General features: G+C 37.4%; 108 protein-coding genes and 2 pseudogenes (2 of these 110 running past the window's edge). 42 read left to right on the forward strand and 68 right to left on the reverse strand.

The annotated features are described in order from the left end of the window. On the forward strand, positions 1-591 hold the 3' portion of the coding sequence (locus F968_RS09380) for a DMT family transporter (protein WP_004792502.1). 327 nt of this gene lie to the left of the window's left edge; the window shows 591 of its 918 coding nt (coding positions 328-918); its start codon lies beyond the left edge, outside the window; it ends in the stop codon at positions 589-591. 31 nt (positions 592-622) lie between these two features. Here F968_RS09380 and F968_RS09385 read toward each other — a convergent pair whose 3' ends face one another. The 4 genes from F968_RS09385 to F968_RS09400 form a co-directional block, all read right to left on the reverse strand. After that, positions 623-1,627: a homoserine dehydrogenase gene (locus tag F968_RS09385; RefSeq protein ID WP_004792503.1), complete on the reverse strand. Its 1,005-nt coding sequence runs from the start codon at positions 1,625-1,627 to the stop codon at positions 623-625. A gap of 109 nt (positions 1,628-1,736) precedes the next feature. After that, on the reverse strand, positions 1,737-2,528 hold the full coding sequence (locus tag F968_RS09390; protein WP_004792504.1) for a sulfite exporter TauE/SafE family protein: 792 nt from the start codon (positions 2,526-2,528) through the stop codon (positions 1,737-1,739). A 239-nt stretch (positions 2,529-2,767) separates the two neighbouring features. Beyond that, on the reverse strand, positions 2,768-4,423 hold the full coding sequence (locus F968_RS09395; RefSeq protein ID WP_004792506.1) for a bifunctional protein tyrosine phosphatase family protein/NAD(P)/FAD-dependent oxidoreductase: 1,656 nt from the start codon (positions 4,421-4,423) through the stop codon (positions 2,768-2,770). Positions 4,424-4,435: 12 nt separating this feature from the next. Beyond that, positions 4,436-5,131 carry an MBL fold metallo-hydrolase gene (locus F968_RS09400; RefSeq protein WP_004792507.1) on the reverse strand — a complete coding sequence of 232 codons (696 nt, stop codon included), beginning with the start codon at positions 5,129-5,131 and terminating at the stop codon, positions 4,436-4,438. 191 nt (positions 5,132-5,322) lie between these two features. Here F968_RS09400 and F968_RS09405 point away from each other — a divergent pair, with 191 nt between their 5' ends. Beyond that, positions 5,323-6,591, forward strand: a complete 1,269-nt coding sequence (locus tag F968_RS09405; RefSeq protein WP_004792508.1) for a sigma-54 interaction domain-containing protein — start codon at positions 5,323-5,325, stop codon at positions 6,589-6,591. Between the two features lie 69 nt (positions 6,592-6,660). After that, the gene (locus F968_RS09410) at positions 6,661-7,572 is read left to right on the forward strand and encodes a bestrophin family protein (RefSeq protein WP_004792511.1); all 912 of its coding nucleotides are present in this window, start codon (positions 6,661-6,663) and stop codon (positions 7,570-7,572) included. 47 nt (positions 7,573-7,619) lie between these two features. On the opposite strand, the gene F968_RS09415 is transcribed toward F968_RS09410, so the two are convergent. Genes F968_RS09415 through F968_RS09440 form a run of 6 tightly spaced genes read right to left on the reverse strand, consistent with a single transcriptional unit; the run spans position 7,620 to position 14,469 of the window. Continuing rightward, a complete protein-coding gene (locus tag F968_RS09415) occupies positions 7,620-8,678 on the reverse strand; it encodes a 2,3-butanediol dehydrogenase (protein ID WP_004792513.1) in 1,059 nt (352 codons plus the stop codon). A gap of 29 nt (positions 8,679-8,707) precedes the next feature. After that, positions 8,708-9,493 (reverse strand): acetoin reductase, encoded by a 786-nt coding sequence (locus tag F968_RS09420; RefSeq protein ID WP_004792515.1) that lies wholly within the window; start codon positions 9,491-9,493, stop codon positions 8,708-8,710. Between the two features lie 26 nt (positions 9,494-9,519). Next, a complete protein-coding gene (gene lpdA, locus F968_RS09425; RefSeq protein ID WP_004792516.1) occupies positions 9,520-10,923 on the reverse strand; it encodes a dihydrolipoyl dehydrogenase in 1,404 nt (467 codons plus the stop codon). A gap of 10 nt (positions 10,924-10,933) precedes the next feature. Further along, positions 10,934-12,472 (reverse strand): 2-oxo acid dehydrogenase subunit E2, encoded by a 1,539-nt coding sequence (locus tag F968_RS09430; protein WP_004792518.1) that lies wholly within the window; start codon positions 12,470-12,472, stop codon positions 10,934-10,936. A 1-nt stretch (position 12,473) separates the two neighbouring features. Then, positions 12,474-13,493 carry an alpha-ketoacid dehydrogenase subunit beta gene (locus F968_RS09435; RefSeq protein ID WP_004792520.1) on the reverse strand — a complete coding sequence of 340 codons (1,020 nt, stop codon included), beginning with the start codon at positions 13,491-13,493 and terminating at the stop codon, positions 12,474-12,476. A 13-nt stretch (positions 13,494-13,506) separates the two neighbouring features. Further along, positions 13,507-14,469 carry a thiamine pyrophosphate-dependent dehydrogenase E1 component subunit alpha gene (locus F968_RS09440; protein ID WP_004792523.1) on the reverse strand — a complete coding sequence of 321 codons (963 nt, stop codon included), beginning with the start codon at positions 14,467-14,469 and terminating at the stop codon, positions 13,507-13,509. Between the two features lie 362 nt (positions 14,470-14,831). Between F968_RS09440 and lipA the strand changes: the two genes are divergently transcribed. Together lipA and F968_RS09450 are read left to right on the forward strand one after the other, a co-directional pair. Then, positions 14,832-15,818 carry a lipoyl synthase gene (lipA, locus tag F968_RS09445; RefSeq protein ID WP_004792525.1) on the forward strand — a complete coding sequence of 329 codons (987 nt, stop codon included), beginning with the start codon at positions 14,832-14,834 and terminating at the stop codon, positions 15,816-15,818. 156 nt (positions 15,819-15,974) lie between these two features. After that, positions 15,975-17,114: a hypothetical protein gene (locus tag F968_RS09450; protein ID WP_004792527.1), complete on the forward strand. Its 1,140-nt coding sequence runs from the start codon at positions 15,975-15,977 to the stop codon at positions 17,112-17,114. Positions 17,115-17,164: 50 nt separating this feature from the next. Here the strand turns inward: F968_RS09450 and F968_RS09455 are convergent, their stop codons facing one another. After that, positions 17,165-17,917 carry an iron-containing redox enzyme family protein gene (locus tag F968_RS09455; RefSeq protein ID WP_004792529.1) on the reverse strand — a complete coding sequence of 251 codons (753 nt, stop codon included), beginning with the start codon at positions 17,915-17,917 and terminating at the stop codon, positions 17,165-17,167. 320 nt (positions 17,918-18,237) lie between these two features. Between F968_RS09455 and F968_RS09460 the strand changes: the two genes are divergently transcribed. Then, positions 18,238-19,467 (forward strand): GGDEF domain-containing protein, encoded by a 1,230-nt coding sequence (locus F968_RS09460; RefSeq protein WP_004792531.1) that lies wholly within the window; start codon positions 18,238-18,240, stop codon positions 19,465-19,467. Positions 19,468-19,706: 239 nt separating this feature from the next. Here F968_RS09460 and F968_RS09465 read toward each other — a convergent pair whose 3' ends face one another. The 8 genes from F968_RS09465 to F968_RS09500 form a co-directional block, all read right to left on the reverse strand. Beyond that, on the reverse strand, positions 19,707-20,432 hold the full coding sequence (locus tag F968_RS09465) for a hypothetical protein (protein WP_004792533.1): 726 nt from the start codon (positions 20,430-20,432) through the stop codon (positions 19,707-19,709). A gap of 332 nt (positions 20,433-20,764) precedes the next feature. Next, positions 20,765-21,856, reverse strand: coding sequence for a chorismate synthase (aroC, locus tag F968_RS09470; protein WP_004792535.1), 1,092 nt, complete (start codon positions 21,854-21,856; stop codon positions 20,765-20,767). A 12-nt stretch (positions 21,857-21,868) separates the two neighbouring features. Beyond that, positions 21,869-22,873: a 50S ribosomal protein L3 N(5)-glutamine methyltransferase gene (gene prmB, locus F968_RS09475; protein WP_004792537.1), complete on the reverse strand. Its 1,005-nt coding sequence runs from the start codon at positions 22,871-22,873 to the stop codon at positions 21,869-21,871. A 237-nt stretch (positions 22,874-23,110) separates the two neighbouring features. Continuing rightward, positions 23,111-24,316 carry a tryptophan synthase subunit beta gene (gene trpB / locus F968_RS09480; RefSeq protein ID WP_004792538.1) on the reverse strand — a complete coding sequence of 402 codons (1,206 nt, stop codon included), beginning with the start codon at positions 24,314-24,316 and terminating at the stop codon, positions 23,111-23,113. Positions 24,317-24,353: 37 nt separating this feature from the next. After that, on the reverse strand, positions 24,354-25,541 hold the full coding sequence (locus F968_RS09485; protein WP_004792541.1) for a vWA domain-containing protein: 1,188 nt from the start codon (positions 25,539-25,541) through the stop codon (positions 24,354-24,356). A 15-nt stretch (positions 25,542-25,556) separates the two neighbouring features. Beyond that, complete coding sequence (locus tag F968_RS09490; protein WP_004792543.1) at positions 25,557-26,408, reverse strand: AAA family ATPase; 852 nt, start codon at positions 26,406-26,408, stop codon at positions 25,557-25,559. A 29-nt stretch (positions 26,409-26,437) separates the two neighbouring features. Beyond that, positions 26,438-26,824 carry a hypothetical protein gene (locus F968_RS09495; protein WP_013198006.1) on the reverse strand — a complete coding sequence of 129 codons (387 nt, stop codon included), beginning with the start codon at positions 26,822-26,824 and terminating at the stop codon, positions 26,438-26,440. Continuing rightward, entirely contained in the window at positions 26,817-27,122 is a 306-nt protein-coding gene (locus F968_RS09500; RefSeq protein ID WP_004792546.1) for a YcgL domain-containing protein, read from the reverse strand. Before F968_RS09500 ends, F968_RS09495 begins: the two co-directional genes overlap by 8 nt. A 470-nt stretch (positions 27,123-27,592) precedes the next feature. On the opposite strand from F968_RS09500, the gene F968_RS09505 reads away from it, so the two are divergent. Then, positions 27,593-27,757 carry a hypothetical protein gene (locus F968_RS09505; protein ID WP_002113596.1) on the forward strand — a complete coding sequence of 55 codons (165 nt, stop codon included), beginning with the start codon at positions 27,593-27,595 and terminating at the stop codon, positions 27,755-27,757. A 68-nt stretch (positions 27,758-27,825) separates the two neighbouring features. Here F968_RS09505 and F968_RS19745 read toward each other — a convergent pair whose 3' ends face one another. The 3 genes from F968_RS19745 to F968_RS09515 all read right to left on the reverse strand — a co-directional run bounded on the left by F968_RS19745 (position 27,826) and on the right by F968_RS09515 (position 29,556). Next, positions 27,826-28,146 carry a hypothetical protein gene (locus F968_RS19745; protein WP_228128920.1) on the reverse strand — a complete coding sequence of 107 codons (321 nt, stop codon included), beginning with the start codon at positions 28,144-28,146 and terminating at the stop codon, positions 27,826-27,828. 194 nt (positions 28,147-28,340) lie between these two features. Further along, a complete protein-coding gene (locus F968_RS09510) occupies positions 28,341-28,607 on the reverse strand; it encodes a hypothetical protein (protein ID WP_004792549.1) in 267 nt (88 codons plus the stop codon). Between the two features lie 97 nt (positions 28,608-28,704). Next, positions 28,705-29,556 (reverse strand): LysR family transcriptional regulator, encoded by an 852-nt coding sequence (locus F968_RS09515; RefSeq protein ID WP_004792551.1) that lies wholly within the window; start codon positions 29,554-29,556, stop codon positions 28,705-28,707. Positions 29,557-29,673: 117 nt separating this feature from the next. On the opposite strand from F968_RS09515, the gene F968_RS09520 reads away from it, so the two are divergent. Then, positions 29,674-30,357 (forward strand): FMN-dependent NADH-azoreductase, encoded by a 684-nt coding sequence (locus F968_RS09520; RefSeq protein WP_081399516.1) that lies wholly within the window; start codon positions 29,674-29,676, stop codon positions 30,355-30,357. Between the two features lie 454 nt (positions 30,358-30,811). On the opposite strand, the gene F968_RS09525 is transcribed toward F968_RS09520, so the two are convergent. The 5 genes from F968_RS09525 to F968_RS09545 form a co-directional block, all read right to left on the reverse strand. After that, complete coding sequence (locus F968_RS09525; protein ID WP_004792555.1) at positions 30,812-31,936, reverse strand: ribonuclease D; 1,125 nt, start codon at positions 31,934-31,936, stop codon at positions 30,812-30,814. Positions 31,937-32,261: 325 nt separating this feature from the next. Next, positions 32,262-32,858 carry a recombination mediator RecR gene (gene recR, locus F968_RS09530; protein WP_004792557.1) on the reverse strand — a complete coding sequence of 199 codons (597 nt, stop codon included), beginning with the start codon at positions 32,856-32,858 and terminating at the stop codon, positions 32,262-32,264. 9 nt (positions 32,859-32,867) lie between these two features. After that, positions 32,868-33,197, reverse strand: coding sequence for a YbaB/EbfC family nucleoid-associated protein (locus F968_RS09535; protein ID WP_004792558.1), 330 nt, complete (start codon positions 33,195-33,197; stop codon positions 32,868-32,870). 281 nt (positions 33,198-33,478) lie between these two features. Beyond that, complete coding sequence (locus tag F968_RS09540; protein WP_004792560.1) at positions 33,479-33,712, reverse strand: hypothetical protein; 234 nt, start codon at positions 33,710-33,712, stop codon at positions 33,479-33,481. A 194-nt stretch (positions 33,713-33,906) separates the two neighbouring features. Further along, positions 33,907-35,094, reverse strand: coding sequence for an O-succinylhomoserine sulfhydrylase (locus tag F968_RS09545; RefSeq protein WP_004792562.1), 1,188 nt, complete (start codon positions 35,092-35,094; stop codon positions 33,907-33,909). A gap of 135 nt (positions 35,095-35,229) precedes the next feature. Between F968_RS09545 and F968_RS09550 the strand changes: the two genes are divergently transcribed. Together F968_RS09550 and F968_RS09555 are read left to right on the forward strand one after the other, a co-directional pair. Next, complete coding sequence (locus tag F968_RS09550; protein ID WP_004792564.1) at positions 35,230-36,315, forward strand: alpha/beta fold hydrolase; 1,086 nt, start codon at positions 35,230-35,232, stop codon at positions 36,313-36,315. 10 nt (positions 36,316-36,325) lie between these two features. After that, positions 36,326-37,198 carry an NAD(P)-dependent oxidoreductase gene (locus F968_RS09555; protein ID WP_004792566.1) on the forward strand — a complete coding sequence of 291 codons (873 nt, stop codon included), beginning with the start codon at positions 36,326-36,328 and terminating at the stop codon, positions 37,196-37,198. Between the two features lie 154 nt (positions 37,199-37,352). Here the strand turns inward: F968_RS09555 and F968_RS09560 are convergent, their stop codons facing one another. Next, entirely contained in the window at positions 37,353-37,817 is a 465-nt protein-coding gene (locus F968_RS09560) for a hypothetical protein (RefSeq protein WP_004792568.1), read from the reverse strand. A gap of 863 nt (positions 37,818-38,680) precedes the next feature. Here F968_RS09560 and F968_RS09565 point away from each other — a divergent pair. From F968_RS09565 to F968_RS09575, 3 genes are all read left to right on the forward strand, one after another. Further along, positions 38,681-38,950 (forward strand): YARHG domain-containing protein, encoded by a 270-nt coding sequence (locus tag F968_RS09565; RefSeq protein ID WP_004792570.1) that lies wholly within the window; start codon positions 38,681-38,683, stop codon positions 38,948-38,950. Between the two features lie 17 nt (positions 38,951-38,967). Further along, positions 38,968-39,381 (forward strand): HIT family protein, encoded by a 414-nt coding sequence (locus tag F968_RS09570; protein WP_004792572.1) that lies wholly within the window; start codon positions 38,968-38,970, stop codon positions 39,379-39,381. Between the two features lie 255 nt (positions 39,382-39,636). Then, positions 39,637-40,743, forward strand: coding sequence for a porin (locus F968_RS09575; RefSeq protein ID WP_004792573.1), 1,107 nt, complete (start codon positions 39,637-39,639; stop codon positions 40,741-40,743). A gap of 110 nt (positions 40,744-40,853) precedes the next feature. On the opposite strand, the gene F968_RS09580 is transcribed toward F968_RS09575, so the two are convergent. Both F968_RS09580 and F968_RS09585 read right to left on the reverse strand, forming a co-directional pair. Continuing rightward, positions 40,854-41,447 (reverse strand): YidB family protein, encoded by a 594-nt coding sequence (locus tag F968_RS09580; RefSeq protein ID WP_004792575.1) that lies wholly within the window; start codon positions 41,445-41,447, stop codon positions 40,854-40,856. Between the two features lie 99 nt (positions 41,448-41,546). Further along, complete coding sequence (locus F968_RS09585) at positions 41,547-42,008, reverse strand: DUF6231 family protein (protein WP_004792577.1); 462 nt, start codon at positions 42,006-42,008, stop codon at positions 41,547-41,549. 39 nt (positions 42,009-42,047) lie between these two features. Between F968_RS09585 and F968_RS09590 the strand changes: the two genes are divergently transcribed. Next, entirely contained in the window at positions 42,048-42,917 is an 870-nt protein-coding gene (locus tag F968_RS09590; RefSeq protein ID WP_004792580.1) for a DUF2797 domain-containing protein, read from the forward strand. A gap of 44 nt (positions 42,918-42,961) precedes the next feature. On the opposite strand, the gene F968_RS09595 is transcribed toward F968_RS09590, so the two are convergent. The 4 genes from F968_RS09595 to F968_RS09610 are packed head-to-tail and all read right to left on the reverse strand — an operon-like array spanning position 42,962 to position 47,995. Further along, a complete protein-coding gene (locus tag F968_RS09595; RefSeq protein WP_004792583.1) occupies positions 42,962-44,080 on the reverse strand; it encodes an ABC transporter permease in 1,119 nt (372 codons plus the stop codon). A 4-nt stretch (positions 44,081-44,084) separates the two neighbouring features. After that, positions 44,085-45,209, reverse strand: a complete 1,125-nt coding sequence (locus tag F968_RS09600; protein ID WP_004792585.1) for an ABC transporter permease — start codon at positions 45,207-45,209, stop codon at positions 44,085-44,087. Between the two features lie 10 nt (positions 45,210-45,219). Then, entirely contained in the window at positions 45,220-46,983 is a 1,764-nt protein-coding gene (locus F968_RS09605; RefSeq protein WP_004792586.1) for an ATP-binding cassette domain-containing protein, read from the reverse strand. Next, positions 46,976-47,995 carry an HlyD family secretion protein gene (locus tag F968_RS09610; protein ID WP_004792589.1) on the reverse strand — a complete coding sequence of 340 codons (1,020 nt, stop codon included), beginning with the start codon at positions 47,993-47,995 and terminating at the stop codon, positions 46,976-46,978. The genes F968_RS09605 and F968_RS09610 overlap by 8 nt, the downstream gene beginning before the upstream one ends. 118 nt (positions 47,996-48,113) lie before the next feature. Between F968_RS09610 and F968_RS09615 the strand changes: the two genes are divergently transcribed. Beyond that, entirely contained in the window at positions 48,114-48,761 is a 648-nt protein-coding gene (locus F968_RS09615) for an error-prone polymerase regulator EppR (RefSeq protein ID WP_004792591.1), read from the forward strand. Here F968_RS09615 and lpxB read toward each other — a convergent pair. Beyond that, on the reverse strand, positions 48,758-49,933 hold the full coding sequence (gene lpxB / locus F968_RS09620; protein WP_004792593.1) for a lipid-A-disaccharide synthase: 1,176 nt from the start codon (positions 49,931-49,933) through the stop codon (positions 48,758-48,760). The genes F968_RS09615 and lpxB overlap by 4 nt on opposite strands. A gap of 220 nt (positions 49,934-50,153) precedes the next feature. On the opposite strand from lpxB, the gene F968_RS09625 reads away from it, so the two are divergent. The 4 genes from F968_RS09625 (at position 50,154) to F968_RS09640 (ending at position 54,446) form a co-directional block, all read left to right on the forward strand. After that, positions 50,154-52,253 (forward strand): TonB-dependent siderophore receptor, encoded by a 2,100-nt coding sequence (locus tag F968_RS09625; protein WP_004792595.1) that lies wholly within the window; start codon positions 50,154-50,156, stop codon positions 52,251-52,253. A gap of 66 nt (positions 52,254-52,319) precedes the next feature. Beyond that, complete coding sequence (locus tag F968_RS09630; protein ID WP_004792597.1) at positions 52,320-52,619, forward strand: hypothetical protein; 300 nt, start codon at positions 52,320-52,322, stop codon at positions 52,617-52,619. After that, on the forward strand, positions 52,612-54,168 hold the full coding sequence (locus F968_RS09635; protein ID WP_004792599.1) for a PepSY-associated TM helix domain-containing protein: 1,557 nt from the start codon (positions 52,612-52,614) through the stop codon (positions 54,166-54,168). The genes F968_RS09630 and F968_RS09635 overlap by 8 nt, the downstream gene beginning before the upstream one ends. Then, complete coding sequence (locus tag F968_RS09640) at positions 54,165-54,446, forward strand: hypothetical protein (RefSeq protein WP_004792601.1); 282 nt, start codon at positions 54,165-54,167, stop codon at positions 54,444-54,446. Before F968_RS09635 ends, F968_RS09640 begins: the two co-directional genes overlap by 4 nt. On the opposite strand, the pseudogene F968_RS19750 reads toward F968_RS09640, so the two are convergent. After that, positions 54,421-54,536: pseudogene (locus tag F968_RS19750) on the reverse strand (hypothetical protein). The gene F968_RS09640 and the pseudogene F968_RS19750 sit on opposite strands and share 26 nt — an antisense overlap. Positions 54,537-54,597: 61 nt before the next feature. On the opposite strand from F968_RS19750, the gene F968_RS09645 reads away from it, so the two are divergent. Both F968_RS09645 and F968_RS09650 read left to right on the forward strand, forming a co-directional pair. Beyond that, positions 54,598-55,485, forward strand: a complete 888-nt coding sequence (locus F968_RS09645) for a sulfite exporter TauE/SafE family protein (protein ID WP_004792603.1) — start codon at positions 54,598-54,600, stop codon at positions 55,483-55,485. 96 nt (positions 55,486-55,581) lie between these two features. Then, positions 55,582-56,691, forward strand: a complete 1,110-nt coding sequence (locus tag F968_RS09650; protein WP_004792605.1) for a 3-deoxy-7-phosphoheptulonate synthase — start codon at positions 55,582-55,584, stop codon at positions 56,689-56,691. 73 nt (positions 56,692-56,764) lie between these two features. Here F968_RS09650 and F968_RS09655 read toward each other — a convergent pair whose 3' ends face one another. From F968_RS09655 to ybaK, 8 genes are all read right to left on the reverse strand, one after another. Continuing rightward, positions 56,765-57,508, reverse strand: coding sequence for an adenosylcobinamide-GDP ribazoletransferase (locus F968_RS09655; protein WP_004792607.1), 744 nt, complete (start codon positions 57,506-57,508; stop codon positions 56,765-56,767). A gap of 106 nt (positions 57,509-57,614) precedes the next feature. Further along, on the reverse strand, positions 57,615-59,183 hold the full coding sequence (locus tag F968_RS09660; RefSeq protein WP_004792609.1) for a histidine-type phosphatase: 1,569 nt from the start codon (positions 59,181-59,183) through the stop codon (positions 57,615-57,617). A gap of 124 nt (positions 59,184-59,307) precedes the next feature. Continuing rightward, entirely contained in the window at positions 59,308-59,907 is a 600-nt protein-coding gene (locus F968_RS09665; RefSeq protein WP_004792611.1) for a histidine phosphatase family protein, read from the reverse strand. After that, positions 59,900-60,955, reverse strand: a complete 1,056-nt coding sequence (cobT, locus tag F968_RS09670) for a nicotinate-nucleotide--dimethylbenzimidazole phosphoribosyltransferase (RefSeq protein WP_004792612.1) — start codon at positions 60,953-60,955, stop codon at positions 59,900-59,902. Before cobT ends, F968_RS09665 begins: the two co-directional genes overlap by 8 nt. A gap of 1 nt (position 60,956) precedes the next feature. Next, on the reverse strand, positions 60,957-61,475 hold the full coding sequence (gene cobU / locus F968_RS09675; RefSeq protein ID WP_004792614.1) for a bifunctional adenosylcobinamide kinase/adenosylcobinamide-phosphate guanylyltransferase: 519 nt from the start codon (positions 61,473-61,475) through the stop codon (positions 60,957-60,959). Then, on the reverse strand, positions 61,463-62,089 hold the full coding sequence (locus F968_RS09680; RefSeq protein WP_004792616.1) for a 2'-5' RNA ligase family protein: 627 nt from the start codon (positions 62,087-62,089) through the stop codon (positions 61,463-61,465). The genes cobU and F968_RS09680 overlap by 13 nt, the downstream gene beginning before the upstream one ends. Before the next feature lie 105 nt (positions 62,090-62,194). Beyond that, a complete protein-coding gene (gene mtlD / locus F968_RS09685) occupies positions 62,195-64,342 on the reverse strand; it encodes a bifunctional mannitol-1-phosphate dehydrogenase/phosphatase (RefSeq protein ID WP_004792618.1) in 2,148 nt (715 codons plus the stop codon). Positions 64,343-64,983: 641 nt separating this feature from the next. Next, positions 64,984-65,451 (reverse strand): Cys-tRNA(Pro) deacylase, encoded by a 468-nt coding sequence (gene ybaK / locus F968_RS09690; protein ID WP_004792620.1) that lies wholly within the window; start codon positions 65,449-65,451, stop codon positions 64,984-64,986. 190 nt (positions 65,452-65,641) lie between these two features. Here ybaK and F968_RS09695 point away from each other — a divergent pair, with 190 nt between their 5' ends. The 4 genes from F968_RS09695 (at position 65,642) to F968_RS09710 (ending at position 70,293) form a co-directional block, all read left to right on the forward strand. Next, positions 65,642-65,944, forward strand: a complete 303-nt coding sequence (locus F968_RS09695) for a hypothetical protein (RefSeq protein WP_004792622.1) — start codon at positions 65,642-65,644, stop codon at positions 65,942-65,944. 233 nt (positions 65,945-66,177) lie between these two features. Further along, positions 66,178-67,551 carry an ABC1 kinase family protein gene (locus tag F968_RS09700; protein ID WP_004792624.1) on the forward strand — a complete coding sequence of 458 codons (1,374 nt, stop codon included), beginning with the start codon at positions 66,178-66,180 and terminating at the stop codon, positions 67,549-67,551. 229 nt (positions 67,552-67,780) lie between these two features. After that, positions 67,781-69,064 carry an acyl-CoA dehydrogenase family protein gene (locus tag F968_RS09705; RefSeq protein ID WP_171065167.1) on the forward strand — a complete coding sequence of 428 codons (1,284 nt, stop codon included), beginning with the start codon at positions 67,781-67,783 and terminating at the stop codon, positions 69,062-69,064. Positions 69,065-69,087: 23 nt separating this feature from the next. Next, positions 69,088-70,293, forward strand: coding sequence for an acyl-CoA dehydrogenase family protein (locus tag F968_RS09710; RefSeq protein WP_004792627.1), 1,206 nt, complete (start codon positions 69,088-69,090; stop codon positions 70,291-70,293). 108 nt (positions 70,294-70,401) lie between these two features. On the opposite strand, the gene F968_RS09715 is transcribed toward F968_RS09710, so the two are convergent. Continuing rightward, entirely contained in the window at positions 70,402-71,625 is a 1,224-nt protein-coding gene (locus F968_RS09715) for an alkane 1-monooxygenase (protein ID WP_004792629.1), read from the reverse strand. A gap of 189 nt (positions 71,626-71,814) precedes the next feature. On the opposite strand from F968_RS09715, the gene F968_RS09720 reads away from it, so the two are divergent. After that, a complete protein-coding gene (locus F968_RS09720) occupies positions 71,815-72,759 on the forward strand; it encodes an AraC family transcriptional regulator (protein ID WP_416202045.1) in 945 nt (314 codons plus the stop codon). Positions 72,760-72,807: 48 nt separating this feature from the next. Here the strand turns inward: F968_RS09720 and F968_RS09725 are convergent, their stop codons facing one another. The 3 genes from F968_RS09725 to F968_RS09735 all read right to left on the reverse strand — a co-directional run bounded on the left by F968_RS09725 (position 72,808) and on the right by F968_RS09735 (position 75,701). Next, a complete protein-coding gene (locus F968_RS09725; RefSeq protein ID WP_004792633.1) occupies positions 72,808-74,673 on the reverse strand; it encodes a SurA N-terminal domain-containing protein in 1,866 nt (621 codons plus the stop codon). A gap of 131 nt (positions 74,674-74,804) precedes the next feature. Then, the gene (locus F968_RS09730; RefSeq protein WP_001043034.1) at positions 74,805-75,077 is read right to left on the reverse strand and encodes an HU family DNA-binding protein; all 273 of its coding nucleotides are present in this window, start codon (positions 75,075-75,077) and stop codon (positions 74,805-74,807) included. A 168-nt stretch (positions 75,078-75,245) separates the two neighbouring features. After that, entirely contained in the window at positions 75,246-75,701 is a 456-nt protein-coding gene (locus F968_RS09735) for a phasin family protein (protein ID WP_004792635.1), read from the reverse strand. Between the two features lie 208 nt (positions 75,702-75,909). On the opposite strand from F968_RS09735, the gene F968_RS09740 reads away from it, so the two are divergent. The 8 genes from F968_RS09740 (at position 75,910) to fdx (ending at position 82,020) form a co-directional block, all read left to right on the forward strand. Next, a complete protein-coding gene (locus F968_RS09740; protein WP_004792637.1) occupies positions 75,910-76,557 on the forward strand; it encodes a hypothetical protein in 648 nt (215 codons plus the stop codon). Positions 76,558-76,666: 109 nt separating this feature from the next. Continuing rightward, positions 76,667-77,140 (forward strand): Rrf2 family transcriptional regulator, encoded by a 474-nt coding sequence (locus F968_RS09745; RefSeq protein WP_004792640.1) that lies wholly within the window; start codon positions 76,667-76,669, stop codon positions 77,138-77,140. Between the two features lies 1 nt (position 77,141). Next, complete coding sequence (locus F968_RS09750) at positions 77,142-78,359, forward strand: IscS subfamily cysteine desulfurase (protein ID WP_004792644.1); 1,218 nt, start codon at positions 77,142-77,144, stop codon at positions 78,357-78,359. Positions 78,360-78,426: 67 nt separating this feature from the next. Further along, the gene (iscU, locus tag F968_RS09755) at positions 78,427-78,813 is read left to right on the forward strand and encodes a Fe-S cluster assembly scaffold IscU (RefSeq protein WP_004792646.1); all 387 of its coding nucleotides are present in this window, start codon (positions 78,427-78,429) and stop codon (positions 78,811-78,813) included. A 30-nt stretch (positions 78,814-78,843) separates the two neighbouring features. Next, positions 78,844-79,164 carry an iron-sulfur cluster assembly protein IscA gene (gene iscA, locus F968_RS09760; RefSeq protein WP_004792648.1) on the forward strand — a complete coding sequence of 107 codons (321 nt, stop codon included), beginning with the start codon at positions 78,844-78,846 and terminating at the stop codon, positions 79,162-79,164. 83 nt (positions 79,165-79,247) lie between these two features. Further along, positions 79,248-79,766, forward strand: coding sequence for a Fe-S protein assembly co-chaperone HscB (gene hscB / locus F968_RS09765; RefSeq protein WP_004792649.1), 519 nt, complete (start codon positions 79,248-79,250; stop codon positions 79,764-79,766). A 38-nt stretch (positions 79,767-79,804) separates the two neighbouring features. Continuing rightward, a complete protein-coding gene (gene hscA, locus F968_RS09770) occupies positions 79,805-81,664 on the forward strand; it encodes a Fe-S protein assembly chaperone HscA (protein WP_004792651.1) in 1,860 nt (619 codons plus the stop codon). Between the two features lie 17 nt (positions 81,665-81,681). Continuing rightward, positions 81,682-82,020, forward strand: a complete 339-nt coding sequence (gene fdx, locus F968_RS09775) for an ISC system 2Fe-2S type ferredoxin (RefSeq protein WP_004792653.1) — start codon at positions 81,682-81,684, stop codon at positions 82,018-82,020. Positions 82,021-82,073: 53 nt separating this feature from the next. Here fdx and F968_RS09780 read toward each other — a convergent pair whose 3' ends face one another. The 8 genes from F968_RS09780 to F968_RS09815 form a co-directional block, all read right to left on the reverse strand. After that, positions 82,074-83,540, reverse strand: coding sequence for an adenylate/guanylate cyclase domain-containing protein (locus tag F968_RS09780; RefSeq protein WP_004792655.1), 1,467 nt, complete (start codon positions 83,538-83,540; stop codon positions 82,074-82,076). A gap of 56 nt (positions 83,541-83,596) precedes the next feature. Further along, positions 83,597-84,031 carry an HIT domain-containing protein gene (locus F968_RS09785; protein WP_004792657.1) on the reverse strand — a complete coding sequence of 145 codons (435 nt, stop codon included), beginning with the start codon at positions 84,029-84,031 and terminating at the stop codon, positions 83,597-83,599. Positions 84,032-84,232: 201 nt separating this feature from the next. Beyond that, positions 84,233-87,694 carry a transcription-repair coupling factor gene (gene mfd / locus F968_RS09790; protein ID WP_004792659.1) on the reverse strand — a complete coding sequence of 1,154 codons (3,462 nt, stop codon included), beginning with the start codon at positions 87,692-87,694 and terminating at the stop codon, positions 84,233-84,235. A gap of 134 nt (positions 87,695-87,828) precedes the next feature. Beyond that, on the reverse strand, positions 87,829-88,185 hold the full coding sequence (locus F968_RS09795; RefSeq protein WP_004792661.1) for a hypothetical protein: 357 nt from the start codon (positions 88,183-88,185) through the stop codon (positions 87,829-87,831). A gap of 82 nt (positions 88,186-88,267) precedes the next feature. After that, positions 88,268-89,200 carry a Dyp-type peroxidase gene (locus F968_RS09800; protein ID WP_081399647.1) on the reverse strand — a complete coding sequence of 311 codons (933 nt, stop codon included), beginning with the start codon at positions 89,198-89,200 and terminating at the stop codon, positions 88,268-88,270. Positions 89,201-89,342: 142 nt separating this feature from the next. Continuing rightward, positions 89,343-90,125: a glutathione S-transferase N-terminal domain-containing protein gene (locus F968_RS09805; RefSeq protein WP_081399519.1), complete on the reverse strand. Its 783-nt coding sequence runs from the start codon at positions 90,123-90,125 to the stop codon at positions 89,343-89,345. A 21-nt stretch (positions 90,126-90,146) separates the two neighbouring features. Beyond that, positions 90,147-90,653, reverse strand: a complete 507-nt coding sequence (rraA, locus tag F968_RS09810) for a ribonuclease E activity regulator RraA (protein ID WP_004792666.1) — start codon at positions 90,651-90,653, stop codon at positions 90,147-90,149. A 12-nt stretch (positions 90,654-90,665) separates the two neighbouring features. Then, complete coding sequence (locus tag F968_RS09815) at positions 90,666-91,331, reverse strand: NAD(P)H-binding protein (protein ID WP_004792668.1); 666 nt, start codon at positions 91,329-91,331, stop codon at positions 90,666-90,668. Positions 91,332-91,543: 212 nt separating this feature from the next. On the opposite strand from F968_RS09815, the gene rpsT reads away from it, so the two are divergent. Then, the gene (rpsT, locus tag F968_RS09820; RefSeq protein WP_004792670.1) at positions 91,544-91,810 is read left to right on the forward strand and encodes a 30S ribosomal protein S20; all 267 of its coding nucleotides are present in this window, start codon (positions 91,544-91,546) and stop codon (positions 91,808-91,810) included. A gap of 57 nt (positions 91,811-91,867) precedes the next feature. Here the strand turns inward: rpsT and F968_RS09825 are convergent, their stop codons facing one another. Beyond that, positions 91,868-92,602, reverse strand: coding sequence for a histidine phosphatase family protein (locus tag F968_RS09825; protein WP_004792672.1), 735 nt, complete (start codon positions 92,600-92,602; stop codon positions 91,868-91,870). 57 nt (positions 92,603-92,659) lie between these two features. After that, positions 92,660-93,517 (reverse strand): 3'(2'),5'-bisphosphate nucleotidase CysQ family protein, encoded by an 858-nt coding sequence (locus F968_RS09830; RefSeq protein WP_004792675.1) that lies wholly within the window; start codon positions 93,515-93,517, stop codon positions 92,660-92,662. Positions 93,518-93,813: 296 nt separating this feature from the next. On the opposite strand from F968_RS09830, the gene F968_RS09835 reads away from it, so the two are divergent. Beyond that, the gene (locus tag F968_RS09835; protein WP_004792677.1) at positions 93,814-94,182 is read left to right on the forward strand and encodes a hypothetical protein; all 369 of its coding nucleotides are present in this window, start codon (positions 93,814-93,816) and stop codon (positions 94,180-94,182) included. Between the two features lie 58 nt (positions 94,183-94,240). Here F968_RS09835 and F968_RS09840 read toward each other — a convergent pair whose 3' ends face one another. From F968_RS09840 to F968_RS09870, 7 genes are all read right to left on the reverse strand, one after another. Further along, complete coding sequence (locus F968_RS09840; RefSeq protein ID WP_034596614.1) at positions 94,241-94,900, reverse strand: SOS response-associated peptidase family protein; 660 nt, start codon at positions 94,898-94,900, stop codon at positions 94,241-94,243. A 107-nt stretch (positions 94,901-95,007) separates the two neighbouring features. Beyond that, positions 95,008-96,741 (reverse strand): ABC transporter ATP-binding protein, encoded by a 1,734-nt coding sequence (locus tag F968_RS09845; protein ID WP_004792681.1) that lies wholly within the window; start codon positions 96,739-96,741, stop codon positions 95,008-95,010. A 12-nt stretch (positions 96,742-96,753) separates the two neighbouring features. Continuing rightward, positions 96,754-97,896 carry an ABC transporter permease gene (locus tag F968_RS09850; RefSeq protein WP_004792682.1) on the reverse strand — a complete coding sequence of 381 codons (1,143 nt, stop codon included), beginning with the start codon at positions 97,894-97,896 and terminating at the stop codon, positions 96,754-96,756. Positions 97,897-97,903: 7 nt separating this feature from the next. Beyond that, positions 97,904-98,842 carry an ABC transporter permease gene (locus F968_RS09855; RefSeq protein ID WP_004792684.1) on the reverse strand — a complete coding sequence of 313 codons (939 nt, stop codon included), beginning with the start codon at positions 98,840-98,842 and terminating at the stop codon, positions 97,904-97,906. 12 nt (positions 98,843-98,854) lie between these two features. After that, positions 98,855-100,888, reverse strand: coding sequence for a M3 family metallopeptidase (locus tag F968_RS09860; RefSeq protein ID WP_081399520.1), 2,034 nt, complete (start codon positions 100,886-100,888; stop codon positions 98,855-98,857). Further along, the gene (locus F968_RS09865) at positions 100,889-102,709 is read right to left on the reverse strand and encodes an ABC transporter substrate-binding protein (RefSeq protein ID WP_004792687.1); all 1,821 of its coding nucleotides are present in this window, start codon (positions 102,707-102,709) and stop codon (positions 100,889-100,891) included. Positions 102,710-102,727: 18 nt separating this feature from the next. Next, positions 102,728-104,518 carry an ABC transporter substrate-binding protein gene (locus tag F968_RS09870; RefSeq protein ID WP_081399521.1) on the reverse strand — a complete coding sequence of 597 codons (1,791 nt, stop codon included), beginning with the start codon at positions 104,516-104,518 and terminating at the stop codon, positions 102,728-102,730. A gap of 160 nt (positions 104,519-104,678) precedes the next feature. Here F968_RS09870 and F968_RS20635 point away from each other — a divergent pair. The 6 genes and pseudogenes from F968_RS20635 to F968_RS09895 all read left to right on the forward strand — a co-directional run. Beyond that, positions 104,679-104,747: pseudogene (locus tag F968_RS20635) on the forward strand (hypothetical protein); the annotation flags it as partial. A gap of 548 nt (positions 104,748-105,295) precedes the next feature. After that, positions 105,296-107,989 (forward strand): TonB-dependent receptor, encoded by a 2,694-nt coding sequence (locus tag F968_RS09875; RefSeq protein ID WP_004792691.1) that lies wholly within the window; start codon positions 105,296-105,298, stop codon positions 107,987-107,989. A 107-nt stretch (positions 107,990-108,096) separates the two neighbouring features. Further along, complete coding sequence (locus tag F968_RS09880; RefSeq protein WP_004792694.1) at positions 108,097-108,810, forward strand: energy transducer TonB; 714 nt, start codon at positions 108,097-108,099, stop codon at positions 108,808-108,810. Between the two features lie 41 nt (positions 108,811-108,851). Next, positions 108,852-109,733, forward strand: coding sequence for a MotA/TolQ/ExbB proton channel family protein (locus tag F968_RS09885; RefSeq protein WP_004792695.1), 882 nt, complete (start codon positions 108,852-108,854; stop codon positions 109,731-109,733). A gap of 15 nt (positions 109,734-109,748) precedes the next feature. Further along, positions 109,749-110,171, forward strand: a complete 423-nt coding sequence (locus F968_RS09890) for an ExbD/TolR family protein (protein WP_004792697.1) — start codon at positions 109,749-109,751, stop codon at positions 110,169-110,171. Positions 110,172-110,190: 19 nt separating this feature from the next. Further along, positions 110,191-110,604 (forward strand): ExbD/TolR family protein, encoded by a 414-nt coding sequence (locus F968_RS09895; protein ID WP_004792699.1) that lies wholly within the window; start codon positions 110,191-110,193, stop codon positions 110,602-110,604. A gap of 70 nt (positions 110,605-110,674) precedes the next feature. Here the strand turns inward: F968_RS09895 and F968_RS09900 are convergent, their stop codons facing one another. The 3 genes from F968_RS09900 to F968_RS09910 form a co-directional block, all read right to left on the reverse strand. After that, on the reverse strand, positions 110,675-112,840 hold the full coding sequence (locus tag F968_RS09900) for a malate synthase G (protein WP_004792701.1): 2,166 nt from the start codon (positions 112,838-112,840) through the stop codon (positions 110,675-110,677). A gap of 366 nt (positions 112,841-113,206) precedes the next feature. Beyond that, positions 113,207-114,349 carry a cell division protein ZapE gene (zapE, locus tag F968_RS09905; protein ID WP_004792704.1) on the reverse strand — a complete coding sequence of 381 codons (1,143 nt, stop codon included), beginning with the start codon at positions 114,347-114,349 and terminating at the stop codon, positions 113,207-113,209. A 77-nt stretch (positions 114,350-114,426) separates the two neighbouring features. Then, a protein-coding gene (locus F968_RS09910; protein ID WP_013198070.1) for an AraC family transcriptional regulator crosses the window boundary here: on the reverse strand, positions 114,427-115,343 show its 3' portion. 106 nt of this gene lie beyond the right edge of the window; 917 of the gene's 1,023 nt are visible here — the last part of the coding sequence; its start codon lies off the right edge, out of view; it ends in the stop codon at positions 114,427-114,429.

Raw genomic sequence — 115,343 nt, forward strand, 5'->3', positions numbered from 1 at the left:
TTTTTTAAGCAAAAACCTTCACCAAATTTTGCTCCAGCTGCACTTTTAGGCCTAGGTGGTATTGTTTTACTCTTTTGGCATGATCTCATAAATAGCCAATTTAATGCACAGTTATTAATGGGTATTGGATTATGTGCAATAGGCACTTACGGTTTTTCTTTAGGGAATATGATCAGTGTTAGACATCAAAAACGTGGTCTAAATATCTTTTCAACAAACTGTTATGCCATGACTTATGGGTCGTTAGTAATGTTAAGTTTAGCTTTATTTACTGGCCAAGATTTAATGCCGCCGATGAATTTTCCATTTTTAAGTTCGGTACTTTACTTAGCTGTATTTGGTACGGTTATTGGGTTTTCTGCTTATTTTTCTTTGGTTGGGCGAATTGGTGCAGCCAAAGCAGCCTATAGCACATTACTTTTCCCTTTAGTGGCTCTAACTGTTTCTACCTTCTTTGAAGGATATCAGTGGACCTTAAATGCTGTAATTGGAATTTTATTAATCTTACTTGGCAACTACCTAATGTTTAGTAAGTTTGAAATTGGAAAAAAGTTATTTAATAGTCAAAAAAATTGTGAGAAGCAGGCATAAAAGCCTGCTTTTTTATAAATCATAATTAATTTTAGCAGCTCATTTTTAGCATCAACTCGAAATCTTTTAAAGCCGCGGCTGCTGTAGCTAAGGGCGCAGATGCTCCTCCACTTACAACAAGCTCACCCATTTCTTGAGTTAACACTCGAATGCATTTATTAGAACCTTGCAGATGAGCAAAAGGATGATGTGTTGGAACTAGCCTTAACTCAACACCTGTTTGAACTTGCTGATTTTTATTATGAATAAAACCCACCAAACGAGGAATTAGATTTTCTTTTTTCCAATCACGAATATGATCGGCAGTCACATGACTGATTCCTTGTCTTGGAATATCTTGAATTTTTACATCAGCTCCCAAAACAGTATTTGCCAATATCGTAATTTTGGCAGCAGTATCCCATCCATCTACATCGAAAGAACTGTCAGGTTCCGCAATACCTTTTGCTTGAGCTTTTCCAAGAGATTCAGCAAATGCGCATTCATGTTGCAACATATCATTTAAAATAAAATTTGTGGTTCCGGTAAAGACACCTTCTATTTCTAAAATTTGACAGCCAGCCAAGTTATATTCAAACAAATCAACAGTCGGTAAAGCAGCAGCCGTCGCTCCACTAAAAAATAATTTTTTATTGTGCTGATGTGCCAAGTTAATTAATTTTTTACCATTTACGACTAGAGCACCTTTAGATACTGCAATCGCATTCATGTTATGTGTTAAAGCATAGTTTAAATAAGATAGGCCTTTTCCACCGGTAACATAATCACTTGGGCCAGTCTCAATAATGACATCGGCTTGAACCTGTTCTAAAAACTGCTGTTCAGTTAAGTCTACTTGGTATTTTGACTTATCTAGCCACTCAGCAGCGTGTAAACCCTCTTGATCAATTAAACCTGAAGATGAGTTACAGACACCCACTAAACGGACATCAATTTGATATTTTTGTTGATAGTATGCCGATCGATTTAAAAGAAGCTCTGCAATTTGTTGCCCAATCCGTCCAAAACCACAAATTGCCACGTTAACTCGCTTCATTTCGCTTTCTCAAAAATTTAAATGGTTTAAATCAATTTTCCCAAGATAATTTTAACATCTCATCTTTAGAAAATTGCTAACTATAGAGATAGTTAAAATACTATATTACTTAGATACTTGTTAGATTAACTATCTTAATGACCATATAAATTGCGACAGCAAAAACCATTAAAGCAAAGACTTTTTGCACAATTGCAGACGGAATAAAACGAATAGCTCGGCGTCCTAACAACATACCGAATGCACATGCAAGTGCGAACGCACTAGTAATACCTACTGGATAATGAAAACCCTCTGCAATATGCATCACAATGCTTATCCCACTAATGAGAAAAATAATCATAAGTGAGGTTGCAACAATGCTATGCATATCCAAATTTGTGACTTTTCTAAGCGCTGGCACAATTACAAAGCCGCCACCAACACCTAGCATACCAGTTAAAAGCCCCGCGATAATTCCAATGCTGGCAAGAACGCTTCCCGTTTTTAAATTCCAGATAAAGCGTCCTGTACTTGGGTTGACCTGACACGGCGGGTTGTGGAAATCCGAAACTCGGTTACTGATGAGTCGATAGCCCACTGTAAACATGACCAAGCTAAACATTAACATGAGCCAGACAGGTGAAATCGCATTGGCTATTAAAATTCCAATATGTGCCATTGGGGCACCAATAAGGGCAATCCAGATCGCAGCACGATAACGAACTATCTTTTTAAATAAGCCTTCAATAGTTCCAATGAGTGTAGAGAGTGCGACAGCGAGCAAACCAATAGGCGCTGCTTGAGCCACTGTCCAGCCTTGACTGGTCATAAGTGCGGGTACGGCAAGAATACCGCCACCCGCCCCAGTTAGACCAAGTAAAAAGCCAATCACGATGCCTTCAACGACAAGTAGTAACATATCAAAAGCCTAAAGTTGCATATATTTCATTTGCTGTGAACTGCCATTTGATGAGTGAGCAAATTCTCATCTTCTTGCGAAGCTTCAACCGCTTCTCAGGACAAAGCGTTGCTTTGTTTTATTCTCTTAACTCGAACGTAGTTCTCGTCTTGCGCTCGGGTAAAGATTGTTAATCTTTACTTATCCTCTTCCGCTCAAGCACAGCTTTCGCCTTGCGCTCGGACAAAGCGTTGCTTTGTTTACCCTCGCTCAGGTTTGACCATCCATTCACGGCCTTTGAGCATGCCTTGCCAGTAAATCGGCGGCAAAATCTGTTCTTTAAGCAACCAAGCTAAACGAGATGGTTTTTGCCCATCAATCACCCATTTTGGAAAACTTGGAAGAAGCTTACCGCCGTAACCAAACTCAGCTAGAACGATTTTTCCACGCTCTACTGTAAGTGGGCATGAGCCATAGCCGTTGTATTCACAGAAGTTCTGCTCGCCTTTGAGCTGCGCTATCACATTCACAGCGACGATTGGAGCTTGTGCGCGAGCAGCAGCAGCCGTTTTGGCATTAGGCGCATTCATTACATCACCTAAAGCGAAAATATTGGCATGCTGTGTGTGTTGTAAGGTTTGAGGATTCACACTCACCCAGCCTGCTTCATCAGTGAGTGTACTAGCGCGAATAAAGTCTGGTGCCTGTTGCGGTGGAACAACATGCAACATATCAAAATCAGTTTCGACCAATGCTGCATTTTCATCGTTCACTACCTTAAACCATGCTTTTTTTGCAGGTCCATCTACTTTGACAAGTTGATGGTTAAAGTGCAGTTCAGAGCCATATTTTTCGACATATTGCATTAGTGCAGGTACATATTCCTTCACACCAAATAAAACACCGCCGGTGTTATAAAAATGGATAGAGATATCTTTGAGTTTGCCTTGCTTTAACCAATAGTCGGCTGAAAGGTACATCGCTTTTTGAGGAGCACCGGCACATTTAATCGGCATAGGCGGTTGGGTAAAAATTGCCTTACTACCGTTTAGCTGTTGCACAAGTTCCCATGTATACGGTGCTAAATCATAACGATAGTTAGACGTCACCCCATTTTTACCTAAGGTTTCGACTAAACCTTCGATGCCATGCCAGTTGAGTTTTAAACCAGGACACACGACCAATGCTTTATATTGAATCGGTTGGCATCCTTCCAAAATAACATGATTGTGCTCAGGGTCGAATCCAGCAACCGCAGCTTTCATCCATTTAACTTTTGAAGGAATCACGCTTGCCATAGAGCGTGCAGTTACTTGTGGTTTAAAAATACCAGCCCCTACCATGGTCCAACCTGGTTGATAATAATGTGTATCGGCTGGATCAATAATGACAATATCTAAATGAGGTTCACGAGACAGTAAGCTCGATGCTACAGAAATTCCAGCTGCCCCAGCACCAACAATCACAACGCTATAACAAGGAATTGTGGCTGGTTCATGATCGCGTTTTAAAATACGTGGAACCAGGCCTTTTAAGTTAAAACCAAGTTTGTTACCTGATTCCACTAACAAAGCCACATCTTTTGAGTCTACTTCGGTCAAAGCCCATAAACTGATTGCACGCATACCAGAACGGCAATACGCTAAAACAGGTTTTTGGGCATTCTGATAAAGTTGCTTAAACTCGGCAACTTGTTGATCGGTAATTTTGCCACTGGTAACAGGCTGATAAATTACCTTTAGGCCATGGCGCTGAGCTGCTTCTTCAATTTCAATTATATTGGGTTGATCTGCACTTTCTCCATCTGGACGGTTACATATCAAAGTTTTTATCCCCTGATCTGCAATTTTTGTGACTTCATCAGCAGTGATTTGACCAGCAACATAAAAATCTTGGTTAACTCGTTTAAGTTCCATATTGCCACCTTCTTATGATTGTGAAGTTGAGCCACAGGCCTGATTGGCAGGTAGTGCTTTATCGATCTGCTTTGGATATGGCAGATTTAAATTATTCATCAATTGAATAAAATCTTCTCGTGAGCGATTCTGGCCTAAACGTGAGTTATTTAAACGTTCATAACCAATGGTTGAAGACAGACGACCTTTATAGTCATGTCCTGGATATACAATAGTATCGTCAGGCAGACTGAAAAGTTGTTTATGAATACTGTCATAAAGTGTGCCTGCATTACCTTGCTGAAAGTCAGTTCGACCGCAGCCATCAATTAACAATGCATCGCCGGTAAAAACCATGTCTCCAACCAAATAACTCGTACAAGCATTGGTATGACCTGGTGTATAACGCGCTTCAATACTGAGATTGCCAACTTTAAGCATGCAACCATCTGTAATTAAAATATCTCCGCAACTTACATCTGAGTTTCTATGTAAAACCGATTTGCAATGGAAACGTTCACGAAGCAAATTCGCGGCAGTAATATGGTCTGCATGAACATGTGTATCTAAGGTATAGATGAGCGTAAATTGATGCTGCTCCAATTCTTTTGCATAAATCTCTATATCTGATGCAACTGGGTCAATTAAAACAGCCTCTCGTGTTTCTTCACACCCAAGCATATATGTATAAGTCGAACTTTCCTGCTCAAAAAACTGCTTAAAGAACATGATTTATACCCCAATAATTTATTTCTTTCCTATATTTTGCAAATAAGATGCCAATTATTTAAAATTTAATAATAAATATAAAAATCAGTTGTTTAATTAAGAAATTAAAATTGAGATGAGAATATAAACTTTGCTTGATGTTTCTATGCAACTCAAGTATGTTTCAATGAAACGATATTGAAACATATGAAATGGCAAAGCTAAATTTTAAGTCAGAACAAGATTTTTTTATTTTATTTGAGCAATTAAAAGCTTTATTCCCAAATGCGAGTCTGTTTTTAGCAGACACAACGACTCAAGCAATTCACTATAAATTTAATACAGATGACATTTCTGTTGAGAGCATGGCAGCGCTTACTCAAGATCATCACAATCAATATCTCGAAATCAATACTCCTAAAATGAGAAAGCGATTTATCTATCAGGAAAATGATATTTACATCGCAGAGCATCGCATTATCGGGAAATTACATGTTCTACAGCCCGTTAGCATAGAGAATGACCTCGCTGAAACAGAGCTAACAGACCAATTGCAAGACTTGGCTAAAGTTTTCAATAGTTGCTCACCAGAAATGGCCCGTATGTTTTCAATTATTCAAAGGGTGGCAATTACTGAGTTTCCTGTGCTCGTCCGCGGCGAATCTGGTAGCGGTAAAGAACTTGTGGCAAAAGCAATTCATGATTATAGCCAACGTAAAAATAAGATTTTTGTAGCAATTAACTGTGCAGCTTTAAATTCTAATATTTTAGAAAGTGAACTCTTTGGGCATGTGAAAGGTGCTTTTACTGGAGCAATTCGTGACCATAAAGGTGTGTTTGAACGTGCCGCTGGTGGAACGCTGTTTTTAGATGAAATTGCCGAGATTCCTTTAGAGCTTCAAGCTAAATTATTACGGGTTTTAGAAACAGGTGAATTTACGCCAGTCGGTGGTGAAAAACCGATTCAAGCCAATGTCCGAATTATCACTGCAACACATAAAGCTTTACGCGAAGAAGCTAAAGCTGGGCGTTTCCGCCACGATTTGCTCTACCGTTTACGCGTAATTCCAATTTTTATACCACCACTCAGAGAGCGAAAAATCGATATTCCTCTCATTGTCGATCAGATTTTAAAAGAAAGCTCCACTCAACTCGACACAATGCCTCGTCATGTCAATCAAAAAGCCATGCAAGTTTTATTGAATTATGACTGGCCGGGAAATGTTCGTGAGCTTAAAAACACCCTACTTTACGCCTTAACCATGGCAAATGGTAAGGATGAAATTGAAGTTGAAGACTTACCAAATGAACTATTAGATGCAGACGAATACGTTAAATTGCCTGAGACAAATACAGAACTTACCCCCGAAAATGTGCAAGCTGCTTTAGAAAAATATAACCATAACTTGAATATGGTTGCGAATATTTTTGGAATTAGCCGTACTACCCTTTGGCGATACAGACAAAAGCATAAGCTTTAGTTAGGTATTTAGCTCGTCTAAGGCGTATCATATTGCTCTTGGTTAGGTCCGTTAGTTCAAAGGCTTTCTATGATTGTTCGCGATAAAAGCAGCGTTTTTAAACTCTTATTTGCATGGAAAGGAACTGTTCTACCCAAGGTTTTGCCAGCACTAAGTTTTGTTGTACTTATTTCAGCATGTGTGGTCTGGCTCTCTTATTATCATTGGATTCAAATTCCTACCGTACCCGCGATTGGATTTACTATTTTTGGCGTGATTCTTTCGATTTGTACGGGTTTTCGAAATAATGCCTGTTATGATCGATGGTGGGAAGGTCGCAAACTTTGGGGAGCTTTAATTGCCAATGCCAGACATATTGTTAGAGACAGCCACGTTCTCACCAATGAACAACGTGAACATTTAATTCATCAGGTCTTAATTTTTAGCAATTTATTACGTGATCGACTGCGCCAACAAACCGCTGAACCCACCAAATTTCTTGAACATGCGTATTTAAATAACTCTTCACTCGATTATTTAAATGAGCATATTAATGCACCACAATTTGTACTCGAAAATATTCAAAAAGATTTAGTCAAAGCTCTAAAAGACGGCGAAATTAGTGACATTATCTATAGCACTCTGACACGCCATATTGTTGAGCTAGGCAATATTCAAGCGGGTTGTGACCGTATAGCCGGTACACCTTTACCCTACTCATATTCAGTACTTTTACATCGTGCTGTTTACTGTTTTTGTTTCATATTACCTTTTAGCCTTGAAGCAGCTTTAGGTATTTGGACACCGCTTATTGTGGGTTTAATTGCTTATATGTTTTTAGGCTTAGATGCCTTAAGCGCTCAAATTGAAGAACCTTTCGGTTTGCAAGAAAATGATTTACCGCTCGATTCAATTGTGCGTTTGATTGAGCGAGAGTCTCTAAGCTCTTTAGGACAGCCATTACCGCCTATTATTGAAGCCCAAGACAACAATTTACTTTAATAAAAAAGAGCGAATCATCGCTCTTTTTTATAGGTTTAAGTATCTATTTAGGGCTGTACGATAATCTTAACTGCTGACTCATTGTTATGAATTAAGGTTTCAAAACCTTGTGAAATCAAATCAACAAGTTGAATACGCTGGGTAATAAAAGGTTCCAAATTTATTTTACCTTCTTCGACCAATTTAATGGTTTCTTGATGGTCATTTACATAGGCAATTGTGCCTCGCACATCAAGCTCTTTCATTACCACACTGTGCACATTAATTGATGCTGGGTGGCTCCAAATCGAAACAATAACGATAACGCCTGTTGGTTTGACTGCTGCAACCAAAGTATCTAAAACTTTGTTAACGCTACTACATTCAAACGCGACATCGACGCCATCGCCATTAGTAATTTTCATGACCTCAGAAACAACATCAACTTCTGACGGGTCTAAAATATAATCTGCGACTCCCGACTCTTTGGCCTTTTCTTTACGTTTTGCACTTAGCTCGGTAATGATGACCTTAAGACCTTTCGCTTTTAAAATTGCTGAAAGCAACAAACCTATTGGGCCCGCACCACCTACCAGTGCAATATCACCAGCCTTTGCACCACTACGCACATAGGCATGATGACCAACCGATAAAGGTTCAATTAAGGCCGCCTGATCTAGCGGAATTTTATTGGAAATTGGATGCACCCAACGGCGTTTAACTGCAATTTTTTCCGATAAACCACCACCACGCCCACCTAAACCAATAAAGTTCATATTTTTAGAAAGATGATAATTATCACCTGGTCCAGTCGGCACATCATCGGCCACAATATAAGGCTCTACTACGACATGTTGACCAATTTCAATGTCATTAACGCCTTCACCTACGGCATAAACCACACCTGAAAACTCATGTCCCATGGTGATCGGCGCAGATTCGCCTGAAATAGGATGCGGATGTCCACAAGGTGGAATAAAAATCGGTCCTTCCATAAACTCATGTAAATCTGTACCACAGATTCCACACCAAGCTACCTTAATGCCTACAGTACCAGGAGTGACTTCTGGTTCAGGGATATCTTCAATACGAATATCGCCTCTGTCATAAAAACGCGCTGCTTTCATTATTATCTCCCTCAAATCAGGATGTTGTTTTAGCGATAGACAATGCCGCCGTCCGTTAAAATGGATTGACCCGTAATATAGTCTGAATCTTCACTTGCCAGAAAAGCAACTAATGCAGCTACATCATCTGGTATTTGGGCTCTACCTAAAGCAATGCCTTCCACATATTTTTTATAAGTTTCACCGATTGCGGCACCGGTAATTTTAGCAAAACGTTTATCGATTTCAACCCACATATCTGTTCCGACAATTCCGGGGCAATATCCATTTACCGTAATACCATGACTAGCATATTCTTTTGCCGCGGCTTGGGTAAGTGCTCGTACCGCAAATTTGGTTGCCGAGTAAATACCGAGTAAAGCAAACCCGTCGTGGCCCGCAATTGAGCAGGCATTAATGATTTTACCTTTATGTTGGCGTTGCTTAAATTTTGCAGCTGCAGCCTGTATGCCCCACAGTACACCACCAATATTGATATCAACAATTTTTTGAAATTCATCAGGTGTGATATCTGCAATCGCTTGAACTTGTGCAATTCCAGCATTATTAATCATGACATCAAATCCACCAAGGGCCTGCTCAGCATGATTTATAGCAGCGTACACTTGCTCGCAGTCACTGACATCAGCAATAAATGTGCTCGCATTTACACCTAAAGCCTGAATTTCCTGCTGCACATCATTCAATCGATCTTGTTTCATATCGACTAATGCAATATGTGCCCCTTCTTGCGCCAAGCGCAGGGCAATCCCACGGCCAATGCCTTGAGCTGCCCCTGTGACTAAAGCGACTTTATTTTTTAATCCCTTAACCATGTTCAACTCCTGTAAATGCAGAATTTCTACATATGAATCGCTCGTTGCATTGAAGCCAAAATAGACTCATGCATGGCTTCTGATAATGTTGGATGCGGGAAAATCACTTGAGCTAAGCTTTCATCAGTTGCTTCTAGATATTTAGCAATTGCAAAGCCTTGAATGTGCTCAGTCACTTCATGGCCTACCATATGTGCACCAAGTAGTTCGCCCGTCTCTGCATGTATCACCGTTTTAACGAAACCTGACGCATCTCCAATTGCCAAAGCTTTACCATTTGCAGTTAAAGAAAACTTGCCGATTCGTATAGGTAGGTTCTGAGCTTTTGCTGCATTTTCCGTTAAACCAATACTCGCCACTTGTGGATGCGTAAAAATACAACCCGGGATCTGGCTACGATCAAGTGAATGGACGTTTGTCACACCAGCAATTTTCTCGACACATATCATGGCTTCATGGCTTGCTTTGTGGGCAAGACACGGTGCTCCAGCCACATCACCAATCGCATAAAGCCCTGCTACATTGGTTTTACAATAGTCATCAATTGCCACAAAACCTTGTGGATTGAGTTCCACACCTAAACGTTCTAGCCCTAGCCCCGTGGTATTAGGCTGTACACCAATTGCCGAAAGTACACGGTCAAAAACAAGCGTTTGAACATCATTTGCCGTTTCAACCACACAGTGAACTTGACCATTTTCAATTTGAATGCTTTGAACAACAGCATCGGTTAAGACTTTCATACCTTTTTGTTCAAATTGTTTTCTAACAAATTGAGCAACTTCCGCATCTTCAGTTGGTAAAATCTGCTTGGCTAAATCAATAAGCGTGACCTGACAACCCAAGTCTTGATAAAGGCTAGCAAACTCGCTACCAATTGCACCCGAACCCACAACCAGTAAGTTTTTTGGTAACTGCTCTGGTACAAGCGCTTCTTTATAGCTCCACACGTACGTTCCATCGACAGGAAGCTGAGGAACATGTCGAGCTTTAGCTCCAGTTGCCAAAATAATATGGGGTGCACTCAAAGCCTGACTTTTACCTTGAGCATCGGTCACTTCAATTTTTTCTTTAGCCGTAAGCTGAGCACGACCATTAAACACAGTCACTTGATTCTTTTTAAGCAAGTAATCAATGCCTTGTACTAACTGAGCTGACACTTGACGGCTATGTTGCACAAGTTTTTGAATATCAAAATCGAGTTGAGAAACTTGAAAACCAAACTGTCCAGCATGTTTAAACTGAGTTGCAAGCTCTGCCCCTGCAAGCAAAGCTTTAGTTGGAATACAGCCCCAGTTTAGGCAAATTCCGCCTAAATGTTGTTCTTCTACAATTGCGGTTTTTAACCCGAGCTGGGCTGCACGAATTGCAGCCACATACCCACCCGGTCCCGCGCCAATCACAATTAAATCAAATTGAGCTTCTGACATGCGGGTTCTCCTACACCAAAATTAAAGCAGGGTTTTCAACAAACTGCTTAAAGCTGGCCAAGAATTTCGCCCCAACTGCACCATCAATGACTCGGTGATCGCATGACAACGTCGCAGTGACAATCTCACGAACCACTACATTGCCATTTTCAACAACAGCGCGAGATTCAGAAGCACCTAATGCCATAATTGCACCTTGCGGTGGGTTAATAATGGCATCGAACTGTTTAATGCCTAACATTCCTAAATTTGAAATGCTAAAACTGCCGCCTTGAAACTCATCAGGTTGTAATTTGCCAGTCTTGGCACGGGTTGCCAAATCACGCATGTCATCGGAAATCTGTGCCAACGATTTTTGATTTGCAGCTTTTACAATGGGTGTAATTAAACCGTTTGGAATTGCCACAGCTACCGAAATATCTGCTTGAGAGAACTGTAAAATTGATTGAGTCGCCTCATCAAATTGAACATTCACCTCAGGTACTTTAATGAGTGCCGCTGCAGCAGCCTTAATTAACATGTCATTAATAGAGAGCTTCACCTGTGGCACAGTTTCATTAATTTGCTTACGTAGTTTTTGCATAGCTTCTACGTTTAGATCGACTACTAGGCGGAAATGCGGTGCATTACGTTTAGCAGCCTGTAACCGTGAAGCAATCGCTTTACGCATACCATTCATCGCCACAGTTGTAACGGTCGACTGTGGCTGAGCAACCGCACATTGAGCAGATTGTTCATTTACCGACGTTGGGTTGTTACGATAATAAACTGCTTCAACATCTTCTTTACAAACCCGGCCACGAGTACCTGAAACACGGCAGTCATTTAAATTAATGCCCCATTGTTTTGCTAAACGACGTGCTACAGGCGTCGCTGAAACTCGGCTATCGTCGGCAGTAGATTTAACTACTTTAGCTTGAGTTTGCTGTTTAATATCAGGCCACTGACCTCCAGCAGCCTGCACAGCTTTCTGGATGTCTTGAACACTAATACGTCCTTCACGACCAGAACCTGTGACTTTCGCTAAGTTCACATTATGCTTTTCAGCAAGTTTTAACGCATGCGGTGTTGTAAACAACTCATCAGATGTTTGATAACCTTGTAATGACTCGGGTACAGCGTAGTCACCTTTAGCAGCCTTTACTGGAACTGGAGCACTTGCAGCTATAGACTGTGGTTGTTCTGCTTTTTCAGCAACAGGTACAGATGTTTCTGCTTTACTCTGTTCCGAAGATGCTTCAGGGGCTTTAGCTGCTGAACCACCTAGTGATGCAATAAATGTTTCAATTTCTGCATCAGAAACTTCACTTTCAGCACATACCGCAATAAGCCCACCGACCGGTAAAGTCTCACCATCTTTTGCTAAAATTTTACGGAGCGTTCCTGCAAAAGGCGCTTCTAATACATTGACGATTTTTGTGGTTTCAATTTCACAAATTTCATCGCCTTTATTAAAGCTATCGCCTTCTTTAATCAACCATTGGGCAATCGTGCCTTCTTCCATGGATAATCCCCATTTCGGGATCTCCAGCGTTTTAATTTCGCTCATGCTAAGCCTCCAATGTTTTTCGTACAGCTTGCTCAATACGCTCTACACTTGGAATCCATTCTTTTTCTAAAACTGGAGAGAATGGAACAGGCGTATGTGGTGGCGTTACGAGTTCAACAGGTGCTTTCAAATAGTGGAAACCTTTTTGTGCAACGAGTGCAGCAACATCATGCCCAAAGCCACAGCGTGCCGCTGATTCGTCCACAATAACCACACGTCCAGTCGATGCAACAGACTCTAAAATTCCTTCTTCATCCAGAGGTGAAATTGTACGAGGGTCTACGACTTCAACTGAAATGCCATCTTTTGCCAATTTATCCGCTACTTCATTGGCACGGTGTACCATCAACCCTAAAGCAATAATGGTCACATCTGTCCCTTCACGGGTGTAATTTGCTACACCAAATGGAATGGTATAGGCATCATCTGGAACTTCACCTTTAATGTCATAAAGCATTTTATGCTCACAGAACACCACAGGGTCGTCATCTCGAATAGCCTGAATTAATAGCCCTTTCACATCATATGGGCTAGATGGAACTACAACTTTTAAGCCTGGAACCGCAGCAAATACGTTATATGGTGACTGAGAATGCTGGGCTGCCGCAGAAAAACCTGCACCAATCATGCCACGTACAACCATTGGCGCTTTTGCTTTTCCGCCGAACATATAACGGAACTTAGCGGCTTGGTTATAGAGCATGTCATGACACACGCCATAGAAATCCATAAACATTAAGTCAGCAACAGGACGTAAACCTGTAGCCGCAGCACCAGCGGCCATACCAATAATCGCTGATTCAGTAATTGGGGTATCAATCACACGTTCTGAACCAAATTCCGTCCACAAACCTTTGGTTACACCGAGTACCCCGCCGAAGCCTTCAAGCTCGTTCTCTTCGGTATTTTTGCCACCATGGCCGCCGCGCACATCTTCGCCAACCACAAAAACAGTTGGGTCACGGCGCATTTCTGATTCAATGGCTTCTTTAATTGCATTGCGAAAACTTTTATTTGGCATCTTTACTATTCCTTTAGTAAGAGACATAGACGTCAGTAAGGAGTTGTTCTGGTTGTGGGTATGCCGCAGCACGAGCTTTAGCAACGGCATCATCAACATTTGCTTTAGATGCTGCATCAATCTCGTCTAGTTTGGCTTCATCAATTTTGCCTTTGACTTTTTCTCGGAAAATTTTCAAAGGATCTTTATTTTCTTTGATGAATTCGACTTCTTCTTTAGAGCGAATCAAGCCCGGGTCACCTTCAAAGTGGCCATAAAAGCGGTTCGTAATGGTTTCAATCACACTTGGGCCTTCACCACGGCGTGCACGATCAATAGCAGTTTGGGCCGCTTCATAAACTGCAAAGAAATCGGTACCATCAACTTTAACTGCTGGTAAACCAAAACCAGCTGCACGACCAGCAATATCCTTACTTCCTACCGCGTAATCATGGCCCGTTCCTTCACCAAAACCGTTATTTTCGAAAACAAAAATTACTGGAAGTTTAAGAACAACAGCCATGTTCATTGCTTCAAAGGTCAGGCCTTGGTTTGAACCACCATCACCTGTAAAAGACAGGCCCACGCCACCAGTTTTTAAGGTTTTTGCTGTCAACGCTGCACCAATTGCTAATGGAGGCCCGCCGCCCACAATTCCGTTGGCACCGAGCATACCTTTATCCAAATCGGCAATGTGCATAGAACCGCCTTTTCCACGGCACAGTCCGTCATCTTTACCGAAAATTTCCAGCATCATGGCGTGAATGTCACAACCTTTTGCAATACAGTGCCCATGTCCACGATGGGTTGAAGTGATATAGTCTTTGTCGGTTAGGTTTTCACAAATACCAACTGCAACAGCTTCTTCTCCACTGTATAGGTGAATAAAACCAGGAATATCACCATTGGTATTTTCTTCGTGAAGTCGATCCTCAAATTCACGAATATCACGCATGCGTTTATATGCTGCGAGTAATTGCTCTTCCGTTAATTGCATATCCTTTTCCTTTATTATCTTGATTTTAAAAGTTCAACCAAGTTTCAAGCGAAAATCTAATTCGCTATAAATACTTAAATCTAAAATCAAGAATTAATCTATTAGACTAAAAAGTTTTTATTTAAAATAAACTTAATTAATTTTTTAATTTCAAAAACTTAACCCATAAAAATAATTTAAAAAAATTTTTTATAATTTTCATTAACTTAAAAAACAAACCTTTAACCAACCTTTCTTATTTTATAATACTCGCCACACCCTGTGTATTTAATTAATTGCGACTTATTAATATGATTTAAATAAGTTGTTAAATTAAAAAAACAGGAGTTTAAATAATTTTTAAACAAAATGGAATTATTAATATGGATTTTAAAAGACAAGCAGAAACTGGTATTAAATTAAGAGGAGCAGATAAAGTCGCTCGCATTCCTATTAAAATTTTACCTACAGAAGAGTTACCCACTAAACCGGATTGGATTAGAGCAAAAATAACCGATTTTGAAGAAATCAAACGGATAAAAAATTTGCTGCGCCAACAAAAGTTGCATAGCGTTTGCGAAGAAGCAGCCTGTCCAAACTTACCCGAATGTTTTGGTGGAGGTACAGCTACATTTATGATTATGGGAGACATCTGTACTAGACGCTGCCCTTTTTGTGATGTGGCTCATGGTCGCCCAAAACCTTTAGATGAAGATGAACCTAAACATTTGGCAGAAACGGTCGCAAACCTAAACTTAAAATATGTCGTGATTACCTCTGTTGACCGCGACGATCTACACGATGGCGGCGCTGCACATTTTGTAAAGTGCATTGAAGAAATCCGAAAACGTTGCCCAGAAACTTTGATTGAGATTTTGGTACCAGATTTTCGCGGTCGTTTAGAGACAGCGCTTACAACTTTGAGTTTATCTCCACCAGATGTGTTTAATCATAATATTGAGACAGTTCCTCGTTTATATAAAGCGATGCGTCCGGGCTCAGACTATCAACACTCACTAGAGCTACTAAAACGCTTTAAAGCATATTGTCCCGATATCAAAACCAAGTCTGGTTTAATGGTTGGGTTAGGAGAAATTGAGGCAGAAGTACTTGCTCTACTTAATGACTTAAAAGATTATCAAGTAGATCTTGTCACGATTGGTCAATATCTTCAGCCTTCAAAATCACATGCACCTATTCATCGGTTTGTAAATTTACAAGAATTTGAACGATATACTCGACATGGTAAACGATTAGGTTTTAAAAATATTTGGAGTGCACCGATGGTTCGTTCTAGCTATTTTGCTGATCGACAATATTTTGGAGAAGCAGTACCAAAACCTTTCAACCGACAAGATGTCTTATCGTAAGGATTAGCCAATTAACAAAACTTATCCAATAGGATAATGGTCAAGACCTATAAATTTATTTAAGGTAAGCAGATAACGAGGAAATAGTCACAATAAAAAAGTTATAACTGTTGAGCGGCTACGGATACGCCATTTCAATGATAAAGGAATTTCGATATGGATATGTCAAAACAATTATCATCACCTTTTTTAGATACTACTCCGTCCATATTTCGGCCGGAATCTTCATCTCACTCTCAAAAATTAGGAAAAAAACCACCAGTTGACCTCGATGCGGCTCCATTATTTGATCTAACCGAAGAATGGGAACATTCATTGTTTGGTCGTTCGATTCACGAGTGTCATCGGAATTTAATGCATATTGCCGAAGATGCCGATATGGCAATTGGTGTGACCGACCCACATGGCACTCTACTTTGGACATGGAGTAGTACACCGATGCGCTCATCGGCTGAGCAAGTTCATTTTGTTGAAGGTGGTCAGTGGTCAACTCAGGCAGTGGGACAAAATGCAATTGGTCTAGCATTAAATACTCATTCAGCTAACTGCGTTTACTCACACGAAAACCAAATGAATAGTGTAAGAGATTGGGTCTGCTATGCAGCACCTATTACCGATACAAATACAGGCCAATTTTATGGCATTATGAATTTGTCGACTAAATATCAAAAACATAATTCTCTGGGGCTTTTAGCTGTTGAAAGATGCGCTGATATTGTGAAGCAAGCAATTCAGCTTCATCAGAAAAATATTTTATATATTAAGGCCTTTGGTACTCCTAAAGTTCAATATAATCAGCATAGTCTGACGTTGACTCAACGCCAGATTGAAATTCTGTGTATTCTAACCCTTTGTCCAGAAGGGATTAATCTTGAAGAACTTCACTATGCGTTATATGGTGACCGGCCCGTAAGTACCACTACCTTAAAAGCAGAACTTTCTCAACTTAGAAACTTAATACCCGGGGTCATTGAGTCACGGCCTTATCGACTTAACTGTGAAATTCAATGTGATTTTTTAATGGCAGAACAAGCATTAAACCTTGGTTTCACATCGACCACCCTTACACTCTATAGAGGAAGCTTTTTATCTAAATCAGAAAGCCCATTTTTGTGTGCATGGAGAGATTGTTTTGATGCTCGCTTGAGTCATGTGATTTATCAAATTGAAGATATTGATCAACTATTACGAGTAGTCAGTCGTGTGCCAGATCGTGTAGATGCTGTTGAACGTTTACTTGAATTATTACCCAAAGAAACACCTTATCGAACTAAACTTTTAAAATTACTCGAATAAAATAAAAGGGAGAATATCGTATAGATATTCTCCCTTTTATTGAGATGAGATCAAGCAGAAGCTTGAAGCTGCACCCTATAACAATCATCTAAGGCTAATTCATAATAACGCAGCCCTTCTTCAGCAGCATGAAATGCTTTTTGCTGCCAGTCAGGACGATCATTACATAAACGTTTAATCAGCTCCATGGCTTCATAAGGATGAAGATCATCATAATGCGCATGCGCACGTAACCAAGCCAAAGAACGTTTATCAATCGTTACTTCAGGATGATCAGTATAGGTATGAATACCTTTATAAACCTGAATTGACCAATCTCCTGTTGCCCATTCAATTGCTAAATTTGTTGCAGCAAGACATTCTGCCAAATTTCCACGATAACTCATGTTCCATAAGAAATGGTTTACTGCATTCATCGCAGCTGGTGGCCGCACACTATCAAGTTCATCGACAGTTAAACCAAAACCTCCAGCCCAATCGCGATACCATTTTAAGTGTCGCTCTTCTACCTTAATATTTTGGATTAACCAATCTCGTGCTTCTGTAACGCCAGGTTCAGAAAACCCAGTTGCTTTGCCTAACGCCCCAGCCATATATGACGGGAAATGCGCGACTAATGGATAGAAATTAAGTAACGCATATCGGAAACTATCTAGGCTCAATCCCCCATTGGCCATTTCCGTAAAAAACGGATGTTTACTCACCCGTTCTTTTGCTGGTAACAGGTCATCCCAGAACCGTTGTGACCATTCATTATGCGGCGTAATTTCTAAATTCATTCCATATTGATTTAGAGCAGTCATTGCTAATTTTCCTATTTATATGACAGCAATCATCTGTATTTCACGCTACAAGTCTATCCGAAAACGATAAAGATACAATCGTTAATCGACCATTTGTAACTTTTTTCGATGGATTGCGATACTTTAGATAATTGTTACGCTAATCATTGAAATGTCGTGATTTTTATCACATTTAACTCAGATAAAAATCATTACTTTTTTAAAAAATCTGTATTATTATTTTAAATAAATCACACATTATATAATCAATATTTTTAGATGGAACTTTACTAAAAATAAGTCTCATTTTATGACAACTTCCAATATAGAGAGCATTAATTATGAAGTTGCAGGGTTCCAATATATTGGGACAGGAACAAATAGATTTATTAACCACACGAGGATTAAATTTCGTATGGTTTCCAAAGCAGCTTGAAACGATTTATCGTTTTCAATACCAAAACGGTGCTGCCTATGAGTTCCGCTATAGAGCGCCTATTATTTTAATATTATATATATTTTTAAGCTTTGGTATATATCAAGTATTGCCAACTGAACAAGTTTTACCCTGGTTTAGTTATTATTCTTGGGTGGGTGTAATTATTTTTCTTGCCTGGATTTTATCGTTTATTAAAAAATTAAATCAGTATTTTGATTATTATGTAGGAATTGGCTCAGCTTTAGCAGTCGCAATTACTTTTATTTTAATTAACGTTATAGAAAATGGCCAAGAGAACGTTCTTTTTCATGCGGCGATGATGTATGCGATTGTGATTATCTATGGTGCAGTAGGTATGCGTTTTTACACAGCCATATTTGCTGGATGGGTTGGAGGACTTGTTGGAATTTTGGTAAGTAACTACTTAAATGGGGTGATCGACTGGACTTTCTTGAACCGAACTTACACCTTCAGTAGTTTCTTGGGCATGACCCTTGCCTATGCAACTGACCGCCAACATCGAGAAAACTACTTACAAAACTGCATGATCGAGCTGAATCGCATTGAACTGATGCAGCAAGCACAGCAATTATCTTTGCTTTCCCAGCAAGATGCACTCACTGGTTTAGCCAATCGACGCTATCTAGATGAAACACTGGATAACGAATGGCGCCGTGCTTTACGACATGAAACACCCCTTACCATCATAATGGTCGATATCGACTATTTTAAAGCTTACAACGATACTTTAGGGCATCTAAAGGGTGATGAATGCTTAAAAGAAATCGCAATTGCTATTTCCTCTATTGCCGCACGCAGTGGTGATTTGGTTGCTCGTTATGGTGGCGAAGAATTTTTACTGTTATTTCCAATGACAAATTCTCAGCAAGCTTTAATCCAAGTTGAACGTTTAATGAATGCTATTGATAAAATTGCAATTAAACACCCATGTAGTGATGTTTCACCACAAGTCACTATTAGTGTTGGTGTGGCAACCACGATTCCACGTCTAAATGATTCAATTTCTGCTTTCGTTGCTCGCGCTGACCATGCTTTGTACAAGGCAAAAACGAATGGGCGTAATCAATTTAAGATCGCTGTAAATGAAGAACAAATTGTAGATTTAACTTAAAAAGTCTGACTTACATTTGAAATGACTCAATATAAATAATTAGCTTTTCCATCCGTGGCAAAGCTAAAAATAATTTAGAATCAGTACATACGAAAACCTCTTTTATTTAAATTTAAACCATCTGTTAAAAATAGCTTATATAAACTTAATAAATTTAGCGACTTTCAATTAATCAACTTTTGTATTAGATAATAAAAATTATAGGCTCCAATCCATATAATGTAGAAAATTCCACTTCATTAGAACCCTCTCTTCAGTTTCTTCCAAAATTTAATTAAAAAATAAAAAAAAGAATTTTGTTCTATTCTCTGCGGCACAGTAGAAATGGTTTCAGCCGAAAATGGTAAGATCGAAACAATATTTTCATGTATTGTTTCATAATTTGGATAAGCTTCTTTTTTTATTATTTCTATAATTTTTTGTATTTCATCAAGGGATAAATTCAAAAACCTCTTAATTTCTTGAGCTGTTTTTGACTCAATAGATAATAAAGCACAAACTCTAGTAACATTAACAATCTGCTCTGCATGAATGTTTTTAAAGTTTGGATAACACACAAGTTTATAAAGAATCTTTGTCTCTAAATGATCTTTAGAAACGATATTCTCATTATTTGTTATACGTTCTTGATGACTAATTTTAAAATATTCATTCTTCTCAATATCTTGTAAAATATTGAGAAGCTCCTGATACCTTATTGGTCTCTTCAAACCATACTGATAGCCTTTTAAAAGCTCAGGATTATTACTTAATACGATCTTAATTTTTTTTGGAATAAGTATATTGGTGTAACCGCTATCTAAATCAATAATATGTATGTCAGGATTGTCTTCACTGTATATCCAATTCCCTAAAAGATGAGATGACAAAGATAAGTCATGAATAACTTTTATCATTGCCTCTAAATTTTTAGGCAATAGCCTATCCTTTGACATACAGCCAATTCTATATGTGCATTGATTCATTGATATTTCCCCAATTTCAATGATGACTTTGAAAATTCTTTGTTTAAAGTAATAAAAATTTAAATATGTAGTAAGCTTATATAAAAGCAATTTGATTAAATTAACTTTATTTTATAAATATAAAAATCTGGTGTAGTAAAAATTAACAATATTTAATTGCTGATTTTACAGATAAATATATTCAAAAATAAATCGCAGAATATTATATTTATATAAATATTATAAGACAAGACAATAATTTAAAATTTAATCAAACTTCAGTGTAATAAAAACTTAAAACCCCATATTTAAATTAAATACGGGGTTTTAAGTACTATAATCAAAAAATATGATTAAGGTTCAATTGGCGCAAATGGCGGAATAACATCTGCATTTTGAGCACGATGGCGTAGGAAGTGATCCATTAAAACAATCGCTAGCATTGCTTCTGCAATCGGTGTTGCACGTACACCTACGCATGGATCATGACGGCCTTTAGTCAACACATCTGTATCTTCACGATTTAAATTAATCGTTTTACCTGGGGTCGTAATGCTTGCTGTTGGTTTTAGTGCAATAGCAACTCGAATGGATTGACCACTTGAAATACCCCCCAAAATCCCACCAGCATGATTCGCTAAAAAGCCATTACTGGTCAATTCATCACGTGTTTCATGACCAAACTGGCCAGCAACTGCAAAACCATCGCCGATTTCAACGCCTTTAACCGCATTAATACTCATCATCGCATGAGCAATATCAGCATCTAAACGGTCAAAAACAGGTTCACCCCAGCCTACAGGAACTTTTTCAGCTAAAATTTCTAGCTTCGCGCCGCAGCTTGTTCCCTGTTCACGTAAAGAAGTCACCAAAGCTTCAAAACGTGAAACAGCGTCTACATCACCACAGAAAAATGGATTATTCGGAACTTCATTCCAATCCAGTTTTTCGGCAACTTCATTGCCGATTTGAGTAACATGACCACGGATCAAGATGCCAAATTTTTCTGCCAAATATTTTTTAGCAATTGCACCCGCTGCAACACGCATAGCAGTTTCACGAGCACTTGAACGGCCACCGCCACGATAGTCACGGAAACCGTATTTTTGCGTATATGTATAGTCGGCATGGCCAGGTCTAAAAGTTTGGGCAATATTGCCATAATCTTTTGATTTCTGATCAGTATTCTCAATCAATAAACCAATTGGCGTTCCTGTCGTTTTACCTTCAAAAACACCTGAAATGATTTTAACTTGATCAGGCTCTTTACGTTGAGTCGCAAATTTAGAAGTTCCCGGTTTACGACGGTCAAGATCTTTTTGCAAGTCTTCTTCAGTTAGCTCAAGGCCTGGTGGCACACCATCAACAATTGCCATTAAGCCAACGCCATGAGACTCACCACAAGTGGTTACACGAAAGAGTTGTCCAATACTATTCCCTGCCATATGCCCAACTCCTTATATTTGCTCTTCAAATAGTTTTCTATAACGGCGACATTGTTCAGCAGTCAAAGCAAAAATACCTGAACCACCTTTTTGGAAAGTGAGCCAGTTGAAATCAATCGTATTAAAGTTCTGACGCATAGACCATTCAGAATTACCTACTTCAATGACAATAAGACCATCTTCAGTTAAGTAATCTGCCGCTTGTGCAAGCATTTTACGAACTAAATCTAAACCATCTTGGCCTGCTGCCAATGCAAGTTCAGGTTCATGTAAAAACTCTTCTGGTAAGTCAGCCATATCTTCAGCATCAACGTACGGTGGATTACTTACAATCAAATCATACTGATTTTCAGCTGGAATCTTGGCAAACAAGTCAGATTCAAGTAATGCAACTTGGTATTGCTTATTGTGGTGTTCTGTATTAATTGAAGCAACTTCTAAAGCTTCTTTAGAAATGTCAGTTGCATCTATTTCAGCGTCTGGATATGCATAAGCCAAAGCAACCGCAATACATCCAGAACCTGTACACATATCTAATATACGTTGTGGAGTTTTAGGTTTTGCATTTTCTGGCAAATTATTGAGAGCTTCACGCATTTGACCATTTTCATCTAAACAATATGGTGCAAAACGTTGCTCAATTAATTCTGCAATTGGTGAACGTGGAATGAGTACACGCTCATCTACATAAAATGGCTTATTAAAGAAATAAGCAAGATTTAATAAATAAGATGTTGGAATACGGTCATTGATACGACGTTCCAATAAGCTTAAAAATTCTGCTTTTTCGCTTGGTAATAACTTCGCATCTAGAATTTCTGCGTCTGCTGACCATTCAAGAGATAAGGTTTGTAAAACTAATGCAGAGCTTTCTGCAAAATAATCTTCAGTACCTTGTCCTAAATGTGCATCATGTTGACGTAATGCTGATACCCCAAAACGAATAAAATCTCGAATTGTTGATAAATTTTCAGCTGCTTCCTGTAAATTTTCAGGGCTAATCGTCGGTCGCTCCACTTAGGCGTCTCCAAAGGCAAATTTTGCAAAGTGACTATTCTACTGAGTGAGGTACAGCAAAGCAACGCTTTGCCTTGTGAACAGGAGTTTTACATGCCGATCTCTAACAATCACACATTAAAATCAGAATACTTTGTTTTAATTAAGAAATAATGAACTTTTAACTAGAGATTGATTTAAATTTTTAAAATAAAAAAGCGGCCTTTAAATACTGACCGCTTTTTGAGTTTAGTCGGCTTAAAGCTTAAGCTTTTCGGCTACATAATCAGAGTCTTTATCTCCACGGCCCGATAAATTCACTACGATCATGGTTTCTTTCGGCAGTTTTGGTGCTTCACGAATTGCCCATGCGACAGCGTGTGAGCTTTCAAGTGCAGGAACAATGCCTTCAACCCGAGAAAGTGTCATAAAAGCATCTAAACATTCTTGGTCAGTTGCAGTGCTATATTCAACACGCCCTAAATCTTTTAAAAAGCTGTGTTGTGGCCCAACACCCGGATAGTCTAGTCCTGAAGCAATAGAATGCACGGGTAAAGGTTCACCAGCCTCATTTTCAAGCACATAACACGCCATACCATGAATTTGACTTGGCTTACCTAAAGTTAGCGTTGCTGAATGCATATTGGTTTCTAAACCATGTCCAGCTGGCTCAACCCCAACAAGTTTTACGTCTGAGTCATTTAAAAATGCAGTAAATGCACCTATTGCATTTGAACCACCACCGACACATGCCACAACATAATCTGGACTTTTTCCAAATCGTTGATGCGTTTGATCTTTAATTTCATTACCAATAATAGATTGAAAATCGCGAACCATTTTAGGAAATGGATGTGGACCCACAACAGAACCAATGGCATATATAAAGTTTTTAGGATCTTTTAAATATTCTTCAAACGCACTATCTACAGCATCTTTTAATGTTGCTGTACCACGTGTAACTGCCACCAAATGAGCACCCAAAATTTTCATTTTGACCACATTTGGATGTTCTTTTTCGATATCGACTTGACCCATGTGAATTTCACAGGGAATTCCTACTAATGCACAAGCGGTTGCCAAAGCAACGCCATGCTGACCAGCACCTGTTTCAGCAATAACTTTCTTTTTGCCCATATATTTAGCAAGTAAAGCTTCACCTAAGCAGTGATTAATTTTGTGGGCGCCCGTGTGGTTCAAATCTTCACGTTTTAAGTAAATTTGTGCGCCACCTAACTGTTCAGATAGACGCTTCGCATGAAATAAGGGACTTGGACGGCCTACATAATTCGTAAAGAGGTCTGATAGTTCATTTTGAAATTCAGCTGTATGGCGAATTTCTTCATAGGCAACATTAATTTCATCCATTGCTTCTTTTAAATGTGGAGGAATGAACTGCCCGCCATATTCACCAAAAAATCCTTGTTCATTCGGCAAAGCAATACCGTTAATTTGATGTTGCATATCATCCCTCTTTTTTAAATTATTAAAGTTATTAAGCTTATCGAGAAAGGTAACGCGTTAAATCCTCAATGCCTTTAAGCGTCATTGGATACATATGATTTTCAAAAATCTCTTTAATCCAACCAATGGTTTGAGTGTAATGCCAATACCCTTCTGTTTCAGGGTTTAACCACGCTGTTTTATCAAAATGTTGACGTAGGCGACGTAACCAAACCTCGCCTGTTTCATCATTCATATATTCAACCGAGCCACCCACCGATTTCAACTCATACGGTGCCATACTGGCATCACCCACTACAATTACACGATAGTCGCGTCCATAGGTGTGAAACAAATCCCATGTGTTCATGCGGGTTGCTGTTCTGCGGTAGTTATCTTTCCAAACATAGTCATAGAGACAATTATGAAAATAGAAATATTCGAGTGTCTTAAACTCACTTTTAGCAGCACTAAACAGTTTTTCGCATTGAGCAATGTGAGCATCCATCGAACCGCCCACATCAAACAACATCAGCACTTTTATTCGGTTTCGACGCTCAGGTACCATTTGAACATCAAGAATACCTTGCTTGGCTGTTTCACGGATTGTACCGTCAACGTCTAATTCTTCAGCTGCACCTTGACGGGCAAATTTACGTAACCGACGTAAAGCAATTTGCATCTGGCGAGTACCAAGAACTTGGTCATCATCCAGATTTTGATATTTACGTTGTTCCCAGACTTTAACCGCCGAACGTTTACGCCCTGGTCCACCGATTCTGACGCCTTCTGGATGATCCCCAAAGGCCCCAAAAGGTGAAGTACCGCCAGTACCCACCATGCGGTTACCACCCTGATGTTTTTTATGCTGTTCGCGTAAACGCTCTTCCAGCATTTTCATCAGTTCTTCTAAGGAACCTGCTTTTTGGAGTTCTGCTCGTTGTTCAGGAGTTAAATGCTTTTCTAGAAGTTCTAAATCAAACCAGTCTTTTGGTAACTTATGAACTTGCTTGAGTAACTCATCCAGATCAAAGGTTTCAATGCCGTCAAAGTAATCTTTCATGGCACGATCGAACTTGTCAAAAAAGCGCTCATCTTTGACTAAAATTGTTTTAGCAAGTTGATAAAACTCTTCTTGATCGGCAAAAACTAAACCTTCACTCACAGCACGGTTTAAGTCAATAAGTTCACGAGTTGTAACTGGAACACCGTATTTACGTAAGGTGTAAAATAACCGCACAAACATGGGTTATTCCCTCCTTTAACGTCGAGACATGAAAGCCAAACGTTCGAGGAGTTGTACATCCTGCTCGTTTTTGATCAGCGCACCATATAAAGGTGGAATAGCTTTTGATGTATCTCGATTGCGTAATACATCTTCTGGCATATCATCTGCCATGAGCAAACTTAACCAATCAATTAACTCAGAGGTTGATGGTGGTTTCTTCAAATTAGGAATTTCACGTAGTTTAAAAAACACCTGTAAAGCTTCGTTTACTAGTGTTGCAGAGATATTTGGGAAATGAACCGCAATGATTTCTCGCATTGTAGCTTCATCAGGAAACTCAATGTAATGAAAGAAACAACGACGCAAGAAAGCATCTGGTAATTCTTTTTCATTATTCGAAGTAATAATTACAATTGGGCGTTGTGTTGCCGTAATTGTTTCATTGGTTTCGTAAACATAAAAAGACATTTTATCGAGTTCATGCAGCAAGTCATTTGGAAACTCGATATCGGCTTTGTCAATTTCATCAATTAACAAAACACAACGCTCTTCACTCGTGAAAGCTTCCCACAGTTTACCGGGTTTAATATAGTTCTTAATATCGTAAACTCGATCATCACCTAACTGGCTGTCTCTTAAACGAGAAACCGCATCATATTCATACAACCCTTGCTGCGCTTTGGTTGTCGATTTGATATGCCAAGTGATCAGTTTTAAACCCAAACTTTGTGCTACTTGTTCAGCAAGCAAAGTTTTACCCGTGCCAGGTTCACCCTTAATTAGTAAAGGCTTTTGTAAAGCACGAGCTGCTTTTACAGCGAGCTTAAGACTATCAGTCGCGATATATTGATCTGTACTGGTAAAATGTTGGGTATCAGCAGACATGTAAAGACCTTATTTTTCTATTTCAATGGTTAGATGGAACGCATGCTTTTGTTTGTTGAATATTTTGACCAACAATAGCCAACAACCAAACCCAGACCAACTACAAACAGAATTAAAGATAAATTTGACCAAATTAGAGGGCTATCTTTAGTTAAAACACCAAAAAGGAGTCCAAAAATAGCAGGTGCTACAGATGCATTCGGTCCTTCAGACACTGTTGGGGTAACTAAAATAGCAAATACAATAAGCCAGCTAATCGCACCAAAAGTTGTAGGAAGGCGACGCATTAATCGCCACCAACACCATAAAGCAATAATAGCGCCTATTCCATAAGCTGTTAAAGCAATAACACCTTCAGGAACAACATCCAAAAAAGAGAATAATTGATTCATTATTCCAGTTTGATCTTCACGCACCACGTAAGCCCTCTGGTTCAACCGCATTCGGATTAATTAATCCTTCTGGCGGCATCTGAATAAAGAAACCTTTTGTTTGTAATGAGTCTAAAACATGTAAAACATTAACACGCGCCAATTTACGTGTTGGAGCTAATTCTAAATGCATGACAAACGTTGTACGACCAAACGCTTGTAAAACAGCTTCAGGAACATTTTCAAACGGATCAGCTTGTTCCGCATCGTCAGGATAGTTTGGACGAGCAATATACATGTACATTTCATCTTTTTTGCTCGATCTATAAATATCACAGTGCATTTCAAATCAACTCTTGAACTAAGGACAGCATACATGAAAAAAAACGACTCACACACGCAGGTTTGTTTACGCATCAGTCGTTTTTTTAATTCTTGAGAAATATTAACCTACAACATTGATTAAGGTCGATAATAACTTTGTTCCAGATAAAAGCTGGCTTTTACAATAAATTAATAAACATTTGATTTTAAACATTAAACATGATTTTTCACTTTAATAAAATAAAACCAATTTTTAGGAAAAAAGAAAAAATGTTCGTTACTGAGTACTTTTTGTGATCTATTTTCAATACATTCCCATATTAATACTATGAAATTTATGATATTAAAGGGGGTTATTACATTTTCAAATTCACATTTAAGTAAAACTTCTAACCACTTAATACACATTGGGAGACATTACTTAACTGGTTTAAATTCTCAGCATGTTTAAATATTAAGTATCTTAATATAAATATGGAGGATGAATCTATGCCTCGTGGTGATAAAACAGCTTATACAGCAAAGCAAAAACGTCAGGCTAAACATATTGTTGAGAGTGAAGTAGATAGAGGTCATTCTCAAGAAGAAGCTGAACGAATTGCATGGTCTACTGTCAATAAACAAGATGGTGGCGGTAAGAAAAAGTCTCACTAAAACAAACTTTAAATACTTCTTTAGCTTGGGCTAAAGAAGTATTTTCATCAAAAATAAATTAATGGTGTTTAGAAAACTCGCGAGCTCTTTATATAGTCATCGCTTACTTGATTTAAGGCATCCAAAATAGCACTATCATTTTGATTTAATAGAGCTTCATTTAAACATTCCATGTAGTCTATAAGCTTAGACTTAGAGGTATTGGCAAATTCAGAGGTAACAGCTTCATCTTCATAGAGGATTACGTAAGTACGTGCAAAGCCATAGATTAAATAGACGGCTGCTTTTTCTTTTGTATTTTGAGATTCTTTAAGAGACTGTTCACAAGCATTCTTTAAATCTTTAAATGCGTCTGTACCAGTAGATTGATTTTGGAAAGATAAAAGTATTGTTTAGAAGTTCATATCCATATTCCACTCAAAAAGTAAAGCTACAGAAGAAGATCAACTCTGTCAAATAATATCCTGATTAATATAAGTTTAATTGTAAATAAATTTATATTTACTTTCCCTGGATTACGAAAAATCATGCAAGAAAAAACCACCCTTGTTTTAAGGGTGGTTTAGTTAAAATGCAGTAATAGTTAGAAGCTTATTTCAATTGTGATCGTGGTACCGGAATGCTCAATATCAGTTGAGACATTAAATCCTCTGTTTTTAAGCTCCTCTTCAACCAGAGTAAGATGATCAGGGCTTATAGCATCAACAGGAAAGCAGAAAGTTGCTTTTCTCTTCCCTTCCTTAGATTCAGACTCAGTACCAGTTAAAATTTTTTCCAATATGACGTCTTGGTTTATTTTAAAGTTTTTAGCATTTTGACGAGCTTGTTCAGCATTAAAGTTGTTAAGCATATTTATCTCTCTAATTATTAATTTATCTAAGTTTATAGCATAAAAAGGCTATATGAGTTTTAGTGTTGTGTAGTTAAAACCAATCAAAGATATAAGTTTATTGGTTGAATAAACTTTCTACCCATTCAATAAATTTTCTCGCATTTCTATTTTTAAAATCTTCCTTATTTGGAATGTAGTAGCACAGCTCTGATTGAATGGGTTTAGTTTTAAACTCCTGTAAAAGGTTCGCCTTAACGAACCTATGGGTAAGTGTATCAGAACAAAATACTAATCCATTGGCAGATAAAGCCTCATGTATGCCAAAAATTTCCTGATCAAATTTCTTAATTATCACCCTCTTTTGGTCCCATCCATTCACCTCAAGCCATGTCTCTAATGGTGGACTTGGTAATACTTTATTTTTCCATTCTGTGGTGAATAACGTTATTGGCTCACTCCTATCTTTGGACAGAGTAAGGTTAGATACACCAAATACATTAAAAGACTCATATTTAAGGACATCTTTAGAAGGTACTAAAGATACATCACCATATCGAATAGGCAATGTATATAAGTGACTTTCTAAAGCTTCGCCTGTAGAGAATTCAACTGAGATATCGGGGTGCAATTGATAAAATTCATTTATAGAAGGAATTAACAACATTGCAGCGAGTGAAGACGTACTAGCCACTCTCACTACATTTCCATTTACTGTTATTTCATCTAATGCATCTTCAATTTTACGAAACCCTTCAGAAATTGCCCCAGCAAGTCTCTCTCCGGTGGTTGTAAGCGTTATTTTTCTTACTTGTCGATGAAATAAATCAACATTTAATCTGCTTTCTAGATTAGTAATATGATGTGAAATCGCAGTTGGTGTTAGCGAAAGTTCTTCAGCAGCCAATTTAAAACTACCCAATCTAGCGGCTGATTCAAATGCCTTAAGTGCTTGCAAAGAGACTTGCATGCTTTCTCCAAAGTTATATTTATAGGTGACCTAAACTCATCTATAAATGTAATTTTCTCGTTTGTCTACTTATCTTTTAAAACTCAAAATAAATTAAACCTTAACTTTTTGGAATTTATGATGAGTAAAATATTACATATAGATGCTAGTGTAAGAGCTGCGATTAACCCTAATCCAAACCATAATTCGATTTCTAAAAATATTGCCAGCCGATTGGTCAGCTCATGGAAAAAGCAACTGGCTATAGATGAATATATCTATCGTGATGTAGGAATGAATCCCCCACCATTTATTAATCAAGACTGGATTGATGCTGTATTCACACCTGAAAATAAAAGAACTCAAGCTCAATGTGATGTTTTATCTATATCAGATCAGTTAATAGTAGAAGTTTCGAGTTCAGATATTATTCTAATTTCTTCACCTATGTACAATTATGGTATGCCTGCTCAACTTAAAGCATGGTTTGACCAAATTATTAGGATTAATAAAACATTTGATTTTGATCTCGCTCGAGGAGACTTTCCTTTACAACCGCTTCTATCTGGAAAAATTTTAATCATTATCACCTCTAGTGGAGAGTTTGGTTTTGAGAAAGAAGGCATCCGCCATCACATGAATCATCTTGTACCTCACCTTCGCACGCTCAGCAAATATTTAGGCGTAGAGAAAATTTATGAAATTGCTTCTGAATATCAAGAGTTTGGAGATGCAAGACATCTAAAATCATTAGAAAATGCTTTTCAAAAAGTTGAGAAACTCGTAGCTGAACTTTCCGCTTCATATACAGAAAATTCGTAAAATATGAATCCTTAATTTTTAAAATTTAATAATCTACTGACATTTCAACTGAGTTGTATGATTAAAAATAAAAAGCCAACCCAATTGGGTTGGCTTTTTTATTTCTGCACCGAAACAAACTTATAGTTATATATTATTTATATTGAAATTGTTTTTCTTACAACCAAGAATATACAGACCTGTATGTTTAATCAATTGAATTTTTCTCATTTAAGGAGTTAATTTAATTCATTATCAATTTTACAAATTAAAATGACTTCAACCCATCACTTTATTAGCTTTTTAATAAAGTTAATTATTTAATATAACTAATATAAACTTTTACTTTATTAACTATTAATATTGAATATCTATTATTTATAAATAAAAACTACTCAATTTAAATTATTCATTACTCTTCATTAAAAAAGCCCATCACAAAGATGAGCTTTTAAATTTTAACTATCACATCATTTTAAATGGATAGACTTTGTTTTTCTTCTTGAAATAACTGAATTAATGGTTGAGTTAATAGCTCGTAACGCCAACCCAAAAGATAATCAGGTAAATCTTGTTCATCCCCTTGAGAAAGAACATGTTGATGAATTGCATTTAGCCATTTCTTTCTAAGCAATACTTCTTTAGGAATAGAAGTTTCACTTATTGCATGGGCAAGTACCATATCCATTTTATGCAATGTTTCTTTAGATGTTACTTTAAAAGGTTTGGCTATTCTTGTTGGCCATTCACTTTCAATCGGTAAATCTTTAAGTAATTCTAAAATAGTTTTTCCATATTCACGAACTACATTTGGGCGAATATCTTTAACTTGCGAGAGTTGAAAACTATTACGTGGATTCTTTTCAACCATATCAATCATGGTCGAATTTCTAAGAATAAAACTGCGTGGCTGGTTCGTTGCTTTAACAATGTATTCGCGCCATTCACTTAAATTTTGCAGTTGCATCAATTGACGGCGCGAATGACGATAATTACCAACATCGGAATAGAGTAACTCTGTCGGCGTTTCACTGATAATTTCTTTAGTTAAACTACGACAATCTTCAAGAACAAAGTCATAAAGCCCTTTCTGCTTAAGCTGTTCTTGAATATGATGCGCTAACTTCATTATATATAGAACATCATTGGCTGCATAACAGAGTTGCTGAGGCGATAAAGGCCGAGCCAACCAATCAGATCTTGTTTGATCTTTTTCAATGTCAATGTCGAGGCAAAGCTTTAAAGCACCTTGGTAACTTACTTGCAGCCCATGGCCTAAGAAAGAAAGGCCTACTTGAGTATCAAACACATTAAGCAGATCTTCTTCATCAGCGTAATGGTAGATTAAATCGATGTCTTCCCCACATGCATGAAAAATGTTCTGTTGAGCGAGAAATATTTTTTTCCAAAACTGACTTAGATCTAATGAAACACCATCCAACAGATAGACATTGCCATTTACATTAACTTGGCATACTCCAAGTTTAGGCCAGAGTGTGTCAACCTTAATAAATTCTGTATCAAGTCCATATATCGAACATTGATCCATTTTTTGAAGAACATCAACCAAATCGGTTTGCTGTTGGATAAACTGAAACATGCTTTCTCAAGTAAATGCAAAGAGTGCTTAGAACTCTGGTATATATAACATAGAAGTAGGAAATTACCACTTAAACCTTTATGAATACCCTATTTTTGAACAATTTTTCGAAAATAGATATTTTTTTGATCTTTCATTTATATTTTTAAAGTTAACTCCAAATATTCATTGTTTAAAATCTATAAGATTTTTTTCATTCTTATGGGCTTTCATATTTTATTTAATCGTTTTTTAATTAAAGACAAAATAACATTCGTCTTTTATAACTAAATTAATAAATCTAATTCAATTTTATATGACATCAATGAAACAAGCATCGAAATGCTTATTTCATTCTCATACGATTATGAACTGCCTGACTTAAGGTATGGCTATCTACATACTCAAGTTCACCACCTTGCGGTACACCTTGAGCAATACGTGTCATTTGTATAGGTAAGTGCTTAGTCGCCTCTACCAAATAATGAGCAGTCGCCTGTCCCTCTACAGTCGCATTTGTTGCCAAAATCACTTCTTCAATTTTACCTTGGCTTAAACGTTGAATTAGATAAGGAATACCAATTTCTTCTGGACCAATACCATCTAAAGGTGAAAGATGCCCACCTAAAACATGATATTTACCACGGAAACTTCCGCTTTGCTCAATCGCCATTACATCTGCTGGTGATTCAACCACACACAATAGTTGATCTTCTCGCTCAGTTGAGGCGCAAATATCACAAATTTCATGTTCAGTTAAAGAATGGCAAACGCTGCACTCATGAATATAACTTGAAGCTTCATGTAAAGCATGCGCTAATGCAAACGCACCTTCTCGATTTTTCATCAAAAGATGTAATGCCATACGTTGAGCCGACTTCGGTCCAACGCTAGGCAATATACGTAAAGCTTGAACGAGTTGTTCAAATCTATCGCTAAACACAGAATTTCCTTAGAACATGCCCGCTAAGCCAGGTGGCAAGCCCATACCAGAATTCGCTTTTTGCATTTTTTCTTCAGAAATAACTTCAGCTTGACGTACAGCATCATTTACCGCTGCAGCAATCAAATCTTCAATCATATCTGGTTCATCTTGAAGTAATTCAGGGTTAATTTCGATACGTTTTACAAGATAGCGACCATTCATGGTTACTTTAACCAAACCGCCACCAGCTTCTGCATGAACTTCAGTTTGAGCAAGCTCTTCTTTCGCCTTTTTTATATTTGTTTCCATATCTTTTTGCATGCGCTGCGCTTGCTGCATGAGCATATTGATATTCATAACTTTACTCCGTATCTCTATCAAATCTTTAAAGTATTAGGCGTCATCTGGTAATACTTTATAAAAACTTAATCTCATTGAACCAATCTATGCGATTAAAATACACACAGATTAGTGCATTGAACTCAAATTAATCCGTAATTCTGACACAATAGGCTAATGTTTTCTATCAGTATCTCTCGCTCTATTTTACGTAGCGACATGCGTAACATGCTCATACTTAGGTACACTTCCTAAATACTTAGATTGCATACATTAAAATTTTATAAAAACTCATAGCCCTATTGAGATGCCTGTAGACCTTTATCAATTGTTTTATATTCACTTAAGGGAACTTTCTTAAAGGAGGTGTTTGCTTCTTGAATAGATTTATCTGCTTCTTCAACAGACTTCTCTGCATTGTTAATCAATAAAGTTGTCTCATTTACGGGATTCTGACTCGGCTTGGTCAGCAATTTGTATCCAACCACCCCGATTACCCCCACTACAACGACAATAGCAATAGGCTTAAGCATTTTAAAACTCACATTTCTTTTAATTAAATTTACAGTCTTTATACCTTGTACTCTTAGCTCCAATTTAAACAAAATGTAGTTTTTTTATTGTAATTCTGAAATTTGAGTAACATTTAAATATAAAAAAACCATCTCGATAAAAGAGATGGTTTCATGAAAAAAATAACCCAAAAGAATTATTTCAATAAGGATAATTAGATCAGATCAAGACCACGTGAGATATCACGAATAATGTCATTAATATCTTCTAAGCCTACAGATACACGGATTAACCCCTCTTGAATACCAGCCGCAGCTTTTGCATCAGCAGAAAGTTTGCCATGTGTAGTCGTTGCAGGATGGGTAATTGTTGACTTCACATCACCTAGGTTACCAGTAATCGAAATAAACTTAGTATTATCAATAACCTTCCAAGCACCTTCACGTTCGCCTTTAACAACGAAAGAAACAATTCCACCAAAACCAGTTTGCTGTTTAGCGGCAAGTTCATGACCTTCATGAGCTGGTAAGCCAGCGTAGTAAACTTTTTCTACTTTTTCATGAGTAGATAACCATTCTGCAAGAGTTTGAGCACTCTCACAGTGTGCCTTCATACGCAAACGTAAAGTCTCTAAACCTTTTAAGAAAACCCATGCATTAAATGGACTCATTGATGGTCCAAGCGTACGGACAACACCAAAAACTTCTTCTAATAACTGATGATTACCAACAACAGCACCGCCTAATGCGCGCCCTTGCCCATCTAAATATTTAGTCGCAGAGTAAATGACAAGGTCTGCTCCAAACTTTAATGGTTGCTGTAAAACAGGCGTACAGAAGCTGTTATCAACTGCAAGTAATGCACCATTCGCATGAGCAATATCTGCAAGCGCTTGAATATCTGCGATCTCTGCTAGAGGGTTAGACGGTGACTCAACAAATAAAAGTTTAGTTTCTGGACGTACTGCGTTTTTCCAATCGTCCAAATCACATAAATCGACAAATGTAATATCTACGCCAAACTTGGCAATATATTTTTCAAACAAGGCAACAACTGAACCAAATACTGCTCTTGAGCAAATAACGTGATCACCCGCTTTGAGATAAGCCATAGTAACTGACAAAATCGCGCCCATTCCAGAGCTTGTCGCAACAGCACGTTCAGCACCATCTAAAGCTGCTAAGCGTTTTTCGAACATCGATACAGTCGGATTGGTAAAACGAGAATAGATATTTCCTTGAACTTGACCAGAAAATTTTGCTGCAGCTTCTTCTGCATTTTCATATACAAAAGATGATGTCAAAAAAATCGGTTCGCCATGCTCACCTTCAAAACTACGAGTATGTCCGGTACGAATGGCTAAAGTATCAAGTTGGTATTCTAAATCATCAGACTGGTTCATTAAATGTTCGCCTTTACTGGTCATGTACTAAAAACTATCATCATTTTGAGTGTCTAAGGTATTTAAGGTCAAGGTAAACCTTAAAATTATCGCTTAGACTTTATTCAATCTTTAGTAAATAGTTGGTAAAGCAAGATGAAACGCTTAAAGTCCCTTGTCTCAGAACAAAGCCAAATCAAGCACCTTTCTGCCCGACTATTTCATTCAAAAACATTAGTACTATCTCAAAGCACTCCCTTTGAGGTGATTGGCGAATTCAATCAAACGCGTATTCGTTATTACGCAGCAACACAAAAAAAATTTAAAGAACCATTAGTGTTTGTTGCCCCACTCGCAATTAATATGGCGATTTACGATTTATATCCTTATCGTTCACTTATTAAATACTTTCAAAATGCAGGTTTTGATGTCTATTTGGTCGATTGGGGTAATTTAAAGTTTAAAGATAGACACCTTAACTTTTTATCATTTATTGAAGATTTCATTCCTAAAGCAATAGAACACGTTCGCGCACATTCAGGAAGTGAGCAAATTTCGCTCCATGGCTGGAGTATGGCAGGCATATTCGTTACTTTATATGCTGCTCTGAATCAACCCAACTACATTAAAAATTTAATTGTTCTTGGTAGTCCAATAGATAGTTATGCATCTGGCCATATTGGCAAGCTCTATCAAACCATAAATCATTTGATTAGTCGTAATAAGAAAATTAAGGAACGTATTTACTCTGGATTACCAAAACGTCTGATCCACAGTCCCGGAATTTTAAATTCATTAGGTTTCAAAATTCTCGATCCTAAAGGTTGGTTTGATGGACATCTGCAATTGCTAAAGAATCTTGATGACCTACAATTTGTACAAGAGCATGCAACCCTAAGTAACTTTTTAAATAATATGATTGACTATCCGGGTGGTATTAATCAAGACATGTTGTTTAATGTTTGGCTACAAAACCCGTTAAAACGTGGCTTTATTCAGTTAAAAGATAAGAAAATCGAATTAAAAAATATAGATTGTTCCCTCTTAGTTGGCGCGGGTCGTAGTGATCAGCTGGTCAGTGCTGACGCTGCTTCGCCATTAAGTCAATTGACAAGCAGTCAGGATGTCACGTTTACTCTCATCCCCGGTGGTCATTTGGGCCTAATGTCGAGTCAAGCAAGTGCTCTGGAGTTTTGGCCGAAATTGGCTACATGGCTCGCCGAACGTTCAACACAAATTTAAGGATAAGGTCATGAGTCAATCTGTTGCATTTATTGGTTTGGGTGCAATGGGCTACCGTATGGCAGCGCATTTACCAAAACGCTTCGATACTGTCTATGTATGGAATCGAAATTTTGAAAAAGCCAAACAACATGCAGCAGACTATGGCACTCAGGCTGTCTCATTAGAGCAAGCCGTACAAGCAGATATTATCTTTTCATGCTTACCGACAAGTACTGATGTAGAAGCGCTTATTAGTAGTGTAGAAATTAAATCTGGAGCAATCTGGATAGACTGTACCAGCGGGGTTCCTGACTCTGCCCGCATCTTAGCTAGCTCATTAAAGCAATTAAATGTTGATTTTCTAGATGCTCCTGTAAGCGGTCAAACCGTAGGAGCTGAAAATGCAACTTTGACTGTAATGGTGGGTGGCGATGCAGCAGCTTTCGAACGTGCATTACCAGCTCTAGAAGCGGTAGGAAAATTAATTAAACATGTGGGTGAGTCAGGTGCTGGATTTGCAGTGAAAGCAGTTAATAATATGCTACTCGCGGTCAATCTTTGGTCTGTTGCAGAAGGTTTCAGTGCTTTAAAAGCACATGGGGTAAGCTTGAACGAAGCTTTAGAGTGTATTAACGCTTCAAGTGGTAAAAGTCTGGTGACAGAGACTATCTTTCCACAGCGTGTATTGAGTCGCGAATTTCCAGTAACCTTTGGCTTGCCTCTTCTTGCCAAAGACACAGGAATTGCTTTGGATTTAGTCCAGCAAGCAAAGCTTCCTGCCCCGCTTTTGTCATTAACACAAAGTTTGATCCAAGCTGCTCATTTAACTGCTGAAGACAACAGTGACTTCTCTGCGGCAGTTAAAATGTATGAAGCATGGACAAAGATTACATTAGAGTAAATTTAATCTTTTAGAGGACTGCCTATTAAACTTAATTTTAATAGGCTCAATAATGAATAGTATGAAACCTCTAACATAGCAAACTCATGTCATTCATTACGAAAAATTTTCTATATAAAAGCATTAAGTATGTGAAAGATTATTATTTTTTACACTAAGCAGGTGCTTTATTAACCTTTTTATAATCGGAGGAGTTAAAATAGTTTACAATCATTTGCGCACTTTTATCGGATACAACCTTAGCTTGTTTCATTTTTGCTGAATAAGGGTTGGCAAGCATACAGCTAGGAAGCAAAGTATTAGCAAGTGGTGGAAACTTTTCTCTTCCTCCCAAAGTAATTCTTTCAATAAAACTAGCCAACCACATAATATATTCTCCTTTATTTTTATATGTTGGCATTAAACTGATATCGAGTTTAGCTGAACATTCATTTGCTGGCTTATTTAAACATTCTTCAAAATCAATAAAGTTATATTTTAATTTATATGAAGTATCTTTTATCTCTTGTCGGATCATACTAACTAAGCGATTCAAGTGTTCAATAATATCTTCTGAGAAAAGCTTTTCTTCTTCAGATTTTTTATAAATGCTTTCAGCAACGAGTAAAAACTGTGACATTCTCTATTTCCTTTTAATCTTGTCTCCGATGAATCATCAGATCCTTTAAGGAAGTATGATGAACATAACATTGCTATATGTAAGAGGGTTAGACTAAAAAGTAACTACAATAGTAAAAGTGAAAGTTGCATGCGAAACGTATCACACGAATTAAACATATAGCCAAATATAACTCGTAAGAATGGGGTTAAATTAATATATTTCGAAATAACTTAAATAAAAAAAACCCATCTCAATTTTAGAAATGGGTTACAAAAATAAAAAACTATCAAACGCAGCAATTTAAGGACCATATAATAGAAGTTAAAACATGCAAAATCAATACATCTTTCAATTGAAGTGTAAAATAAGATTACTTTTAACGTGCTTATATTTTACAGCTTAAAAGAAAAAGCCCATTTCCGTCTAAATTAAAATGGGCCCAGTGAATTCCACTTAATCCTAAAAACAAAAACTGTGATAATTATCACGTTTTGTGTTTTTGATAATGTCATTGCTCATCCCCTTTTTCATTGACCTAATTTCAAACTTCATTTGTCTATTTAGCAAATGAAAAGGCTATAAGATCTCATCTTTTGCTAAAATTTTTTATATCTGATCACCTCAATCAGCAGCATATTTTTATATCTTCAATAAAAGTTAAAAGTGAATTAAAAAGAATCAAATTCTAAAAAAATATATATAATTTCTCTTAAGTTTATGTTTTTATTTGATTTTTATAAATTATTGATATCTAAAGTTTTTATTTGTTTTATGAACAAATTATCACCCAAAATGACATTTGAGTAATTAATAATCATTGAAATATTGGTAATAAACCTTATATTGAGTACAGGTTCATACCTTTAACTGAGGAAACGCTCATGAATAAATTTATGGTTGCAGTCTTTACTGGCATGGTGAGCATTGCTGGTTTAAGCGTTCAAGCTGCAACGCCTGAGCAAGAATGTCAGAAATTGCAAGACGACTATAATTTGATTTATGCATCAAAAGGCTTTTGTTTCAAAGATCCTGATGCTAAAGAAAAATATGGTAATGAAAACTGTCATACGACAAAACCAAAGTTTTCTGACAAAGAGCAACAACGTCTTGATGCTATTAAAGAGCGTCAGAAAGAATTGAAATGTAAATAATTTTAAAGGAATAATACATGGCATACGATGATCAAAATATCTTCGCAAAAATTTTACGCAATGAACTTCCAGCGATAAAAATCTATGAAGATGATCAAGTTCTAGCTTTTATGGATATTATGCCTCAAGCCGATGGTCATACATTAGTTATTCCAAAAACACCTGCTGTAACGCTACTTGATTTACCCCCAGAAGCAGCTGCATATACCATCCAAATTGTTCAGAAAATTGCGAAAGCAATGGAAAAAGCCCTCAATTTGGAAGGTATCGTATTGATGCAACTTTCTGGAGCAGCCGCAGGACAAACTGTTCCGCATGTTCATTTTCACCTTATTCCTACAAATGTGCATCAACTTGGAAGACATGCTGTAGAGTTAGGCAATCAAGAAAAAATTAAAGCTTTAGCTGAGAAAATTAAAGCAGCTCTTTGATTTTTAATCTATTAAAGCGGAGTTTTTACTCCGCTTTTTTTCGTCTAAAAACTATAAAAACCTAAAATAATTAATTTATTTCTAAATTTTAATCGTCATAAAACTGTCATTTATTTTTCACGCCCTTGTCACAAAGTTTACCGATACTGCTTAGCAAGTTGGTGAGCTTTTGTAACTTTTTGTACATAAGTCAACTACAAAATAAATAGTTAACTAGGCATACGCCATTTTTAAATACCTTTTGGAGAAATCTCAATGAAGAAATTGCTACTCGCTGCCGCAGTTGCAACTTTGAGCATAAAAGCGGTGCAAGCAGCGCCAACTTTGTATGGCAAACTAAATGTTTCTATTAACCAAGTTGATAATAAAAATTTCGATGGTAAAAGTGATGTTACCGAAGTTAACTCAAACTCTTCTCGCATTGGGGTAAAAGGCGAAGAGAAATTAACTGACAAGTTATCTGCTGTTTATTTAGCTGAATGGGCAATTTCTACTGATGGTTCAGGTTCTGATACTGACCTGAGCGCTCGTAACCGTTTCATCGGTTTAAAAACTGAAGGTGTTGGTACTTTAAAAGTAGGTAAATACGACTCTTACTTTAAGACTGCTGCTGGTGGTAACCAAGACATCTTTAATGACGATACACGTTTAGATATTACCAATATCATGTACGGTGAAAACCGCTTAGATAACGTAGTTGGTTTTGAACTAGACCCTAAATTATTAGCTGGTTTAACTTTCAACATTATGGCTCAGACTGGTGAAAGCACCTCTGACAGCAAACAAGGTGAAACTGGTAAAGACAGCAAGAATGACAGCTTTGACTCTGTGTCTACTGCACTTGGCTATGAAAACAAAGACCTTGGTTTAGCAGTAGCTGCTGCTGGTGACTTTGGTATTAAAGGTAAATATGCGGCTTACGGTCTGAAAGATGTTTATACAGATGCTTACCGTGTAACTGGTTCTTATGACATCGCAAAATCAGGTTTTGTTGTAGGTGCTTTATGGCAACACGCTGAACCTACTGATGAATTGACTGCATATGGTCAATCATATAAATCAGATGGTTCAATCGATAAAGCTGGTAAAGCTTACCGTGGTTTAGAGGAACAAGCATATGCAGTAACAGCTGCTTATAAAATTCCTAACACTAAACTTAAAGTGAAAGCAGAATATGCTTCTGCTGAAACACAAGTAAGTGGTCAAGCAGATCGTAAAATTGATTTGTACGGTTTAGGTCTTGATTACCAAATCAATAAACAAGCTCGCTTCTACGGTATCGTTGCTCAACAAAAACGCGACTGGTTGAATGATGACGACAAGCAAACTGTTGTAGGTACTGGTATCGAATATAACTTCTAATTAGTTATCTTTGATTCATATCTAAAATAAAAGGGCTAATGCCCTTTTATTTTATTGTTCAGATTAAAAAAGCCGATATACAAATTATCGGCTTTTTTTAACTTTGTAGCTTACTTTAAGAAACCACTTACAAGATTCATGACGTTTTGAATGTCTTGGTTTGCTTCTTGATGATCGGTACTGTCACCCTGAGGTGTTAATGAGTCAATGACTTGAGGTAAGACCGAAGCAATTGCACCGTAAACTTGCTCTTTTGGAGCTTGAGCCTGCTGGGCAACTTGCTCAATATCTGTTGGGTTAAATAGACTTTGTAATTGCTGGGTAGGAACTTCACTATTACTTTGATTTGGATCAACCCAGCTTTGAACTTGGTTACCTAAACCCGCACCTTTTAACTTTTCTAAAGCAGCCTGCAAACCACCTTGTTGTTGAACCCAACCTAAGATTAAAGGTACAACTGCAATTAATAAACTTTGTACGCCACCACTTGCTTGAGGTGCGTTATTATTATTTCCAGTCACTTGACCTAATACAGAACCTAGTACGCCTCCAAGGCCACCTTGAGCGCCAGAAGAAGTATTGCCCCCCATTTGTCCGAGTACTGAACCTAAAATTCCACCTAAACCACCTTGACCTGATGCTTGCTGGTTCCCACCTAAAGCCTGCTGAGCCAAAATTTCTACAATGTTGCTTAAATTTGTCATGTAAAACTCTTATGTATGGTTTATACACGAGCATACGCGGGTTCTTGTTAAGACAGCAAAAGCCAAATTGTTAAATTTTGAAAGAGATTTCGTGGTCTCTTACCAGCGAAATTTATTCCAGTTTTCCGGGTTCGCCCAAAACTTTGAATTAAACCAATCTGGAACATGCTTATAGGTCAAGATGTTAAATTGCCATAAAGCGAAATCACTATCATGTGACGTTTTATCAATGAGTTGAGTGAAACCTAGCGAACGCAATAACTGTTCATCACTGCGTTTACTTACCACAACAATTCTTTTTGCTAATAAATCTCTTAGCTTCACTAATAATTGTGATTTTTCTACTTCAGTTATGTTCTGCATTTCATCTGTATCAAACAATACAAAACCCAAATCATAACGCTGAGTAAAAGGCAGACTTAAAAGCTCAGTTACGGTAAAATAGTGCCATTGAATTGCGTTATTCTGGTCAATTTTCTGGCCAATACAAAGTGCAGTATGAATGGGCTGTTCGTTTGATAAATCGTCTAGCATAGAAGTGATGACATTTTGTTCAGCCATAACTGCAACCCTTAATTGAAAGATGTGAGTTTAAACTTTATGGAACTACAAGGCATTTGCCATAAAATGCATGCAGGCCTAAAAGATGCTAGTGTAACTGATCAACAGACAACCAAGGCAAATGTTGAATACAAATTTGTATTAGACCGTTCAGAAATTGATCTTCCTTTTAATTTAGGACAAGAACTAGAAATCGAATGGACAGGTAATATTTATTGCACTTCTTGTGGCACTAAAACACCAAAGTCTTATTCTCAAGGCCACTGCTTTAAATGCTTTAAAACTAAAGCAGAATGTGACCTATGCATTATGAAACCTGAAACATGCCACTATCATTTAGGTACATGTCGTGAAGATGATTTTGCACACAATGTTTGTTTCCAACCGCATATTGTGTATTTGGCAAATTCGAGTGCTTTAAAAGTGGGTATTACTCGCGTTAGTCATATGCCAGGTCGTTGGTTAGATCAAGGGGCAACCCAAGCCCTACCTATTTTAAAGGTTGGATCACGCCGTTTATCTGGTCAACTTGAAACTATGTTTGGTTCTTTAGTTGCTGACAAAACTGATTGGCGCAAACTCCTTAAAGGCGAAGCTGAACCTTTAAATATGGTTGAACAACGTGATCAGTTAATCGAAGAGTTTGCACCTAAAATTCAAACTATTCGTGAGGAATTTAGCCAAAATCTTGAATTTAACGAAACTGTTGAATTATTAGAAGATGAATTGCCACGTGAGTTTGTTTATCCAGTTGAACAATATCCTGAAAAAATTAAGTCTCTAAACCTAGATAAAACACCAAAAATTCGTGGTGTATTACAAGGTATTAAAGGGCAATATTTAATCTTTGATATTGGTGTTATTAATATCCGTAAATATACGGGTTACGAGCTGATCGTACGTGCTTAAATAAGTTTTAAAGCCCCTAAAATGGGGCTTTTTAATTAATATATTTAAGATAATCTGTTTCTAAATAGCCAAGCTGCCAAAGGTAAAGTGACCAGTCCAAGTATGATCATTGGAATAAAGTTGAATTTGACTTGTGCAAAGCCTGCACCTTCCAAATAAACTCGTTGTACCAAGTTAATTCCAAACCTCAATGGATTTGCGTACGTTGCTATTTCGAGCGCTTTCGGCATATTTTCTATAGGTGTAAGTAAACCTGAAAGCAACATTAAAGGCATAATCAATAAGAACGTAAAAAGCATGGCTTGTTGCATATTTAAAGATAATGCTGAAATAGATAAGCCCATACCCACTACAGCCACATTAAAGCTCAATAAACCAAAATAAAGCAGCCCAATAGAGCTATTCATAGGAATTTTAAACCAGAACAAAATAATCAATAAAATAATAGTTGACTGCATCAGCCCTACAAAAATTGGCGGTAAGGCCTTACCAATCATAATTTGTAATGGCGTATAGGGTGTCACTAATAACTGATCAAATGTGCCCTGCTCACGTTCACGCGCGACTGATAAAGCGGATAAAAGTAATGTTTGCATCATACTTAATGCTGCAATTAATGAAGGCATTAAGCTCCATCGAGACTCTTGATTTGGGTTATACCATGTTCTTGTTTCAAGGCTAATCGGCAAAGCTGAGTTAAATTTTTGCTGATTAAACTGACCAATAATTTTATTTAGATATGAACCTACCACGACGGCGGTTGATGAGTTCCTGCCATCAACAATGACCTGTACAGGAGAGCTCTGGTTATTATTTAATTTGCTCTCGAAGTCAGAAGGAATCGTAATTACAACCAATGCCTGACGGCTATCAATAACCTGTTTGATTTGACCAGTATATTCAAGTGTTGCAACTCGCTTAAAAATACCAGAGCCATCTAGTTTTGAGATGAGTTCATGTGAGACCTGCCCATTGCTCTGGTTTAAAATTGCATAATCGACATGGTTAACATCATAAGTAGCAGCATAACCAAACAAAAGTGCCTGCATAAGGGCTGGTACAAATAGAATAACTCTATTTGCAGAGTCACTAAAAATGGTTAAGAATTCTTTTTTGACCAAAAAACTTAAATGTTTTAGCCAAGCGATTAGTTGCTGCCACATATCTTTATCTCAACCGTTTTTTCAGTGAAAAGTTCACAGCACATATCAAAACAATGATATATCCCAACAGAAAACCGCATTCTTTAAACCATAACTTCCAATCATCACCTCCCATAAATAAGGTTTTAATTAAAATCATAAAATGCGTAGCTGGAAGCAACTGGCTAATAATTTGCACCACTAAAGGTAAGTTACGCGTATCAAAAACAAATCCAGAAAGCATAAGTGCAGGCATAAAACTTGCCAATAAGGCAATTTGACTCGCCTGAAACTGACTTTGCGCAAAGCCAGATATAGTTAAACCAAGTAATAACGAGACAATTAAATATAGAAATGAAGCAGATAAAATTGAGAATAACGAACCACGCATAGGCACTTCAAAAATAAAATATGCAGCAACAATACAGATCACGATATCAATCATGCCGACCACCACATAGGGAATGAGTTTTGCTAATACAATTTCAAATGGCCGTACAGGTGTAACAAATAAAGCTTCTAGAGTTCCCCGCTCCCTTTCACGGGCAATAAGCAGCCCCGTTAAAAATGCGCCAATTAAAGTCAAAATGAGTACCATTAAGCCAGGGACTAAAAACCAAGTACTGTTACCAGATTCGTTAAACCATATTCGTTGTTCAATATTAACGGCGCTTGACGTTGCTAATATTTGCCCGCGGTCAACTTGTATAGACGGGGCGGTAGCTAGAGCCCCTGCAACATAACCTTCTAAGGCTGTTGCTATGGTGGTGGATGTCCCATTTAATAATAGTTGAACCTTGGCATTACCTTGCTGTGCCTGACTGGCAAAATCTGAAGGAAAATGCAAAATGGCATCAATTTCGCCATCTCGAATGGCCTGCTCTGCTTCAGGCAAATTATGAAACTCTTGACTTGTTAAATATCGTGAGCCATTTAAACCAGCTAAAGCCTGATTGATCTGCGGTGAAGACTGATCAACGACAACGCCGACTCGGGCCTGATTTAAGTCAAAAGAAAGTCCATAACCAAACAGTAGAATTAAAATAACAGGCAAAACGAGTCCAATCCCGAGGCTGCTTTTATCACGAATGAGCTGCTTAGTTTCTTTACGAACTAACGCTGTCAGCCGATTCCAAAATCCCAAGCTCATTGCAGACCTCCTAACCAGCGTGTCTTAATGCACGTGCTTGTTCCACAATCGCTATAAAAGCCTCATTCATGTCACTAATATGTTTATCTTTACTTGCCAATTCGCGTACTTGTTGGGGTGAACCTAAGGCTAATAACTTTCCGGCATCTTGTATGGCAATGCGGTCGCAATACTCTGCTTCCTCCATAAAGTGCGTCGTAATAATGATGGTAATGCCCTGATTTGCCAGTTCACCAATGCTGTACCAAAATGATCGCCGTGCAAGCGGGTCAATTCCGCTGGTGGGTTCGTCTAAAAATAAAATTTCTGGTTCATGTAATAGTGCAGCAGCCATAGATAGCCGTTGTTTATACCCACCCGGTAAATCACCACTTTTACTATGAGGTTTTAAATCGTATTGCTGTAAGGCTTTATCAATTTGTTGATTTAGTTTTTTGCCAGATAACCCATAGGCTCCACCAAAAAACTTCAAGTTTTCTAAGACAGTTAAATTGCTATACAGTGCAAATTTTTGCGAGACATACCCCACTTTGGCTCTTGCCTCAGCACGAGCTGTCCGTAAGTTTTTTCCAGCAACTTCCAAATACCCGCTACTTGCTGGTAGCAATCCACACAACATTCGAAAAGTTGTCGTTTTACCCGCGCCATTTGGTCCAAGTAACCCAAATATTTCGCCACGTTGAACATCAAATGATGTATTGGCAACAGCAGTAAAATCTCCAAAAGTTCGAACTAAATCTTTAACTACAATGATAGGTTGCTCTGATTTCAAATTATTAATTTGTTCTAATTGAAAAGCTTGATCAGAAATAGGTATATGTTTTGATTGCTTTTGAGCCTGCTGCAACAGCAGCATAAACGCATCTTCAAGTTCAGGTGGTCGCGTATTTGCTTTTAGCCCTTCAGGTAAAGTATCAGGTGATAGCTCTTTCTGGCGACTAATAAAGTTCACTTGTTCACCCTTTGGAACAGCATCAATAATCTCTAAATGGTTATCAAGTAACTGGGCTTGTAAAGTCCGAGCCTTAATCTGCTCTGAAGGTTTAATATTCCATGTTTGCCCACTTACTATTTCTTTTAATTGTTCAGGTGAACCTTGTTTTAAAATTTTGCCTTCGTGCATGATATATACGTAAGCACATTTTTCTGCCTCATCCATATAAGCAGTACTTATAATTACGCTTAAGTTTTCTTCTTCAACAAGTTGTTCAATAATGATCCATAAATCTCGTCTTGATAAAGGGTCTACTCCAACACTAGGCTCGTCAAGTAAGAGCAATTCTGGGGACCGAACTAAAGTACATGCCAGCCCTAGTTTTTGTTTCATCCCACCAGAAAGTTGACCAGCTAGGCGTTGAGTAAACTGAGTAAGATCCGTGATTTCCAATAACCGCTTAAACCTTTGCTCCCGTACATCCTTTGAAACACCGTGTAAGTCAGCATATAAATCTAAATTTTCCTGTATGCTTAAATCTTCATATAGTCCAAAGCGTTGTGGCATATAGCTAATACGGTCCTGTACAGCCTGCGGATTTTTACTCACATCAATTCCGAGTACATTTAATGAACCCGAAGTGGCTTTATATAGTCCTGCAATTAACCTTAATAAAGTTGTTTTTCCCGAACCATCTGGACCAACTAAAGCCGTAAGTTCTCCTTTGTTAATTTGCATATTCAAATCAACAATTGCACTAATATCTACTGATTTTTTACTCTCAGCCTTAAAAGTCATGAATAAATTATGCGCTTGAACCACTGCTTCTTCATCAGTCATGAGCTTTCTCACCTAAAGCAAGTGGTACTTTTACAGTCACAGGTTGGCCCATTTTCAATTGATCATTCGGATCATTTACATAGACCCTAACCTCATAAACTAGTGTTGTTCTAATCTCTTCGGTCTGTACTGTTTTCGGTGTGAACTCAGCCACTGAAGATATATAGCCAATTTTTCCATTAATGGGCTGATTAGGATCAGAATCACGAATAACTTGGGCCGTGCCACCCATCTTGATAGAACTTAAATCTTGTTCGTTTACATACACACGAATCCATTTTGGATCAGTTAAAGCCAATGTATAAACGGCCTTTTGCGCAGTTGTCATATCGCCAACTTCTTGTAACCGAGCTCGTACCACTGCATTTACAGGAGACTTTAATTCAGCTTGAGTAAGGTTATAGTTAATTAGATCTAAATTAGCTTTGGTTACTTCATACTGTGCTTTGGTCGCTTCACGATCTTCTTGTCGAGCACCCTTAATGATCAATTCTAAATTAGCTTGTCTTTCACGGACCGCTGCATCAGCACTATCTTTATTACTTTTAGCATAGTCTAGCTCTTGTTGGCTAATTGCCCGACCATCCGTACTACTTACCAAAATTTGTAAGCGTTGCAAGTTTTTGTTGGTTTTATCAAGCTCGGCTTCGGCAGATGCAAGTTGTGCTTTTGCTTGACTAATTTCTTCTGGGCGAGCTCCCACATCTTGTTTAACAATTGCCTCTTGTTGAGCTTTAAGTTGTGCTTGAGCTTGCTTTGCCTGAATCTGTAGTGCATTAGTATTAAGAGCCGCTAGTACTTGACCTGCTTTAACTTTATCACCCTCTTGTACTAACAGTTTCTCTATACGACCAGACTGTTCAAATGCAAGTGAAACTTGGCGAATATCAACATTTCCATATAGAGTTAATATATTATCTTTTTGATTCTTATTGTTATATTTCCATGCCCAAAACCCGATGATAACCACAGCTATAACAACCAAGACGACGGCAATCAGTTTTTTATTCATCTTATTGGCCTTCTTATTAAATTCAAATTTTCTTAGTTTAAATTCAATTTAAATTTAAATTACTCCAATCTTTGAATAAAAGATATACTTTTATGGTGAGTGAAAATTAGGGTTAAACATGTCCCGATCTAGACGAAGTGATGGTGACTTAACCAAGTCCAAAATTATTGAGGCAGCAGGACCTTTAATTGCCCAATATGGTTTTGCAAAGACAGCGAACAAAACAATTGCTAACGTTGCGAATGTCGATTTGGCTGCAATTAATTATCACTTTGATGGTCGAGACGGATTATATCAAGCTGTTTTAGTGGAAGCTCACGCTCACTATCTAGATGAAAAATATTTACTAGAACTTGTTGAAAGCACTCAGTCACCAGAAGAAAAGCTAAGCTTATTACTTGAGACCTTGCTGCATAAGTTAACTGAAAAAGATGTTTGGCATGGCAAAGTCTTTATTCGTGAACTCTTTTCACCTTCTGAGCATTTATTAAATTTTATTGAACTTGCAGGTATGAGGAAATTTTTTCTTATTCGTAAGTTAATTAGTCAAGTTGCTGGTTTAGATGAAAATGATCCAGCTGTTTTGCCTTGTATTTTAAGCGTGATGACACCTTGCATGATGCTCATTATTGCAGGACCTAATGCTCAAGCACCTGAGCCACTTAAAAATATTGCCCAGATGCCATTACACGATTTAGTTGAACATTTTAAGAAATTTTCATTAGCTGGCTTAAAAGCAATTAGCCAATCAAATCTTAAAAATTAGCCATTTAAACATTGCAAAATTGCCTGCACTGGATCTTCTGTATTTCCAGAAATAAGTTGTTTATGCATGGTTAAATGTTGCATCACTTGAATTTGAGCTGTCTCAACATTCATTAGCTTTTCTATTTCAGTGGCTAAATTTTCTGATGTTGCATCAGCCTGAATTAGCTCTTCAATGACTTTCTTACCAGCAATAATATTCGGCAAAGAATAATAAGGAATTTTCACCAAAAGTTTAGCAATTATATAGGTCAACCAATGCAACTTATAGAAAGTGACCATCGGTCTATGCATGAGCATGGCTTCTAATGTAGCCGTTCCAGAAGCTAAAGCGATGATATCACTTGCATTCATGACCATACGGCCAACTTTAGACTCACTATCTGTATTTTCTAAAATATGAATTACAGTTTTCAAATTAGGCGCTAATTGTTCAACCCCCTGCTCAATCTGTTGTTTTCGTGCATCGTTAATTGCGGGAATTAAAAATTGAATATCAGGATATTTCTTATGCAGAATATTGGCAGTTCCAAGCAACATAGGCAAAAGTCGTTCTACCTCACCTTTTCGGCTGCCTGGTAATAACGCAATATGTTTTTGATTTTCATTAAGACCTAATTGCTGTTTGGCAATTTGGATTGGATTTTCAAGTGGCAATTGTTTGGCTAATGGATGACCTACAAATGCTGCTGGAACTTCATATCGTTCATAAAAGACTTTTTCAAAAGGAAATAAGCAAAGTACTAAATCTATACTTTGTTTAATGCCATGAACACGTCCTTGACGCCATGCCCAAACAGAAGGACTGACATATTGAACTGTTTTTATTGGAAGATTCTTTTCTTTAATACTTTTAGAAAGTCTGAGGTTAAAGTCTGGCGCATCAATACCAATAAAAATATCAACGGGATTTTGAGTCCATTGGTTAATTAAACCATCACGTACAGCGAATAGTTTTTTTAAGTCTTTTAATACCTCAACAATCCCCATCACAGACAGAGTTTCCATTGGGTAATAACTATTAAAACCTTCAGCAATCATTTGAGGACCACCGATTCCCTCAAATTCGGCATCGATTCCTTGTTCTCGAAAACTACGCATAAGTTTCACACCAAGCGTATCTCCAGAAACTTCCCCAACTACAATGCCTATTTTAAGTTTTCGGTTTGCCAAGGTGATTTACCCAAGAATTTGAAATAATGCATTCTAGCATAGAGGTTTATCAATCTTGAACTTGATCGATATGTACTTACCAAAAGCAGTCACAGCACAAGCTATCTAAAATTACATTCATTCACCATCTTTTAATCTAAATTAACAATGCAATTTGAATTGTAGCTTACATTTACAAACAATAAAATAAATGAGAATTATTTACATTATCCTTAATCTTATGAATATCCCACCTCGACCATTTAAGCTTACTGTAATCGCCTGCGCGATTTGTTATGCGAACCTCTCTTATGCTCAAGAATCAGAGGTACAAGCTTTACAGACGATTCAAGTTAAAGCCACAAGTGCTGAGCAGTCTTCTGAACAGACCAAAGCATATAATGTTAAAAACTCGAGTAGTGCAACTAAGCTTAATATTGAGGCTAAAGAAACCCCTCAAACTATTAATGTCGTTACTCGTCAGCAAATTGAAGATTTCGGACTTACTAGTACCCGAGATATTTTAAGTAATACTCCCGGTGTTACTGTAACTGGATTAGAAACAAACCGAACAACTTATACTGCTCGTGGTTTCGATATTTCAAACATTTTGGTTGATGGAATCGGTATTCCTCAAGTTGACAGCTATAACTATAACAATAGTGATGCAGATAGTTATTTCTATGATCGTGTTGAAATTGTCAAAGGTGCTGATGCCTTAACAAATGCTCTTGGGGATCCTGGTGCTACAATTAACTATATCCGTAAACGTCCTACCAAAGAATTTCAAGCAAATGCTGGGGTGAGCTATGGTTCATGGGATACACAACGTTATGAAGCGGATATCTCTGGTTCTCTTACACAAGATGGACGAGTACGAGGACGTCTTGTAGGTTATGAGAAAGTAGGAGATTCTTATTTAGACCGCTATTCAGAAGAAAAAAATGGATTTCAAGGAATTTTAGAAGCTGACGTTACAGACACCACAAATGTTTCAGCAGGATATTCGAAAACTCGTCAATACGCTAATGGTTCTCAATGGGGTGCTCTACCTTTGGTTAACTCCAAAGGTGAACCATTAAGTTATTCTCGTAACTATAATTATGCACCGTCATGGACATACTACGATTGGGAAATAGATAATTACTTTGCCAATATTGAACAAAAATTATGGGGGGACTGGAAGTTAAGATTAGGCTATAACCTTAAGAAATCAGATGTTAAAGATAAAATGCTTTATCTCAGTGGCTCTCCTTCTGATACTGACAATACGTCTGGTATTTCGCTCTATCCAGAGATTTATAATCAAAAATTTAAAGAAACTACTGCTAATGCAGATATTCAAGGTACTTTTAATTTATTAGGGCAGCAACACGAAGCAAATATTGGTTATAACTGGTCAAAATATAGTGCTCAAAGTGTTTATTCGTATGGCAGTAGTTTAGGTGTTATTACCACAGACTTACCAAGCTGGACTCCTGAAGAACCGACTTGGGGAGACTTTATCTATGCAGACCCAGAAGAAAGAACCATGAAGTCCGTTTACGGTGCGACTCGTCTTCATTTAGGTGAGGATCTGAAATTTATCTTAGGTGCCAACTACACTGAAATCGACACTTTAGAATATAAAAAGAATAAAGTTTCTCCATATGCAGGTATTACATATAACTTTACTCCTGAATACACAGGTTATATGAGTTACACCTCTATTTTTAGACCACAAACTGTTATTGATCTTTCTACTAAACAAACAGCTATACCAGTAGAGGGTGAAAGCTATGAATTAGGTGTAAAAAGCGCTTGGTTAGATGGAGCTTTAACAGGAAATATCGCCATCTTTAGAACAGATGAAGATAATTTTGCACTAAACCCATTATGGGATCCGCTTTATAACAAATACTCATCTCCAATCGGAACGATTAGATCGCAAGGTGTTGAGGTTGGATTAACTGGAAAATTAACTGATAACTTAGATTTAGTTTTTGGTTTTTCAACATTTAGTCTAAAAAATATGGAAACGGGTGAAAGAGGCAGACCTAATATCCCAACTCAAACGCTTAACGTTTTGGCATCTTATACTGTTCCACAGATTCCAAAGTTAAAAGTTGGTGCAAGCATTAAGTGGCAAGACGATATACATGACACCTCTTACTCAACTGTAAAACAGGATGCGTATGCATTGCTTAACGTTATGGCCAGTTATGATTTAAACGAACATGTACTGTTCCAAGTAAATGGAAACAATCTAACAAATGAAAAATATTTGACAGGTTTATCTGGTGGCCAAGGTTACTATGGCGCTCCAACCAACTATACAGTTGCTGTAAAGTTTAAATATTAATATCGTAGCCAATCCCAATTTAGGGATTGGCTTTACTTATTATTCTTTGTGTATGTGTCAGTAAAGATGTCCAAAACTGTAAATCTCCCTGTGTCATATCGTATAAAAGTTTTCTATCGATTCTTGCTAGTTTTCGGTATGGGCTTTGCCTGTATGGCGTATTTAAGTCTTGGACTCATTGGAATTTTCCTTTTGACCCTCGACAAAGCTGAAGCTATATATCTCGCTGCATTTATAGCAATTCTATTTTACGTCATCTTTGTGATTGTTGGTTTCTGCGTTCAATCACTTTTGAAACTCACTGGGCTATCAATTGTTTTGTGTGCCCTTTTCTTTTTTATGACGCGTATGGTGGGTTATGCATAAAGGTATACGTCAATCTATGGCATGGCTACACTCATGGACTGGCTTAATTTTTGGATGGCTCATATTTGCCATTTTCTTAATGGGAAGTTTGTCCTACTACCGCCATGAAATTAATTTATGGATGCAGCCTGCACTTGCACAATATGAAGTAAAACAAGATATTGCCATTAAAACAGCATATCAATATTTACAAGAAAACGCTCCAGATGCCAAGTCTTGGTATTTAACTGTGGCTACACCTGAAAGTCCCGTCAACACTATATATTGGGAAAAAGCTGACGGCGGTTATGGCAATGCCACACTTGATGCTAACACGGGAAAAGAACTTCAACTTTCGGCAACTCTAGGCGGCGATTTTTTTTACCGTTTCCATTACCAACTTTTTGGCATTCCAATAATAGTTGGGCGATTAGTTGTATGTCTTGCTGCATTTATTATGCTGATTGCTTTGGTTTCGGGCATTATTACCCATAAAAAAATATTTACCGACTTTTTTACTTTGCGTACATTTAAGTCTCAGCGTTCATGGTTAGACTTTCATAATATTTCTTCAGTCGTTGCACTACCCTTCTTTTTAACCATTACATTTACAGGCTTAGCCATTTTCTTTTATTTATATCTACCTTGGGGAATGCAAAAGCTCTACCCTGAAAATCCTTATCAATATTTTACCGAAATCCGTACAAAGACTGTGCCTGAGAACCAATCGATTCAGCCTGCTCAAAACTTATCAATCGAAAAGTTATTAAGCCAAGTTCAACAAAGTTGGGGGAGTCAATCTTTATCAACAATTAGTGTAAAAAACCCAAATACTAATCAGGCGCAAATTACATTTATTCAGCAAGAAGACCGCTCTATTACTCGTAATCAGGCTCAAATTACATTAAATGCTTCAACTGGCAAAGTCTTAGAAGACACACGTAATAATAGTCCTATTGCAACATTAAATGCGGGTGTCTATGGCCTACATATGGCGACATTTGCTCAACCCTTACTCCGTTTAGGATTCTTTTTCTCAGGCATTCTAGGCTGTGTAATGATTGCTTCCGGTTTGTTACTCTGGAGCCTTAAACGCCAAATTCAAAATAAGAATAGTAAGTTTCACTTTGGACACTATTTAGTTGACCGTTTAAATGTTGCAGCATTTGTTGGCCTGCCATGTGCGACTGTCGCCTATTTAAGCGCGAATCGATTATTTACAGTTACGCCAACCGCGATCAATTATGAAATTTATAGTTTTTTCTTAGTTTGGCTCATCAGCTTGATCATTGCTTTATTCACTAAAAAGCAGCATTTGTGGCGAACTCAACTTTGCGTTTTTATTATGCTGTGTATTGCACTTCCCATCTTAAATCTAAGTTATTTACTTAAACACGAGTATGTTCAAAGCCTCAGAGATTATTGGACCTTTGCACGTGTAGATGTATTTTTATGGATATTTGCAGCTTTAACAATTTTCATATTCTGCAAAATTCAACCTATTCAACATAAAGCAGTAGAAAAGATTCAAAAAAAGCTAAATAAATTAAATACTAAGGTGAGCTCATGATTGTTATAGCTTTCATCTTAATCTTATTAGGTATGTATTTACTATTTATGGCGAGCGAGAAATATCGATCGCCGAAATCGACAGGACATTTCAAATCGTTAGCTCAAAAGTACTACCGATACTTTAAAATAGCTGCATTCATATTATTTGTTTTATGTGCATTTATTCTGATTAAACACTATAAATTTTCAATTGGTTTTGTCAGTTGGTGGATCTTCGCAACACCATTAACTTTTATTTTTATACTTTTAGTTAATCCACTAAAGTCATCAAAATAATCATATTCTTTAAAAATGATGAAAAATAGAACAAGCTAAGCAATATTTTGATTGCTTAGCTTTTTTTTGCATAAGTAAATCATTATTCATGACAACTGTTTATCTCTAAAAGGAATAAGATATGGACGTTTCGTGATATGTGGCGATAAAGATGTCTGGTGCTTTTGAATTTATCTTAGCAGGTATGTTAGTTGGTTTCTGTGTAGGGATTACAGGAGTTGGTGGTGGATCATTAATGACACCAATTTTAATTGGCCTTTTTAGAATTGAACCTCATATCGCAATTGGTACCGATTTACTTTATGCCGCAATTTCAAAGTTCTGTGGATCAATGGTTCACGCTAGAAAGCTCAATATTGTCTGGCCAATTGTTTTATGGTTAGCAGTAGGTAGTATTCCTGCGTCTTTCGCTACCACGTGGGTACTTGAGCATTATTTAAGTCAGTCAACACACTATAAATCTGTATTAACCATGGTGTTGGGCTTTATGCTGACTTTGACTGGTGTATCTATCATTTTCCGCTCCCGTATTGAGAAGTTCTTTAGTCGTTTTAGAAATAAAGAAGTCACTCAAACTGAGACTGAGCATTTAGCTATCCATAAAAAACGTAGCTTTATCGTAGTTATGGGTATTATCTTAGGTGTATTCGTAACGCTTTCATCAGTCGGTGCTGGTGCATTTGGGATTATGGCACTTGTGATCATGTTCCCGAACTTACCAATGATTCGAATTATTGGGTCAGATGTTGTACATGCCGTATTGCTCACTTTAGTGGCTGGTCTTGGACATATGAGTGCTGGTAACGTCGACTTTACGCTTCTTATGTGGTTATTGGTGGGTTCAATTCCTGCAATTATTGTTGGTACGCTAATTAGTTCTCGTATGCCTGAACGTTTAATCCGAAAAATTTTAGGGATTACCCTATTTGCCCTCGGTGTTAACTTTATGGTTCACCCAGTCAAAGCAAAACCGAAAGCACCTGTGGTACAACAACAAGCTGTGGTTGCCGAAAAAACAAGCAACTCAACTGAAAGATAGCAAAATCAATAAGATTTTTCCAAACTGAAATACCATGAGATGTAGGATTTTCATAATTATTTCATGGTATATTCAGTATACAAAACAACCTTTAGTATGATCGAACCAGTGACAGCAATGACTACACATTTAAATTCCGTTTCAAAGCCAGATATCGACGACGTTAATATTAAAAGCATTCAAACTCTTGTAACACCAAATGAGCTTAAGTCAGAACTTCCTTTATCTGATGTTGCTTCACAAACTGTTCTAAAAGGCCGCGAAACCATTCGTAATATTTTAGATGGTTCTGATAAACGTTTGTTTGTCGTTATTGGTCCTTGCTCTATTCACGACCCGAAAGCTGCTCACGAATATGCCGATCGCTTAAAAGTGCTAAGCGAAAAAGTTAAAGATACTCTATATCTAGTTATGCGTGTTTATTTTGAAAAACCACGTACGACAATTGGTTGGAAAGGTCTAATTAATGACCCTGACATGAATGACTCGTTTAACATTGAAAAAGGTTTACGTATTGGTCGTAAACTCTTGCTTGAGTTAAATGAAAAAGGTTTACCATGTGCAACTGAAGCACTTGATCCGAACTCCCCGCAGTACTACCAAGACTTAATTTCTTGGTCTGCAATTGGTGCACGTACAACCGAAAGCCAAACTCACCGCGAAATGTCTTCTGGTCTATCATCACCAGTAGGTTTTAAAAATGGTACAGATGGTGGTTTAACTGTTGCAACCAATGCCATGCAATCTGTTAAATATGGCCATAGTTTCTTAGGCCTTAATGAAGATGGTCAGGTTTCAATTATTAATACAAATGGTAACCCTTATGCACACGTTGTATTACGTGGTGGTAATGGTAAGCCTAACTATGATGCTGGCTCTGTTGAAGAAGCAGAAAATGCTTTAGCGAAAGCAAAAGTTAGCAATAAAATCATGATTGATGCGAGTCACGCGAACTCAAATAAAGACCCGTACTTACAGCCACTTGTTCTTAAAAATATTACGGAACAAATTTTAGATGGTAATAAGTCAATTGTCGGTCTTATGGTTGAAAGTCACTTAAAAGGTGGTCGCCAAGATATTCCTGAAAATCTTTGTGATCTCGAATATGGTAAATCAGTGACTGATGGCTGTATTGACTGGGAAACAACTGAAAAAACATTACTTGAAATGCATGAAGCTTTAAAAGACGTTTTACCAAATCGTTAATTCATCTTTTTAAGAAGATCAATTAAGCCCTCATTTTGAGGGCTTTTTTATTTTTATTCGTCGGAATTTAACATCAAACTAAATAAAAATAACTCACTACAAAAGCAAAAAGTAGCACGGTTTCGCTAAGCTCAATTGCTGCCCCGACTGTATCACCTGTAATACCGCCAATTCTTTTAATAAGCAGATGCCTTAAATAAACAAGGCCAATTAAAAAACCAATGATGGCAATAAGCCCTTGCCATTCCCAATATAAAGCCAATAGCAGAACGAACCCAACTATTATCCAAGAAGCCGTTTCAGGTAAATGGTCAGTTAACGAACGACCTAAACCTTTTTCACGGACATATGGTGTAGTTAAAAACAAAATAGATGGCACAACACGACCTAGTACGGGAACAAAGACTAAAAATAACGTTTGATGTTGTTCAATCAATACATAAATCAGTACAAACTTGAGCAAACAAATAATAAGTAAACTTAGCACGCCAATTGGACCACAACTTGGATCCTTCATAATTTGTAAAGTACGTAGTTTGTCCCCAAAACCGCCGACCCATGCATCTGCCGTATCAGCTAACCCATCTAAATGTAATCCCCCTGTCAGCCAAACCCATAAAGTCATGATGATGGCAGCCAGTAAAAGAACGGGTAATTTAACCAAAAGACACGAGATAAGAAAAAGAATGCCACCAATAACCAGCCCAACCAGTGGATAAAACAAAATAGCTCGACCATTTTGTTGCGCCGTTGGCATTGACTTTAGCTCAATAGGTAGAACAGTTAAAAATTGCAATGCAATCCAAAAAGGTGTCATATCCAAGTCTCTAACTGATCTATATTTAAAAGCAAATTGGATTATGAAGAAATAAAAATAGGAATAGCAATCCCTATTCCCATCAAAGACTTCAAAAACTGAAAATCTATTGGATTTGATAGCACTGTTTCAATTTGATGTAGTCGTAATAAAAACTGGTTGGTGTATAACGTGCATAGTTACATGCAGATTTGAATAAAGTTTCTTTTTCGTTATAAAGCATTTTTACCAAAGTATTGCCTTGGCTATTTTGGTAAATATCCCATTGGACATTTGCTGCCATAGGTGAAACTACTTCACCGCGCCATGCGCTGGTTGAGTAATTATAAGTCTGACGTAGTGGTAAAGGCTGCATCATATTATGTAAATCTAGGCTGGTTGCCAAAGGAATAATAATTTCAGCATGGGCAAACCGTAAAACTGCTTTGTAAGGCTGAGCTTTATTTACCACGGCGTCAACTTGTTGGAACAGGTCCTTTTTAAGCCCTTGAGCAATTTCACTTGTGACTTGATTTGACTCTGTAAAACTTGGACCTTTTTCGTAAAAATCGTTTGCATCATTAAATTCAGCATAAAATTTTGCAGCATCTAACGGCATATATTTATCAAAATCGATACCTTTTAACTCATCTTTCATACCACCAGAAATTGAATAGAGCTCATAAACATAAGCTGCTGCATCAACTGCGCTAGCAATCGTATTTTTCCCCTTACCTTTTTCTGTAATTTGCTCACCTTTTGGTGAAGTTACCGTAAAGGATCCGGTATTACTAAAGTTATAACCTGTTGTACCCAGTTTTTTAATAAAGTCTGCTTTAAAAATCGGATTAAGCACTGTTTCGGCAGTTTTTTCAGCTGCTGTATTTTTTGATAACTCATCTAACTTTTGGACTAAATCTTTATTATTTTCTTCAAAATCCTGATAGGCCTGACTAGCATCATAAATTTTTTGTTGATTAGGACTCAATGGCTGAGTTAAATCTTCATCTGCATTCAAACTATGAAAATAGAGTTTAAAACGATCAACACCACTATCTTCAATACTTGGAACGCTTGCACTCGATAAACTGGTATAAGACGTTGGCACAATTTTATCTTTAAGTTGTGGTTGTTGTTGAATGAGTTCAGCCGTGAAGAATTTAGCACTATCTACTGCACGATCTACCCCAGAACTTTGTACCAATATAGATGCTTGCGAATTTAAAAGACTTGGTAAGCGTTGTAATAAACGATCTGCAATGCCACGGTGTTCTAAAATACCAGTCATAGTTTCATTTCCATAACCGTACTGGCGAATTCCTTCCACGCCATAGCCTAATAAGATATTGGCTTTCATCATCGCTTCTAAATCTGCACCCAATTGTTCACCTAATGGTGTTAAAGCATTTTCTGCTTTTGCCTGTTTCCATAAATTATAAAGTGCCAAATCATATTTCAGGCTTGAGAGGCCTCTTGAACCGTGACGCGCCACTAACTCTGTAAAAACTGGCTGGAACCCAGTGGGTGCTTGTTCGTAGTTTTTTATTTCTTGGTGTGGTTGGTAAGGTGTTTTTGTTTGATAATATTTTGATGAGTTTGTTAGAGCAGTTGTTTGAATGTCTTGATTATCATTATTGTTACAAGCCACGAGTAATAATGATGCTGCAAGCACAGTCGTTTTAAATAAAATATTCATAAGTCAGATGAGTGATTAATAAGAAATGCCAATAGCTTAATTTTTAGCAATGACAGTTCTATTACAAACACTCAAATATCTTTATAAAAATAATAACTTACATATGTATAAAAATATAAAATTGCTATATCAACATAAAGTTTAATTGATCATCTGTTTCAGAAAATTCGAATGAATATAATTTCCCAAGCTCTGCCGGCATTTTTAGCAAATCATCTAAAGGTTGTTGCTGGGCTAAACAAGCTAATAGCTTAATCACACCACCGTGGGTAACAACCAATGCATGTTGCCAGTTTTGGTTTTGCATCTGTACAAGTAGTTCCTGAAAACCTTTAAGAACCCTTGTTTGAAACTGCATTAATGTTTCTGCGCGTGGTGGACAATATTGACTCGGTTTTTGCCAAAAATTTGCCAGTAATTCTGGTGAAGTTTCATAAATTTGCTGAGTTGAGACGCCTTCCCACTCACCAAAATACATTTCTTTTAAGTCATGGTTTAAAAGTAAAGGTAACTGAGTTATCTCTGCAAGTTTCTCAGCAAAACAAGCACAACGTTTTAATGAGGAACTTACAATGACATCCCATGATTGATTTGTAAGTTGCTCAATGGTTGACTGCATTTGCTGCCAACCTTTTTCCGTTAACTTATCATCCAAATGTCCGCGTAAAGTATGACTATATTGACTCTCACCATGTCTGAGCAAATCAATTCTGAATTTACCCAATTTTATCCCCGCTTACGGCAGCTTGAGCAAAGGTAGCCATTTGGTTGTGTAATACACATGCCATTTTAACTAATGCTAAGGCAGTACCAGCACCACTACCTTCACCTAACCGTAAATTCATTTTTAAAATCGGCTCAGCATTGAGTTCTTGTAAAATACGGCGGTGACCATATTCAGCCGATTGATGGCCAAATAACATCCAGTCACGTACTTGAGGGTTCATCCGCACAGCACATAAAGCAGCGACCGAGCTAATAAAGCCATCTACAATAATAGGTAAGCCAATCTGCGCACATCGAATATAAGCACCTACAATTGCCGCAATTTCTAGACCACCAACTGCACACAATGTTTTGAACGCATCACCAGTAACATGTTTATGATGAAGCTCGATTGCTTGTTCGATTACTTCAATTTTATGTCTTAACTGATCGGCACCAATTCCTGTACCAACTCCCGTTAATTGCTCAGCAGTATCATTTAATAAAAGACATGCTAAGGCAGAAGCAGAACAGGTATTTCCAATTCCCATTTCACCAGCAATATAAATATCTGCACCTTCAGCTTTAGCCGTATCTACGCTCTTTTTTCCTAACTCTAAAGCAGCGCGACATTCATCTACGTTCATTGCCGCTTGCTTGGCAAAATTTGCCGTGCCCGCACGAATGCAATGACGGTCAACACCAGCATATTCATATGCATCGCCAACTGTGCCGCAATCAATGACTTGTAGATGAGCTTGATGATATTTAGCAATTACACTAATTGCAGCCCCACCTGTTGTGAAGTTTTGCAACATTTGACGTGTAACAGCTTGAGGGTATGCTGAGATATTTTCTTCGACTACCCCATGGTCGCCTGCAAAAATTGTGATCCATGGAAGGTTAACCTGAGGATGGGCATTTGACTGTAAACTGGCAAGTGTAACTGCAATCTGTTCTAAATCACCCAAAGCACCTGTAGGTTTAGTGAGTTGGAGTTGATGTTGCTCCGCTTGTTGTTTGGCTTCCAAATTAGTTTGCTGTACAGATTCTAACCACCAGTTCATTTTACTTCTCACCTTTTAAAATCATTGGAAAACCCGCTACACAAAAAACAACCTTATCTGCAATTTGCCCTAGAGCTTGATGTAGTCTGCCTGCTTCATCGACAAACCGTCGACTGATCTCACCGAGTGGCACAACACCTAAACCCGTTTCATTACTTACTAAAATAATTTCTGACTCAAGCGTAGGTAAAACTTTTAACAGCTGCTCACACTCAAATTGTTGAATACTTTGATCATCTAAAAGTAACAAATTGGTTAGCCAAAGTGTTAAACAATCCACCAAAATAATTTGATTAGGTCGATCAATTTTCTGCAAAGTTTTTGCTAACAATAAGGACTCTTCAACCAAAGACCAGTGAGCAGGACGCTGATTTTGATGATGTTCAATTCGACTTTGCATTTCTGGGTCAAGCGCTTGCGCCGTAGCAACATAAGTCACCGCTAATTGCATATTTATTGCTGTTTGTTCAGCGAGTCGGCTTTTGCCAGAACGGGCTCCACCCAAAATCAGTTGCAACATGAATCACCTAAGAACAAATGCTGAGACGGATATAACTTACCTTGTAAAGTTTGAGCTTGATAACAACCAAACGTTAAATGCTCGACTTTAAGGTCAAATTCAACGTGTTTGTATTGTACAGGTAATTGGGAAATTTTATGTAAAATCAAATCACTACTATAGTCTTTTTTATACAATCCCAATGTAATATGCGGACAATATTCTAAAGCGGCAATTTCATGAGAAATTAAACCTAACTTTTGGCGTATTAGGGATAAGATATTCTCTGTATCTTGGATTTCTACAAATAAAGCACTACTAAAACTATCGACTAAACCAATTTTTAAATGAAACGGGGCAAAATCTTCTTTTCTTAAAATTTCCCTTTGCTGCTCAAATTCACTAAAAATAAAGTCATCAGGATAGATTCTGGTTTCGTGTTTTAAAAATCCGCATATAAACAGCGTAATATGATATTGACGGCTATTGGGTTCTAATAAGAATTCTGAAAAATGCGCGCGCAAGGCATCTAAATAATCAACTAGTTTTTGATCATTAATTTCTAAATACCATAAAGCATAATTTTGACGCCCAAGATGCCATTCGGGATAGTCCCGTATAGATGTTGGCACCATGAACGTCGAAGGTTTTAGCAGCACAGCTTTAATTCAAAATCATTCAATTTTCGTATTAAAGCATGTTTGCCTTTCAATTGTAGAACATTAATTATTTAAATGAACTTAAGCATATTGAGTACGCGTACTTTTGGAGTTGGTCATCTTCATGTTTAAAGGCTGTTTACCTTGTTCAGAAAATAAATATTGAACTAATTGCGTTAACTCAACTTCAAGTTGTCTTTTTTGGGAAGTACTCATATCCAATTTCTGAATTTGCTGTTGTAAATGTTTAATCGCATCAGCCTCTTCAATTTCTAAATATTGAATTGCATAGGCATACCCTAGCGCAGCGCCTTTTAATAGGTTTTTATAAGGCAAATCATGACCTATATTCACCTCAATTGACGCAATTACTCTTTCATTATGAGTTAATTTGCGAAGTGGATCTCTTGCCACACGCTGACACGGATCTTTAAAAGCATATTCACATGAGTCTAGAAAGCTCTGTGCCATGCGATCCAAATCTTTTGCATAGTTAGGTAATACAATTGCAAGCCCTTGCTTTACTTCTCTAATTAAGTTTTCTGCAAATGCTTTAACTGAATGATCACCCATGGCAACACCAATAGATTCATATTCTAGTAAAGATGCGTACCAAGCAAGCATGGCATGCACGCCGTTCCATAGACGGTTTTTGATTAATTGAATGTCTGTAATCTGATTAACCAAGACAATTTGACGTAACTTTTCGAGTAAAGGGCTACCTTTTTCTACATAAATTGGCATATCCGTTTCGCTATGAAACAGAATTAGGTCCATGCTTTGTAATATATGACCTGGCTGGAAATTACGGCGCATGTTATCAACATATAAAGATGCCTGATTTTGCTGGTCTTGGGTCAATTTATTACAATCTTCAATTTCAACATGTTCTTCATGCTCCGCATCAGATAAATGCTGTTCAAGAAAGTGATGCTTAATACGAAGTTGACGATATAAATTCTGATTAGATAGCTTTGAAACCATGCGGTTTACAACGGTGTCGCAAAAATAATGTTCTTTTAAAATATGCTCGGTTACATCTTCATCATTGGTCAACTCTAATAGAGCTTCTCTAAGATGCTTCATAACCAAATATTTCGCACCAACTTTATTTAAAATAATTAGAAAAGTTAACGGTTCAATACATGTTTCAAGTGACGAGTTAAAACGCGCATATAATCCTTTTGCAATTATTTTTGATTCAGCTTCAATCGCTTGCTCAGGTAAACAAAGTGCAATCAAACTTGAATGAGTATACATCTCTAACATTTGTTGTTCATTTTCAGAATCAACAATGGTCATATTCTCAATACGTTCATCATAAGAAAATTGCCCATAGCGAATACTATAAGTTCCAAATGCATTCACAGCTTCTCGAAAAAGACTATTACGTGTAGAAGCAATAATTCTCTTTGGTTTTGTGTATCCATCCCAATGTGACAAGATTTGCGCTATATACCCCCCACCGATAGCACCAAAACCGTGTATCCCAACTGTCAGTTGATTCAAGCTTTGTGGAAAAGGTTCCTGTATCTCAGGCATATCCATAACAGGAATAAATTGGTCGAGATCTATTAAGAAGTCATACATTTGATCATAATAAAAATGCGCTTTTTCCAGCATTTCATCATTTGGCTCTTTAATATCTTTTAATAAAATTGTTAAACCTTTTGAAGTGTGAGCCGAGGTTAAACCATTTTCAGAATCTTCATACATAAGACACTGATTAGCATTCAAGTGAAGTTGACTAGCAGCTTTTAAAAAGATTTCTGGATGCGGCTTTCCTTGCTCTACTTCATCACCACAGGTAATCACATCAAAAAATTTATAAACATTCGCATTAATTAAATATTCTTCAGCAATTGTCCTACGGCTTGAAGTCGCAACAGCCATTCTTAAGCCAGATTTTCGTAAACGTTCTAAAACTTGAACTAAACCTTTTTTAATCGGTACGCCGTGTTTTCGAATATATTCGAGTTCCATCTCATCAGCTTTTTTTCGAATTTCTTTATAGGGAACATTTACGCCATATAACCGTTGAGCCAATTGCTCAGCAGTAGTTGCACTTAAACCTAAACATTGCATTAAATATTCGTGAGAAAATTCCTGTCCAATGAGTTCTTGAGATGCTTGTTGCAATGTTTGAAACCGCAACCTCTCAGTATCAAACATTGTCCCATCCATATCAAAAATTGCTCCATGAACAGGTTTTCCATGAAAAATAAGCACGCTTTTTCCTCTTTTTTGATCATGTTTTATTCAGGGTATACAAAAATTGGTTAAAAAGGCGGGATATTAATAAATGAAACATTAGTGGTCATTTTTTAATCAAAAATATAAGAGATCTGTTACTGATTAGCGTTAATACTCTAAAAAGGTTGAACAATATGAATAAGTATGAAGCTAACTGTAGATGCAAGAACGGCAAGCCATCCTCGCTTGCCGTTCTTGGTTTATTCTTTTTGTTGCGCTGATAGTATTTATTTTTCTTAGTTCCGTTTACCGCTACTTGAACCCGCATATTTTTATAATGTCTCGCAGGTGTCACATACCAGAAATCAACTCACCTTTCGCTATTCTTATTATTGGAGTTTCTGGTATAACTCTAGATTTTATTAGAAAATAAGCATGAACAAATAGAATATAAGATTGATATTACGACCAATGTCTTTGCTCCTTATTAGAAATGGCTATATCGCTACTATTAATAATGATAATCATTTTCATTTGATAGTTCAAGCTTTTTCTTCGTTATTTGTGCTTCTCTCTTTTTTGAAAAAAGATCTGCAACAATTAATACCCCTCAATAAAGTATTTTCTAAATGTAGTTAGAAAACGATTAATTCTTAAACTACACTTCTAAACCATTCTTATTGATCAAGTACATCAACAAATTGGGCATTTAAAAGCTGAGCTAAATCTTTTGGATTTAAACCAATATCCAGCCCCCTTTTTCCACCACTTACATAAATTTTGTTAAAGTTTTGAGCTGATGCATCAATGACGGTTTTTAATCGTTTCTTTTGGCCTAAAGGACTAATCCCACCTACTAAATATCCTGTTAAACGTTCAGCATCTTTAGGATTAGCCATTTGTAATTTTTTACAGCCAAACGCCGTAGCTACTTTTTTTAAATTTAATTGGTGATTAACTGGCAAGACAGCAACGAAATAATTTTTATCGTCACTTACCATTAGAGTTTTAAAAACTTCGTTTACATCTAAATCTAATTTTTCGGCTGCTTCTAATCCAAAACTTTTGGCATTTGAATCATGTTCATATTCATGAATAGAAAATTCGATTTTATTACTTTTTAACAATCTACATGCAGGAGTCATGATACGTGGTGTTATAGATGAAATTATTTCGATTATAGTTTTTTTAGAAAAAATTTAAAATTTGCTTAGGCTATTTACAAGAGTTACATAAAAATTCAAACAGCAACTGAAGAAAAAATAATCTCAACTTGATATTCGTTGCTCGACTCCATATATTTTATTTAGATTTGAAGTCTGAGCTGACAATTTTATGAGTTATAAACACAACAATCTGATGGCAATGCGTCACCGTTTTTGGGATGAATCATCAGATTCTGTATTAAATGAAAAGCAATTTTTGCAGCAGACGTTAATTGAACAAGGTATTTTTAATAATGCAACCCTTGATGATGTTAAGTACTTCTTTTATACACTTCCTAGCATCATTATAGTAAAAGCTCATGCACTTGGTTTTATGCATGATTCAGTCAAACAGATGTTATTGCAACATATTCAGACCAATCGCCTGCATTTGATGCAGAAATCTGAATTAAAGATTCAATTTAAAATGTAATCCATTTTGTTATCAAAGATCTGTTTTATCTTAGTTTTACTTATCTGAATTGTTTTAATTTCTTAAATTTCCAAATTGCTTAGGCTATTTAAGGATTAATGGAATAAAGATGACCATATTGGCCTATCATTCAGTCTGAGAGAACTATTTTAATACGCTCAAAACATGTAATATTCGTTACAATTTTAGATCACCAGCGTTTGGCTGCATGATGCGCATAGGATTCTATTTTCATGTCAAATCAGAAAGATAAGCTTAAGAGTTTAAAAACTTCTTCCATGGATCGACGCTTATCAATCGCGAAAGCTTCTTTACTTGCAGGAACGCGTTGGGCAACTGCAAGTGCCTCTTCTTTATTTTCTAATGAAGAAGAAAAAGAAAAGAAACGCAAAAAAGCGATGAGCGAACAAGCTAACTATCTGGTTTCTGAAATAGGTAAACTTAAGGGTTCTATTGTTAAAATTGGTCAAATGATGGCTCTTTATGGTGAACACTTTTTACCAGAAGAGATTACTCAAGCTTTAAATACCCTAAATAACCAAACTGTTGCCTTAGATTGGCCTGCAATTAAGCCACATCTACAGGAGCAATTGGGCGCGAAGTTAAATGATTTAACGATTGATCATGAACCAATTGGTACTGCCTCTCTCGCACAAGTACATCGTGCAACCCGTAAATCAGACGGCTTAGAGTTAGTCTTAAAAATCCAATATCCTGGCGTTGCAAATGCAATTGACTCAGATATGAGCTTGTTTAAAAACATGCTTAAACTGACACGTATGGTGCCTCAAACCCGTGAATTTGATCAGTGGTTTGATGAAGTACGTGAAATGATGCATCGCGAAGTTGACTACGATGTTGAAGCTGCCACTACCCGTCGCTTCGGTGAACGCTTAAAAGATGACGAGCGTTATATTGTTCCGACAATTGTAGATGAATACTGTACCAATCAAGTACTTTGCATGACTTTTGAACGTGGTGTTCCAATCAATAGCCCTGTGATGTTGTCTTTGCCTCAAGAGCGTCGTAATCAGCTCGGCGAAGCTTCACTTGAAATTGCAGTTCGTGAAATTTTTGAATGGGGTGAAATGCAGACTGACCCTAACTTTGGTAATTACCTTGTTCGTTTGGGTAATGGCCAAGACGTTCAGGACAAAATTGTGTTATTAGATTTTGGTGCTATCCGTCAGTTTGATGAACATTTGTTAGCAGTTGCACGTCAACTCATTCAGGCAGGTTATCAGCATGATAAAAATGCGATGGTGGAAGCCATGACTGGATATGAATTTTTTGATGCAATGCCTGAAAGTATTAAACCAGGCATGGCCGATGTCTTTTTAATCGCGACAGAAGCATTTAGTACCCCTGCAAATAATCCAGATATGCCTGCTGGCCTTATGGATGAACATGAACGTTATGACTGGAAGAAAAGCCAGTTACATAGCCGTGTTATGCAGCAAGCAAGTAAATCAATGGCATCACGTTATTTCTCGATTCCTCCAAAAGAATTTATGTTTATTAGCCGTAAGTTTATTGGGGCCTATACGTTTATGACAGTTATTGATGCAAAAACAAATGTGCGACGTATGATTCGTAACTTTGCTTAATTTAATAAAGGACTAGAATGATTCCATGTCATTCTAGTCAATACCTCTCAACCCACCCAACAATTAAATAATTTTAAATAAATAAAATCAAACACTTATAATTTTATTATTTTCTATTTGCCATTTATCTACTCATTTTTTGAATGTCAGTAACGACATAGTTTTTTAATATGAGGCGTGTCAGCATAAAACAATAACAACGTGTTAGGACACCATAATTATGACAAGTATGATCAATAAAGCTCAGGGTTTGGGTTTATCGCTGATCACCAGATTGGCTGGAAGCGATGTACTTGATCAACTCAAGTTGCGTAAATTTGTTGAAAAATCTCTTTATCAAGGTTCAAAAGCTGGTTTTAAAGCATTAAGCCAGACTCAAAAAGCATTTAAACCAAAACAGATCTCCCAACAGCGATTACCTCGCCAACAAAAAAATCTATTTGATTTAAGTCTAACCGAAGAACAACAAATGACTTCTGAGGCAATGTCTCAATTTGCTCAAGAAGTCTTATTGGGGTTGGCTCATGATGCTGATCAGGCAGCTCAGTTTCCTGAAAGTCTTTGGCAATATGTTGAGGATCTAGGTCTTAACTACTATGCACTCCCAGAGGCATTAGGTGGTGTCGCGGCCGAACAAAATATTGTAAGTAATCTATTAATAGCTGAAAAACTCGCTGAAGGTGATTTTAGCCTTACAGCAGGATTACTCAGTACATTTAGCGTCATTAATGCAATTACACGTTGGGGTTCTACTGAAGTTCAGTCAATGTACCTACCATGTTTTGCAGAAGACTCAGACATTACAGCAACCTTTGCAGTTCAAGAGGCAACTCCAGCATTTAATCCTTATGCTTTAAAAACAAAAGCATCACTTGAAAATGATCAGTTTTTTATTGATGGTGAAAAAACATTAGTAATTTTAGGTGATTTAGCTGACGTATTTTTAGTAAGTGCAGACTTTAACGGCAAGCCAGACGTATTTGCCGTGCAATGCGGTGACACAATTTCAATTAAAAACACTCCGGCCATGGGTCTTAAAGCCACAGAAACTGCAACTCTTCGCTTTAATCACACTCCTGCTCTACGCTTAGGTGCAACAGACTTTGATTACACTGCTTTTTTAGATTTGGGTAACTTAATGTGGTGTGCAATGGCCGTAGGTACATGTGAAGCTGTTAAAGCTTATTGTATTAAATATGCCAATGAACGAACTGCATTCGGTGAACCAATTTCTCATCGCCAAAGTGTAGCTTTCATGATTGCAGATATGGCAATCGAAATTGATGCAATGCGTATGTTGATTTTAAATGCGGCAAGTCTTGCAGAGTCAGGCAAGCCATTTCACCGCGAAGCTTATCTAGCCCAACTACTTTGTGCTGAAAAATCCATGAAAATCGGTACAGATGGAGTGCAAATTCTTGGTGGACATGGTTTCACAAAAGAACATCCTGTTGAACGCTGGTACCGTGATCTACGCGCTACTGCAATTTTACAATCTGGCTTACATGCTTAAATGATCAATCAGAGGATACTTTAATGAATTTACAAAATCCTAAAAAATTCAAGATGATGATTGATCAAGCACATGATGTTGCGATCAATGTTTTACGTCCTATTTCTCGTAAATATGATAAAGCTGAGCATGCGTATCCCAAAGAGCTCGATATGCTCGCTTCTCTGATTGATGGCATGAATGAAGGTGGCGAAGGTATTAATGCTGGAGCAGCAGGTGCTGGAAAGCGCGGTGATACAGACAATGAAGGTGTTCGTAACGGAACCAACATGTCGACCGCTCTTGGAATTATTGAGATGTGTTATGGCGATACTGGCTTATTACTGAGTATGCCACGTCAGGGGCTTGGGAACTCAGCAATTGCTGCTGTCGCAAATGATGAGCAATTAGAACGGTTCAACGGAACATGGGCAGCAATGGCCATTACTGAGCCAGGATGCGGTTCTGACTCTGCTGCGATCCGCACCACTGCAACCAAAGATGGCAATGACTATATTTTAAATGGTGAAAAGATTTTTGTGACCTCTGGCGAACGTGCAGATTCTGTCGTCGTTTGGGCCACGCTTGATCGCAAACTTGGACGTGCAGCGATTAAATCATTTGTGGTACCAAAAGGTACGCCAGGAATGAGAGTTGAACGCCTCGAACATAAATTAGGAATTAAGGCTTCAGATACGGCAGTGATTAGTTTTATTGATTGCCGCGTACCAGCCGAAAACCTTTTAGGTAATGCCGAAGTAGACGTCGCTAAAGGTTTTGCTGGAGTAATGGAAACTTTTGATAATACTCGGCCTTTAGTTGCAGCAATGGCAATCGGTTGTGCTAAAGCTTCACTAGAACGTATTAAAGAGATTTTTAAAGATCAACTCGATCCTGATTACTCTACCCCCTACCTACATACTTCTAACCTTGCAGCACAAATCTACCGTATGGAAGCTGAGTGGGAAGCTGCTCGCCTACTTATGTTAAAAGCCACGTGGATGGCAGATAACAAAAAACCAAACTCTAAGGAAGCTTCTATTGCAAAAGCCAAAGCAGGTCGTGTGGGTAATGAGATCACTTTAAAATGTGTCGAATTGGCAGCAAGTGTTGGCTATAACGAAGATGAGTTACTGGAAAAATGGGCACGTGATTCGAAAATTCTTGATATTTTTGAAGGTACTCAGCAAATCCAGCAATTGATCATTGCCCGCAGAGAACTGGGTAAATCTTCTAGCGAACTAAAATAATAATTAAGGGAAATTTTCCCTTCTTTTATTAGCTGTTTATGTAAAAACTTAAAAGCCCTCTAGCGATTAAACTAGAGGGCTTCGTATTTCAGGAATTTACATTTTTATTTATTCGGCAGTTGTGCTGTCTAACGCTTTATCAACTACACCAAATTTCTTAAAGATTTTTGCACGTCTTTTTGACGAAATATTTGCTTTATTTAAATCACCTTTATAATGATCAAAAACTCGCTTATCCATTATTTTAAACCACAATGAAGGGATTAATGCCGGTAATAACATACTTGCATAACCGCTTGGTAGCTCAGGTGCCTCGTCAAAATGACGTAATGCTTGGAATGGACGAGTCGGATACGCATGATGGTCTGAATGACGCTGCAACTGGTACAAGAACAAGTTTGTTACTACGTTATTGTTGTTCCAGCTATGCTCTGGCATTGTACGTTCATATTGACCATTTTCTTTTTTCTGACGTAATAAACCATAATGCTCAATATAGTTAATAATTTCAAAAAGACTAATGCCATAAAATGCTTGTGTTGCTAAATATGGAATTGTGCTTTTGCCAAATATTCCAACCATAGAACCATGAAAAGCAGCAGTCATTCCCCAGCCTTGTAATAGCTCATTATCTGAAGACCAGAATTCTTTACCTTTACGTTTTAAACGATTTTTTTCAATTTCTATTGCAGACTTAAAAGAACCAACAACAGTACGTGGCCAGAACTCATAGAATGTTTCACCCATACGAGATGAAGCTGGATCTTCTGGTGTTGCTGCACGCTTATGATGACCGTAAGGATGCTCAATACGGAAATGATTATAGCCAGTTGGAACTAAAGCAAGATGAGACAAAATATGGTCTATACGATCATGCTTATGACTTAACTCATGGGCTGTATTAATCGCAATACCATTGATTGCACCCATTGAAATACCAAGTAAAATCTTATCAATAAAAGATGTTGTTTTACGACTTGTTAAATAACATGCATAAACATTTGCAGCATACTGTAGAGGAATAAAGCTCTTCACAAGACGTGAATAATATGGATCTTTTTCTAAAAGCTTAATTTCTTCATCTGTCGGATTTCGAGCATCTTTCCCAATAATAGTATCAATTGCAGGAATCACGACATGTAATAAAAGTGGACCACCTAATGCGAAGACTTTCTTCAAAGGACGTGGACCAAACTGATAACCAGCTAAAATACCCAAACCGATAGCAGGTAAAGCAGGACTAATCATCCATAAAAAGCGTTTGCGATCTATTTCACGCATAGACGCAGGCACTGGCATAAGTTCTTGCTGAACATTTACTGGTGCATTCATAGCTATATTTCCTTTTTCTATATGTCTATATAGTTAAAGAAATAGTGTTTAGTTAACAGTAGTAACCGTCCAAAAAACCTATGTTAAAGTCTTTGGCATTTTCTTCCACTTTTCTGTCCTAAAAACACATGTTGATCTATTCTTATAGCTCACTATAATTTTATTAAAATAATGATTGATCATTTAAATATGGATGCACTAAGTAAATTTTTTGATGATATTCACCTGAATAAGTCTGAATACATCTATTTAAAAGCGCAAGGAGAATGGGCTTTTAAAACACAAGATCAATCTGCTTTACTTGCTTATATTGTTTTAACTGGTTCTGTATATATTCAACTTAACACTTCAGAAAAAATAACTGCGACTGCTGGCGATATTATTTTGATTCCTTCGGGGAAAGCACATAGTGCGACTGACTCAAAATCAACAGCGAGTAAGTTGGTAGATTCTTTAGATATAACGTCACTTTTTAATGGTCATAGACAAGATGCCATCGAATTTGGTACTTCATCTCCAAATAATACATTATTGCTATCTTTACGCTGCCAAATCGATACTCATATGGCTGGGCCACTCATTAATGCCCTCCCGTCCATCATGCATATTCAGCATGAAAATCAAACCACTCCACCCGAATGGCTACAAATTGGGCTTTATTTTCTAGCAATTGAAACTCAAAAAATCAGGCCAGGTCACGACAAAATTATTGATCATCTAGTCAGTATTTTGCTCATTGAATGCATTCGTGATCATATTCAACAAATGACAGATCAACAAAACTGGTTAAGTGCTTTAACTCATCCTGAACTAAGCAATGCACTATCTGCTATTCATAGCCAGCCAGAAGTTACATGGACAGTTGAATCTTTAGCTGAACAATGTTGTATGTCACGTTCTAAATTTGCAAATTTGTTTAGCAGTATTATTGGTGAACCACCTCTAACTTATTTACAGCATTATCGTTTCCGTTTAGCCAGTCAGTATTTACGCACAAGTAATTTATCAATTCAGCAAATATCAAATAAGGTTGGCTATTCATCCGAAACAGCATTTAGTCAGGCATTTAAGCGAATTTTTGATTTATCTCCTAAACAATATAGACAGCAATATATTGGGCACAGCTTAGATTAACTGCCAATAAAAAAAGCGCCGAGGCGCTTTTTTTATTGAATCAAATTATTATTTAATTTTCGCATGTGATTTTAAATATTGACTGTAATCTTCCAATATTTGTTGACCACGTGACTGACGATAAAGTTGCTTTAACTGCTGTAACTGATCAGCAGGTATAGCATTCGCAGCCGATGAATTTACATTTGAAACTGCAACAACAACTAGCTCATTTGGTAAATTTGCTGTCGTAACAGACCACATACCTGGCTTAGGTGTAGCTGCACTAAATGCTGCACGCTCAATTTCACGCTTTAATCCTTGTGAACGACTAAATACGCCAGCCGATTCAAATGCTACTTTATTCTTAGCAACTACTTGATCTGCCGGTTGAGTTTTAAATTCAGCTAGCATTGTAGCAATTTTAGCTTGAACAGCTTTACGTGCTTTTTCGTCGATAACTTTTGCTTTCGCTTCATTCATCGCCTGTGCTAAAGGTTTTACACCAGCAGCATGATAATCACGTACTTTAACCCATACCGTATCACCATTCGCTAACTGAATATTAGATGATGCATTACGGTCACCATTTTTCACGTCATCATTAAACAATTTAATTTTAACGTTTGGATCACTTAAATATGGATTTTGTGTAGCTAAAGTTACGCCATTTAATGATTCAACTTTTGTACCTTTTACTTCTTGTACAACTGCTTCTAAAGAATCATTACCAACAATCGTTTCATTTAAACTGTTTACAGTATCTGAATAAACAGTCGCAACTTTATTCTTTTCAACCTCAGCAGTTAAACGCGCCTTCTCAGCTTCGAATGAAGGAATTTGATTAGCTTGAGTTTCTGCCTCAATAATATGATAGCCATATTGAGTTTTTACTGGTTGAGAAATCTGTCCATTTTTCAAGCTCACTACAGTTTTATCAAATGCATCGGAAAAAACCCCTGGTGCATATGCTTCAACTAAACCACCTTTTGCTTTCGAACTTGGATCTTCAGAGAACTGAGATGCAGCTTGTGCAAATGTAAGACCGCCTTGAATTTTCGCATATACTTCTTTAGCAAGTTTTTGAGCTGCTGCATCATCACGAGCATCTGTAGTAATTAAAATATGCTTCACAGTACGTTTAGAATCTTTTTTCTGAGTTTCAACAAACTTGCTATACGCTTGTTGAAGTTCAGCTTCAGTTGCAGGAGCTGGTTTAGCCATTAGTGATGGCGACACAACCACATAATCCACATCAACAGAAGATTGTTGTTTAAACTCATTTTGGTGTTTGTTGTAATAATCTGTAGCTTCTTGATTAGAGGCAGTTAAACCAGTTTTATAACCATCTAATTTAATACTAGCCAAATGTAATGTACGTTGTTCAGTTTGCAAATTCGCAATTTGCATTAAATCAACTTTACTTACTAAAGAGTAATCAGAAAAAGTTGACGTTAGCATTTTTAAAGCATGATCTTGACGAAGACTAGCAATTAAGCCCTGACTTGTCATACCAATAGAACGTAAGTAATTTTCATAGAGTTTTTGCGAGAACTGTCCATTCTCTTGCAAACTAGGCTGTTGAGCTAACATTTGCTCAATTTGAGTATCACTAAGTGAGATACCTAATTTTTCAGCTTGTTGAATTAGTAAATTACGCGACACTAAAATATCGAGTGCCTTAGCCTGAATAACAGGCAAATTAAGTAGACTCTCATCGCCTTTAACAGCAGCTAAATATTGTTCTTTGTAAGACTGAGTTAAAGTTTCAAGGTCTTTTTTAGATATTTCTTGGCCATTTACTGTTTTTGCAACATCAGCCTTGTTTCCCCTATTAAAATATCCTTCAATACCTACAAGTGCTAAAGGGGTCAAAAACAAAATTAGAAGGACTTTGCCGAGCCAACCCTTAATGACTGTACGAAACGATTCCATAAGTATTCCAATATTTTATTTCGAGGAGAATTTTAACTGAAAAACCACAATCAATGAATGAGCAATATTGGTCAATTCAGATTTTTAATAAAAAACGCGCCTATATTGGCGCGTTTAATCATCTTAAAAGATTAAGCTACTGAATCTTTAAGACCTTTACCAGCTTTGAAGCTAGGTACTTTTGTTGCTTTAATTTGAAGCTCTTCACCAGTTTTAGGGTTACGACCAGTGCGTGCAGCACGTTCTTTAACACTGAAAGTACCAAAACCAACTAAAGTTACTGTGTCACCTTTTTTAAGTGCTTCAGTAATTGACGCAATTGTCGCATCGAGTGCCTTGCCTGCATCAGTCTTAGATACTCCCCCTTTTTCAGCAATTGCATCGATTAATTCTGATTTATTCATGAATAAAACATCCTCTTAATATCGTTTGTTTAAGGTCCAAGGCTATAGTTTAAAAGGCCATGACGCCTTTATAGCAATGCTTTGGGGGAAAACGCAATACTAGAGCAGGGCTTTTAGCGAAAATAAATGCTAAAAAACTGTTATATATTTGCTAAATCCCAACATTTTTTACTTTTTATTCAATTTTTCTTTCAATTGCTGGTTTTCTTCTATTAAAGCATCCACCTTAATATGAAGCTGTACCAAGAGCTGTTCAATGTGCTGTAAATCCTTCGGAGTGACCAATCCAATCCGGTTTAAAGAATGGTTCACACTGGTATCAAGAATTTTCTCTACTTTATCTTTTGTTTCAGATACAGATTCTTTTGCTTTTTCTGTGACTTTGCCTACAGTGTTATCTGCTAAGTCTCCAGTTTTTGACTCTAGTTCTTCACCGACTTTGACTAAGGAATCAAAGAGTTTGTTGCCCTCTTCTTCTGCGCGTGAAAAAGCTCCTAGTCCAGCTAGCCAAATTTGCTTGGTATACTTTCTAAAATCCAAAGCTGACTTTCTTGAACCTCTTGATTTTAATTTATTTTTTTCTTCTGACTCTTCTGTCTGCGTATCTATATTTGCATTATCCATTAATCTAAACTCCTAATCAGATGAGAGAGATGATGACTGATTTGACCACAAAATATTTCTATAATATCAAAGTAAAGACTTGATCCATTTACAAAACTGTTCTACAAAGCAATTAAGTCATGTAAATATATTTAACACGACATTGTGTTAAGTTTGGGATAGGATGTCCCATTCTTCGGTTAACTGCTATTTGTAAGGATAAACTTTTATGAGTGAAACGCAACAAAGACAAAAACATCCCCGTCTGTTGCTGAATATCGTTCTAATTATTTTAGAAACTTTCTTTTCATTTATTCTCACCCACGATGGTGTTCTTCGCTTGCAAGCGAAAAAGTTTATTTCAAACAAAACGACTATTCGTATCAATAGCTACCTACCTTTTTTTGACTTTTATGTTCAATTTACAGAAAAGGGTTTGTTGTTCGATATCCATTCTTTTGACCGACGTATTGATCTTGAAATCAATAGTACACTTATCGATTTAATTAAGATTTTCGCTTTTTCAAACCAGCGCAGTCTTAAAAATATGCGCATTGATGGTGATGAAGAAACTAAAAAAGAGTTATTAGACTTAATTTCACACCTTACTCTGCCTAAACTTTTAGCAGACTGGAAGCAATGGTTTAATACACCTGATGATGAAGCTGAAGCCCTTGCTTCACGCAAAAGAATTGCCCCATTGCTTGAAAAAATTGATCAACAACGATCAGAAATCAATTCACTTCATGTGGAAATTAAACAATATCAAAATCGAATTACTCGCTTACAGCGACGCCAACGAAATATTAACTTCTCCTTTGGTATAATTAGCCTGATATTTATTGTTTATTTCATATATAATTTGTGGGTTGCTTAAATTATTTTTCCATTTTGTTCCTGCACTTGAATTAAAAATAAAAAAACTTGACTATTTTAGTCGGGATTCATAAAATCCTATTATCTAGTCTTAACATGTGTATCGAATCATGCGCCTTACAACTCGCGGTCGCTACGCAGTGACTGCTCTACTTGATTTAGCTTTGCAGCCAACTGAACAAACGATCACGCTCGCCGAAATTGCAGCTCGCCAATCCATTTCAGTTGCTTATTTAGAACAGTTATTCGCAAAACTTAAGCGTCATGGGTTAGTTTCTAGTGTTCGTGGTGCAAATGGTGGTTATCATTTGGCTCGAAATGCTGATGAAATTACTGTGTTAGAAATTATTGAAGCTGTAAATGAAACTGTTGATGCAACTCGTTGCGACCATAAAGGTAACTGCCAAAATGGTGCAATGTGTCTCACACACGATTTATGGCAAGAACTCTCTCATCATATTGCCGACTATTTAGCAAAAATCTCTCTTGCCGACCTCATTAGCCGAGACAACGTTCAAACTGTTGCATTACGCCAAAATGTGACTGGCATAGATTCAGCTCTTTTATCGGGTACAGGTATTTGATATGAAACGTCCAATTTATCTTGATTACGCAGCAACCACTCCAGTAGATCCGCAAGTTGCAGAACGTATGATGGAGTGTTTAACTTTCGACGGTACCTTTGGTAATGCTGCATCTCGTTCCCACGCTTATGGCTGGCAGGCAGAAGAGAAAGTTGAATATGCACGTGAGCAAGTTGCAAATTTAATTAAAGCTGATCCACGTGAAATCGTTTGGACTTCTGGTGCAACTGAATCAGATAACCTTGCTCTAAAAGGTGTAGCGCAGTTTTATGCATCTAAAGGCAAGCATATCATTACAAGTAAAATTGAACACAAAGCTGTTCTAGATCCTTGTCGTGAATTAGAAGACCAAGGTTTTGAAATTACTTATTTAGAACCAGAACCACAAACTGGTTTAATTACCCCTGAAATGGTAAAAGCTGCCCTTCGTCCTGATACTGTTCTTGTTTCTCTTATGATGGTAAACAACGAAATCGGTACAGTTACAGATGTAGCAGCAATTGGTGAATTAACACGTGCCAATAAAACCTTCTTTCATGTAGATGCTGCTCAAGCTGCTGGTAAAGTTGAAATTGACCTATCTACTATGAAAATTGACCTAATGAGTTTCTCAGCTCATAAAATTTATGGTCCAAAAGGTATCGGTGCATTATATGTACGTCGTAGCCCACGTGTTCGTTTGAAAGCACAAATTCATGGCGGTGGTCATGAACGTGGTATGCGTTCTGGTACTTTAGCGACTCATCAAATTGTAGGTATGGGTGAAGCTTTTGAAATTGCTGGCAAAACAATGCAAGCAGAACAAGAGCGTATTCGCAAGCTTCGCGACAAGCTTTGGAATGGTTTACAAGATCTTGAACAAGTTTTCTTAAATGGCCATCCAACTCAAAACGTTGCTAATTATTTAAATGTCAGCTTTAACTTTGTTGAAGGTGAATCATTAATGATGTCGCTCAAAGATGCTGCAGTATCAAGTGGTTCTGCTTGTACTTCTGCAACCTTAGAGCCTTCATACGTTCTTCGCGCATTAGGTTTATCTGATGAGCTAGCACACAGCTCTATTCGCTTCAGTTTTGGTAAATACACAACTGAAGAAGATATTGACCATGTGCTTACAATTACCAAAGCCGCTGTTGAGAAATTACGTGAACTTTCTCCGCTTTGGGATATGTACAAAGAAGGTATCGATCTTTCTACAGTTGAATGGGCTGAACACTAATTCATTGAAATTAATGTTTTTACCCTCATATTAATATTAGGCTGACCCCGAGGTTTGGAGAAGCGAAATGGCTTATAGCGAAAAGGTAATTGATCATTACGAAAACCCTCGTAATGTTGGTGTTTTAGACAAAAACTCTGAAAATGTAGGTACAGGCATGGTGGGTGCACCAGCATGTGGCGACGTGATGCGTTTACAAATTCAAGTAAACGATAGCGGTGTGATTGAAGAAGCACGCTTTAAAACTTATGGCTGTGGTTCAGCAATTGCTTCTAGCTCACTTGTAACTGAGTGGTTAAAAGGCAAAACTCTTGATGAAGCTCAAGCAATCAAGAATATTGATATCGCAACTGAGCTTGCTCTTCCACCAGTAAAAGTTCACTGCTCTGTACTAGCTGAAGATGCGATTAAAGCTGCGATTGAAGATTACCGCACTAAAAAATCAAAAGCTTAATTTGTTATTACTGTAAACGTTGGAGTTTTCATGATTCATTTAACTGAAAATGCTGCGACTCATATTAGCAATTACCTCAAGAACAGAGGTAAGGGTGAAGGCATTCGCGTGGGTGTGAAAACTTCTGGCTGTTCTGGGTTGGCTTATGTTCTTGAATTTGTTGATTCTGTCGATGAACATGACGAAGTTTTCGAACAATTTGGCGTTAAGGTATTTGTAGATCCAAAAAGTCATGTCTATTTAGAAGGCTTAGAAATGGACTACGTCAAAAATGGCCTTAATGAAGGGTTCGAATTTAACAACCCCAATAAAAAAGGTGAATGTGGTTGTGGTGAGTCTTTCACTGTATAACCCATCTCCTTCCATCTCTCATTAAAACAGTGTCTTTTATAGCACTGTTTTAATGTATTTAATTAACGTGGACCTCCTTTCTAATGAATCATTTTGAGTTGTTCAATTTACCCGTAGAACTCGATATCGATTTGGCGAGCTTAAAATCTAGTTTCTTGAATTTGCAGCAGCAATATCATCCAGATAAAGCAGAAGATAAAAATCAGGCATTGATCAAATCAAGTGAAATCAATCAAGCTTTTAAAACATTATCGCAAGTAGATAGCCGCGCAGCTTATCTTTTAGCATTAAAAAAGCAAGATCATCACCTTGATCAATCTATTAGCGATTTTGAGTTCTTACAATCAGCTTTGGAACTTCGTGAGCAACTTGATGAAGCAACCTCCCCAGAACATCTAAGCACTCTTAAACAAGAAGTGTTTCAATGGATAGAAAGTTTAGTTCGCGAATTTAAAATTGATTACTTAGATGAAGACTGGGGTGAAGCTCGCGATACTGTACGTAAATTACGGTTCTTTCAGCGCGTTCTTAATGATATTGAAAAAGCAGAAGATCAAATGTTGGATGACGAAGACAACTTTGATTTAGACGACGATTTTTAATTTTGCTTTTTCCAATTTATATTCAAGGGATTTAACTCATGGCACTTTTGCAAATTGCTGAACCGGGTCAATCCAGTGCCCCACACCAACACCGCATTGCGATTGGTATCGACCTAGGAACAACACACTCCTTAGTTGCGACAGTGTTATCAGGCAAGCCTAAAGTACTCAATGATGAAAAAGAAAGAAGACTCCTTCCTTCTATTGTGCACTATGGAAATGATGCAACTCACTATGGTGAAGAAGCAAAGCCTTTCCTTATTGCCGACCCGAAAAATACAATTGTTTCTGTAAAACGCTTTATGGGTCGTTCAAAAGCAGATATCAAATTTCAGCATCCCTATGAATTAATGGGTTCTGAAAATGAGATGCCAGCTTTTGAAACACGTGCTGGTCGTAAAACCCCTGTTGAAATTTCTGCAGAAATTTTAAAACAATTAAAAGACCGTGCTGAAACTAGTCTACAAAATCCAGTAAATGGTGCAGTTATTACTGTTCCTGCCTATTTTGATGAAGCTCAGCGACAAGCAACTCGTGATGCAGCACAACTTGCTGGTTTGAATGTACTACGTTTATTAAATGAGCCAACCGCTGCTGCTGTGGCTTATGGTTTAGACCAAGAAACTAATTTAGCTACAGATCATAACTATGTAATTTATGATTTAGGTGGTGGTACTTTTGACGTATCAATCTTGCGTTTCTCACAAGGTGTCTTTGAAGTATTAGCTACTGGTGGCCACACTGCTCTAGGTGGTGACGATTTAGACCGTCTCATTGTTAAATGGGCTAAAAAGCAGTTAAATATTGATACTTTGAGCGATGAAGCATATGCAGTATTTATGGTTGCGGCTCGTCAAGCTAAAGAACAATTATCTATTCAAGAATCAGTTCAGTTAAAATTACTTGAAAATGTATTAACACTGGACCGTCCAACTTTTGAAAGTATTATTCAAGTTGCTTTAGATAAAACAATCAGTGTTTGTAAGCGTGTTTTACGTGATGCAAAACTTGAATTATCAGACATTCAAAATGTTGTTTTAGTTGGTGGCTCTACCCGTTCGTATGCTGTTCAACAAACGGTTCGCAATGTATTTAATCAAGAGCCACTTTGTACGATCAACCCTGATGAAGTAGTTGCAATAGGCGCTTCCATTACTGCCAATCAATTAATTGGAAACAGTCAAGACGGCTCATTACTTTTAGATGTAACTCCTCTTTCACTTGGTTTAGAAACCATGGGCGGATTAGTAGAGCGTCTTATTTCACGTAACACTGCTATTCCAGTTGCTCGTCGCCAAGAATTCACAACTTATCAAGATGGCCAAACTGCCATGCTTATTCATGTGGTTCAAGGTGAGCGTGATTTGGTAGAACATTGTCGTTCATTAGGAAGATTTGTTCTTCACGGCATTCCTCCAATGACTGCTGGTCAAGCGCGTATTGAAGTGACCTTTCAGGTAGATGCAGATGGCCTACTCACTGTTGCGGCTCGTGAAACGACTTCAGGCGTACAAGCTCAAATTGATATTAAACCATCTTATGGGTTATCAGAATCTGATACTGAACGCTTATTAATTGAAGGTTTCCAACACGCGGAAGAAGATAAAAATCTGCGTCATTTAAAAGAAACCAAAGTTGAAGCTCAACGTGAGCTTGAAGCTTTAGAGCAAGCTCTCAAAGTTGATGCTGATTTACTCACTAATGAGCAACTTGAAGCACTTAAAACTGCTGAAAATTTCCTGAAAGTACAACTTGAAGGCAATGATATTCAAGCGATTGAAAAAGCTGTAGAACAACTTAAAGTACATAGTGATGCTTTTGCCGCACTACGTATGAATCGACATATTGACCACGCCTTAAAAGGTACAAAACTTGAAGATTGGTCAAATTCAAACTAAAGGTATAGGTGATCAATATGCCCCGTATTAAAGTACTTCCTCATGCTCAGTTTTGCCCTGAAGGCGCAGAATTTGAAGTTGAACAAAATGCAAATCTTTGTCAAAGTTTGCTTGATCGAGGAATTAAAATTGAACACGCTTGTGACATGTCGTGTGCATGTACAACTTGTCACGTAGTCGTTCGCAAGGGTTTTGACAGCCTAGAAGAAATGGATGATGTTGAAGCAGATCTTTTAGATCGCGCTTGGGGTCTTGAACCAGATTCTCGTCTCTCTTGCCAAGTAAAGATTGTTGATGAAGATTTAGAAATTGAGATTCCTAAATATACAATCAATCACGCATCCGAAAGCCATTAAAATAAAAAAAGCTGCTTTTAAAAGCAGCTTTTTTTTACTTCACGTTTTAAGCTTTAAACCTGATCTTGCTGATCAACTTCAATAGGCTTAACTTCATCTTCAAGTCTTAAACGTGCAATACCTTGAGTATTAATTAAAGTTTGTTGAACTTTAAGTCGTTGAATCATTTTCTCAAGTACTTCTACTAATTCAGGGTACTCATAGTTTTGTACTTCTTCTAAATTAAGGACTAAATGGAAGCCTTTATATTCATAGTCGAACCATTGCTGATGATCTGACTTATTCCCTGTGTATTTCTCCATTACCTGCCATGTCTTCACAGCACCTTGAATACCTTTTAAGTAAATTGGTGTTTTTGGAGCACAAAGAAAATCACTTTTGATTAATTGATAAGTATCATCTGAAATTAAAATTTCATCTATTTCAGCAGCATATTGTAAACGAGCTGCTAAATTCACATCACGCCCCACAATAGTATAAGCCATACGATGTGTTGCCCCATAATTCCCTACGTGGCAGTAACCAGTACTAATTCCCATGCGAATATGTAAGGCTGAGTAGCCCATTTTTTTCCAACGCTCACGCAGCAATTTCATTTGCTGACGCATAGCGATTGCCATTTCTACACAGGCTTTCGCATCTTGCTCTACACCCTGAGAATTCGGATCACCGAAAAATATGAGGATGGCATCCCCCATAAATTTGTCGACAGTAGCTTCATACTGCTTGGCAATTTCCGTCATATGGCTTAAATAGTCATTAAGCAAAAATGCCAAATCATCAGGAATTAAAGTTTCTGATAATTCTGTAAAACCCTGAATATCCGAAAAAAATACAGTCATTTTTTTTCGTTTATATTCAATTTTTGCTTCCGCTTCACCGCGCATGATAGATTGCCACAACTGTAGTGGCGCATAACGGCTTAACTGATTAGCAAAAGCAATATAGCGGGTCATTTGATCATAGTAATGTTGACGCTGCTGACTGATTTTTTTAACCCAACGATGTTGGTAGTAATTTCCAATGGTAATAAACATCACTAAACCCAAGAGGGTAATTACAGTTAACTCTTGGCTAGTAGGTTCAAAATATGTATAAAAACCAAATAGGAAAAAAGTACTTAAATAAAAAATAATCGCGCCTAATAGGCTCGTCAAACAAATAACTGCGAAAGAAATACGACTATTAATTGCAGAATAAAATAATGCAAATACTGCAATAAATGTAGGCACTAAATTAAGATGCAGACCCGCTAAGGTAACTGCTACAACAATTGCATCAATTGCAAAAAAGACACTTTTTTGAGTTTTCTTATCAAATTGGTATTGAAGCCAATGTTCTAACTTCGAACTAATAAAAAGTAAAAAGAGAAAGAAAGGAGGAACGTAGATCTGATAATTTGTATTAGGTGAGGTAAAAGCATAGATCACTAAAATTAAGGACAGAATTGAATATCCCATCAAACGATGAAAATATGCAAACTGCTTAGGCTCTCTATCGATAAACCTCTCTAATTGCACCCTGTCCTCCATACCTCAATGTAGCCACATTCATATAAATGTGGCATTGCATTGATTTAATCCATGCGCCAATCAAAAGGCATATCACCTTGACCACGTAAAGCAAGCATAAGGGTTTGACGCATATGAGCCAGTACATCATTTGTATATGGAACTGCAGGAGTTCCCCAAACTGGCTTTGGCCATGCAACATCATTTTGATAACGTACAACATGATGGAAATGCAACTGAGGTACCATGTTACCTAAAGCTGCAACATTCATTTTATCAGCACGGAATACTCGAGCTAGCTGGCTAGATAACCAACTTGATTCACGTAAAAACTGTTCTTGATCAGCTTGGCTCAATTCATATAATTCTGTGATTCCCGGTACACGAGGGATTAAAATCAACCACGGGAATTGCATATCATTCATTAAACGACATGTTGAAAGCGGAAAATCGCCGACAAAAAAAGTATCTTGAGCAAGTTGTGGATGCAAACTAAACATATCTTTTATAAATGACAATAAACAATAATGGCTAATACTATCACATCAGTTTTGATGTGAGTATTGCTAGTGGCTGGTTTGATTACAAATAACAATGATTTTATGCACTTATTCCTCCTGTGATCCGAGAAATCGTGCATAAAATTCTGATATCAGCTTTTAAAAAATTTGTATGGGATTAAAATCACTTTGAAACACTATTTAAGCATGTAATTCATTTAATAATTTAGCTAATAAATCATTAATAAATTGAATGCGTTTTTCCTGTTCTTCTAACTGAACCATAACTTTTAAACGCTGTCCGCCTTCCATACGATAATAGGTCGGATGTTTTTGCATCAGCTGAATAATACTAATCGCTTGAACAGGTGTATCAGGTGAAAATTCAATATTACCACCTTGAGTATTAATATCGATTTTTGTGATACCCAGTTGCTCTGCTTTCAAGCGAATCTGATGGACAGTAAACAAATGTTTAACCGATTGCGGAGGAACCCCAAAACGATCAATGAGTTCCATACGGATATTATCGAGTTTTTCTTGTGTATCTGTATTACTAATACGTTTATAGAACAATAAACGCTGATGCACATCTCCTAAATATTCATCTGGAATCAGTGCCGGAATATGTAAATTAATTTCCGCAGTCAGCGATAAAGGCGCATCAAAATTTGGTGTTTTACCTTGCTGAATCGCCTTAGTGGCTTTTTCAAGCATTTCCATATACAAGCTATATCCGATTGCCTGCATTGAACCGCTTTGTTGCTCACCTAAAAGCTCACCAGCACCGCGAATTTCTAAATCCTCTGTAGCTAACATAAAGCCAGCACCGAGAGTAGAGGCACGTTGGATTGCGTCCAAACGCTTTTCTGCATCACCTTTCAAGTGTTTTATAGAAGGAACTAACAAATAAGCATAGGCTTGATGATGTGAGCGCCCTACACGACCACGTAATTGATGTAATTGAGCCAAACCAAGTTTATCGGCCCTTTCTATCAAAATTGTGTTGGCATTTGGAACATCAATTCCAGTTTCAATAATGGTTGAACATACCAATACGTTAAACTCTTTGTGATAGAACTGCTGCATCACTTGTTCGAGCTCTCTTTCTCTCATTTGCCCATGTGCAACTGCCACACGAACTTCAGGTACAAGAACGCGGATGTTTTCAGCAGCTCTTTCAATCGTATCGACTTCATTGTGTAAGAAATATACTTGGCCACCACGTAGTAGCTCACGCAAAATTGCTTCTTTAACAGAGGCTTCTGTATGCTCTTGCACAAAGGTTTTAACAGCTAAACGACGGGCTGGCGGTGTAGCAATGATAGATAAATCACGCATTCCCGAGAAAGCCATATTTAAAGTTCGCGGGATTGGTGTTGCTGTAAGCGTCAACATGTCTACATCTGCTCGTAACGCTTTGATACGCTCTTTATCACGCACACCGAATCGATGTTCTTCATCGACTACCATTAAACCCAAATCTTTAAATTGCACGTTTTCTTGTAAAAGTTTATGTGTTCCCACCACAATATCGACTTTACCAGCAATTAAATCTTCAATATTTTTTGTATGGGTTTTACTCGAGCCAAAGCGTGATAGCACTTCTATACGCACAGGCCAATCAGCAAAACGATCTTTAAAAGATTCATAATGTTGTTGTGCAAGTAAAGTTGTCGGCACTAAAACAGCAACTTGCTTGCCATTTTGCACAGCAACAAATGCGGCTCGCATTGCCACTTCAGTTTTACCAAAACCAACATCACCACAAACAAGCCGATCCATAGGTCTAGCTTGCTGCATATCGTGAAGCGTCGCTTCAATAGCATTGGCCTGATCGAGTGTTTCTTCGTAGGCAAATCCACTGGCAAATTGCATATAAAGCGATTGATCGAGTTCGAAACCAAAACCAGGTTTTGACTGACGACGTGCTTGTATATGTAATAATTCGGCTGCAACATCATGAATTTGTTCTAAAGCTTTTCGTTTAGCTTTACTCCACGCATCACTTCCAATTTTATGAAGTGGCGCTAGATCTGGATCGCCACCACTATAGCGACTGATCAGATGCAAATTAGTCACAGGAACATAAACTTTTGCCCCTTCAGCATAATTGAGTTGCAAGAATTCATAATCTTGCCCTTCAATTGCTAAAGTAACTAATCCTGCATAACGTCCCACACCATGATCAATATGAACAACTGGGGCATCAATACTGAGTTCAGTCAAACTCCGAATTAAGAACTCTTCTGAAACTTCTTGCTGACGTTTACGACGACGCTGAACTACCCGATGTTCATATAACTGATTTTCTGAAATAACCGTTAATTGGTCTGTTAAAAGTAAGCCACGGTCGAGCGGTGCATTTGTAATAGCAATTGCAAACTGACTCGTTTGAAATTGTTCAAAACTGTCCACGCTAGGGATATCTCCCAGGCTGGCACGCAAACCATCTCTTAAGCTTTCACGTCGGCCTGCACTTTCTGCAACCAATAAAACGGGATGATTTGCTTCATCAATATATTTTTTGACGACGGTAAACGGTTTTTCCTTTTTCGGATCGACTGCTAACTTTGGCGGCTGCTCAGCCTTAAGATTTAATGCGCCAGCTTTTTCTTCAACCAATTCGGCACTTACAAGCATACGCGGAAACTGGTTTAAAGCACTCAGTAAATGGTTTGGGGCAATAAATAATTCTTCAGGAGGAAGAATTGGCTGATCTACATTATGACGTCTGTCTTCGTAGCGACGGAAAACTTCTTTCCAAAAATTAGTTAAATCAGTATCCACATCATTGGTTGTAATTACAATGCAATTCTTTGGTAAATACGTTGTGAGTGTACTTTGTGATTGCATTTGTGCTTTATCAAAAAATAATGGTAAATAAAACTCAATTCCTGGTGAAGCAATTCCCTCTAAGACATCTTGATAAATCGGGTTTTTCTTAGGATTAGCAGTCGGAAAAAGTTCAGAATATCGATCTCTAAAAATTGAACGTGCTTCTTTTAATGGGAATTCTTTTGCAGGTAAAACTGTAAAACTTTTTAAAGCTGTAGTCGTTCTTTGCGTTTCTGGATCAAAGAATTTTAATGTATCAATTTCATCATCAAACAGATCAATACGGATAGGTGCTTCTTGTCCTGACGCAAAAATATCCATAATACTGCCACGCACAGCAAACTCACCGTGATCATAAACAGTATCTACCAAATGATAACCAGCTTGTACCAAACGTAATTTTTGCTGTTCTAAATCAAATTTTTGACCTACACGAATATCAAAATGTTCACCCAAAACCCATGAATATGGCGCAACTCTTTGAGCTAAAGTACTTGCTGAAAGGAGTAATACACCCTTCTGAGGCATATTAGATAAAATTGCGAGGCGTTCTGAAACAATATCTTGATGAGGTGACAAACGATCATACGGTAAGATTTCCCAATCCGGGAAAATTGTTGGTTTTATGCCATAAAATTCAAGTTCACTTTCTAATTGAGCTACATGCTGGTTATTTCTGGCAACCACCACGAGTAAAGACGAATGCTGAACAGCAATTTCCTTAAATAATAATGCAGCAGATGAACCTAATAACGCCCCCACCCAACGCTTTTCACCGGCCTTGAGCTGTTGTAAATTCAATTGAGAGATTTCTTGTTGAAACATGTATATGGCTTTTATCAGCTAAGAAGATATAGGCCTAATAGTAGCATGATGTTTTTAGTGAATTGAGTTATTTTTTTGAAAATCAAACTACTAGTTAGCCCTACTTTTTATATTTTTTAATCAATTAACTATGATTATTTATCACGCAAAAACAAAACGTAATATTGATTTAATATTTGTATAATCGCTTTAAGCTGAAGTAGCTTTTCTTGTGTATTCCCTAATCTTTCTACATAGCGCTGGGTTGCGATTTCCAGATCAATTTTTTCATTAATTTGTGGAGTAATGAGGAATAACTTCTGAAGATTATCAAAATTTTGTAATTTACGGTTTGAGAAATACTCAAGATGTTCTGACCATTTCTCATTGATTACTACATCGTTAATGATAGGTCCTCGCTCAGAATCAAATTTTAATTGATTCTCTTGTAAGTAAAGTTGTTCTGGCGTTTCTTTTGAGCCTTGAAAAAGCTGAGTTATCTTCTTAAACATTTCATCACATCATATTAATTTTAAATCTAAGCCATGGAAGCAATCTAATTACGTCCATGACTTAAGCCTTCTAATTTAACGACTATTCATCGCCTAAATCATCAAGAAAATCGACAGTTGGTACAAAAAATAGAGTTCCAGACTGAGCAGTACTAAAGTCAAGCAACCGATCAAGATTACCATCCTCATTGCCTAAGAACATGTTTTCAAGCATTTGTCGGGTTGTACTAAATTTACGTGAGTAACCAATAAAGAATGTGCCATATTCATTTCTAGACGGATTTGAAAAAGGCATATTAGCTCGCATAATTTTAAGCTCATTGCCTTCTGCATCATGAGCTTTACTTACAACATTATGAGCAGTTAAAGGCTTTTCATCATCACCGAGTTCAACATCATTGAACTTTTTGCGCCCAATCACTTTTTCTTGCTCTTCATCGGTTAATGAACGCCATTTCTCCATGTCATGTGTATATTTTTGAATAAAAGCATAGCTTCCCCCGACAAAATCAGGATCTTCACTACCCACTAATGCCCACTGCGCTGCAATAACGGGTTCAGGGTTCTCAGTCCCATCAACAAAACCAATAATTGCACGTCCGTCAAAATAACGAAAACCATGAACTTCATCAATTGGATACGTTACTTTACCAAGCTGTTGATTAATTATATTGCCCAGCTCATAGCATAAAGCCTGACGATCGGCACGAATATGAAAAAATAAATCCCCAGGAGTTGAGACAGCCGTATATTTCGGACCTCTAATTTCTTGAAATGGTTGTAACTCTTGAGGCTTCGCTTGCTCTGGGAATAAAATATCCCATGCATTTGAACTAAAACCCAACGTAGCATTAAATTTACTTTCTGGATAACGGTTAGATAGACTTCTGGTTAGTGCTGAAAAATTAGCAGCAAAATCTTTTACTTTTTCTATTACAGAATCACCTTGAGCCAGTCCTAATACAATAAATAATGCATTTTCACCAGGAGCGCTCGTTACAGGCTGAACTCTCATACATTCCATAAAATATGCCTTTTAGGTAATTAACCTTATTAATTTAGCATACTCATTTTCTTTTCATACATCTTGTAATGAAATCTGAGATTGGTAAGAGTTTAAGTAAAGCACCTTAAACTCTTACTAAAATAGATATTAATTAACGCCCATACTGCTTCTTTAAATATTTTACGATTTGAGCAGACTCAAACATCTTCACTCCAGTATTTGGATCTACCAAATACGGCACCTGCATTTTACCTTGCATAACAGGCAATATTTTTTCTCTTTTACCATCTTTTAAAGGTATATATTTACCTGGCTTTAAACGAAGTATGGCAGGTCCCATATCTTGCCATCTTTCTTTTGCCACATTATGCAAAATATATGGAAGCTCAAGTTCACAGAGTAAACCTCTTACGACTCTTGAATAAGGACTTGCCTCAAAGCTCCATAACTCAAGTTTTTGCTCAGGCGCTGCTCTATCAACAATTTTTTTATTTATCCAAACTCCACGAGCACCATTTAATATGGTCCCTACAAATGCCACATACGGCATGTTCGGATAACTCGAAAATTTCTGAGGTGTCTTTCCAGTTTTACCGTAGTGTTTAAATAAATGATGAATAATATCTTGTGATTCATATAGCTGATCACCAGTATTTTCATCAATTAAAAAAGGAAATTTTAATTTCCCGCCTTTTTCTTTTACAACTGAACGATACTTTGTTCCGCCTTTAGGACATGGATAAATTTCGACATCCAGATTCAAGAGTGTAATCACTTCACGAACGCGGCGGCAAAATGGTGAACCTTCAAATTCATATAATTTCAAAGCTTTTACAGGTTGCTGTGGAAATGCTGTTCCTGTAACACCTCTACCACCTTCCGCAATTGCAGATACAACTGCTTGAAGTACTTTAATTTGATGAATCACCATCATGCGTTCCTTTGTATGAGAGAATTAGACTAATTTTTCTTTTGCAATCACAATTCCATTATTATCAGCATAGATAAAATCACCTGATTGAATTGTGACACCACCAAAATACAAAGAAATATCTACTTCACCAATGCCTTTACGATTACTTTTTTGCGGAATTGCAGCCAATGCATGTACGCCTAAGTCCAAAGTTGCAAGCGCATCTACATCTCGTACACAACCGTAAATCACGACACCGTTCCAGTTATTTTTAACTGCTGACTCAGCAATCAAATCACCCATGAGTGCACAGCGCATAGATGCACCGCCATCTACTACTAATACTTTATCTGTACCATCTGTTGCCAATAACTCTTTTACACGTGAGTTATCTTCAAAGCACTTTACTGTTACAACCTGCCCCCCAAAAGTTTTACGTGCCCCATAACTTTGAAAGTACTTTCCATCCATTGAGGGAATTACGACCTGTAAGTCTTTTTCAGGGTTATCATCTAATAAATCACATGTTACAAATGGTACTGTCGACACTTTTATTCTCCTTTATCGAGTTTTCTGTATGCTCAGATTATCATATCGCTTAAAGGCTTCAATTTGCGTTAGCGCCGCTACGACCATCGTATGAGCCAATTGCTTCGCAGTTACAGGTTTATATTTGAATGGTTTTTGTAATTTATTCTCAATAAATTTAAATAGACTTTGTCCTAAATCTTCAATAAATCGTACATCACTGCGTTTACCAATAAGTAAAGATGGTCTAAAGATAGACAATTTCTCGAGTTGTAGACTTTCAATATAATCTTCTAGTTGTCCTTTCACTTTATTATAAAAAATCGGTGAATTGGCATTTGCACCAAGTGCACTCACTAACAATAAATGAATATGTTTATCTTGTACCAAATCTGCCAAATGAGCATTGATTTCATAATCCACAGCGTAAAAGGCCTGTTTTGAACCTGCATTTTTTAATGTTGTTCCCAAACAGCTAAATGCATGGGTATGACCGTTCACATCTTCATCATTCAACATTAAGAAATCTTCTATAACCAGCTGATTAACTTTTTTATATGTATTAAGTAGTTGTGATTCTTTTCTTACCACAACAGTAATCGCTTCAAATTCTGGTGTTTGCTCAAGCTGTGCAACAAGAGCTAAACCGACAAGCCCTGTAGCACCTATCACAATTGCTTTTTTCGTACTTATAGTCATTTTTTATCCAACCCTCTTTAAGTTTGTATCAAATTTAACCTTTTCTTACGGTTTTAGCAGCCCCTAAAACCGCTTAAAATGCTCGCAAGACTTGACTTCACGGTGTCTATTCATCACAATATGGCACTTGTTTACGGGCTGGTGATGGTTACACCAGTTTACTGGATTGACCACAGCCCGCCCAGACCAACTTATTTTCAAGGAGTGCAAGAGTGGCAAACTCTGCTCAAGCTAAAAAACGTGCGCGTCAAAACGTTACTGCACGTAAACACAACGCAAGCTTGCGTTCTATGGTTCGTACATACATCAAACGTACTTTAAGTGCAATTGCTGGTGGTGATCATGCTGTTGCTACAGAAGCTTACAAAAAAGCTGTTCCTGTAATCGACCGTATGGCTGATAAAGGCATCATCCACAAAAATAAAGCTGCTCGTCATAAGAGCCGTTTAAATGCTCAAGTTAAAGCGTTAGCTAACTAATTGAAGCATGTAAAAAAAGCCCTATTGGGCTTTTTTTATTACCTATCGTTTTTGAGCTTATAGCCCTGTGTTAAATTTGGCTACATTCAGCTCATAGGCCTTACCTCTCCAAATCCATTTTAATTTGCAATTTGGAAACTCTTCGCCTTCAAACCATACAAATAAACCTTCCATCATTTCAGGCCAATCTTCTTTCTTAATTTTATTTTCACCAGAAATTACCGCAACAATCGCAGCAATAATAGTGTCATGACTGACAGCTAAACTAAGTCCACCTTGAGTTTTGGGATGAGTACGGTAAATAAGCTCGAGCACGTCTAAAACACCAGTAATGGGGTGTTTCATGCCAGGTAATGCATTATTAACAAAACTATTAATAAAACCCAAAGCGCCTTGTTTTTTAAAATAAGGAGCAGCTTGCTGTATATCTAGTACAAAGCTACCGGGTTCAACCAGTAGTCCCTGCTCAATAATTTCAATGGTATGCGTATTAGATTCGGGACTTACATCATCAGCCCCTTCAATCATGAGCGCAGCGGTATCGACACAACGTTGTATTGGACTTGAAATACAATGCTGGATAACACGATCTGTATTTTTAATTAAATAATTACCCCATGCCTGCGCAAGCTCACGCCCTTGAGGGGTAAGTTGGAGGTCATATCCTGCTAAACCCTGCCCATCCACAAGTTCTCTTAGAGAATGGCGCGTAAATAAGGTCACGGGAGTTGAAGCATCGGGCAATAAATCAATTGCTTCAAACATACTTTTAGGCAATAAATCGAGTGCCATTGTTATCTTGTCATCTTTTTTCAATACTTTGCCACTATAACATGTCTGGCATAACTCTCAATCTATAACACCTGATTGGGCTAATGCTTCAAATGCTATTTTTTTGCTTTCCTGATCACGAAATGCGATAAAGCCCTTATTTAAAACCGTGTGTCTCTGGTTATATTCAAAAGGTTTTCCATCAAGTGTAAGTAAACCACCACCTATACTTTCTAACAACCCTTGACCAGAACTTGTGTCCCATTCAGAAGTTGGATGGAATCTCGGGTAAATATCTATTTCACCTTCCAGCATCATGCAAAATTTATAGGCACTTCCTGCTTCTCTTCTAATAATGTTATGTTCTTTTTCAATAGGCTGAATAAATCTTTGGTATTTCGGATTTTTACTGCCATGACTAAGTCCTATTTGTATAGGTGCATCTGGCGAAGGCGAAGTTATCTGATATTGATACCACTGCTTTTGACTAAAACTATATTTAAAAGGTAAATCTTGCAGATATCCTAAATACACGACTTGTTCACATGGCACAGCAATAACTGAAAAGATTGTCTCTTTACCTTTAATCAAGCTTAGGTTTATCGTGAATTCATCACGCTCATGAATAAACTCTTTAGTTCCGTCAAGAGGATCTAACATCCAACACGTAGACCAGTCATGGCGAGCACTATAATCGCTTTCTTCAGACAAAACAGGCAAGTCGGGGGTAATCTCTGCCAAATGCTTTAATAAGAAAAGATTCACTTTTAAATCTGCTTGAGTTACAGGTGAATCGTCTTGTTTTTCATGAATAGTAAACTCATAACCCGCTGAATAATTTTGATATTCTTGTAATAGAATCTGGCTCGCTTGTTCCAAGACTGGAAGAAGCTGATTAATCAACGTATCTTGTGGGCGCGTAGTTGTTATAAACATAAATATGCTCTACATAGTTTCATTTCTATTATAGGTGAATTATGAACAATTCAATATTCGCCAACAGTTTGATTTACTAAAAAAGTAATTTATCTTAATGATTAGATGAACAAAACTTTGTATGCACACTATATAGTTAATATGAATAATGAGGATGTTAAAAAAACCATTATTATGTACAAAAAACAATCTATAAGTTATGAAAAATAAATAACTTAAATCAGATTCATCCATTTCCTTTTCATGTATTTCTTGCTATGTTCAATCACACAATAACAAGATGGAAGAAAGCGCACATGATGCTATATGGATATCATTTCTCGACAATAGAACGTAACTGGGAAGAACTTACTCCCTTAAATGAGTTCCTACAAACATTTGCAGATGATGATGGTGATGTTTCAACAAGAGATAAAGAGTCACTTAAAGAAATTATAGCGAAATCTGATACAGCTTTAGCTTTAGCAAGAGAAATGGGTTGGGATGGTAGTTATACAGGATGTCCTTATCTATTCTGGTTGCCAAACAAAAGTAGCCAGTCTTTTGAATATGGTTTTGTATTTAAACAGACCTCAGATAATACAACTTTTGTTATTTCACCCATTGAATTGAGTTATCTAGCTCAGGATTCTGAAGTACAAACATTAAGTAAAAATATTGAATAAACAATATAGGTTATTGATTCAGAGTTGATATCAATAACCTCATCTTATTTTAGATAGATTAGTCAAACATGCTTAACTGTGGTGTCGGTTTTATCACTTTTTCTTTTGGCACATGAGAGCATTCAAATTCTTCAACCGGAAAGCCTTCGATAAAGCTGGAAATATCAGGTGATTCTAAACTTAACCACTCTTCTAGTCGGTCATGTGGAATCACAATCACTGATCTTTTGACATCGCCTGGTTCGTGAAAGTCTTTCATCATGGGATGGTCGATGGCATCCATGGTTAACATGCTTGCAGAACGAATAACCGACTCATTAATTTTGCAAATTTCATAGATCGCTGCAATGAAAAAAGCTTGCCCATCTTTACGGCGTACACCCCATCGTTCCGGCTTATCATTTATATATTTACTTTCATAAAACTCGGTCACTGGAATTACACCGAATTTGCATTTAAGAGCAGCTTCTTGAAAACTCGGTTTTTGGAAAATCGTTTCATGACGGGCATTGTAGGTATGTTTTGCTATGTTGGTATCCTCAGCCCACTTTGGAACTAAGCCGAACATGACTTCACGCCATTCAAGACCTTGTGGTGATTTGAATAATAGTGGCATAGTTCCCGCAGGATAAACCTCTTCGGCATAGCTAAAGCCAACCAAAGGCAACTGAAGTTGCTGTAATTGAGCAAGAGTTAAAGGTTTAAAGTTGGCACACATAGCAAGAATAAAATACTCTATATTTACTTCTGTTATTTTATAAGCATTTACCACATAAACCAAATAAAAAGGCACTCGAAAGTGCCCTTAACGACATAACTTTACGCTTATGAAATGTGTTGAATCCCTTGAGGAATCGCCTGCAATAGACGTTTAGTGTAATCATGTTGAGGATGTGCATAGAGCTCATCCGAATTGGCAATTTCCACAACTTCTCCATGATTCATGACCATCACCTGATCAGAGATATATTTCACAACCGATAAGTCATGTGAAATAAAGATATAACTCAGCCCAAACTCATCTTGTAAATCTTGTAATAAGTTAAGTACCTGCGCTTGGACAGAAACATCGAGCGCTGAAACAGATTCATCACAAATCAAAATTTCAGGCTTTAGCGTTAAACAGCGTGCAATCGCAATACGTTGGCGTTGTCCACCCGAGAACTCATGCGGGTATCGATAATAAGCTTGTTCAGGCAAATTCACTCGCTCAAGTAAACCAAGTGCAATTTGTTTTCGCTCAGCATCATCTTTACCAATACCATGAATTTGCATAGGCTCTAATAATATTTGCCCAATGGTAAAACGTGGATTAAGAGAGGCATATGGGTTTTGAAAAATGATCTGTATCTTTCGTTGATATTTAGCAAACTCTTTTTCAGTTAATGAAAGAATATCTTTACCTTCGATGAAAGCCTGCCCACCAGACGCCTGATGTAAGCGCATGAGTAATAGTCCAACAGTCGTTTTACCTGAACCTGACTCACCGACTAAACCTAAGGTTTTTCCTTTAGCGAGTTTAAAAGAAACTCCTTTAACTGCCTGAAACTCTTCTTTGCCAAATAGACCTTTACGGCTATAAAAGCTTTTTTTCAGGTCTTTTACTTCTAAAATGATTTGCTCATCACCATTTAAGCCACGTTTGCGCTCGGGAATTTCTGAAGCATCAAAACTTTGTTCGACCAATATATTGTCTTCTTGACGCATAAAATCGCTGGTCACTGGTAAACGATAAGGTCGTTGTGACATTTGCGGGCGGCAATAGAGCAAAGCTCTCGTATATACATCTTTAGGCTGCTCAAGAACCTCTTCAGCAACGCCTTGCTCTCTAATCTCACCATGACGCATCACAATGACTTTATCTGCAATTTCACCGACCAATGCTAAATCGTGAGTAATAAAAAGCATCGACATTTGACGGCGTTTACGCAATGACTCAAGTAAATCAATAATCTGTTTTTGGATCGTGACATCTAGTGCAGTGGTCGGTTCATCGGCAATGAGCAGTTTAGGCTCACACGCAATCGCCATAGCAATCATGACACGTTGTTGTTGACCACCCGAAAGTTGGTTTGGATAGGCATCAATTTTGGTTTCAGGTGAAGGAATACCTACTTCTTTAAGCAACTCTAAAACGCGTTGTCGGGCCTGTTTACGGCTCAATCCCATATGCAAACACAACACTTCTGCAATTTGATTACCCACCGTAAAAACAGGATTTAATGATGACATCGGCTCCTGAAAAATCATGGCAATATCTTTGCCACAAATTTTACGCATCTCTGTACGAGATAAGCTGAGCAAATCTTTGCCTTCAAATATAATTTTACTTTGCTCATCAATTTTACTCTGACCTACAGGCAGTAAGCCCATAGTTGCCAAAGAAGTAACCGATTTGCCGCTACCCGACTCACCTACTAAAGCAACCGTGGTGTTTGCAGGAATATCAAAACTAATTCCCTTCACGGTTTCAATATATTGTTTATCTTCACCTTTAAAACTCACTCGTAAATTTTTAACATGCAGTAACGGCGCATTCTTATTTTCATGTTTTGACATTAGGATTTCCTCTTATTTTAGTTTTGGATCTAATGCATCACGAAGTGCATCAGTAAACATTGAAAATGCCGTTACCAAAACAGCCATCGCGACAGAGGCTGCGACAAGCTGCCACCACTTACCTAAAAGAAGTTCACTTTGCGCTTCATTTAACATACTCCCCCAAGACACTACGCCTACTGGCACACCAAAACCTAAGAAACTCAAGATGACTTCAGATTTAATAAAAGACACCACTAGAATCGACATTTGGACCAAAGCGATATGGCTGACATTAGGAAAAATATGAATGAACATACGGCGGAAGTGTCCAACGCCAATTGCCTTAGCAGCAAGAACGTACTCACGTGCAGTATGTTTCATATATTCGGCACGAATTAAACGATAAACACCCGTCCAGCCCGTTAAACCTAAAATCAGAACAATGGACAATATGCCTTTTTGTTGAAGTACGGCAGCAATAGCAAGCACTAATAATAAATATGGGATTGAAGTAAAAATATTATAAAACCAGTTGAGAATATCATCCACCCAACCACCAAAATATCCAGAAATTGCACCTAAAAGTGTACCAATCCCTACTGCAAGTAAAGCCGATATCACCCCAACAATAATTGAAGTTTCAGCACCTTTAATGGTCTTTTTAAGGACGTCTTGTCCCCATTTATCAGCTCCAAATATAAGTGTGCTTTTAAGTTCACTTTGCTGATCAAGTAAATGTCCTCCCAGCTGCTGATCAATTGCTTTCATATCATCAGCTAAAGGGTCAACTACACCATAATAATCAATTGCACTTCCCGCACTCTTTTCTTGTTTAATTTCAGCCTTGAGTTGGTGAATTACATCTTTTAAAGGATCAACTGGATTTATCGGTAACTCTTCTTCAATCGCTGCTGCATTTTGCCCTGCACCTGTTGTCTTATCTGCGCCTATAAATGTAGGTGGTGCATAACTTACTGCAACCTCTTTATTCCAGTCAGATGCAATCACACCCGTCATTGATAGAACCAAGATAATAAAATAAAGCAATACAATCACTAGCGATGACACTGCGATCTTGTCGGCTCGAAGACGTCGCATGGCAAGTTTCCACAGGCCAGATGAATGAGCTTCGGCTTTTGTTTGTTGTTTTCTTTTTGATAAAACGCTCAGCATAGCCCACCTACTTCAACTGTACACGTGGATCAACCACTTTGTAGACCAAATCGGCAATCAGGTTAAAAATCATAGTTGCAGCTGCGATATAAACTGTAATTGCCTTAATAACAGGAAAATCACTCCGCTCTACTGCAATAATCACCTCTCGGCCAATCCCGGGAATGCCAAAAAAACGTTCAATTAAAAATGCGCCTATGAGCAATGCAGGTAAAGTTGACATTACGTCGGTAATAATAGGAATTGAAGCGTTCCGCAGGACATGTACACCTAAGATTCGGCTTTCACCTACGCCTTTAGCACGTGCTGTTCGAACATAATCCTGATTAATTTCATCAAGCACAAAGCTACGATATAAACGCAAAGTCGGTGCAATACTCACCACCAGCATGATTAAAATTGGTAGTAAGGCAAATTTAAATAAATTCTCGGAAAAAGTGTCACTCCAGCCTTGTACAGGAAACCAACTTAGCTGATAAGCCAGAACATATTGAAAAACGATAATGTACACTAAGATGCTGATCGACATGCCGATGGTACATAACATCATGACCATACGGTCAGTTAGAGAACCACGTACAGCTGCAACAGCCAATGCCAAAATAATTGAAATAACCGTCTGTAAAATAGTCAGTGGAATTAAAAGCGTGAGCGATGGTCCTAATCGGATTAAAATAATTTGGGAAACAGGTTCTCCAGTACTCCAACTCGCCCCATAGTCAAAAGTCAGTATTTGTTTAATGAAAATCCAGAGCTGAACGTAATAAGGCTGATCGACACCTAACTGCTTACGAATGTTTTCAATCTGCTCAGGATTAGACATCTTGCCCGCTAAAATATAAGCAGGATCGCCACCTACCCAGTTAAAAAGAATAAAAATAAGTAAGACTACCCCCAACATGGTTGGAATCATCTGCCATAAACGCCGAATAACATATGCAAGCATAGTGATAATTCCTTATTTAACCCGTTGTCCGGTAATTTCATTAAAGAACGCTTTGTTATCAGGTTCTCGGTCAAGGAAATCTTTAACTAATTCAGCTGCCGGTTTTTGGCTACCTTGTGACAAAATGGTTTGACGGTAACGCTGTCCAACTTGCGGGTTATTAAGGTTGTCCCCATAGGCAGAAAGCATGTCTAAAGCTAAAACCTCAGACCACATATAGCCGTAATAACCAGCTTGATAACCACCCATCAAATGCCCAAACTGCCCAGGAAACTCTGTTGTTGGTACATAATCTAACGCTGTAGCAGCTTCCATTTTTTGCCAATTTTCTAAAGGCTTTACTTCTAATGCATCGGCGGTATGTAATGACATATCGTACTGTGCATAAAGAGTTTGACGCGCATAACGCAAGCCGCGTCCATAGTTATGTACTGCTTTTAAACGAGCAATGAGTTCATCATCAACACGTGGACATGCTGGATCACAGTAATCAGCCACTTTAGATAAAGTCTCTTTACGGCGTGCCCACTCTTCATACATTTGAGACGGCGCTTCTACAAAATCACGCTCTACAGAGGTTCCAGACTGACTGGCATAACGTGTATTGGATAAAATGCCATGTAAGGCATGACCAAACTCATGAACAAAAGTTTCTAGCTCATCACTGTTTAAACCTTTACGGTTAAAATTGGTGACTAATGCTGAAACTGGTAATCGATTGGTTAAAGTGCTGCCACCATATACTCCCCAAACGGCGGCATGGCCATACTTCCCTTCACGAGGAAATTTATCCATATATAAGCCGCCAAGAAGCTTTCCTGTCTTTTTATCAACTACATCGTAATATTCAACTTCATCCTGCCATGCTTTAACTTTGACAGGTTTAAAATCAATGCCATAAAGGTCAGATGAAATGGAAAATAACCATTTTTGAGAAGCTAAAGTGGGGAAATAATCACGAAGTTTTTCCTGATCAATCTGATATTTATTCTTACGAAGTTTTTCACTCCAGTAAGCTTCACTCCAACGTGTGATCTCGGTTTTTTCTAATGGCGTTTTTAAAGTTCGTGCTTTAAATGCACGGAGTTCTTCTACTTCTTTACGTTCAAGTGGTGCTACTGTTTTTTGGACTTCTGCTAAAAATTGATTTACAGCCTCAGGCGTTTTAGCCATACGGTCTTTTAAAACCCAATCTGCATAACTTGCTTTTCCAAATAACTGAGCAAGCTCATAACGCAAATCTATTGCCTGTTTAAGTAGTTTTAAATTTTGCTCAGTACCACGTCGAGTAAAGGCAATTTGATATCTTTTCCGAGCATCATCATTATCTGCCAACTCCATAAATGGACGATATTCAGGATATTCAAAACCTAATAAATAATTGCCTTTAGTATTTTTCTTTAATGCTGAAATATAACTTTGAGGTAAGCCTTTCATCTCTTCAGGAGTAAACTCAAGTTTTTCCGGATTATCTCGGACGTTACGTGCATATTCTTGTTCGAGTTTGGTCAACTCATCCAGAATGGCCTTCATTCGTGCACGCTTTACCGGTTCAAGTTGAACACCTGTGTCTTCAAACTGATCTAGAATATCTTGGCGGTATTTTTGGTCAATTGGGTCTGTTGTTTGTGTATTTTTAATTAAGTTATATAGCTTCGGGTTCTGAAATATATCAGTGTGAAACTGATTAATTTTAATTTCACAGTCTTCTGCTGCCTTACGTAACTTTGCATCTGGGTCTACATTACTATATAGACTTATCGGACCTGAGAAATCTTCAAAATGCGCAAAAATTTTATCCCATTTTGCCAATATAGGTGCCGCTGCTGCATTATCTTTAACAGGCGTTTTTTCAAAAATAGTAATCTGTTGTTGAATCTTTTTTAAATTAGCATCACACCATGCTGGGAGCTGTTGTGCTTTAAGTAATGGCAAAGTAGGACGTGTTGTCTCTGCCGTTGCAAACTGACTTATACCTATGGTCAACATACATAAAGTTGTCATTTTCAATGCATTATTTTTCATCATATCTCCAATTTTTTTCATTTAATGATTAGATTTAGTATGTGTATCGATATCAAAATACATCCACTCAGCATGTAAAATTGGATGCTTTTTATATCCGATGATTTGTGGTTGAGCCAGCATATTTCGGTAGCGTGCATAAGAGACCTGAACAGGCATATACACTTCTAATAAACGTGTCATTTTTCGATAAAGTGCATCTCTCTCAGGACCTGCTTGCATTTGTTGTGTCTGACGATATAACTGATCAAACTCTGGTGTCGAACCACAAGACCAGTTCGTCATATGCGTATTGGGTCCATAAAAATTCTGCATAAAATTATCCCCATCTGGATAATCGGCGATCCATGCAGAAGAACCAAACATACCTTCACATTGTTTTTGCGCTCGAATGAGGTCTGCAAAAAGCATGGGTTTAAAGACCATGCGAATATTTAAACTATCAAAGTTCTTTTTCCAAAGTTCAGCACTTTGCTGCCCAATGCTGTCACTGCGCGCCATATATTCAATGACGAGAGGCTTGCCATTTGGTTGTGTACGCCAACCTGAAGCATCTTTTTTATAGTGATATCTATCTAATAGTAAATTTGCTGCTTTAACAGAATATGGCGTGCTACTTCTATACTGTGGATCGTTACCCACTACCCCTGGTGGAACTGGAAAATCTAAACGCTGAGCATCATCATTTCTTACTAATTTAATTTCTTGATCTATTGAACGAGACATTGCTATCGCCCGGCGTAAAGCAATCTTTTCTTTACTCATTCCACCAACGACCGGATTCTTAAGATTCCAATAGATATAGCTAATTTCAGGATCAACAATACGAGATAGCTGGACACCTTCTTTAGCAAGTTCAGGTCTTAATTTACCGTCTTTAATTGCTTTTGCGACCAGTTGACCTTCAAGCTGAAATATATCAATTTCACCACGCTGAAATGCCAGCCATCGCGATTGATTTTCTTCCATAACCTGAATATCAATTGTGCCTATTTGAGGCATTTTTTTATCTTTAAGGCGTTTTACAATTGCCTCATCCTCAGGGCTACTGGCAGCAAAGTTCCAAGTAAAACCACGGAAATCAGGATTCGCTTTTAAAACAATTCGTGAAGCTGGTACCCACTTACTGAGTACATAAGGTCCAGTCCCTACAGGATGGCCCATTACATAACCTGCTTTATCTTTATATTTTTCGATGACTTCACGTGCCACCGCACCTGTAGGGTCATGTGCCAGTAACAAAGGAAAGTTATAATCTGGCTTAACTAAACGAATCACCAAGGTGTATTTATCTGGTGTTTGTAAACCAATAACTTTTTGGTCATAGTTAAATTTTCCAGTTTTATTGGCTGCATTTATTAATGCATCCATACCTTCAATTTTATTCTCTAATAACCAGCTATTTGGAGAACGTAAATTCGGGTCCAATAAACGCTTAAAAGAATAAGCATAATCATTGGCTGTTAATTCTCGTGGTTTACCTTTAAAAACAGGGTCCTGTGTAAAATAAACACCCTTTTTTATATGAATGGTATAGGTCAAACCATCGGCACTGACTTCTGGCAGGGCTGTGGCTATTTTCGGAACGAGTTTTGCTGGCCTTGCTAAGTAATCATAGGTATATAAAGTTTCAAATATTGAAGTGGTTACATGTGCCGAATATAGATCATGGATATAAGCTGGGTCGAAACCTGTTTCTGCTGTCGGGAATACATAACGTAGAATTTTATTGGGATCGGCTGGGCTTTTAGCATATAGAGCTGTAGAACCAGTTAATGCCATGCTAGCAAGTAAAAAACCGACACCACAATGCTTGAGCTGTTTTATTAAATTTTCAGTCATATTTATCTTTATCTAAAATTATTTTTTAACAGGGGTAATATCAAGATATTGCCAGTTCGTATTCATCATTGGGTGGGGTTTAAAACCCTGAACTTGTGGCCGTATCAACCAATTACGAATTCGCGTGACATGAATAATCCAAGGATTATCAGCTTCAATCTGGCGGTTAAGCTTTTCGTAATATGGTAGACGTTGTTGGGGTGGTAAATGAGTGGCTTGATTATAAAGAGCATCGTATGTTTTAGACTGGTAACAAGCATGGTTGCCCTGACCAGCATTTGGTCCATACAGTAATTGTGCAAAATTATCTCCCTCAGGATAGTCAGCAATCCATGCCCCACTCCAAATCATATATTTACATTGAGTTGCGGCTTTTAAGTTATCTGCAAAATTACTCACCTTAAAGTCAGCTCGAATGCCAATCGCATCCAGATTCTTTTTCCAGAGTTCGGAGTGGATAACTGAGGCCGAGCTATTTTCTGTATTAATTTTTAAAATTAAAGGTTTTCCGTTTGGCTGGGTTCTATAACCATCAGCACCTTTTTTATAACCATAATAATCAAGTAATTTATTTGCCAATAATGGATTGTACCCTACGCTACTTTTATATTTAGGGTTATAGCCATTTACACCTTCAGGTATAAACATTTCTGCTCTAACTGCTTGCCCTTTATAAGCCTGTTTTATACTTTCTTTTTGATTGTACGATAAAGTAATTGCTCTACGCAGAGCTATCTTTTCCGGGTTAAAACCACCAATGACTGGATCACGCATGTTCATCATCGTATAGGTCATTTCGGGTTCCTTATATGGGAAGTGCTTAATTCCTCTTTTCTGAAAAGAAGTCTTAAGTTGATTTCCATCTAAAGCTTGAGGAACAGCATCTGCTGTAAGTCTGTCAAAATCTAATTGACCCGACTGAAAAGCTAACCATCGTGACTGTTGTTCTTCAATAATACTGACTACAACCTTCCCAATTTGGGGCATTTTCTTACCGCTCATTTCTTTAATAAGCTGGTTATCCCAAGGTGTTCCTGTTGACTTAAAATTCCAGACAAAACCTCGATAATCAGGATTGGCAACTAATTCGACCTTACTTCTTGGAACATATTTACTTAACATGTAAGGTCCAGTACCAACCGGATGCATCCCGATACGATCACCGTAATAATCAACAACCTCTTTTGCAACGCCACCAAAGGTAATATAAGCAAGAATATAAGGAAAATTAAAGTCTTGGCGAGTCAAAGTGAATTGTAGAGTGTATCGATCAAGTGCTTTGACCCCAGCAATTGGGGTAGCATAATTAAACTTTCCCGTTTTCTTTGCTTGAGCTACAACTGCATCGGCACCTAACAATTTACCCTCAATAAAAGAAACTGAAGGTGCCCTATTTTCAGGATCTAAAATGCGTTTAATTGCATAGATGTAATCTTCAGCTACCAGCTCACGGCGTTTACCTTTAAAAGCAGGGTCATCGGTAAAATAAATACCAGGCCTAATTTTAAATATATAAACTTTACCGTCTTGTTCCACCTTAGGCAGACTTTCAGCCGTATAAGGAACTAACTGTACGGGACGAGCTAAATAATCATATTTGAGTAAAGGCTCAAATATGGTTTCCGCGATACTGGCACTATAAAAATTGGTGGTTTTAACCATGTCAAAACCATCATCTGGGGCTTCATAGGCAACGTGCAAAATTTTGTTTGGTTGTGCTGGCGTAATTGCGTAAGCACAAGGGATTGATGTAATAGCCAGACTTAAAATGGCGAGCTTAAAAAATTTTAATTTCAAGTTCATACCCACGTAATTAGTTTTTTTAAAAGATATTATCCTTTTGAGTAACATCTAAATCTGCATAAGAAAAGTTCTTTTTCGACAGATAGGCCTATTTAGGTCTTAAAATTCACTTTCCTTCATCATCTTTTTTATTTGATCAAATGGAAAAATAAAGTCAAATACCTAGAGTTTTATAACTATTGAATATAAAGCGAATTTCATGCCATTTATTAATATCCATCTTAAAATATTTTAAAATATTAAAAATTCATATTTTTATTAGATACTTAAAAACATTTGAACTATATAAATAAAAGTAACTTTTTGCCAAATATTATATTCATATAAGTTAATCATCTCACACCTTAAATGCACAAATAAAATACATTAAAAATTAATTATGATCCACATTAGAACCAGCTTACTTTACACATAATTTTTTAATAATTTATTGATTAATAATTAAATTGTAATCAAACCACATAACTATAGATATTATAACATTACCTATTCAAAAGCTCTAAAACGATACATTTTTATTTAATAAGCATGTGAAGAGTCTAGTAATGTATATTTTTTACACAAATAAATTTGAAACTTTTCGCCACCATCAAAATTTTTTCCAAATGGAAAATTTATTTTTATCTCAAAAAAAGCTAAAGCACCCTACTCAACCATAATAAAATCAATATATATCAATATTTTGCATAAACTAAAAAAAGAAAAATATATAGTTGGCACTTGCTTTGCTTAAAAACTTTCCAGCAATATCGCTAACGACAACAAAAAGGGATCAAATCCACGATGAAAAAAAAATACAATGTTCGATCTCAGGTAACCCCCAAGATCAGCAAAACAATTCTTAAATTAAGCACCCTTAGTTTAAGTATGATGTGTCTTACCCTGGCACAGGCAGCAGAAACTGAACAATCAAGTACTGATGAAAAACCAACAAAAGTCGTAAAAGTTGCCGTTACAGGTTCTTCAATCAAAGGAGTTGCAGCACAAAGTGCTTCCCCCATTACCATCGTAAAAGTTGATGAAATCTTAAAACAAGGGGTAACAACAACAGAGGAAGCATTAGCAAAGATCAGTGCAAACCAATCGAACTTTGTGACTGCAAGTAATGTTGGTGCAAGTAGGACGGCAGGTTCAGCAGCGAACCTTAGAGCCTTAGGTGCCAATAAAACACTTGTTTTACTGAATGGTCGTCGGTTGGCTGCAAATGCATATGATAGCGGCGTCACAAACTTAAATATTATTCCACTCGCAATGTTAGACCGAATTGAGGTTTTACGTGATGGTGCTTCTTCCATTTATGGAACAGATGCAATTGGTGGGGTAATTAATTTTATTACTAAAAAACAGTTTACGGGCCTTAATCTAACCGCTGGTTATCAAAAACCAGAAGAAAATGGTGGAGAACAGCAAGATTACAGCATCTTTGGCGGCTTCGGTGATTTAGATGAAAATGGCTATAACGTTTTTGGTGTTGTCGACTATCGCAAAGGCGATGATGTCATGGCCAAAGACCGCAAAGTCAGTCGGCGTGGAGGTTTATTACCTGAATTAGGTATAGAAAAAGCCAGTAGTGGCTCATTTCCCGCCAATGTTCCGGGCTTGAGTAACCCATATGCATCTACAGGTTGCGGTGATAATCCTCTTGTTACGACGAGTCAGGATGGGAAAAGTTGTCTATATAACAGCCAAGCTGTGATTGGAATTGTTCCAAAAACAGAAGATATATCTGTAATGGGACATGCCACTTTTAAACTGAATGATAATTTCAATGCGATTGCAGAATATTTATACGCAAGAAGTGAAATTACTACTTCAGTAGCGCCAGATGTATTTTTTGATCTGACGCTTGACCCTAGCAGTAAATATTATCCAGGAAATGGCATAACTCCAGCTTTAGCAGGCGCTACTGGAACTATCCCACTATATCTGCGTTCACAATCAGGTAACCGTATAAGTAACAGTATTAACCAATCACATAGATTGTTTGCTGGTATTGAGGGTGAAACTCATGGTTGGGATATTAATTCAGGCGTTACCTATGCGCATAGTAGTGCATCGGATGCTATTGTAAGTGGCTATTTGAACTTTGATAAAACACAAGAAGCTTTAAACAATGGTATTTTAAACCCATTCGGACCGCAAAACCCTGAAGATGCTAATGTATGGAATGAGTTAGGAGTTGAAGGTAAATACTTAAAAGCCAACCTAGATACAACTACCGTTGATTTCACTGCAAGTCGACCTATATTTAAATTACCCGCTGGAGACGTTGGTTTTGCAATTGGGGCAAGCTATCGCTATGAAGATTGGACCACAAAAGTCATTGATGATGTTGCCCGAGTGGCGCCTAGTACAGGGGTCGATCCTGATGAACCAGTAAATACTGGCGATCGTAATATTAAATCGGTATTTACCGAATTTCACATTCCTCTTCATAAAACTTTAGAAGCTCAAATTGCCGCTCGTTATGATGACTACAACGATTTTGGTGATACGTTTAATCCAAAATTTGCACTTCGTTGGGAACCTATTAAACAGTTAATGTTCCGTACAACTTATAGTACTGGTTTCAGAGCTCCAACACTTTGGGAAGTGAATGGACCAAATTCAGTAACCAATACAGGTGGATACTATTATGATCCAGTACTCTGCCCAGGAGGCGACTTAAAAACAGGTGGTGTAAAAGAGCGTGATTGTAATATGCAATTCGACAGACAAAATGGAGGTAATAAAAATCTTGATCCGGAAGAATCAAAGTCTTTTACTGCAGGCTTAGTATTTGAACCAATTAAAAATTTAGCTTTCACTCTTGATTACTTCAATATCGAAGTCGACAAGCAAATTGCTACACTTTCAGAAACTGCTATTTTTGACGATCCAGTGAAATATGCAGACAAATTTGTACGTAACCCTGATGGCTCATTAGATTATATTATTACAACACAACAAAATTTAGGTGGAATTAAAACCTCAGGTTTTGATGTCGGCTTAAGTTGGGTTTCTCCAATGACTGCTACAGGTCGATTTGGTTTCAACATTGATGGTACATATATAACAGACTACAAATATCAAGCCGAACCAGATGGGGACTGGAAAAGTGTTGCCGGCACTTATAGTGGTCTAGACTACCAAGCTATTATTCTTCGCTGGAAACATACTGCAAACCTAAATTGGAATTATGAAAACTGGGCTTTAAACCTACAACAAAATTTTTCACGCGGTTATGAAGATCAAAATTCAACTTCTTCTGTCAAGCCTGGTTATAGAAATCACAAGGTAAGTGACTATACGACATACAACATTTCAGGCACATACAAAGGCTTTAAAAATCTAGAAGTGACCGCTGGTATCAAAAATATTTTTGATGAAGACCCTCCTGCTTCAAATGTCGGTGACAACTTCCAAATGGGATATGACCCACGTTACGCAGATCCTTTAGGGCGTACGTACTTTGTACGAGGTACATATAAGTTCTAAATGGTTGTTCTGCAAACATGACTTAAACATCATGTTTGCAGACCGAATACTCACCCTTAGTCAAACATTAATTTAAGAATTGTTTGTCTCAAGTTTCAGGAGTAACTATGGGCATGACTTTTACAGACATAGAAAATAAATCTGCAAAGCGCCTTATTGGTATTGCCGCAGTACTTTTTCTGCATCTTCTTGTTGCCTATATTCTGATGTCAGGTTTAGCAAACAATATTCAAAAACCAGCAGAAAAACCTGTGGAATTACAAATTATTCAAGACATTAAACCACCTCCTCCACCTAAACCGGAGGAGCCAAAACCTAAGGAAAAACCGCCTGAACCACCTAAAATGGTAGAAAAAGTTGCCAAAGTTCCTGAGCCGCCTAAACAAGTAGAGAAAGTAGCGACACCGGTACAAAAAACGACACCAGTAGCTCAACCAACTAAAGTTGCTACCCCAGCTCCTGCTGCACCTAGCACCCCATCACCAAGCCCTGTTGCCGCACCAGCTCCAGTGGCAGCTGCCCCAGCTCCTAAACCAGCTGGCGTAACTCGTGGTGTTTCGGAAGGTTCTGCTGGCTGTGAAAAACCGGAATATCCTCGTGAAGCACTGATGAATGAAGAACAAGGTACGGTGCGTATACGTGTTTTGGTTGATACTTCAGGCAAAGTCATTGATGCCAAAGTAAAAAAATCAAGTGGCAGCAAAACCTTAGATAAAGCAGCAACTAAAGCTTACAGCTTATGTACATTCAAACCAGCAATGAAAGATGGCGTGCCTCAGCAAGACTGGTATGAAATTGAATATCCATTCGTAATTGAATAAACAATTGAATTAGTCAGAAATTAAAAAATATTGGAGATAATATGATGAAAAAATCAACTCAACCGCTAGTACGTTTCGCTTCTGCAAGTTTAATCGCAGCTTGCTCATTACTTCCATTAAACTCGGTTTTTGCAGAAGAAACCAGTAATGCTCCTGTGGCAACAGCAACCGCTGAAGCTACTTCAAATGCAAATACTCCAACTCCACCACCGAAGCCAGCAACAAGCGAAACTGTTAAAAACCCTTATGGTCTAGAAGCGCTTTGGCGTGAAGGAGACTTAGTCGCTAAATCTACCTTATTTATATTAGTACTGATGTCTATTGGCACGTGGTACATCATTATTTCAAAATTCTTACAGCAAGCTAAAGTAAAACGCCAAGGTAAAGAAGCAGAGAAAAGTTTTTGGGAAGCAACTTCACTAGATAATGCAGCTGATAATTTAGAACAAAGTAGCGCATATCGCTTTATTGCAGAAAAAGGCATTAACTCAACTAAATCGCACGGCGGCTCTTTACTTGAGCGAATCGATTTTAATACATGGGTGAGCATATCAATTCAACGCGCAATTGAAAAAATACAAAATCATTTAGGTGGTGGTTTAGCTTTCTTAGCAACCGTTGGATCTACTGCGCCATTTGTCGGTCTTTTTGGTACGGTTTGGGGAATTTATCACGCATTAACAGCTATCGGGATTTCAGGTCAGGCATCTATTGATAAAGTTGCTGGTCCTGTCGGTGAAGCTCTAATTATGACAGCTATTGGTCTTGCAGTCGCAGTACCCGCTGTACTTGGTTACAACTGGCTGACTCGCCGTAATAAAGCCGTTATGGAAAATGTTCGTTCGTTTGGTTCAGATTTACACGCAGTTTTATTAAGCGGTGAAATTAGTACCAATAATTCGGTTAACCGCAGCATTAAATAACGAGGAGCAAACGTTATGGGTATGAGTGTGGGTTCTGAAGATGATGACGAAATGATTGGTGCAATTAATACGACGCCTCTGGTTGATGTCATGTTAGTTTTACTTATTATTTTTCTAATTACGATTCCGGTAGTTACACATACGGTTCCAGTGAAACTGCCAGAAGAAAAAAATACGCCATATGCCACCACACCTGAAAATATTCAACTTTCTGTGAACAAGAAAGGAGATATTTTCTGGAATGAAAGCTATGTGCCTAATAAAGAAATATTGCTATCAAAGCTTCAAGCAGTTGCACAAAAAAGGCCTCAGCCAGAAGTTCATATTCGCGGAGATCAGCTTACTCATTTCGAGGCGATAGATCAGGTCATTAGCACGACCAAACAAGCTGGTATTGGCAAAATTGCATTTGTTACTACCCCACCAGCCTCCCAGTAAGTATTTTAAGGAGAATTTTATGGGTATGAATGTCGGTTCAAATAATGATGACGATGTGATGTTAGAAGTTAATATGACACCTCTTATTGATGTCATGTTGGTACTTATTATTATGTTCATTATTACCATCCCTGCACCAAACAACGCGATTAATATTAATTTGCCAAACGGCACACCGCCTCCAACAAATGAAAAGCCGCCTGAAGTGATTGATGTAAGAATTGACGCAGCAGGTAAAGTGTTTTGGAATAACCAGCAGGTTTCAGACCGCACCGCACTAGAGACTTTATTTCAAAGTGTGGTTGCTAAAAAAGATCAAGACCAGATCAAACTTAAACCAGATCAAATGGCTGAATATAAAAATGTGGCTATGGTCATGGCTACAGCGCAGCGTTTAGGTGTCACCAAAATTGGAATTGTGAGTAATAGTTAAGTCATACATTTAATTTATTCTTTCAAATAAAAAAAGCCTCCGAAGAGGCTTTTTTTATGACAGGTTAAAATTAGTCACCTGTATAACCTTTTAATTTTAAACGAGCAGCATGAAGTAACGGCTCAGTATAACCTGAAGGCTGTTCACAACCTTTAAAGATGAGGTCAGAAGCAGCTTGGAAAGCAATGTTAGTTTCAAAGTTAGCAGCCATTGGTTTATACAATGGGTCATTCGCATTTTGCTCATCAACAATTTTTGCCATGCGTTTAAGCACTTCTTCAACTTGTTCACGAGTCACAATACCGTGACGTAACCAGTTTGCAACGTGTTGAGAAGAAATACGTAATGTTGCACGGTCTTCCATTAAGCCTACATTATTAATGTCAGGAACTTTCGAACAACCCACGCCTAAGTCAACCCAACGAACAACGTAACCTAAAATACCTTGGCAGTTATTTTCAAGCTCATTGTTGATTTCTTCTGCTGACCAGTTGGTTTCTGGTGCAAACGGAGGAGTCAACAAGTCATCTAATGACAACATTTCTTCAGCTTTCAACTGATCTTGACGTGCTTTAACATTCACTTGATGGTAATGCATCGCATGAAGTACTGCACCTGCTGGAGATGGAACCCAAGCACATGAAGCACCCGCATTTGGATGTGCAGCTTTAGTTGCCAACATATCTTTCATGCTATCTGGTTTTGGCCACATGCCTTTACCAATTTGTGCTTTACCTTGTAAACCAGTCTTCAAACCAATTGCAACGTTACGGTTTTCGTAAGCAGCAATCCATTTTTGTGTTTTTACAGCTTCTTTACGAACAACTGGTGCAGCTTCCATTGAGGTATGAATTTCATCACCAGTACGGTCCATGAAACCAGTATTAATAAAGATCGTGCGGTCTTTTGCCGCAGCAATACAGTTTTTCAAGTTTACAGATGTACGGCGCTCTTCATCCATAATACCGATTTTTAACGATTTAGGTGGTAAACCAATCGCTTGTTCAGCACGTTCAAATAACTCTACAGCAAACGCAACTTCTTCTGGACCATGCATTTTTGGTTTAACAATATACATAGAACCTTTACGAGAGTTCTTGTTTTCGTTTTCACTACGGATGTCTGCAACTGACAACAATGGTGTTACCAATGCATCCATAATACCTTCGAAAATCTCTTCCCCATCTACTAAAATAGCTGGGTTAGTCATTAAGTGACCTACGTTACGAAGTAACATAAGTGAACGACCATGAAGTTTCGTTGTACCACCAATTAAGTTTTTAATTTCGCGGTCTTTATTTAAATCACGAACAATCATTTTACCATTTTTCTCGATAGATTCTTGAAGCGTACCCTTCATTAAACCTAACCAGTTACGGTAACCTTCAACTTTTTCTTCAGCATCTACTGCCGCAACAGAATCTTCTAAATCCTGAATAGTAGTTACAGCCGCTTCAAATGTTAAGTCTTTAACACCCGCTAAATCAGTTTGACCAATTGGGCTAGATGCATCAATTTCGATAATGACATGAAGGCCATTACTTAAAAGAACAACTTCTGTAGGGTTCGCTTCTTCACCATTGAAACCAACGAACTGAGCTTCATGAGCTAAGCCTGTTTTTGAACCATCTTTCAAAGTCACAACAAGTTTATTTTGCTCAATCGCATATTTTGTCGCATCTGCATGTGAGCCTTGTGCAAGTGGGAAAACTTCATTTAAGAAGTTTTTAGCGAACTCAATCACTTTTGCACCACGTACTGGGTTATATCCTTTACCTTTTTCAGCTCCACCTTCTTCAGAAATTACATCGAAGCCGTAAAGTGCATCATATAAAGAGCCCCAACGCGCATTTGCTGCGTTTAAGCTATAACGTGCATTACGTACAGGTACAACTAACTGCGGCCCTGCCAATAATGCGATTTCTTCATCAACGTTTTCAGTTGTAATTTGAAAATCTTCAACTTCTGGCAATAAATAACCAATTTCTGTTAAGAATGCCTTATAAGCACCTAATTCAAATTTATTGTTGCGGTGCCATTCATCAATTTTTGCTTGTAATTCATCACGCTTAGCCAATAATGCTTTATTTTTTGGGCTAAGATCGACAACAACTTGCTCAAAGTTCTTCCAGTAAGTTTCACTATCTAAACCAGAACCTGGTAAAGCTTCATTTTCGATAAAATCGTAAAGTTCTTTAGCAATCGCTAACTTGCCTTTTTGAATACGTGCAGTCATTGTCTTTCCTGAAGTTGCTACTTTTTATACCAAGAGAATCCTAGTATACCGATTTAAATTAAGCTGAATACTAATATCACATTCCTAAATAGTAAGCATTTTCCCTTGTAAAACTATTGACAAAGATAAATTTCTCTATATAGGAAATATTAAAATTCTAACTAGGATTCCCAACAATTTATTCAATATTTAAAGATACTGAAACTAGACTTTTTGTTAACAGACAAAAAATTCCACTATCTTATTTTTCTAAAGCGTATTTAGTTATATCAAACTTTGCAGCATGAAAAAGCATTATTTAACTAAAATTATCTATTTTTGTTGTAAAAAAAGCGCCCTATAAAGAGCGCTCTTCATATCTATTTTTTATGTGTTTTTAGCTTCATCAATATGGCGATGTTCTGAATGCAAATATTCATCTGATTGCATTTCCAATAAACGCGAACGAGTACGCTCAATTTCAAAGGCTAATTTTTCACCTTGATAAATATCAATAATACTATCTTGCGAAGTTAAAAGTAGTTTTACTCCACGATCATAAAACTCATCGACTAAGTAGATAAAACGACGTGTACCTTCGGATAAGAAATCTGTTAAATGCGGAACATTACTTACCAGAACCGTATTATAGATATTTGCAATTTCAATAAAATCTGCTGGGCTGCGTGGTTTAAAGCAAAGTTCAGAAAACTCACACCACAACACATCTTCTGTATGACCAAGAGTCTCGACCACACGATTATTAATCACAATCGGCTCTTGAGAATGAGCTTGTGTGTGAGTTAAAGCGCTAAAACGTTCCGCCATCCAACTTTGGACTTCATTACTTAATGGTGATTTAAATAATTGAGCTTGTTTTAAGACACGTAAACGATAATCCACACCTGCATCTACGTTTAAAACAGTACAGTTCTTTTTAACCATTTCAATTGTTGGCAAGAAACGATCACGATGAATACCGTTTTTATATAAACCGTCTGGTGCAATGTTTGATGTGGCAATCAATGTCACACCACGAACAAACAATTTTTGGAATAAATCACTCAAGATCATTGCATCAGTTACGTTTGATACAAAGAACTCATCAAAACAAATAACGACTGCATCTTTATAAATTTGGTCAGCCACAATTTCAAGTGGATTACGTTGACCAGAAAGCTTGTTTAATTCTTTATGAACATGTTGCATGAAATGATGAAAATGCATACGTGTTTTACGACGAAATGGCACTGACTCATAAAATTGATCCATAAGCCAAGTTTTTCCACGGCCTACTCCACCCCACATATAGACACCTTTAGGTGAAGTTTGGCGGCGAAAACGACGGAAAGCTTTTTTAGAGGCTTTATAACGGTTTAAAAGTTCTTTCCATACACGGTCTAATTCTTGCACGGCCTGTGCTTGCGCTTCATCTGCCATAAACTGGCCTGAAGCTAAAGCCTCAGCATAGCGTTCTGCTGGGGAAGAAGGTGAGAATGCAGTACTATGAGAAGATTTTAAATTTAACATATCGTTTTATTTCAATTTTAACTGATAGGAGTATAGCGAACATTTTGTTCAACCACATTAGCTTTTAGCATCAAGAATTACGACGATGACTCTTTGCCATATTGTCGAGGACTCTGTCCAAACCATCGTTTAAATGCATGATTAAATGCCGCTGGTTCAGAATAACCGAGTAAGTCGGCAATAACTTCTATTGAGTATTCTCTATATTCCATAAGCTTTAATGCCTTATTCTTAATAATTTGTTCACGAATTTGCTTATAACTCGTATTTAACTGTTGCAATTGATGCCTTAATGTCCTTTCAGGCATTTTCAATGCAAAAGCTGTTTCCGCCATGCTCGGGATAATTCCTTGTTGCAACTCAAGATAATCTTGCACACATTGTATGATATGTGGAGTTTGGTGATCTTGTTGATTTAATCTTGTTATTTCTGTAATACATTTTGATTCATAAATACGATGTGTAATGATGTCCGCAGAAGGGATTTTGATTTCAAGCACATCCTTGCTTAGGCTAAATGCTGCATATTTACCATTAAAGTGCACATCATCGCCATAGTATGCAAAATAGCGAGATAAGGTTTCTGAATCCGTTGGTTTTTCAAATGGAAGTTCTATACGCATAGCGGGCATTTCTAATCCCATCATCATATAAATATCTTGAATAAATTTATAAGTTCCTGAAACTTCACATTGTGCCCGCAACTGTCCCACTTGGGTTTTCAAATCAACAGGCAAATAATTTAAGATCGTACGCTCATCCGTTTCATAAAGCCCTAAAGCACCAAATAAATGTGTAAGTCTTTGATATTTTATCCCTTTACTTAATGCAGTTTGAACATCATTACTTGTTACAAGCAGCATAAGCAATGGGCCATAACCAGCTAAAGCATAATGCTGTCCAATGAATAGACCCTTTTCAGGCTCAACATTTTCGCTAATAATTTGTTGTATATCCCATTCTAAGCGATCATGAATTGTGGAGCTCGGATCTA

Origin of the sequence: Acinetobacter sp. NIPH 817 (assembly GCF_000368405.1) — a bacterium.
In the GTDB taxonomy this organism is placed as follows: Bacteria; Pseudomonadota; Gammaproteobacteria; order Pseudomonadales; family Moraxellaceae; genus Acinetobacter.

Excerpts from the sequence above, each read along its gene's own strand:
- F968_RS09640 (WP_004792601.1), top strand. The coding sequence starts at position 54,165 with ATGATTGTTATAGCTTTCATCTTAATCTTATTAGGTATGTATTTACTA.
- F968_RS09515 (WP_004792551.1), bottom strand. The coding sequence starts at position 29,556 with ATGCAAGTCTCTTTGCAAGCACTTAAGGCATTTGAATCAGCCGCTAGA.
- F968_RS09575 (WP_004792573.1), top strand. The coding sequence starts at position 39,637 with ATGAAGAAATTGCTACTCGCTGCCGCAGTTGCAACTTTGAGCATAAAA.
- hscA (WP_004792651.1), top strand. The coding sequence starts at position 79,805 with ATGGCACTTTTGCAAATTGCTGAACCGGGTCAATCCAGTGCCCCACAC.
- F968_RS09580 (WP_004792575.1), bottom strand. The coding sequence starts at position 41,447 with ATGACAAATTTAAGCAACATTGTAGAAATTTTGGCTCAGCAGGCTTTA.
- F968_RS09720 (WP_416202045.1), top strand. The coding sequence starts at position 71,815 with ATGGATGCACTAAGTAAATTTTTTGATGATATTCACCTGAATAAGTCT.
- F968_RS09610 (WP_004792589.1), bottom strand. The coding sequence starts at position 47,995 with ATGAATAAAAAACTGATTGCCGTCGTCTTGGTTGTTATAGCTGTGGTT.
- F968_RS09695 (WP_004792622.1), top strand. The coding sequence starts at position 65,642 with ATGAGTTATAAACACAACAATCTGATGGCAATGCGTCACCGTTTTTGG.
- cobU (WP_004792614.1), bottom strand. The coding sequence starts at position 61,475 with ATGTTGCAACTGATTTTGGGTGGAGCCCGTTCTGGCAAAAGCCGACTC.
- F968_RS09795 (WP_004792661.1), bottom strand. The coding sequence starts at position 88,185 with ATGTTTAAGAAGATAACTCAGCTTTTTCAAGGCTCAAAAGAAACGCCA.
- mfd (WP_004792659.1), bottom strand. The coding sequence starts at position 87,694 with ATGTTTCAACAAGAAATCTCTCAATTGAATTTACAACAGCTCAAGGCC.
- F968_RS09845 (WP_004792681.1), bottom strand. The coding sequence starts at position 96,741 with ATGTCAAAACATGAAAATAAGAATGCGCCGTTACTGCATGTTAAAAAT.
- lpdA (WP_004792516.1), bottom strand. The coding sequence starts at position 10,923 with ATGTCAGAAGCTCAATTTGATTTAATTGTGATTGGCGCGGGACCGGGT.
- F968_RS09560 (WP_004792568.1), bottom strand. The coding sequence starts at position 37,817 with ATGTCACAGTTTTTACTCGTTGCTGAAAGCATTTATAAAAAATCTGAA.
- F968_RS09420 (WP_004792515.1), bottom strand. The coding sequence starts at position 9,493 with ATGGTTAAGGGATTAAAAAATAAAGTCGCTTTAGTCACAGGGGCAGCT.
- F968_RS09890 (WP_004792697.1), top strand. The coding sequence starts at position 109,749 with ATGGGTATGAGTGTGGGTTCTGAAGATGATGACGAAATGATTGGTGCA.
- aroC (WP_004792535.1), bottom strand. The coding sequence starts at position 21,856 with ATGGCAGGGAATAGTATTGGACAACTCTTTCGTGTAACCACTTGTGGT.
- lipA (WP_004792525.1), top strand. The coding sequence starts at position 14,832 with ATGGATTTTAAAAGACAAGCAGAAACTGGTATTAAATTAAGAGGAGCA.
- F968_RS09435 (WP_004792520.1), bottom strand. The coding sequence starts at position 13,493 with ATGCCAAATAAAAGTTTTCGCAATGCAATTAAAGAAGCCATTGAATCA.
- F968_RS09555 (WP_004792566.1), top strand. The coding sequence starts at position 36,326 with ATGAGTCAATCTGTTGCATTTATTGGTTTGGGTGCAATGGGCTACCGT.
- F968_RS09595 (WP_004792583.1), bottom strand. The coding sequence starts at position 44,080 with ATGTGGCAGCAACTAATCGCTTGGCTAAAACATTTAAGTTTTTTGGTC.
- F968_RS09815 (WP_004792668.1), bottom strand. The coding sequence starts at position 91,331 with ATGACTATAAGTACGAAAAAAGCAATTGTGATAGGTGCTACAGGGCTT.
- F968_RS09885 (WP_004792695.1), top strand. The coding sequence starts at position 108,852 with ATGATGAAAAAATCAACTCAACCGCTAGTACGTTTCGCTTCTGCAAGT.
- F968_RS09895 (WP_004792699.1), top strand. The coding sequence starts at position 110,191 with ATGGGTATGAATGTCGGTTCAAATAATGATGACGATGTGATGTTAGAA.
- F968_RS09785 (WP_004792657.1), bottom strand. The coding sequence starts at position 84,031 with ATGTTTAGTTTGCATCCACAACTTGCTCAAGATACTTTTTTTGTCGGC.
- F968_RS09510 (WP_004792549.1), bottom strand. The coding sequence starts at position 28,607 with ATGCTTAACAACTTTAATGCTGAACAAGCTCGTCAAAATGCTAAAAAC.
- F968_RS09455 (WP_004792529.1), bottom strand. The coding sequence starts at position 17,917 with ATGACTGCTCTAAATCAATATGGAATGAATTTAGAAATTACGCCGCAT.
- F968_RS09715 (WP_004792629.1), bottom strand. The coding sequence starts at position 71,625 with ATGAATGCACCAGTAAATGTTCAGCAAGAACTTATGCCAGTGCCTGCG.
- F968_RS09850 (WP_004792682.1), bottom strand. The coding sequence starts at position 97,896 with ATGCTGAGCGTTTTATCAAAAAGAAAACAACAAACAAAAGCCGAAGCT.
- F968_RS09385 (WP_004792503.1), bottom strand. The coding sequence starts at position 1,627 with ATGAAGCGAGTTAACGTGGCAATTTGTGGTTTTGGACGGATTGGGCAA.
- F968_RS09840 (WP_034596614.1), bottom strand. The coding sequence starts at position 94,900 with ATGTGTGCCAACTTTAAACCTTTAACTCTTGCTCAATTACAGCAACTT.
- F968_RS09535 (WP_004792558.1), bottom strand. The coding sequence starts at position 33,197 with ATGAATATCAATATGCTCATGCAGCAAGCGCAGCGCATGCAAAAAGAT.
- F968_RS09805 (WP_081399519.1), bottom strand. The coding sequence starts at position 90,125 with ATGATGGTGATTCATCAAATTAAAGTACTTCAAGCAGTTGTATCTGCA.
- F968_RS09440 (WP_004792523.1), bottom strand. The coding sequence starts at position 14,469 with ATGCAATTAACGGAAGAGCAATTACTCGCAGCATATAAACGCATGCGT.
- F968_RS09505 (WP_002113596.1), top strand. The coding sequence starts at position 27,593 with ATGCCTCGTGGTGATAAAACAGCTTATACAGCAAAGCAAAAACGTCAG.
- F968_RS09500 (WP_004792546.1), bottom strand. The coding sequence starts at position 27,122 with ATGCACTGTGATATTTATAGATCGAGCAAAAAAGATGAAATGTACATG.
- F968_RS09865 (WP_004792687.1), bottom strand. The coding sequence starts at position 102,709 with ATGACTGAAAATTTAATAAAACAGCTCAAGCATTGTGGTGTCGGTTTT.
- F968_RS09700 (WP_004792624.1), top strand. The coding sequence starts at position 66,178 with ATGTCAAATCAGAAAGATAAGCTTAAGAGTTTAAAAACTTCTTCCATG.
- F968_RS09745 (WP_004792640.1), top strand. The coding sequence starts at position 76,667 with ATGCGCCTTACAACTCGCGGTCGCTACGCAGTGACTGCTCTACTTGAT.
- F968_RS09465 (WP_004792533.1), bottom strand. The coding sequence starts at position 20,432 with ATGAATCAATGCACATATAGAATTGGCTGTATGTCAAAGGATAGGCTA.
- F968_RS09900 (WP_004792701.1), bottom strand. The coding sequence starts at position 112,840 with ATGACTGCACGTATTCAAAAAGGCAAGTTAGCGATTGCTAAAGAACTT.
- F968_RS09590 (WP_004792580.1), top strand. The coding sequence starts at position 42,048 with ATGGAACTACAAGGCATTTGCCATAAAATGCATGCAGGCCTAAAAGAT.
- trpB (WP_004792538.1), bottom strand. The coding sequence starts at position 24,316 with ATGCAACATCAAATTAACGGTATTGCTTTGCCGAATGAACAAGGATTT.
- F968_RS09485 (WP_004792541.1), bottom strand. The coding sequence starts at position 25,541 with ATGTTTGTGCGGTTATTTTACACCTTACGTAAATACGGTGTTCCAGTT.
- F968_RS09525 (WP_004792555.1), bottom strand. The coding sequence starts at position 31,936 with ATGTTTCAGTTTATCCAACAGCAAACCGATTTGGTTGATGTTCTTCAA.
- F968_RS09705 (WP_171065167.1), top strand. The coding sequence starts at position 67,781 with ATGATCAATAAAGCTCAGGGTTTGGGTTTATCGCTGATCACCAGATTG.
- hscB (WP_004792649.1), top strand. The coding sequence starts at position 79,248 with ATGAATCATTTTGAGTTGTTCAATTTACCCGTAGAACTCGATATCGAT.
- F968_RS09650 (WP_004792605.1), top strand. The coding sequence starts at position 55,582 with ATGATCGAACCAGTGACAGCAATGACTACACATTTAAATTCCGTTTCA.
- F968_RS09400 (WP_004792507.1), bottom strand. The coding sequence starts at position 5,131 with ATGTTCTTTAAGCAGTTTTTTGAGCAGGAAAGTTCGACTTATACATAT.
- F968_RS09660 (WP_004792609.1), bottom strand. The coding sequence starts at position 59,183 with ATGAATATTTTATTTAAAACGACTGTGCTTGCAGCATCATTATTACTC.
- F968_RS09830 (WP_004792675.1), bottom strand. The coding sequence starts at position 93,517 with ATGTTTATAACAACTACGCGCCCACAAGATACGTTGATTAATCAGCTT.
- F968_RS09800 (WP_081399647.1), bottom strand. The coding sequence starts at position 89,200 with ATGAGAGTTCAGCCTGTAACGAGCGCTCCTGGTGAAAATGCATTATTT.
- F968_RS09430 (WP_004792518.1), bottom strand. The coding sequence starts at position 12,472 with ATGAGCGAAATTAAAACGCTGGAGATCCCGAAATGGGGATTATCCATG.
- F968_RS09835 (WP_004792677.1), top strand. The coding sequence starts at position 93,814 with ATGATGCTATATGGATATCATTTCTCGACAATAGAACGTAACTGGGAA.
- F968_RS09735 (WP_004792635.1), bottom strand. The coding sequence starts at position 75,701 with ATGGATAATGCAAATATAGATACGCAGACAGAAGAGTCAGAAGAAAAA.
- fdx (WP_004792653.1), top strand. The coding sequence starts at position 81,682 with ATGCCCCGTATTAAAGTACTTCCTCATGCTCAGTTTTGCCCTGAAGGC.
- F968_RS09395 (WP_004792506.1), bottom strand. The coding sequence starts at position 4,423 with ATGGAACTTAAACGAGTTAACCAAGATTTTTATGTTGCTGGTCAAATC.
- F968_RS09600 (WP_004792585.1), bottom strand. The coding sequence starts at position 45,209 with ATGAGCTTGGGATTTTGGAATCGGCTGACAGCGTTAGTTCGTAAAGAA.
- F968_RS09855 (WP_004792684.1), bottom strand. The coding sequence starts at position 98,842 with ATGCTTGCATATGTTATTCGGCGTTTATGGCAGATGATTCCAACCATG.
- F968_RS09450 (WP_004792527.1), top strand. The coding sequence starts at position 15,975 with ATGGATATGTCAAAACAATTATCATCACCTTTTTTAGATACTACTCCG.
- F968_RS09540 (WP_004792560.1), bottom strand. The coding sequence starts at position 33,712 with ATGCTTAAGCCTATTGCTATTGTCGTTGTAGTGGGGGTAATCGGGGTG.
- F968_RS09875 (WP_004792691.1), top strand. The coding sequence starts at position 105,296 with ATGAAAAAAAAATACAATGTTCGATCTCAGGTAACCCCCAAGATCAGC.
- F968_RS09565 (WP_004792570.1), top strand. The coding sequence starts at position 38,681 with ATGAATAAATTTATGGTTGCAGTCTTTACTGGCATGGTGAGCATTGCT.
- F968_RS09615 (WP_004792591.1), top strand. The coding sequence starts at position 48,114 with ATGTCCCGATCTAGACGAAGTGATGGTGACTTAACCAAGTCCAAAATT.
- zapE (WP_004792704.1), bottom strand. The coding sequence starts at position 114,349 with ATGTTAAATTTAAAATCTTCTCATAGTACTGCATTCTCACCTTCTTCC.
- F968_RS09740 (WP_004792637.1), top strand. The coding sequence starts at position 75,910 with ATGAGTGAAACGCAACAAAGACAAAAACATCCCCGTCTGTTGCTGAAT.
- F968_RS09415 (WP_004792513.1), bottom strand. The coding sequence starts at position 8,678 with ATGAAAGCAGCGCGTTTTTATGACAGAGGCGATATTCGTATTGAAGAT.
- F968_RS09725 (WP_004792633.1), bottom strand. The coding sequence starts at position 74,673 with ATGGAATCGTTTCGTACAGTCATTAAGGGTTGGCTCGGCAAAGTCCTT.
- F968_RS09545 (WP_004792562.1), bottom strand. The coding sequence starts at position 35,094 with ATGAACCAGTCTGATGATTTAGAATACCAACTTGATACTTTAGCCATT.
- F968_RS09490 (WP_004792543.1), bottom strand. The coding sequence starts at position 26,408 with ATGTCTGCTGATACCCAACATTTTACCAGTACAGATCAATATATCGCG.
- F968_RS09570 (WP_004792572.1), top strand. The coding sequence starts at position 38,968 with ATGGCATACGATGATCAAAATATCTTCGCAAAAATTTTACGCAATGAA.
- F968_RS09585 (WP_004792577.1), bottom strand. The coding sequence starts at position 42,008 with ATGGCTGAACAAAATGTCATCACTTCTATGCTAGACGATTTATCAAAC.
- F968_RS09405 (WP_004792508.1), top strand. The coding sequence starts at position 5,323 with ATGGCAAAGCTAAATTTTAAGTCAGAACAAGATTTTTTTATTTTATTT.
- F968_RS09655 (WP_004792607.1), bottom strand. The coding sequence starts at position 57,508 with ATGACACCTTTTTGGATTGCATTGCAATTTTTAACTGTTCTACCTATT.
- F968_RS09625 (WP_004792595.1), top strand. The coding sequence starts at position 50,154 with ATGAATATCCCACCTCGACCATTTAAGCTTACTGTAATCGCCTGCGCG.
- F968_RS09680 (WP_004792616.1), bottom strand. The coding sequence starts at position 62,089 with ATGGTGCCAACATCTATACGGGACTATCCCGAATGGCATCTTGGGCGT.
- F968_RS09390 (WP_004792504.1), bottom strand. The coding sequence starts at position 2,528 with ATGTTACTACTTGTCGTTGAAGGCATCGTGATTGGCTTTTTACTTGGT.
- F968_RS09605 (WP_004792586.1), bottom strand. The coding sequence starts at position 46,983 with ATGACTGATGAAGAAGCAGTGGTTCAAGCGCATAATTTATTCATGACT.
- F968_RS09410 (WP_004792511.1), top strand. The coding sequence starts at position 6,661 with ATGATTGTTCGCGATAAAAGCAGCGTTTTTAAACTCTTATTTGCATGG.
- cobT (WP_004792612.1), bottom strand. The coding sequence starts at position 60,955 with ATGAACTGGTGGTTAGAATCTGTACAGCAAACTAATTTGGAAGCCAAA.
- F968_RS09460 (WP_004792531.1), top strand. The coding sequence starts at position 18,238 with ATGAAGTTGCAGGGTTCCAATATATTGGGACAGGAACAAATAGATTTA.
- F968_RS09710 (WP_004792627.1), top strand. The coding sequence starts at position 69,088 with ATGAATTTACAAAATCCTAAAAAATTCAAGATGATGATTGATCAAGCA.
- F968_RS09635 (WP_004792599.1), top strand. The coding sequence starts at position 52,612 with ATGCATAAAGGTATACGTCAATCTATGGCATGGCTACACTCATGGACT.
- ybaK (WP_004792620.1), bottom strand. The coding sequence starts at position 65,451 with ATGACTCCTGCATGTAGATTGTTAAAAAGTAATAAAATCGAATTTTCT.
- F968_RS09730 (WP_001043034.1), bottom strand. The coding sequence starts at position 75,077 with ATGAATAAATCAGAATTAATCGATGCAATTGCTGAAAAAGGGGGAGTA.
- F968_RS09550 (WP_004792564.1), top strand. The coding sequence starts at position 35,230 with ATGAAACGCTTAAAGTCCCTTGTCTCAGAACAAAGCCAAATCAAGCAC.
- iscA (WP_004792648.1), top strand. The coding sequence starts at position 78,844 with ATGATTCATTTAACTGAAAATGCTGCGACTCATATTAGCAATTACCTC.
- F968_RS09645 (WP_004792603.1), top strand. The coding sequence starts at position 54,598 with ATGTCTGGTGCTTTTGAATTTATCTTAGCAGGTATGTTAGTTGGTTTC.
- F968_RS09825 (WP_004792672.1), bottom strand. The coding sequence starts at position 92,602 with ATGGCACTCGATTTATTGCCTAAAAGTATGTTTGAAGCAATTGATTTA.
- F968_RS09860 (WP_081399520.1), bottom strand. The coding sequence starts at position 100,888 with ATGAAAAAAATTGGAGATATGATGAAAAATAATGCATTGAAAATGACA.
- F968_RS09880 (WP_004792694.1), top strand. The coding sequence starts at position 108,097 with ATGGGCATGACTTTTACAGACATAGAAAATAAATCTGCAAAGCGCCTT.
- F968_RS09520 (WP_081399516.1), top strand. The coding sequence starts at position 29,674 with ATGATGAGTAAAATATTACATATAGATGCTAGTGTAAGAGCTGCGATT.
- iscU (WP_004792646.1), top strand. The coding sequence starts at position 78,427 with ATGGCTTATAGCGAAAAGGTAATTGATCATTACGAAAACCCTCGTAAT.
- F968_RS09630 (WP_004792597.1), top strand. The coding sequence starts at position 52,320 with ATGTCCAAAACTGTAAATCTCCCTGTGTCATATCGTATAAAAGTTTTC.
- F968_RS09750 (WP_004792644.1), top strand. The coding sequence starts at position 77,142 with ATGAAACGTCCAATTTATCTTGATTACGCAGCAACCACTCCAGTAGAT.